We start from the raw sequence: 115,343 nt of genomic DNA, 5'->3' as shown, positions 1-115,343 counted from the left end.
ATTGAGATGCGTTCGTTATGCAAAGAATCTTTCTGGCCGGGAAGTGAGTAGTTGATATAACTGACGTAATCAGCAGGAGCTTCTGTACCCGGATAATACTCTATCCGGAAACTGTCCAGTTTCATTGTAAATGGCAGGTCTGTCTTTTTGTCGCTTTGTGGTGACTGGAAGCTGCTTTTTACTGTATTCAGACGTAAATGCATATATCCTTGTTCACTATAGATAAACGTAATCATGGCCCCCACCAAGATAACGAGGAGGGAGCCATGAAACAGCAAAACAGGGAGCCGGTGCCATAGGGAACGTCGGATGAGGGTAACAAACCCTATTACGGCAATTACTCCCCACAAACAACAAAACCAGATTGTGTGATATATATTTCTTTCTACAAACTCTGTCCCGTATGCTTGCTCTATGAAAGTGGTTGCAGCAAGTAATCCTATCAGACAGATATATAAAATGATAAGTAATCTTTTCAACGGTATATCTTTTAAATGCTATTAATAGGGAGCATATTCCTTATTCTCACAGGTTTTTACTCCCATACATTCCATCTCGATCAACCATCCCGGTCGGCATACCGGTGCATGTACAAATACTTTGGGTGTACAAGGAAAACGTTTGTCGTACATTTCTTTGACGATGGTATAATCTGCAATGTCACGCAGATAAACAATCATTTGCCCCATATCGTCAAATGTACATTCTGCTTCTTTTAGTAGGGCTTCCACATTCTCCCACATCCGTTCTGTTTGTTTACGGATATCTCCCGGACATACCACCTCGCCTTTATTATTAATACTTGCTGTGCCCGAGATGAATACTTGGCGACGATCTCCATAATCTACATACGTTCCACGTTCGAAACTGACGCCGTATTCATAAGTGGGATTCAGGTGTGTCGGCGCATAAAGGAAATGAATCTGTTCGGGTTTGATTCCGTCTACGGCATACGTGTCCATTTGTACAAGAACTTTGGGGTCAGCATGACGTCCGCCGATACCTGTACTGGAAATGTAGTGTGTCTTTTCCGTCAGGTTTTGAGTAACGAATACTTCGTTACGTGCCTTTACTACTCCGGGATAATTCACATCCACATTCTGTACGAAAAACCAGGTACGGATACAGTTGGCGGCTAGTTTGCAACCTTGTTCAATAAGCTGCATGACATAGTCATTTAATAGTAGCCGGGTCTGGTATTCCGAGTTGGCAGCCCGATTGAAAGAGCAACCACCCCAAAGATGTCGGTAGGGGCCATGTTTAACCTCAAAGAGACCATTATGCAGCATTTGTGTTTGCACCTTCGTTTGGAGGTAAATCCATACTGCTACTTTGGTTCCGTTCAACGGTGGCTGTTCGACGATAGAAAGTGCGCAATCCGAACTTTCAGTTGTAAGTGCCAATAAGGTGTCTGCCTGATTGGAAGCGTCGCTCAAGAAATATCGTTTAAAAATGGCGACGGTACCTTGCAACTCTTTTTCCCGTAATTGGTAATATGTATCTATAATGGCGTTTAATTGTTCCTCGTAAGCATCTTTCGGCTGGGTTGCGTGAATCATTAAATGATATTCGGAAACGCCGTCTGCTACTTCGTATTTAAATATTTCAGTTAAAGTTTTTTCTGATCTTAAGGGTGGTTGTTTTCTGCTGTTCATATCAAAGTTTCTGTTACAAGTTAATTGTTTTCGGCTCCTGCTTTTATCCAAGTACGGATTAGAGCACGGACTTCACGTTGTTCAGATCCATTGAATATATCAATATGATTATCGTGCTCTAATACATCTAATAGATAGCTGTTGTTTAAATCTCCGGGAGTTACATAATTCTTTCCCTCGTCGGAATGGGGAGCTTTTACATTAATCAGTGAATTGTATGCTTTGGCTGCTGTCAGATCCAAGTCTCCGGCCGTTGTTGTACTTCCTCCATGACACATCACACATTTTGCATTGAAAACTTGTGTCTGGATGCGGCTGAACGAGGCCACTTCGATTGTTGTCTCCGGTAAAGTCAACGATTCTTCCGATGCATTAACGGGGAATGACTGATAGGCATGTACCAAAGACATACCGGACGTAACAACTGCTACGGCAATACTATGCGTGTTTTCGGTTAAGTTGTTTAATGTCACAGTCACGGCTTCCGCTTCGCTGGATGGTTCCAGAATACGCTTTACCAATATGGGAGTAACTCCGTCCTCACCTAAGGAGATTAATGACATACTATTTTTTTGCGGCCAGGCATCCAGATGGGTGAAATGAAGGGTAACAGTAGCCGTACGTCCACTGTCAATCGTGTCGTCCGGATATATTTTACCTTCATCACAAGCTGAACACAAGCTTAGGCAGGTACAGGTTATAAATAAATATTTTAGTCTTTTATTCATAGACAGATTCCTCCTTCTGTACTTTAGAAAGTGAATTGTAACATGGCGGTAACGCTATGGCGTGATAGTCCTATTCCATCGTTGTCACGGTCAGTCTGTGTATCATGTCCGGTTCTGCCCAGATATTGGTACATCATTTGAAGTTTTAGATTAGAACCGACAAAGTAGTAATTAGCTCCAATGGCGGGCATATTCAACAAACCGCCTTCGTCTGTTCCGTTGCGATCAAATAGATCATAACGGAGAGCTGCTTGTAACTTAGGAGTTACAAAATAACCGGCTTGTGCGTAAGCTCCCCAATAATTCTGATCTTTGTCTTTATGCATGATTTCTGTAAAATGCATATTCATGAAATAACCTTCGGCTGCAAAATAGAAGCGGTTCTTTACCATCGCAAACTCTGCACCTATGCGCCAATCGCTACTACTGTGATCTTCTGCTTCGGCATTATAAGAGGTAGAAACACCGAATTGCATTTTATCTTCTTTCAGATTGTTCGGATTACCTTGTGTGGACGGCATTTCTCCTTTGGGCATATATACCAGACGACCGGAGTAAAGCAGTTGAGGCAACCATTTATGATCATCGCACATTCCTTTAGTTGCCGAATTGACATCGATTCCTGTACCATTGAAAATCCCTAACTGATAATTCCATTTTCCATTAATCAGACCATGTATCTGTACTCCTAAATCGAATCCGGTAGCCATGCTTGGTTTTACAGCGTTGATATCGTAGGGCATCAATATACCGCCTGCCACAGAGGTGGGTAATACAGGAAATAATGTTTCGCCCAGTGTGGTCAGGTAAGCATGCATGAACGGGGTTTTAAACTTTCCGACACGAATACGGAATGATTCTTTGAGGGCTACATCAAACCAGGCTTGTTGCAGTAGGGCAGCACCACTTTTTGCCGCATTTAGTGATAAGTTGAATGTGACTTTTCCAAATGCTTTGCCTGTAAATCCAAGGATGGCATTAGGAATAGCAAAACCACTGTTTGCCCAGTTGCGTGCATAGAGGCTTTCCAAACCTTGATCGTCGTATCGGTTGAAAGACAGGCTGGTTTGAACTAATGCATAGGGTTTGAATAGAAAATCACCGGCTTTGGTAGAAAAAGAAAAACCTTTCTTTCCCGCCAGTGAAACAACGTCATTCTCTACATATTTATCATCGATTTCTTTTGTATTTGAATCTTGAGCATAAGAGTGGCTGCACATAAATGCAGTGAGCGCAAGTACTAGAAATTTTTTTTTCATTGTTGTTGCTGATTATATTATAAACTGTTCAAAAATGTAAGTAAGGCTGCGCGATCTTCTTTCGACATGTGAGAGAAAATAGAACGTGAAGCGGCTCCTTCACCGTCATGCCACATGATCGCTTCTGTCAGGTTACGTGCCCGTCCGTCATGTAGGAAATAGGTATGTCCGTTGACAATTTCCTGAAGGCCGATTCCCCACAATGGAGTAGTACGCCATTCACAACCGCGTGCCAGACCACTCGGATAATCATCTGCCAATCCTTGCCCCATGTCATGTAATAAGAAGTCGGAATAGGGGTGAATGATCTGATTACCCAGCCAGGGCAGTTGAGTTCCATTCAGTAATATGCTGCCTCGTGGGCGGGTATGTAGAGTAACGGTATGGCATAAATGGCATTTTGCCTGATAGAACATTTGCTCGCCATGTTTGATGGTTTCATCATCCACATTGCGGCGTGCAGGAACTCCCAATGTCTGCATGTATAAATCGACATCTTCCATGTCACGGGTAGAAATCTCTACACCTTGGTTGGCAAATCCCATCATTTGTGATTGTCCTTCACCAACTTCATGTGGAAAACGGTCGTTGGTTACTCCCAAGTCCGAAGAGAATCCTAGTTCTACTGTTAAATCCTGATGGTTGGCTTTGTTGCCGGATATTCCAATGTCATATTTGCCTTTTTCCGTCACATAATTTAGGCGTCCGCTAATGCCATATTCGGGATAGTTGCTTTGAGCTGCCAACTGTTTCAGTTCATCATGGTTAAGTGCCATCATCTGACCCATGCCGACATGTCGTAAAGGGGCACGTACCGAAATAATCAGATCTTCGGGCTTTATTTCATAATCATACCAATCTGTTATTTCATAATGAGGAGTTATCAATTCATATTCTTCTCCATCGGGAAATTTGAACTTTTCGGTAGTAGTGGTTATCTTTATTTTACCTTCGGCTTTTACACCATAAATGGACTGATCATGTAATACACGGCCATATTCGGGGAAGTATCCTCCGGTTTTGCGTGTAATATAAACCAGCATAGATGAAAAGCCTGCACCGGAACCACCTGTCACCCATGCAGGAGTCGTACGTCCTGTGTTTCTATGGCAAGCTCCGCAGGAATAACCTCCAAAAATGGGACCTAATCCATTACCACTGCCTGTACCTACTCCACGAGAATTATCATACAAACCATCGCCACGATTGAAGCGTGTTAATAATTCACCGGTGACCCAATCTGCATTGGTGTCGTAAGCGCCACTTACGGTAGAAAAGATAGTGGAAATGCCGGCTGATAATTCCTCCGGTTTCGCTATTTCTCCGTTTGGCTTATAAATAATGCCGTCAAAAGCATCATGATCACAACTTTGTAGGAAGCCTATATTTATCGCAACAAAGAGGATTCTTCCCAATCGCCTTGGGAATCCTCCTCGTAATGCTTTGATAACCGGCTTTCCTAAAAGAAAGAGCTTAGTCATCATAATTAGTATTGTTTATTCTCCTGCTAATTTTGCGCGGACTAAAGCCAGACCGCTACATAAAAATACGCATTGGTTTTGAGCATTCTTAACTTCAGTAGTAGCACCTAAATTGTTACGGAATGGGTGAGGTATATCATTGATTGCTGTGATTGTTTCCTGAATCTGCTTAACAACCATGTCATTCAATGTCGGATTCACTTTTTTCATGATAGAGCACAGACTTGCACTAGCAACAGTTCCGTCTAAACTACCATAGTAAGCATTACGGATGCTGTAAATGTTATCTGTATAGTCATCTAAAGAGTTCCAGCTATACCAGGATTCTACGGCTAATACACCACCTTCTTTATCTCCGCTGTTCCACTTATCTACCGGATCTCCGATTTTCGTTGCACCTACTTCATTGGCAATTCCTTCTGCACCATTGTCAGAGTTTAGTATCATTGCAACAGATTGTTTGATATTGCTTATAGAGTAAGTTCCGTTAGGTGCTTTCATTGCATCTTTATAGGCACCGTTCTCCAGATTTTTACCTTCTGTCCAACCTTTTAACAAAAGCTCTGTGTCTTTTGACATACGTCCGACAACAGCCTTGAGGTATCCTATTTTATTAGCATCCAGGTCTGTGATTTTTTTTGCTTCACCGTCTTCAAACAATAAATATTCGGCTGTATGGAAACCACGCAAGTTCTGTGGTGCATCAGCTGGTGCGTCATCATCATCGTTTACATCGCCTCCAACAGCATCTTCCCAATTCCCAGACTGTAGAATTGCATCAATACCTCCTTTATCTAAAGGCCAGCTATCCAGACTAGGATCGAGCTTATTCAAATCTGCAGGACCATATAAAAAGGCCTCACTTTTTTCCCAAGGTTTACGTGCTGCAACCCAGGCGTCTGCTGCATTGGCTACATCATTATCACTGGAGGACGTTGATAACTTTTGTACTGCCGTGTTTAATGCGGTTACTTTATTGTACATATCTTCATAAGTAGGAATCACTACATCATCTACATACGTTGCAACCGCAGCTTTTAATTCATCATCTGTTGCAGTGCCACTGTCCGGGGTATTAAAACCCGCAAATGGATTTGGTGAAACATCTTCTTTTTTAGAATCTTCACTACAAGAGGTCATTGCCATACATACCCCTATTGCCATTATAGGCAAAAATTTCCATGTTTTCATTTTTGTTGTTATTAAAAAGTTATATTTATTTCTTGATAAACCAACCAATATAGGCTATGCCTACAGAGACTAAGTTTTCGTCGTTATATTTTCCACCTCCTATGGAGCGGTGAGTGTAGTCTGCTTTAATCACTAGATTGGGTAGAGCGTAGTAATTCAATCCTGCTGTTACGGCTGATACCTGAAAACGTTTGTCGGCCAACAAACCTGTGTTAGCTTCTGTCTTTTCCATCGGATTGTAATATTCATAACGAATAAAAGGATAGATACGGGGAGCTTTTGAGTTAAAGAAAGAACTTATATTATATCCTGCTTCGCCTCCATAACTGACTGCATTCTGTGCTACTGTTGTATTAGGGTAACCGGAAGCAGCTGAAGAACTGTTATTGATTGTAGTTAAGGCTCCGCTTGCCCCTAAATTTCCATAAACGGCATTTCCGCGTACAATCAGATTGTTATTAAAGCCTTTGTATTGTAAATCACCGGTTACAATAGTTACCGGGAATTTATAACCTGTATTTCTCCAAGGTTTAGTTCCATTCTTTGCAGTCTGGTTGTAATAGAAAGAAGCACCTACTCTTAATCCTTTCACTCCATGGTAGTTAACACGGGCTACAAAAGCCGGGCTGGTAAAATTGTTTACTTCGAAGGCTCCTTGTCTACCGTTTTTTATCCAGTCTTCACTGCGAAAGCCTTGTGGATCAAGACCATTGACTAATTGAAGTTCGTAATCAAATCGTCCTATCTCGCCAAATACGGCAATACCTGTTTCATGCCATGTTGAAGGTAATATGGTTGTTTCACCTTCCGGACGGTAGACTCCAAAGAAATTGATTGGCTCATGGTGGTTATTTGTCAATCCTACCGGTACAATCATATGTCCGAAACGCAGATTGATGTGTTTATTAATGAGGCGGGTGATATGAAATTGTTCCAAAGCTACTTCACCACCTTTTTCAATCTCTGTTTCATACTCGCCATTCTCTTCAAACCATTCTATTTCACGAGCTGCTCCCGTGCCTCCATATTCAAATTCGATTTCGGTGCTCAACACCCATTTGGAAGAGAATTTATAATCGAAGGCTAATACAAAACGTGGAATGGAAATCTCTCCACGATTTAGTTTACCGGAACCATTTGGAGTGAAACGATTAAAATTATAATCTTTATAGCTTGCTGCCATTTCTCCATATCCTCCGAAACGAAATTTAGTATATTCTTCTGTGGAAGAAGTTTTACTGTCTTTAGACTTCTCTTCTGTTTCCTGTGCTGAAAGTGTACGGTAAGATGACAGGAAACAAAGAATAATGATTGCAGTTAATTTTCTCATCTTTTTTATAATTTTTTCGACTGCAAAGTTATGTGAGGTTAAAAATAACCGCAATACCCAATAGTAGGCATAGTTATTTCTTAAATTCAGTATATGTAGGTAATTTAAAACTAATGAGTGAATATAAGGATATATGTAACGAAATAAAACAAATAAAGGTGTATTACAGTATGATGAAATTTACTGAAATACACCTTTGTTTGTTCTAACATGTGAGATTAGTCGGATTAGTATCTGTCGGCTGTCATGGACAAATAGAAAATGCTGCCAATGTATGGGCAGTGTGGTGTGGCTTTTGTTTGTAATTGAGCGAATCGTTTCTTTTACAGCCAGTTCCCTTGAGTATCTCTACCATCAAGAAACAGCCTTTTCAGAAACGATTCAACTCAGATAAACTACATACAAACAAAGCTAAACTTATGCTAAGGTTATCGCTTAAACTGCTATCTTTATACCTTCTTTTTTACTGCAATATCGTTTGCATTGCTGGCAAAGGTCATATCCCAGCATGGCTCCTAAAATAAAATCTTCTTCGGCAGTCAGTTGGTTTAAAGGACGGATGATGATGTGCCGCATGGCTTCCATACATTCTGCCTTTCCAAAAAACAGGTTGATTTTATTGGTACCTACTTCCTGTATCATATAACTGATCTTTTGATTTTTCAATCGGCGGATGGCAAACTCTTCGTGCTCTTTACTCATTGTGTAAAGTACCATGTTGCGTACGCCTTTCTTAAACTCATAAATATGATTAAGAAAAATTCGGATTTCGCCGGGGATGATTCTTTCAGTTGCCATGATGCAAAGTATTCTTTTTATGTTAAGGTAAAATTAGCTAATTTCTTGTTTCACTTGTTCAGCCCATGCGCTGATACGTTCGTCTGTTTTGCTATCTTCGTTGACTTCGTCAAGTGGAAGACCTACAAACTTACCGTCTACGACGGCAATGGAGGAATCGAAGGTATAGCCTGCAGTATCTGTTGCTCCACAGAATTTACAGTGGGTATCTTTCAGATCTTCATAAAGAATACCTATTGCGTCACAGAATGTGTCGCTATACGAGTCAGAGTCGCCGCAACCGAACAGAGCTACAGATTTGTGGGATAAATCACACTTCTTTAAAACTTTGACTCCATCGTACCAGTCGTCTTGGAGTTCGCCTGCTCCCCATGTGGAAGAACCGAGCACCAATACGTCATATTCATTGACTAATGCCTCTGTTAGCTTGGATACATCAAATACATCTGCCGATGGTACATCTAATTTCTCTGCTATTCGACGGGCAAGGTCTTCTGTTGTTCCGGTTGTGGAACCATAAAATACACCAATTTTATTCATCTTTGATTCGTTTTTAAATGTAACGCTGCAAAGATAGAGGGTCTTAAAGAAATAGGAAATCCCCATTTATAATGGAAGATTTGTCTCCTTCTCATTATAAATGGGGATATATGGAATAAAAAATGGTCGATCTTTTTAATGGTGGAACAAGCGGATGCCTGTAAATGCCATTGCCATATTGTATTTGTCGCAAGTTCCAATCACATGATCGTCACGTACTGATCCGCCCGGTTGTGCAATATAGCTGACGCCACTCTTGTGTGCGCGTTCTATATTATCTCCGAATGGGAAGAATGCATCCGATCCTAAAGCTACGCCTGTCATCGTATCCAACCATGCCCGTTTTTCTTCGCGTGTCAGTATTTCCGGCTTTTCGGTGAAGAACTGTTGCCAGATGCCGTCTGCCAGTACGTCGTCATAATCTTCCGAGATGTAAACGTCAATTGTATTGTCACGGTCTGCACGACGGATTTTCTCAATCCATGGCAAGTTCATCACTTTCGGGTGTTGGCGTAAATACCAGATATCTGCTTTATTTCCTGCCAAGCGCGTACAGTGGATACGTGACTGTTGGCCTGCGCCAATACCGATTGCCTGTCCGTCTTTGGCATAACATACAGAATTGGATTGTGTATATTTTAAAGTGATTAAGGCAATGATTAAGTCGCGTTTTGCATCAGCCGGGATTTTCTTGTTCTGCGTAGGCATCTCTTTCAAAAGACTTTCATCGATCTTCAATTCGTTTCTTCCTTGTTCGAAAGTTACTCCGAATACATCTTTATGTTCGATAGGAGCCGGGCGGTATGCAGGATTTATCTTTATTACATTATAGGTTCCTTTTCTTTTATTCTTTAGAATCTCCAGTGCTTCGGGAGTATAGTCAGGAGCAATGACGCCGTCGGATACTTCACGGTTGATGATGCGTGCTGTTTCTTCGTCGCAAGTGTCGGACAATGCGATAAAGTCTCCGTAAGACGACATACGGTCTGCTCCACGTGCACGGGCGTATGCTGTAGCCAATGGAGATAGTTTCATGTCATCGACAAAATAAATCTTCTTCAGCGTGTCACTCATTTCTACCGCAACAGCAGCACCTGCAGGGCTGACATGTTTAAAAGAAGCGGCGGCCGGCAGTCCGGTAGCTTCTTTCAGTTCTTTCACTAGTTGCCAACTGTTGAATGCATCCAATAGATTGATATAACCGGGACGTCCATTCAATACTTCGATGGGGAGTTCGCCTTCTTTCATGAAGATACGGGCAGGCTTTTGATTAGGGTTGCAGCCGTATTTCAGTTCGAGTTCGTTTGCCATTTTATTAATTACAAATTACGAGTTACTAATTACAAATTGATAGCGACAAAATTACTAAAAAAAGACTAGCTTGCCTAAAGTTGCGCCACAAAATAGTAGCATATAATTAGTATTTGGCTATTTCCGGCGAATTAAAATACCTATAAATGATGATTGCATTTCAGCAAAATATTCCGTTCCTTTGCAGTCTCTAATATAAATAGGTATGATGGATAATTTACAAAAATATAAGTCAACTGATAAGATGATCGATCTCATCAGCGATAATTATTCTTTGTTGCAAGTGATGAGTCGTTTTGGGCTTTCGTTGGGGTTCGGTGACAAGACAGTCAAGGAGGTTTGTGAACTGAATGGAGTAGACTGCCGGACCTTTCTGATTGTAGTCAACTTTATGGCTGAAGGCTTTTCCCGGCTCGATGGAGATAAAGATGATATTTCCATACCTGCATTGATTGATTATCTGCGGCAGGCACATATTTATTTTCTGGATTTTTCTCTTCCTGCTATTCGTCGTAAACTGATCGAGGCAATCGACTGTTCGCAAGACGATGTTGCTTTTCTCATCCTTAAGTTTTTCGATGAATATACACGAGAGGTGCGTAAACACATGGATTATGAAGAGAAAACCGTATTTAAGTATGTCGATTCATTGATTAAAGGAGTTGCTCCCAAAAACTATCAGATCAGTACGTTTTCCAAGCATCACGATCAGGTAGGGGAGAAATTGACAGAACTGAAAAATATCATTATTAAATATTGCCCTGCCAAAGCAAATGAGAATCTTCTGAACGCGGCTCTTTTCGACATATATGCTTGCGAAGCCGGACTGGAATCTCATTGCAAGGTTGAGGACTATATTTTTGTTCCTGCTATTCTGAATTTGGAAAGGAGGATTAGGGAAAATGAAAAATAACGAAGTCGTTCGAATAGCTATTGCAGAGACTTCTGTAATTATTCGTGGTGGATTGACTGCTGCATTGAAGCGTCTTTCTAACGTAAAAGTGCAACCAATAGAATTGTTGTCTGTTGAAGCTTTGCACGATTGCGTCCGGACGCAATGTCCGGAGATGTTGATTGTCAATCCTACTTTTGGTGATTACTTTGATGTAGCTAAGTTTCGAGATGAAATATCCGGTAAAAGAATACGTTTAATAGCTTTGGTTACTTCTTTTGTAGATGCTTCATTATTGGGTAAGTATGATGAGTCTATTTCAATATTCGATGATTTGGAAACTCTTTCTAAGAAAATTGCAGGTTTACTGAATGTGGTTTCCGAGGAAGAAGAGATGGATAATCAGGACACGCTTAGCCAGCGGGAAAAGGAGATCGTCATCTGTGTGGTGAAGGGAATGACAAATAAGGAAATAGCGGAAAAGCTATTTTTGTCGATTCATACGGTGATTACACATCGGAGAAATATTAGCAAAAAATTGCAAATACATAGTGCTGCCGGTTTGACTATCTATGCTATTGTAAATAAGTTGGTTGCGTTGAGCGATGTGAAAGATTTATAGCCTGCGGAAGTGTTATAAAATATAAAACCGTTTGCGCACACGAAAAATATTCGTACCTTTGCAAAGCAGTTGAGAAATTGCTGTTAGTTTATAAGGTAAAAGAAAATATTAAATAAGGTATTAGATTAGATAGTTTTAAGGTATAAAAGTTTTTTAGTTTAGTTCAATAGGATAAGTTTTTAATAGAAGGTAAAAGGATAACAATAGGTAAGACGTTTTTAGGTAAAAAGAAAATTGGTTTTCAGGAAATTTGAGGTACTATAGAAAAGCCTTTAGGCTTTTCTGATGCAGTGGCGAGTGGTTCTATAAAAAGAATTAGCTCGTTTTTTTATTATATGCGATTTAAGTCGGTCGTATTGTTATGGGTTAAACAGAGAGCATTATTATTAGTCTAGATTATATAGTGGGTTTAAGAATCCCTGTGAGCGTAAAAAAATAGTGACGGTATATGACAATGATACCGTTACTATCCCATACATATCCCGTCACTATCCTTGCCGGATAGCGTCACTATTTTGTGGACGAAAACTTATCGATGAATATGGTTGCTTGATCTTGCAGGTTAGGAGGGTAATAAAAAACAAAATCCCGACGAAATCGCTTCGGCGGGACTCTATTTCATTTTTTACTTAAATGTGGCTACGTAATAAAATTATGACTAATTAATTCAATTCTGATACTGCAAAGATAATGCGTTTCAGAATGTGTCACAATCACCTTTATGAGGTATATTCTGTAGCTATTCTCACTATTTATGGTTAGTAGCAGGTGTTTTCTCTACTTTTTTCCACTCTTTAGTCTCGAAATCGTATGTTTTTATGATTCTTGCAGGGCATCCGGCACATATTGAATAGGGTGGGACGGAATGGCTGACTACACTTCCGGCAGCCACTACACAATGTTTCCCTAAAGTTACTCCCGGTAGAATGACTGAATTGGCGCCTACCCATACATCATCTTCGATGACAACGGGCAGTGTGCTGACGCCTTGTTCGTCAATCATCTTTTCTGCATCCTGATAATTATGGTTGAGCCCTGTGACCGTTACATTCTGTGCCAGGTTGACATGATCGCCAATATTAACCGGACCTATGATTGTGTTTCTCAATCCGATGCGTGTGTAATCTCCTATTGTTAAGTTGCCAACTGCATTATTCAGACAGGAGAAGTCTTCGACAACAGAATATCTACCCAAAGAGAACCGGTTGAAAGGAGGGAGGTCTTTGCGTACACTCCGATAGATGACAGAGCCCTTTCCGCGTTTCAGGTATATGAAATCGAAGAGCCGTATCCACCAATTAGGGCGAGTTTTAACGGGATGCATGATAAAACGATGTGCAGCTTGTTTTAAGCCGGGGTTTTCTTTAATTCGCTGTTTAAGTGTTTTCTTCTCCATATTGAATGTTTTTTCTTCTTTTTGTCCTCTACCAGATAATCAGGAATTGCCAGGCTATAAGTGATTAATAGACCGAAAAGTGCAATCCACCATCCGAATGATAAGGTCCAATTATATATGGTAATCAACGAAGCCCAGATACTTACGAAGATACATAATGTAAGCGGAGAAGGCGTTAATTGTTGTACGATCCGGTTGCAGAAACTCCAGTTTCCTTCAAATATGGAAGGGAGTAAGTAGGAAGTTGTTTTCCGAATACGTTTACGGTAAGGACAGACGGGCGCGGACTGGCAATAAACGATCACATCCGGCAAGTAGTCAATGTATATATTCTGTCGGAATAATTTTCGTTCAATATTAGTCTTAGAACTTTTCATGTTCTTTTGCAGCCATTTTAGGTCAATTGCCATATTAGTCCCCAATAAATTGGATGACAGTCCGAATTGTGTATTGCCGGCTCTGCAGAGGCTGTTTTTTATTTCCTCACGTATGGCTTGGAAGCGATTACGGACACCTTTGCGGTTTTCTACTACCGTATGTAGTTGGATGGCTTGTACACCGGCATCATAGGCATTATATATCTTATTCAGGAATTGCGGAGATAAAGCGCATGCTGTATTGGACAGGAAGAGAACCAGGGCGTATCGTTCCTGATCTAAACTGTTGATTGTCTGATGCAGATTGCTGTATGTGATAAACTCGTACGCCTCTTCTTTATACATGTCCGGAAGAATACTTCCCTCCGGAACGAGAATGGCGCAACCATATTCTTTTTGAGCTTTCGGGTAGATGATATGTTTGCAATGTGAGGCTATGGCCATCACAAAGAGGTATAGGAGCAAAAGTCCTGTACAGAAGAATACCAGATCATCTATTATGTAGATATAAGAGTCTATCATCTGGAAGGAGATTATACATTCTCTTTTTGAATGAATGCAGTAACTGTTTTCAGAATAATCTTTATATCCAACCAGAAAGAGAATGTCTTTGCATAGGTGATATCCAATTGCTTGCGTTCTTCAGCAGAAAGTTTACCGGCTTCGCCTCTTTTCTCTACCTGCCATAAACCGGTCAATCCGGCCGGACCCATAAAACGGTCGATGTGTTCATCGCTTGTCAGTAACTCGGCTTCATAGAGTGGGAGAGGGCGGTTGCCTACTATTGACATATCCCCTTTTAAGATATTAATAAGCTGGGGTAATTCGTCAATACTATATTTACGTATAATACGTCCAATCTTAGTTATTCGAGGGTCATTTTCCAGTTTGACGAAAGCATTGCTTTTTTCCTTGGACTTCTTATTAATGTAGTCTTCTTCGGAGATTACGAAATCGTCGGATATCAAGAGGATTTCTTCTTCATTGATTTCTTCATTCACTTCCGCTTCCGGTTCTTCTCCCCAAATATCCTCATCTTCCTGCTGGTATTGGTTAAGGGCATTGAAATCTTTTAAATGCTTGTCGGCATCGGTATACATCGAACGGAATTTAAGGAAGTCGAATATCTGATAATTGCTCCCTACTCGTTTGGATTTGTAGATAATGGGACCCTTGCTTTCTACCCGGATAGCTAGTGCAGTAAAGATTAAGAGAGGAGAAAGACATAATATCGCCATTCCTGAAAAGAATATATCAAAAGTTCTTTTCCATAAAGGCAGTCGGAAAGCATTTATATTTTGTGCTTTCAGTTGGAGTGCCTTTATTTTCTGATCTTTTCTTCGTTTAAGGAAAGTTGATAAATTTTTTACAGCCTCCTGGCTTGTTTCATATTTTATCGTATTGTTGATACCGGCTTTAAGGTATTCAGATGCTTCTTCCTTAGATAAGGAGTCGATAACGAGTACCATATAAAGCCCCGGATACTTTTTACGCATGTATTGGATATCTGCAATATCTTTGGATATGTTCACTTGCTCGAAAAATAGAGCGGCGTCGTATTTTTCGCGTATTTTCTCCAATACTTTGACAGCTTTGCTACAGTTGGGCGCAGCATAGAATACCCCAATACTTAGTCGGGAGAGTAGTTCTATTGTTTTGCTATCTCTGCCTATATAAACAAAATATTGCATGTGTAGAAGACCCGGTATTAGTCAATAATCTTTTTGATTCGGATTTTGAGTTCCAAAGGGTTGAATGGTTTCAGGATATAGTCTTCTGCTCCCTCTTCCAATAGTCTGATTCTTTCCGTTGTACTTTCCTCACTGGATAACATAACGATAGGAATTGACTTGAATAATTCATTGTTCTTCATGTATCTTAAGAATTCATCCCCCATCATGAGAGGCATACGAATGTCTGAAATAATGAGGTCAGGTACATTGCCTTCATTAAGCCATTCTATTGCTTTGATGGGATCTTCCAAATAGGTAAAATCATACTCTTTTCCTAGATACACACCGGCCACTTTTCCGATTGTCGATTTATCATCGACTAGTAATATTTTTTTCTTCATACGAATAGACCTTTCTATCGCTTGCTTTGTTATTTGATTTGTAGATTAAGATTGTTGTCACATAATATTTGTGATACACTGCAAATATAGATATTATTTTAGAATAATCCCCAATCTGGAGAGTAAAATTCGTGATATATCTTTTTTTTCTATTAATTGCAACTTACAGCATCTTAATGAAAAAACACGGATTCCTGTTTTATGAAATCCGTGTTAAAGATTAATTGTTAGGCTTTATTTATATACTCTTGATGAATCAAAAGTTTTCCACCATTCTTCATTCTTAGTACCGCCACTGGTTACCCAACTTTCGAATAATGAGTAAGCAGATTTGATATTCACATATTCCAACGGCCATTTGAAGTCTGTCGGAACCATGATTCCCCATGCCAGGTTATCTTTGCTGATATAATATCTCTTGCGGGAAGTAGAGCTATCGTCGTTGTTTCCTCCGAACAAATCGGTATTTGCCAACTTAGTTGGCTGATAGCCGACAATATGAATCTCCTTACGCTGGTTCCTGTTTCCTTCTACGAAGATGAAAACATTCAGTTTGTTGATATTAAGTTCATCCACAGAGATAGGATTGTTGAACTTTATAGTGAAGCTGATATTTTTAGGACTCGTATTAGCAGAGTGGCCTGCAATCGTGTTAATCTGTTCGTAACGGTCTCTTCCCAAAGCTTTGTGAGCATCGTCAAATAATGGAATAACCGCATAGTCCTGTCCATTCTCAATCAGATTACTATTCACATTGAAACCTTTAAAAAGAGAGTTATCACTGAATTCCACCGGCTGCGTAATGGTGCTGGCAGGAACACCGTCCAGCATGATAGCAGCTCCAATACTCTTGGTAGCTCCGGTAGCCGATAAATCAAGACTTAACGTGAACTCTTCTGCTTTATTGCTCTTGTTGATAGAGATCTTTCTTTCCTTGACAATCAGAACAAGGTCGTTCATATCGTAATCCCCATATAAAGGCCATTGGTCTTCAAACAGATAAGCATAATTACGATTATCATCCATGATGATCGGGAACTTAGGATCTTCAGGATCTCCTCCTTCATTACCATTATTCTTGGTACCTGTACAGACTTCTATCGCAACTTTGGATTCTCCCATTTTGGTAAAGTATGCGCCATTCAATACATGGAAGTTCTCCCACCATTGTTCCTTTTTAACGTGGTTATCACATTCAATAACCAAATTTCCATCATACGTGAAACCTTGTCCGGTGATAACCGGTGATTTGATCATAGAAGTATTTTCGCCTTTTCCATAAAACTTGGCATAACCGGGAGGTATGCTGATACTTGTCGTAGCATCCAGCATAGAACCATCACTTAAATTTACTGTTCCATTAACAAACTCCATTTTAGGAGCTTTCAAATATCCTTGAGTAAAGTTAAACGTCGCTCCGTTGGCATAGAAAGAGGTAGTTGCTTCCATGCTACAAGCGTTATTGACAGTCGTATTGGTAAGACTGATGGTTGTAAACTTCATGATGTTGTTGTTAGTAGCAACAGCGTCGGAATTTGCAATTAATTTCTCTCCATAAATCTCTCCGTTATTTTCCAATGAGAAATTAGACGGCAGATTTAATTCTCCTTCCAAACTGATTTTATTGTCATTCACAATTTTCGTATTGGAATTGATTGAGATATTCTTGCTGGCTATGGTTCCTTTGTTGTAGAGTGTTGCACCGGAATGTAGCGTCATTGTGTTTACTACAGTCAGTGTGCCCCAGTTTCTTAATGCGGCAGGCGCTCCATTAGTGAATGATATATCCTCTGCATTTACTTCTCCCTTTTCCATAATGGTCAACATGGAGTTTCTAATGAACGTCATGGTTCCTGATGCTTCAATTTTAGCATTATTCATCACAATGATTTCAATTCCGTTTTGGAATTGGAATGTTGCGGGAATCGTCCATTTGGCATCTACATAAACTTTGGTTGCAATCTCACCATCATAACCGTCAAACTTGAATGTGCCGGTATAGTCAGAGGTGATTTTGTAAGAAGCATCACGCTGCAAAGTGGTTCCTGACATTTCAGTCACTTCTTTTGCATTAGCAGGTATGGAATAGTAATCAGGCTTTTCAAATGAAAAGCCTCTTGTAGCAGCGGCACGACTCATCAACGCCCTATTTTGTGCAGTGGATCCTGCATAATAGAGTTTACAGATCATGTTATCGCTGTTTTCCGGCACATCGAACTGATATACCTGTTCACGTCCTCTAGGGTCGGTTTGCTTCACATAAATACCCTTTTGAGTTGGCAGCAGACTGATAGCGGCTGTAACTTTAAAGTTGTTTTCTTTATTAGCTGTTCTTGTAGCTAGTACGGAGGCATTTTCGTTAGTTAAGGGATCATCTGCATATATTTCAACTAAATAAGCAAATAACCCTCCTTCTTCATCTTTCACTTCGACCGAGACATTTTTAGTGGTTATCATGCTCCAATCGATATCATCGGGAGCAGCAAAGCCATCTCCCATCGGGTTAGGTGTTTCGTAAGACGGATCATAGAGATCCTTTCCAGAGTCAACACAACTAGACATAGTACCTGCCATTGCTATTGCAATGATAGGTACAAATTGAATTGTTTTCTTCATCATAATGTATTATTGCTTGATTGTTTGTAACCAAATCCATTACAAAAATAACTGCATATCTTTTATTGGAAATGTTTTTTCTGTTATTTTATAGAGTGAAAACAACTATATTTCCGTTTTGGTTCTTCTTTGGCTCTTTTAGGTTTGATTCGGCCTTGATGATGATGAAAAGAATGCCCTTGATTTTCACTTTTATACAACTGTTTAAAATGAAAATCAAGGGGTTATAATAGATGGATTTAACTTAAGACTTGGTGATCTCTCCTATTAAGCAGGAGTTCATTTTATATCGGATATCCTTGTTGGGTAATCCATGTCCCAATAAAAACATGAGCTTTGTTATGGCACATTCGGGAGTACTGTCATATCCACTGATTACACCTGCTTCCAGAAGATGCATTCCTGTTTCGTAACGTCCCATTTCTACTGCTCCGGAGGCACATTGTGTAATGTTGACAATGATAATTCCACGATCGGTAGCTTCCTTTAGTTGGCGGATGAACCATTCTTTTTGCGGAGCATTTCCCGAACCGAAGGTTTTCATGACAACCGCTTTCAATCCCGGAACATGAAGCAGAGAAGTCACGATACTCTCTTGAATGCCCGGAAAAAGCGTTAGAATAACCACATTGGTGTCGAACAGATAATGTGGTTTTAACGGTTTTGTCGGGTCTGGTTTCCGAATGAGATTAGGTTCATATTTAATGTGGATACCTACCCGTGCCAATGGCGGATAATTGAAAGATCGGAAAGCGTTGAAATTCTCCGCATTGATTTTGGTGGTACGGTTACCGCGCATTAAATGATTCTCAAAGAAAATACAAACTTCAGGAACGATGGCTGTACCATCCGGGTTTTTAGCTGCAGCAATTTCGATGGCTGTGATGAGGTTTTCCTTTCCGTCTGTGCGCAAAGTCCCGATCGGGAGCTGGGAACCTGTGAGGATGACAGGTTTACTTAGATTTTCGAGCATGAAACTTAGTGCAGAGGCAGTGTAAGCCATTGTGTCTGTTCCATGAAGGATGACGAAACCATCGAAATAATCATAATTGTAATTGATGATCTTTACCAGTTTTGCCCAGTAAGCAGGTTCCATGTCCGAAGAGTCGAGAGGGGGATCGAACTGGTAGGAAGAGATGCGATAGTTGAATCTTTTTAGCTCGGGCACATGTTTAAGCAAATGATCGAAGTTGAAGTTTTCTAAAGCGCCTGTTTCCGGATTCTCTATCATTCCGATAGTTCCACCCGTGTAAATTAACAAAACGGAAGGGGTTTCTGCTCTCATAATTGTTGAATTACTGTTAAAACACTGACAAAGATATAGATTAATTACGAATTATGAGCAGTAAATGATGAATTTGTATGTAGTTTATGATGAAATGTTATAAATCTGAATAATTATGCGGAATAATCAGATGAATTATAAGAAAATGGCTTCTATATCGTTATAGGTAAATAATCAAAGTAATTAAGCAGAATAACCGTACCAAATCATTCTACTTAATTACTGATTGCCGGATTGCCGTCTGTTGTACTTACTTCAATGCTTCTTTTAATTTCAGAATAGCTTTTTCCGGGTCTTTTTCTTCTTCAAGCAGAGTGACGAACTTGCTTCCGATGATAGCTCCGGAAGCGTGTTCACAAGCTGCTTGGAATGTCGCTTTATTGGAGATGCCAAACCCTACCATCAACGGATTGTTCAGGTGCATATCTTCTATCTTTTTGAAGTAAGCCCGTTTTTGTTCGTTGAAATCCTGTTGCGCTCCGGTGGTTGCTGCTGATGAAACCATATAAATAAATCCGCTGGTATGTGTATCTATCTCGCGTACCCGTTCTTCGCTGGTTTCCGGTGTGATGAGCATAATCACTCTGATGTTATAGCGTTCGGCAATGATACGATAATGTTCTTGATAATCACGGAAAGGGAGGTCAGGGATAATGACGCCGTCGATACCACATTCCACACATTTACGGCAGAAATTCTCAAATCCGAATTGCATGATTGGATTTAAATATCCCATAAGTACAAGTGGGATTTTTACGTCTTTGCGAATATCCCGTAATTGTTCAAAAAGAAGTTTTAGAGACATACCGTTGCGCAATGCCTGAGTAGCGGCATTCTGAATAACAATGCCATCTGCCATCGGGTCACTGAAAGGAATGCCGACTTCAATCATGCTCACTCCGTGCTTTTCGAGCGTGCGGATTACATCGGCAGTGCCATCTAAAGTAGGAGTACCGGCACAAAAATAAATAGAAAGTATGTCTTTCTTGTTACTATTGAAAAGTTGATTAATTCTATTCATGACGTTGAAATTTTTAGATTATGATTTTAATTCATTTAAAAATGTCCGGATACGCTCCGGATCCTTTTCTCCCGGTTTCAATTCAAAACGGCTGTTGAGATCGTATCCGGCAAGCCGGGGATGCTTGAACTCTTTCAGGGCATTGGCACTGTACGAGTTAATACCTCCACTCAATAGAAAGGGTACATGTCCATTGTACATATCCAGAATGCTCCAGTCGAATTGATTTCCCGAACCACCATACTGTTCGCATTTGGTATCGAACAGAAAAAGATCACAGACTTTTTCATAGTCATATACCTTTCTCAAATCTTTGGGACGGTCTACTGAAAAGGTCTTGATGATTTTCAATCCAGTGGAATGTAAGGACCGGCAGTATTCCGGCGATTCATTTCCGTGGAGCTGCACATAATTCAGTCCGAAACGATCAGCATACATGCTGATTGTCTGCTTGTCTTCGTTGACGAAAACTCCGACACGCTGAGCGTGAATGGGCAAGTAAGCCGGAAGCTCGTAGACATATCGGGGAGATTTAGGATAGAAGATGAATCCCAGCATATCTATGCCTTCGATAGACTCTACGTCCTGTATGTTTTCAGCTTCACGCATACCGCATACTTTGATAATTTTTCCGTTAATCATAGGGCTGTCCGTTTTGAATAATTAGTTTATTGGATTGCTTGCAGGAAATTCTGTAAAGTTTCTCCCGGTTGCTGTGTTTTCATAAATGTTTCACCGATCAGGAATCCCCGGAATCCGGCTGCCCGAAGTCGTTTTACTATTTCCGGGTCGGAGATGCCGCTCTCGGATACCAATACAGCATCTTGGGGGAGTTGTCCGGCCAAGCGGAAAGAGTTTTCTACATCAGTGAAGAAAGTACCTAGATTACGGTTGTTGATTCCTACCATATCTATTTTCTTGTTGATGTATATTAATTCCTCGGAGCTGTGAATCTCCAGGAGAACTTCCAGACCTAGTTCATGAGCTTTTTCTGCAAGTTCATTACATTTCTCCGGTTCTAATGCGGCTGCGATAAGAAGTACGGCATCGGCACCGACAATTTTGGCTTGATAAAGCTGGTATTCGTCAATGATGAAGTCCTTCCTAAGAATGGGGATCTCTACCAAAGGGCGTGCAGTGCGGATATCCTTCAGGCTTCCTCCGAAAAACTTCTCGTCGGTAAGGATGGAAAGGGCGGAGGCTCCTGCTGCTGCATAGGAGGGGACAATCTCTTCCGGGCATGCTTCTTTCTTTATCCATCCTTTGGACGGAGACCGGCGCTTGAATTCAGCGATAATACCCGATGCAGAAGAGGATAATGCCTGCTTCATAGAACGAGAGGTCGGAGCTTCGCTGATACCTTCCTGTAATTGCTCGATGGAGATAGCCTGCTTTTGCAGGTCAACTTCAAATCGTTTGTTTGCTATAATCTCTGATAATATATCTTTCATCAGTTCGTAGGTTTTTATATTTATGATGATTTAGGCACGGGGTACACGGATTTTACGGCTTCGGATTAACAAGAACTGTGTAATCCGCGTAATCCGTGCCTAATTTTACATTTAACTATTTAACTCAATGAATTTCTTCAAAGTTGCTAATGCGCGTCCACTTTCCAATGACTCTTTGGCGAGAGCAATACATTCTTCAATAGTCTTCTCCGGACAAATCACATGGATGGCGAAAGCTGAATTGACTACCACTACATTCTTTTGAGCTTCCGTAGCTTTGTTATTCAGGATCTGGTCGAAAATCTTAGCTGCATCTTCCGGTGTTTGTCCACCATCCAGGTCAGTTTCCTTATAGCGGGAGAATCCGAGACTCTCGGGAGCGTAAATCTTTTCATGATCGCTGGTCGCCACTTTAAACTCATTTGTCAGAGAGATTTCGTCATATCCGTCGAGACTATGAACAACGGCAAATTTCGTCTTGCTTTCCTGATAAGTATAGGTATAGAGGCGAAGTAACGGGAGGTTGTAAACTCCTAAAAGTTGATAGGCCGGTAATACCGGATTAACCAACGGACCGAGCATATTAAAGAAAGTGCGTACTGCCAATCCTTTACGAACCGGAGCTACAGCCTTTAATGCCGGATTGAATAAAGGAGCATGCAGATAGGCAAGATTACATTTTTCCATGCTACGACGCAGTTGATCGATGTCACTGGTGAACTTTACACCGTGTTGCTCCATCACATTACTGGCACCGCTGACTGATGTTGCTCCGTAATTACCATGTTTCACAACCGGGAAACCGGCTCCGGCAACAGTGAAACAAGAAGCTGTGGAAATATTAAATGTATTTTTTCCATCACCTCCGGTTCCTACGATATCTATCGGAGCAAATTCACTTAAATCAACCGGAATACGCATTTCAAGCAATGCATCGCGGAAACCGCATAATTCTTCCACAGAGATATTACGCATCAGAAAGACGGTAATTAAAGAGGCTACCTGTACATCATTATATTTTCCTTGTGCGATGTTCTGTAAAATGGTGCGAGCCTCATCGCGTCCTAGATATTGATGTTCGAAAAGTTTGTATAGAATCTGTTTCATAAGTTTAATCGTTTAAGAAGTTTTTAATAATTTCTTTTCCTTGCGGAGTTAATACTGATTCGGGATGGAACTGAATACCATGTACATGGTAGGTCTTATGGCGGATTGCCATGATTTGTCCTTCCTGACTTTCTGCCGTTATTTCCAGGCAATCGGGAAAACCTTCCCGGCTGACTACCCAGGAATGGTATCTTCCGACAGGGATTTCTTTTCCCAACCCTTCAAAAAGCAAATCCTGGTGAAGGATGGTAATCGGAGTCTGTACTCCATGATATACTTCTTTGAGATTTTCCAGACGTGCTCCGAAAGCTTCGCCGATGGCTTGATGACCGAGGCAGACACCCAGAATACTTTTGGTCGGAGCATATCTTTTAATAATAGGTAATAGCAGTCCGGCTTCTTCGGGTATGCCCGGTCCGGGAGACAGGATGATTTTATCAAATCGGTCTACTTCATCAAGCTCTATCTGGTCGTTGCGGACTACTTCTACATCTGTAGCCCCTAATTCTTTCACTGCGTGCAGTAGGTTATAAGTGAAAGAGTCGTAGTTATCTAAAAGTAATATTTTCATTTTTATTGTCATTGTAAAATGGTTGTTCAAATACTATCTCTGCTTTCAATTTTTTAGTTTGACAGCTAAATCAATCGCCTTTTTCAGTGCTCCCAGTTTATTGTTCACCTCTTGCAGTTCGTATTCATCCTGACTGCGGGCTACAATACCTCCTCCGGCTTGGAACCAGAGTTCATTGTTGCGGCTTACAAAAGTACGGATGGTGATAGCCTGGTTTAATTCGCCGTTCAATCCGATAAAACCGATACAGCCACCATAGGCTCCACGATTATGTGGTTCGATTTCGCTGATTAACTGCATAGCGCGTACTTTGGGAGCACCGCTTAATGTGCCGGCAGGAAACGTGTCAATAAACGTTTTTATTTTGTCTGCGCCCTCATTCAACATACCGCTGACGCGGCTTACCAAGTGAATGACATGGCTATAATATTGTGGTTCCTTATAGAATAGAACGCGTACATCATGACAATTACGGGAAAGGTCGTTTCTGGCAAGATCAACCAGCATGACATGCTCTGCATTTTCTTTAGGATCGGCTAGTAAAGCTTCTGTCAGTTCCCGGTCTTTTACTATATCTCCGGTACGGCGGGTAGTTCCGGCAATCGGATCGATGTAAGCACGACCATCTTCGATTTTGCAATGTGTTTCCGGTGAAGAACCGAAGATGCGGTATCCTCCGAAATCGAAGTAGAAAAGATAAGGAGAAGGATTGATGCTGCGGAGTGCGCGGTAAACTTTGAAATCATCTCCGGCATAAGGTTGGATAAATCTTCTGGAAAGTACGATTTGGAAAACATCTCCACGCATACAGTGTGCGATTCCTTTGCGGACATTGGCTTTATGTTCTTCGTCGGTGATAGGGCTGGTAACGGGACCTGTTACAGAGAAATTGTAAGAAGCATAATTCCGGTTTTCGATGGCTGCTTCCAGTTCCGGCAAGCCGCTTTCTTCTCCTTCGGACAACATTTCAACGAGTGTCAATTCATTTTTGAAATGATTGAAAACAATGACATACTTATATAATATGTATAGCAAATCCGGAGCATCATTTTGCTCATCGTGACTTTCTTTCACCGGGATGTGCTCGAAGTATTTCACAGCGTTAAACGTCGTGTATCCGTAAAGTCCACATACATTCTTATTATCTCCGGTCACTTGGAATTGATTGATAAACCGGTTCATGGCCTTTTCTACATGGAAGGTTTTTGTCAAGGGTTCTTCCGTGCGGCTGTTATCGGGATATTTGGCAGTGACAATTCCACTGTTTATACCGATGCTTGCCAGGGGACAGAGGGCTATAAATGACAAGGAATTTTCTCCGGCATGATAATCGGAACTTTCCATTAATGCAGATTGCGGATACATGTCGCGGACTTTCAGGTAAATGCTGACGGGAGTATGCATATCTCCGAGCACTTGTTTGCTATGAGTTGTATAATTAAATGTTTTCATTTCTATAATTGCTTGATTATTGATTACGAATAATGGTTTACTAATTACTTATTGCTGTTCATTAAACGATAAATAGGTTTCAATATCTTTGTCTCCTCGTCCTGAAACAGTCAATACAACGATATCTTCCGGTTTGAACTTCAATTTTTTCAAAGCTCCTAATGCATGGGCAGATTCCAGTGCAGGGATAATACCTTCGAGTTTAGTTAGTTCGTAAGCGGCTTCTATTGCTTCGTCGTCATTGATTGCCAAAACGTTGGCACGTCTTTGTGCGGCAAGATTGGCGTGTATCGGGCCAATGCCCGGATAATCCAGTCCGGCGGAAATCGAGTAAGGCTCTTCAATCTGTCCGTCTTCGTTTTGGATGACGTAAGTACGCGCTCCGTGGATAATTCCCATTTTACCGAGTTGGATGGTAGCGGCGGTCATTCCGGTTTCTATTCCTTTGCCTCCGGCTTCTGCCAGAATGATGCCTACCCGTTCATCATTGATATAATGATAAATCGTTCCGGCAGCATTACTTCCTCCTCCGACGCAGGCTATCAGATAATCCGGATAGTCACGTCCTTCTTTTTCTTGCAGTTGTTTTTTTATTTCTTCGCTGATAACAGATTGCAGGCGTGCCACCATATCAGGATAAGGATGAGGGCCTACGGTAGAGCCGATGATATAATAAGTGTCGGCAGGATGACAGCACCAGTCGCGGATCGCTTCGTTGGTGGCGTCTTTCAAGGTCATATTTCCGGAAGTAACGGGAATAACGGTAGCTCCCAGCATTTTCATTTTCTCCACATTGATGTGCTGGCGTTCTACATCCGTCTTTCCCATATAAACGATACATTCCATATCCATCAATGCACACACGGTAGCTGTTGCTACTCCATGTTGTCCGGCTCCGGTTTCGGCGATGATGCGCTTCTTTCCCATGCGGCGTGCCAGCAAGATTTGTCCGATGGTGTTGTTGATTTTGTGTGCACCGGTATGATTCAGGTCTTCCCGTTTCAGATACAACTTGCAACCATACTTTTCGGAAAGGCGTTTTGCCAGATAGAGTGGGGAAGGGCGTCCTACGTAGTCGCGTAATAATTGCTCAAATTCCTTTTTAAATTCTTCGCTTTCAATCACTTCGAGGTACTTGTTTGTCAGTTCCTCAACACATTTGTGGAGGATTTCCGGTACGTAAGCACCACCGAATTCTCCGTAATAGCCATCCTGGTCAACTAAAAAACTTTTCATAATCCTATCTATTTTTTTATGTTATTATCTAAATCTGTTCGAAAATGGGCAAATAAAAAGAGCCCTGCCGCAAGTTGCGACAGGGCTCTTTCAAATCTGTTATATCTTTAATGAGGTATATACATACGAGCACTGCTCCCTTACGACTGTCGGAGTTGTAACGGGTGCCACCACCAATATGTATTTACTAACATTGTTCTCATTGTCTTTTGTAATTTTATGGGGGCAAATATAGACACTTTGTTTGAAACAGCAAACAAAAAATGACTTTTTTTCTCTTTTACCTTCATTTTTCTGATATAGAACAATTTTCAACCTGAACTGTTCTTATAAATATTGAATATTTAAACAAAAACAATTATGAAACAGAGAAAAGTTTTAGTAGGTATTGCTATTGCCATTTTCATTATATTATTATTGTATTGGTTATTGGTAGCAGAAGATATGAAACCTTGGTTGTCGGCTATGGTTCCCTCCGTGGCACAACAATTCTTCGCTTGATTCTGACAGGGTTCGGATAAATCATGTATCTTTGCAAGGAGAGTGGCTGATAACCAAAATAATAACAATAGACTAACGATATGGAAAATTTTATTTTTCAAAATCCCGTGAAACTGATAATGGGAAAAGGGATGATTGCCCGGCTGGCTAAAGAAATACCATCCGACAAGCGTATTATGATTACTTTTGGCGGCGGAAGCGTGAAGAAAAACGGAGTGTACGATCAGGTAAAAGAAGCATTGAAGAATCATTTTACAGTAGAATTCTGGGGAATCGAACCCAATCCTGCCATTGAAACTCTTCGTAAAGCTATTGCTTTGGGAAAAGAAGAGAAAGTAGATTATCTGCTGGCTGTTGGTGGTGGTTCCGTTATTGACGGTACGAAATTGATTTCCGCAGGAATTCTGTATGATGGTGATGCCTGGGATTTAGTACTTGCCGGACGTCCAGTCACTCATACTGTACCTCTTGCCACTGTATTGACTTTGCCCGCTACCGGTTCGGAGATGAATAACGGGGCAGTTATTTCCCGTCGTGAAACAAAAGAGAAATATCCTTTTTATGCCAACTATCCAATCTTCTCTATTCTTGACCCGGAAGTAACCTTTACCTTGCCTCCTCATCAGGTGGCCTGTGGTTTGGCTGATACCTTTGTTCATGTGATGGAGCAATATATGACTACTCCCGGGCAGAGCCGCATTATGGACCGTTGGGCGGAAGGCATTTTACAAACTTTGGTGGAAATAGCTCCGAAAATTCATGAAAACCAGCATGATTATCAACTGATGGCTGATTTTATGCTTTCGGCTACAATGGCATTGAATGGATTTATTGCTATGGGAGTGTCGCAAGACTGGGCAACTCACATGATTGGCCATGAAATTACTGCTTTGCACGGATTGACACATGGTCATACGTTAGCCATTGTTCTTCCTGCCACTTTACAGGTGCTTCATGAAGAAAAAGGAGACAAGCTTTTGCAGTATGGTGAAAGAGTCTGGGGAATTACTTCCGGTACGCGAGAAGAACGGATTGATGAAGCGATTTGTCATACCGAAGAGTTCTTCCGTTCACTTGGGCTGACTACACGTTTGCATGAAGAGAACATCGGACAGGATACTATCTTGGAAGTCGAACGTCGATTCAATGAACGTGGTGCTAAATATGGAGAGAATGGAAATGTAACGGGTGCTGTTGCCCGCAGGATATTAGAGACTGCACTTTAAGCATACTCTTACATTAAGAATATAGGATAAAGAGGATATTGGAACATACTTTTCACAATATCCTCTTTTCTTTTATTATTTCTCAATTTTCTCTGACCTTGGAATTCTGAACCAGAAGCGAGAGCCTTCTCCTTCTTTAGATTCCACTCCGATAACCCCGCCCAGTCTTTCTACTATGACACGGCAGATGGCTAGTCCGAGTCCTGTTCCTTTAATAAAGGAGTTCAGTTTGACGAAGCGTTCAAACACTTTATCTATCTTGTCAGCAGGAATTCCGATACCTGTATCTTTTACATAAAAGTATATTTCGTCTTTGGCTTCTTCAATCCGGTATCCCATTTCGATAGAACCTTTAGGGGTGAATTTCAAAGCATTATTTGTAAAGTTGATGATAACCTGTGATAGACGTATGCGGTCGGTATACATCACGCATTGATCTGCTTTTTCTGTGAATAAGATTTGAACGTCCGGGGAAGAATTCTTTTCTTGCATTTGCCTGCAAATACCTTCCATCAATTCATTGATATCAGTCTGTGCAAATGTGAAATCCATAGTGCCGGCTTCAATTTTAGAAAGATCGAGGATGTCGTCTATCAGTTGCAATAATAAGATATTATTGCTGGAGATGATTTTTACAAATTCTTTTCTCTCTTCCTCCTCCTCCGTCTGGCAAACCATTTCGGAGAATCCTACAATCGCATTTAGCGGGGTTCGTATTTCATGGCTCATATTAGCGAGAAAGGCAGATTTGAGCCGGTTGGATTCTTCGGCTTTTTCTTTTGCTTCCTGCAGCATTTTGTCCATCTTTAGTTTTTCAGTGATGTTTTCAAAACGAAGTAATCCTCCAATAATTTCAGTTTCCTTTTCGTCGCCGAATACAGGAGTTGCGGTCACTTCAAAATCTACATCGTCTACTCTGATGGTATGCCGGATAATTTTGCCCTGTTCGATAGCTTTCTTGAAAGCACATTGTCCACACGGTTCATTACGAAGTGCACTGGTCTGATAGCAAATTTTTCCCGGTATGTATCGTCTGCCTTTTACCAGGCTGGCTATTTGTCTTGTTTCCTCCCATTGTACGCGGTAATTTTTATCAATATAGATAAGGCCGAAGTCGATACTTTTTAGAGCTAGTTTTTGCTTCTTCAATGCTTTTTCCAGTTCTTCCTTGGCGGCAACTAATTCTCTTTCATAATTCTTGAGTTGTGTGATATCCCACCGGGTTGCCAACAGCCATTTCTTTTCTCCTTCCCATGAAATAATAGATTTAACGGCAATAGTATCATGGGTGATTCCATCGGGAGTGGTGTATTTCTCTTCTTTGCGATATACTTTGCCTGCTTGTATGAGTTCTTTGTCGATATGCCGGTATTTTTCACCTCTTTCTTCTCCGTAAATTTCATAATCAGTATGTCCGATGGCTTCTTCACTGCTAATGCCGGATTGAGCGGCTGATTCTTTATTCCAGTAATAGTATCGGAAATCGTTTGTAATATCTTTTACAAAGATAGGAAAAGGAAGGTTATCGAGAATATCAAAGGAAAAACGGTAGGAATGATTGGTCTTTTTAATCGTTTTTTGTAATTTACGGATTCTATATAGTAAGATGCTGATGACAAGGAGCAAAATAATTACCAGTAAATAATTATAACCCCAATGAGCTTCGTTGATCCAATAATTTAACAAAATATTGTTTGCCATAAAATGTTTGATATAAATGAGGTGTAAAGATATGAATTGTTCTTTAATTTTCAAAAAAATAATACATAAATATATTGTCTTTCAACATTATATTGTGAGGCTGTAATTATATGTGATGAAGAGATAGTAGAAGTGTGGTATTTTATAGTTCTTGTATAGTATCATATTTAGTTTGATTTAGAATCTTTTTTCGGAGAGAAAATGTATTAAAATATTAAATGATGTCTCATGAACTAAAATCATTTCTAATTTGTTTTAATAACGCTGGAGTATTTTCTATTTTTGTTCACCTGAATTAGTTTTGATAGAGTCAAAATAAAACAATCATTAAATTACGTATGCTAATAACCATTATCATTCTCGTTCTTTCGGCTGTCTTTTTTGTGAACGGCAAGGTTCGTTCGGATATTGTGGCACTATGTGCGCTGATAGCTTTACTTATTTTTCAGATATTAACTCCTGACGAAGCACTCTCCGGTTTCTCCAATTCGGTAGTCATTATGATGATCGGATTGTTTGTAGTGGGAGGGGCTATTTTTCAGACTGGGTTGGCAAAAATGATAAGTTCCCGTATTCTTAAACTTGCAGGAACTAGTGAGATTCGATTATTTCTGTTAGTGATGTTAGTGACTTCGGTCATTGGTGCGTTTGTCAGTAATACAGGTACGGTGGCGCTGATGCTTCCTATTGTTGTCAGTCTGGCGATGAGTGCCGGTATGAATCCGAGCAGGCTATTGATGCCATTGGCTTTTGCGAGTAGTATGGGAGGTATGATGACTTTAATCGGTACTCCGCCGAACCTTGTGATACAGAATACGTTGACTTCCGCCGGACTTGAACCGCTTTCCTTCTTCTCTTTCCTGCCTGTCGGTGTTGTCTGTGTAATTGTCGGTACACTTGTATTAATGCCACTTAGTAAATGGTTTCTTTCTAAAAAGGGTCAGAAAGATGATAATAAACGTTCGGGTAAGTCATTGAAGCAGTTGGTGAATGAATATGGACTTTCCAGCAATCTGTTCCGTTTGCAGGTAATAAAAGATTCCCGGCTTTTAGGTAAAACAATTATTGACTTGGATATTCGTCATAAATATGGTTTGAATATCATGGAAGTTCGTCGTGGTGATGCATCGCAACATCGTTTTTTGAAAACGATTACACAGAAGTTTGCCACACCGGACACAATGTTGCAAGCCGAGGATATTTTGTATGTGACGGGAGAATTTGATAAGGTACAACTCTTTGCGGAAGATTATCTGTTAGAGATTTTAGACGACCATGCAACAGAAGAAACAAAAAGTACAGTTAATTCGCTGGATTTTTATGACATCGGTATTGCTGAAATAGTGTTGATGCCAGCTTCTAATTTGATAAACCAAACTATTAAAGAGGCCGGTTTTCGTGATAAGTTTAATGTGAACGTATTAGGAATCCGTCGTAAAAAGGAATACCTATTGCAAGAATTGGGAAATGAGCGCATTCACAGTGGTGATGTACTTCTGGTGCAGGGAACATGGAATAATATAGCCCGTCTTAGTAAGGAAGAGGCTGATTGGGTTGTCTTGGGACAGCCTTTGGCGGAAGCGGCTAAAGTAACGTTAGACTATAAAGCTCCCGTGGCGGCTGCTATTATGTTATTAATGGTGGCAATGATGGTTTTCGACTTCATTCCGATAGCTCCGGTTACAGCTGTTATGATAGCAGGTATATTGATGGTATTGACCGGATGTTACCGTAATGTAGAAGCGGCTTATAAAACGATAAACTGGGAGAGTATTGTATTGATTGCAGCTATGCTTCCTATGTCCTTGGCATTGGAGAAAACAGGAGCTTCGGAATATATTTCCAATACGTTGGTTAGCGGCTTGGGATCATACGGACCTGTTGCATTGATGGCAGGTATTTACTTTACGACTTCGCTGATGACGATGTTTATTAGCAATACTGCTACTGCTGTCTTACTTGCGCCGATTGCTTTGCAAAGTGCCATACAGATTGGGGTGAGTCCGGTTCCCTTCTTGTTTGCTGTGACGGTAGGTGCAAGTATGTGTTTTGCTTCTCCATTCTCTACACCGCCTAACGCCCTGGTGATGCCTGCCGGTCAATATACTTTTATGGATTATGTAAAAGTAGGATTGCCATTGCAGATTATTATGGGGATTGTGATGATTTTTGTTTTACCTTTGATTTTCCCCTTCTAATTATTAACTTTTATTCTTTCGATAGGGAAATGAAGGAACTCGGGATTTTGTAGTGCTCTGTAGTACTGAATCTTTGTCGTTTAATTGAGAGTTGCATAGAATATGCAACTCTTTGTTTTTTGCTTCATACTACAAAGCTCATACTTATAAGTTTTTTATTTTCAATGATGTAGCCGGCTATCTTTTAATGAGAATAATTAAAATTATATTACTAAAAGATGTTAACTATGAGCTGAAAATACAACTTTAGCTGTCTTTTATCTATAAATACAATTATCTTTGTGTGTTCATTACTGATTGTTGATTAGTGGTGATTTGTATTTTGTGCAAATAAAGCAAACTTAAGCATTCAAAGATTATGAAACAGAACATTGCAAACGTCTTCACTTTTTCGTTGTTGGCGTCCTCCATCAGTTTTACTAGTTGTGTTGATAATGAGAAAACTCTGTTCGATGCAGATCAACTGAGACAAACTTACGAAGAAACCTTTCCTGTAAAGAACATCGATCCTAATGGGGATTGGACCATGTCGCATAAAGTGACGGCACATGTGTCGGTTAATGGAGATTTGGGCACAGATTATAAGATACAGATATTCGATGCTGACCCATTAAGCTCGGAAAGTACAGCAAAAATCTTAGCGGAAGGAACTGCCAATCAAAGTACAACTTTGAATGTAGTGATGGACTGTGCAACAGCTCTCAATAAAGTGTTTGTTGCACGTATAGACAATCACGGACATTATATGGTGCAGCCCGTGGCGATTGAAAATGGAGAAGTAACTGCACAACTTGGACATGAAAAGGATGTGCCTACACGCTCTATGTCACGAACTGTGCCGAAAACAGGTATACCGGCTATGGGAGCGCCTTATACAGCTGATGATATTAGTAGTAAAAAAGCGATAGCTACTGATGTTCAAGCTGGTTGGGATTTGGGTGCAGGTTCCGGGTGGTTTGAATATGCTAAATTACCTGTATTCAAAGAAAAAGAACGTTGGTTTAAAATTCAGAGTGGTACTTTTAATAAAGGATTTACTACTACTGGAACCAGTGGTGGAGCCCAGGCAGTGAAAGTAATCGTTCCTCAAGGAAGTACATGGATTATTGAAAGTAGTTATCAATTTAGCGATATTACAGAAATTGTAGTTGAAAATGGTGGGAAAGTAGAGATAGCTAAAAATGCGAGCTTGGTGTTGACAAATAAGTCTTATTTAACAGTAATGCCGGGTGGAAGTATTATAGGTGAGGGAACTATTCAAATTACAAATGGTTCTAGTGGATTAAGAAACTATAATGCAGGCACTATTAATTGCTCTGTATTAGATTTCAACGGTGGTGTAGGAGTCTTTTATAATTATGGATTACTTCAGTTGGAACGCTATGAAGCTTCAACAAATGGAATGGAACTGGTGAATCATGGTACTATGGAGGCTGAAAGTATTAATGGTAACAATAATACCAATATTAAAAATGGTTGTTATTTGAAAACCGGTAAATTCCAATTTGGCACACTTGTTATGGGGAATACTTCCGAAGCCATTTGCGAGGAGCTTGGTTATAATGGTAATGACAATGACATTGTAATGGAAGCTCAATCCATGTTGACTTGTACAGGTAAGGCCAGCTTATATAGAACTGTTACTGGTCCAACTGTGGGTACTGCTTTATTGAGAATTAATGAGATTGCTAATCTTAGTGGTTTGGCCCAATCTAATTCTAAAGTAACAAATAATATCATTTGTGAAATAACAGATCAGACATATAAAGGTGAAGCGCACTATGACTGGTCTCCTTTTGCATGGCTAGTAAATAAAGGATTGCAGCAAGGCGCTACCTATTGCAATCCGGGTAAGGCTGATTTTATACTTCCTGCTGACGGTGAATGTATCAAAGAAGGATACAATTCTGATGAAAATCCGGATGATGTAGAGATTCGAAATGCAGTTTATTCTTATGCCTTTGAAGACAATTATCCGCAAGCGGGAGACTATGATTTCAATGATATTGTGTTGAATGTCAATTTGCCTGCTGCTGGTAATGATGTGAAAGAATTGAAATATATAGTCGACCTGCGTGCGGTTGGTGCCGTGAAGCAATTAGGTGCTGGTTTAAGAATACGAGAATTCGATAAAAGTAATGTGGAAGAGGTCAGTTTTGGTGCAGGTGCTACCCAACGTACCAACTCATTAAATTCTGGAATATTTGAAAATGCATCTTATGAAACGAACGGTAATGAACTTGTGATTCCTTTATTTGGCGATGCACATTATGTGTATGGATATACTGGATCACAACGTCCTATGTTGAATACGGGGAATGCTAGTACTCCTCTTACAAACATATATACTCTTGAAGTGAACATAAAACTCAAGAATGCAATATCCATCCCTAGTGTGACAGACGGCTTAGATTTCTTTATTGCATATCAGGGGGGAGCTCAGAAGAGAACGGAAATTCATCTGAATCAATTTAATTCGCCTACAGCGAACGGCCAATTGGCTGATAAGGAAGTGCTGGATGTAATCAAGGCGGTTAATAATACATGGGCTCTTTGCGTTCCTGAAAAATTTGCTTATCCTACAGAGACAACAGTGATAACGGATGCATATGCTAAGTTCGCCGACTGGGCGCATGATCAGGCCATGAATACTGACTGGTATAATACTGTAAGCAGTAATAAGGTAATGAAGTATTAAGCTATTGATTTTATAAAAAACAAGGTATCATAATATTATATTTACTAAAATATAAAAAGGTGATTAATACGAGGACTTTTCCAAATATTGATCACCTTTTTTTCATATCGTAACATATTACGAACTTATTACAATGTTTATTTGTTATTTTTATATGTCAGTAGAAACACTTATATTCGCAAAAGTATTGGAACAGACTCGGTTAAAAAAATAGAATTTATGAAAACAATGAATTATTCCCTTATTCGTATTCTCTTCGCACTTGTGATTGGATTGGTACTCGTGATTTGGCCTAATGCGGCTGCCAGCTATATTGTCATTACGGTAGGTGTTGCCTTCTTGATTCCCGGTGTTATCAGCCTTTTTGGCTATTTCGGCCGGAAAAGACCGGAAGGTGAAGCTGCTCCCCGTTTTCCGATAGAAGGAATCGGTAGCTTATTATTCGGACTTTGGTTGATTGTGATGCCTGAATTCTTTGCAGACGTCCTGATGTTTTTATTGGGATTTATCCTGATTATGGGAGGAGTGCAACAGATTGCTTCTTTGTCGATGGCTCGTCGGTGGATGCCCGTTTCGGGAGCTTTTTATCTGATTCCTTCGCTGATTCTTATTGCGGGTATCATCGCTTTGTTCAATCCGACAGGAGCGCGTAATACTGCATTTATAATTATTGGTATCAGCAGTTTGGTTTATTCTCTTTCCGAATTGATAAACTGGTTCAAGTTTGCCCGTCGCCGCCCGAAGGCTCCGGTTATGCATGACGATGATGATATTGAAGACGCAAAGATTATCGAATAAAAAAAAGAAGAGGACTGCTTCACAGCACCCCTCCCCGCAAACTTAAAACAACCAACAAAAGAAATAGATAATTTCAATAACAGTGAACGGCTAACGGTGAATATTCTGCAATGATAATGCAGTTTGTTCACCGTTTACAGTTTATCGTTCACCGTATTTTTTTCTATCTCACAAATAACAGTTCCCTGTATTTTGGAAGCGTCCACATCTGATTGTCGACAATCAGTTCCAACTTGTCGATGTGATAACGGATTTCTTCCAGTGCCGGGACGATTGTGTCGTGGTAGGCAATGGCTTTTTCCCGTTCGCTTTCTATCTTGTTTGCAACCTTACGAGCCTCAATCATTGCATCTACATGCTCCTTGATGAAAGCTGTGCGGTCGGCAATCTCTTCAATAAGTTCCAGGTTTTTAGCAGACAATTTCGCTGCCTTTTCTGCCGGGAAAAGAGATTGCATCTTATAGACATTATTAATTAAGTCCGTCTGGTATTGAGTGGCAACCGGAATGATATGATTCATTGCCAAGTCACCCAATACACGTGCCTCAATCTGAATCTTCTTCGTATAAGTTTCCCATTTCACCTCGTTACGGGCTTCCAGTTCTTTCTTTGTCATTACACCGGTAGCTTCGAACATGGCAATTGTTTCCGGTTTCAGGTAATTGTCGAAGATAACAGGAACACTGGTTTCGCAATCCAGTCCACGACGGGCAGCTTCTTTTTTCCATTCGTCGCTGTAACCGTTACCGTCGAAATGAATGGCTTTACATTCTTTGATATATCCGCGAATGATTTCAAGAATGGCGGAAATTTTGGGTTCTCCCTTTTCAATCAACGCATCCACGTCCTTCTTAAACTTCACCAATTGATTTGCTACGGCCGAGTTCAATGCAATCATGGCAGAAGCACAGTTTGCTTCGGAACCTACAGCACGGAACTCAAAGCGGTTGCCTGTGAAAGCAAATGGAGAAGTACGGTTACGGTCTGTATTATCGATCAGCAATTCGGGAATCTGCGGAATATCCAACTTCATTCCCTGTTTACCGCTAAGGCTGATCAAATCATCTTTCGTACTGTTCTCGATATGATCCAATACCTGCGACAACTGTTTTCCGAGGAAAGAGGAGATAATTGCAGGAGGCGCTTCATTCGCTCCCAGACGGTGGGCGTTGGTAGCACTGGAGATAGAAGCTTTCAGCAATCCGTTATGATGGTAAACAGCCATCAATGTATTGACAACAAATGTAACAAAACGCAGATTGTCTTCCGGAGTCTTACCTGGTCCCATCAATAAGATACCTGTATCAGTACCCAAAGACCAGTTGTTGTGTTTACCCGAACCATTGACACCTTTGAAGGGCTTTTCATGAAGCAGTACGCGGAAACCGTGGCGACGGCTCACCTTACGCATTAGTGACATAATCAGCAAGTTATGGTCGTTGGCCAAGTTACATTCTTCAAAGATAGGAGCCAGCTCAAACTGGTTTGGAGCAACCTCATTGTGACGAGTCTTGACAGGAATACCCAGTTTCAGAGCTTCAATTTCAAGGTCTTTCATGAAGGCAGCCACACGGGTGGGAATAGCACCGAAGTAGTGGTCTTCCAACTGTTGGTTCTTGGCACTGTCATGTCCCATCAAAGTACGTCCGGTCAGCAATAAATCCGGACGTGCGGCATATAAACCTTCGTCCACCAGAAAATATTCCTGTTCCCAGCCTAGATAAGCAACCACTTTCTTAACTTCCGGATTGAAGTAATGGCATACGTCTACGGCAGCTTTATCTACGGCACGCAGTGCTTTCAATAAGGGAGCTTTATAGTCGAGAGCCTCACCGGTATATGCGATAAAGACAGTCGGGATGCAAAGCGTATCATCTACAATAAAAGCAGGTGATGAAGGATCCCAGGCACTGTAACCACGCGCTTCGAATGTATTGCGGATTCCGCCATTCGGGAAAGAAGAAGCATCCGGTTCTTGCTGCACAAGCAGTTTGCCTGTAAATTCTTCCATCATGCCACCTTTGCCGTCATGTTCGACGAAAGCATCGTGCTTTTCTGCCGTACCTTCGGTGAGCGGTGCAAACCAGTGTGTGTAGTGAGTGGCCCCCATTTCGATGGCCCATTTCTTCATGCCGGCAGCTACTTCGTCAGCAATACTGCGATCTAGCGGAGCACCATTATCAATTGCGTCAATCAGCGCATTGTATACCTTGCTGGGAAGATATTTGAACATCTTTTCCTTGTTGAACACATATTTGCCGAAGTATTCCGAAGGACGTTCAGCAGGTGTTGCTACCTCAACCGCTTTCTTCTTGAAAGCTGTCTCTACTACTCTGAATCTAAGTTTTGACATAATACCTGATTTGATTTGTTGTTAAATATGTTAGAGTTGATAATCTGTTTCATTTAGTTGTAAGCGGACTCTCCGTGTTCGTAGATATCAAGACCTTCTTCTTCGATACGTGCCGGAACACGAAGTCCGTGAATCTTGTCAAGTGCTTTAAAGATTATGAATCCCATACCTGCTGCCCAGACACCGACAACCAGTGCTCCGAATAGTTGTGCACAGAGGAATCCGAAACCGTGTCCGTAGAATAAACCTTCGCTGGTAGAGAACAAACCCGTGAGAACTGTTCCGAGAAATCCGCAAACACCATGTACGGAAGATGCGCCCACCGGATCGTCTATCTTTAAAATCTTGTCTATAAAGTCGACAGAGAAAATCATTACAACACCACAGATTGCGCCGATTAGAGCGGCTCCTGCGGGAGATACTGCGTCACATCCGGCTGTAATACCGACCAAACCTGCCAGAATACCATTCAATGTCAGTGACAAAGAAGGCTTTCCGTATTTCATCCAGCTGATCGCCAATGCGAAGAAACCACCGGCACAGGCCGCAAGATTTGTAGTCAGGAATACGTGGGAGATTGCATTTGCATCAGTTTCGGTACTTGCTGCCAATTGAGAACCGGGGTTGAACCCAAACCATCCGAACCAGAGAATAAATACACCTAGTGCGGCAATTGTCAGGTTATGTCCCGGAATAGCTCTTGATTTGCCGTCTTTTCCATATTTACCGATACGCGGGCCAAGAATGGCAGCACCTACCAGAGCAATCCATCCACCTACAGAGTGAACAACGGTAGAACCGGCGAAGTCATGGAAGGTTGTTCCAAAAAGATTCATCATGAAAGACCCCTCTTCACCGTTCATCAGCCAACCGCCACCCCAAGTCCAGTGGCCGGATATCGGATATATCAGTACACTGATGAAAATCGTGTAAACCAAATACATGGAGAATTTGGTACGTTCTGCCATTGCTCCTGATACGATTGTGGCTGCCGTTGCACAGAATACGGTCTGGAAAACCAGAAAACCTTCTCTGGGAAGACCGTTGTCCATGAAAGAAAGGTCGAAGAAGTGGGGCATTCCGATGAATTCTCCTGCGCCAAACATAAGCCCGAAACCGATGAACCAATATAATAAAGAACCGAACATGAAATCAACAAAGTTCTTCATCAGAATATTGGCGGTATTCTTTACTCTTGTGAACCCAGCTTCAACAAGTGCAAATCCCGGTTGCATAAAAAATACCAGCATTGCTGCAAGCAACATCCAGACTGTATTCAGTCCTAAGGCCAGTTCACCAATTGTATCAGGGGTTTCTGCGTCAGTCTCGGCAGGAGCTGCTGTAATTTCAGTTGTCGTCTCTACCACCGTCGTAACAGTATCTGCAGCAACTGCGTCTTGTGCTAGCGTGCCGGTGGCAAAACAGCATAACATAAACATGGTAGTGGCTATCCACAGCTTTACGAAGCTATGGCTTTTATATTTTGTATCCATAATGAATTATCTTATTAAATGCCTGTTATTAGTAATATTATAATTTCTTTTTCATATATGCCATCAACGTTTAATCCGCATGGGAATCTGGCCCCGGCATATTGCTGGTTGCCGGATTAGCGTTCTTGTTCAGCATTGTATAGGGCTATATCGCCACGTTCGGCGGTACGGATGCGGATAGCGTCTTCAATAGGGATGACGAAAATACGTCCGTCTCCGATTTCTCCGGTTTGTGCCGCTTTAATAATGGCTTGTACAGTTTTCTCGGCATTCTTGTCGCGCACGACAATAGAGATTAAGATTCTTTCGATAGTGCTGGTGTCATATACTACACCGCGGTAGATACGTCCTTGCCGTGCTTTCCCAATACCTCTTACGTCATAGTAAGAAAACCATTCGATGTCCGCTTCGAGAAGAGCTTCTTTCACGTCCTCGAATTTGGTTTTACGGATAATAGCTTCAATCTTTTTCATATACCTTAAATATTAGTGTTGACCTGTAAAAGAAAGAGGTACAGGGGGCAGCCATAGCAGGTTACCATACAACAAACCGATAAAATCTAAACTCTAACTACCTGATCCCTATACGCTCTTTGATATTCTAAATTCTCTCTCCTAAAAATTTAATCCGAATGTGAAGTAAGCTCCTTCTGTTCGTGGATTTGCTGTAACTTTCGCAAATGCCGGGAGTGAGAAAGAATCTGTTATTTTGATTTCTTTGGAAGCTCCGATACTTACGTCTGATACGCAGAATCCACTTGTATAGTCATTGTAGAAAGTTGTTTCCCAAGGAACCATCCCTAAATCTACTGTCCAGTCGAGACCTCCCAATTTGAATGGTGCGCTAAGTGCGAGGTAAGAAGAATAAGCTCTTTTGCCATTTTCTTTCACACCGTCGGCACCAGCAAAGTTTGTATACCAGTTGACTGTCAGTGGTCCGAAGTCATATCCGACTTGTGCTTCAAATACATGAGCTGTTGAATGAGCTCCGTATTGAAAATACTTGTTAGTTGCTGTTTGGGTATTAAACCAATAATCCGTCACTGAAACGCTAAAACCACCCGTCGAATAACCGAGAGTTAAATCGAACTCTTTCGTATCTGTCGATTCGAACCCTACCGATCCCCATGCTCCGAGTGAGAAGCCCTTGTAAGTGATTCCCAATGAAGGCTGAATACTAACTCCGCCTAAATCCTGGCCACGCCAGATGTAACCACTTACCAGATCGGCTCCAACGGAAGCTTCCACTTTATCTTGCGCCAACATTGCGGATGGAGCAAACCCTGTCAGTAATAATGCTACTATTATTACTCCCCATTTTTTGTTAATCGTCGTTTTCATCGTCTTTTTACCTTTAAGTTAGAAAAATGTGGATGTACGGTCCATGTATATAGTAGCGCGCGAAATACTATCTTATAGCCAGTTTTTTATTCTTCTCATTGCTTCGATACAATCGTTACGTTCGCCAAAGGCAGTCAGGCGGATATATCCTTCACCGCTTGGTCCGAAGCCTACACCGGGAGTACCGACCACATTGGCTTCATACAACATCTGTTCGAAGAATCGCCATGATGAAAGCCCGTTCGGAGTTTTCACCCATAAGTAGGGAGCGTTGACTCCTCCATACACTTTCAGTCCTGTGGCTTCCAATCCCTCTTTCATAATTTGGGCGTTGGTCATATAATAGCCGATTGTTTCTTTAATCTGTGCTTTGCCTTCTGCACTGTAAACGGCTTCTGCTGCCCGTTGGGTAATGTAAGAAGTACCGTTGAACTTGGTGCACTGGCGGCGGTTCCACAATCTGTTGAGTGGGATGCGGTCTCCTTCCAATGTGGCGGCAGTAAGTTCTTTCGGAACTACGGTATATCCGCAGCGTACTCCGGTAAATCCTGCCGTTTTTGAGAAACTACGGAATTCGATCGCACACTTTTTAGCTCCCTTAATCTCATAGATAGAGTGGGGGACATTCTCATCCTGGATATATGCTTCATAGGCGGCATCGAACAGAATCAATGTATCGTTTGCCAATGCATAGTCCACCCATTTCTTCAGTTCCGGTTTGGTTAAGGTCGTTCCTGTCGGGTTGTTCGGATAGCAGAGATAAACAATGTCTATCCGTTTGTCCGGAATTTTCGGAATAAAGTTGTTCTCACTTGTGCAAGGCATATAAGTAACATTACTCCATTTGCCCGTCTCTTCTTCCAGTACTCCGGCACGTCCGCACATGACATTGCTGTCTATATAAACCGGATAGATGGGGTCTGTAACACCTACGCTATTGTCATGGCGAAGAATATCTCCTATATTTCCGGTATCGCTTTTGGCACCGTCACTGACAAATATCTCGGATGCCGAGAAGTGAATCCCACGTGGAATAAAGTCATTTTTTATAATTGCTTCAATCAGAAAATCATATCCCTGTTCAGGACCATATCCGCGGAATGTATCTTTGCTGGCCAGCTCTTCTACCGCTTTGTGCATGGCTTCGATACACGCTTTCGGAAGCGGTTGGGTGACATCACCGATACCCAACCGGATAATATCCTGTTTAGGATGTGTTATCTTGAAGGTATTTACCTTTTTCGCTATGTCCGAGAATAAATAGCTTCCCGGTAACTTCAAAAAATGTTCGTTTACTAATGCCATCTTGTTATTGTTTTAAGTTCTGCAAAATCTAATACCTGATACTTAATACTTAATATCTGATACTTACTAATACTTATTTATTACTTATCCTCAATCTCCCCATCGAAAACTTTGGTTGCCGGTCCGGTCATTAATATATGCCCGGAGATTTCATCCCATTCAATGGTAACTGTCCCTCCATCCATGATTACATCGCTTTTTCTTCCTGTAAGTCCGTTGATGAAGGCGGCTACTGCTGTGGCACAAGCACCTGTCCCGCAAGCTTGAGTGATTCCCGATCCTCTTTCCCATACCCTCATCCGTATGGTGTCTTTGCCGACAATCTGTGCAAACTCCACATTAGTTCTATCGGGAAAAAGAGGATGATTCTCCAGTTCAGGACCGATTTCCGGTAAATCAATCCGGGTGATGTCCTCAACAAATGTGACGAGATGCGGATTACCCATTGATACTTTGGTTGACCGGAAAGGATACTTCCCTTCCCACTGAATCCCGTCTGTTTCCAACGGACTACCCATATCTACGGTGACTGTACTGACTGTTTTTTCCTCTATATGCAGTTTCAGAATTTTTATTCCAGATCGTGTATCCAGCGTAATTTCTGTTTTGTCAGTCAAGCCGTATTCATATACATATTTGCCTACACAACGGCTTCCGTTGCCACACATCATAGCTTCCGAACCGTCCGCATTGAAAATACGCATGCTGAAATCCGCTTTATCAGAGATGCCAATCAATATAAGTCCATCACTTCCGATTCCTGTATGAAACTTGCTCCATTCGATTGCCTTCTTTGCAGGGTCGGTTATCGGATATTGGGTTGTGTCTACATATATGTAGTCATTTCCCGCTCCATGCATTTTTGTGAACTTAATTTTTGATATCATTTTGATTGTTATTTATTGGTTGTTGTATCCTTTTGTTTTATTACGATGCAAAGGTATGACTTTTTGCTTTATATTTTACTAAAAAGTATATCTAATATCTATTTATTTTCCTCAAACTTATAATCGCTTTATATACGGCTGTGTTTAATTATAATTTGAAATTATACCTATTTATATATTAATAAACTGTTATTTGGGTGAATTGTTTTGCATATTCTTCCATAATATATGAAGAATATTTAGCCTTGATAATCGGTGAAATCCGCTATAAAAACAAGAAATATATCCTTTTCCTTTTGACGATATGAAAGTGAAAACCCCTATTTATCTATCATATTGCTCGCCGGATATGCTGAAGAACCTTTTCCTGTATTCATTGTTTTAGCACTATCATTAATATAAAAACGTAGAGATATGAATATAGAGAAACAATTAGAAACAGCAGCTAAGACCAACCATTTGGTGTTGGTAGTATTTTATGCCGACTGGTCACCTCATTATGAGTGGATAGGTCCTGTGCTTCGGACTTACGAAAAGAGAACTGTAGAATTGATAAGAGTGAATGCTGAAGAAAATAGAACAATAGCCGATGCGCATAATGTAGAAACAGTGCCCGCCTTTCTTTTATTGCATAAGGGACATGAATTATGGAGACAGGTAGGAGAGCTTACGGTAGGAGAGTTGAAAGAGGTATTAGATGATTTCCAGTAAATCGTTTGTAATCTTTTATTGGCATATATGAAAATGACCTTTTTCTTTTTCAAATGAAAAAAAGAGTGTTCTTAATATGCTGGTATTTAGTTTGTTATGAAAGCTCATTTTTCCTTTAAAAGAAACGGGTGGTTCCTTTAAAAGGAACCACCCGTTCGACACCGAGAAACATCCTGTTTCTTTTAAAGGAACGAGCTGTTTCTTTAAAGACGGATATTAAATAGTTTACTTTGTAATGATTTTATCTTATTGATGTTTTTTCAGTTCTTCTTGTAAGATGACTGGTTCGTTGGTGGTAATGAAATCTACTTTCTGTTCGATCAGCGATTTCATATCTTCCACTTCGTCCACAGTCCACACATTTACTTTCAAGCCGAGCTCATGAGCTTCTTTGATCCATTCGGGGTGTTTCTTAATCACTCCCATGTGATAATCAAGACCGGCAGCACCAAGTTCCTTTAATTCTTTGGGAGACAGTTCCCCGTTAAGGTAAAATACCGGAGTACCGGCAGGAGCCAGGCGGATAAACTCTTTCATGGCATGTAGGGAGAACGTGATATATTCCATGCGGTTTTCCAGTCCCATTTTCTTCACCATGGCAAGGATTCCCTGTACGGCTTTGGTTTCACGTTTCTTATTGCTATGTGCTTTCAGTTCGAGAATCAGTCGGGTATTACAGTTTTTCCCGGCTTCCAGATATTGTTCCAGGCTAGGCAAGTTTTCTCCGTTGGATAATTTAAGTCCGGTCAGTGCGTCACCTTTGGAATACTCCATCGGTCTCATCTTGTATACAGGATCATGGTTGACCACCAACTTGTTATCCTTAGCGATCCATACGTCAAATTCTGAACCGTAACAACTGATGGAGTCTGCTTTTAGAAGTGATGAAATACTGTTTTGTGATGATCCCGGAGTTTTCCAGAATCCGCGGTGGGCTATCACTTTTGTCTGTGCCTGCATACAGCAAGCAGCCATTAGAAGGGCAGAAGCCATCATCATTTTTTTTAAATTCATTTGTTTGGTCTTTTAAAAGTTTGATAGATTTAATTGGGTTTGGCCTCAAAATTATAAAAAAGAAAACGCAAATCAGACAATAATATGCTAATCTGCGTTAATCCTTGGGATTTTAAAATAGAAATGCTACAAAAGAATAACAGAATCTGCTCTTTCCGTTATTTTTATCAGTTAAGTATAGGCCTCTTCGTGTATTCCTCTCACCGCACGTCCGCTAGGCTCATTCAGGTTCCTGAAAGCAATATCCCACGCCAGCGCTTCTGCTGTGGAACAGGCCACACTGGGAACACTCGGTACGCTGCGTGCTGCACTTTCACTGGGGAAATGCTCTTCAAAGATACTACGATAATAGTATTCTTCCTTGTTTTGCGGAGTATGGATGGGGAAGCGTTCGGCAGCATGTTCCATTTGCTCATCGCTAACGGCAGCCGCTGTGATTTCTCTCAAAGTATCGATCCATGAATATCCCACACCGTCACTGAATTGTTCTTTTTGTCTCCACGCCACACTTTCCGGTAACATATCGGCAAAGGCTTCGCGAACAATCCGTTTCTCAATATCCTTTCCGGGGCACATTTTAGCTTTCGGATTCAGGTTCATGGCTACGTCGAGAAATTCTTTGTCAAGGAAAGGGACGCGTCCTTCTACGCCCCATGCTGACAGACTTTTGTTGGCACGGAGACAATCGTACATGTGTAACTTTGAAAGTTTACGTACCGTTTCTTCGTGGAATGCCTGTGGAGTGGGGGCCTTGTGGAAGTATAGATACCCTCCGAAAACTTCATCGGCACCTTCACCGCTCAACACCATTTTAATCCCCATCGATTTGATGACACGTGCCAGTAGGTACATGGGAGTGGAAGCGCGTACCGTGGTTACATCGTATGTCTCGATGAAATAAATGACATCACGCAGGGCATCCAGACCTTCCTGAACAGTATAGTTTATTTCATGGTGTACAGTACCGATATATTCAGCCACTTCACGTGCTTTAATCAAATCGGGAGCACCTTTGAGTCCGATGGCGAAGGAGTGGAGTTGAGGCCACCACGCATCACTCGCTCCGTCTGTCTCTATACGCTTTGCCGCATATTTTTTGGCAATAGCGGAGATGACGGAACTGTCCAGCCCACCCGAAAGAAGCACTCCATAAGGTACGTCACTCATTAACTGGCGATGTACGGCATCTTCTAATGCTGTTTTCACATCACCGGTTTGTGCGTCATTGTCTTTGACGGCTTCATAAGCTGTCCAGTCGCGTGAATACCAACGTTTCATTTTTCCTTCTTTGCTATGGAAATAATGTCCGGGAAGGAATACTTCATATTCGTCGCAAAATCCTTCAAGTGCTTTCAGTTCGCTGCCGAAGTAGATTCTTCCTTCTTTATCTTTTCCTATATATAAAGGAATAACCCCTATCGGATCACGGGCAATCAGAAATTCATCCTTTTCTTCATCATAAAGAACAAAAGCAAAGATACCGCTAATATCTTCCAGGAAGTGGATGCCTTTCTCTTTGTAAAGAGCAAGAATGACCTCACAGTCACTTCCTGTCTGAAAGTTATATTTTCCGGCGTATTGAGCGCGAATGTCCCGGTGGTTGTATATCTCACCGTTTACGGCGAGCACCTGTTTACGATCAGGAGAGTATAACGGTTGTCCGCCGCTCTGCGGGTCGACGATTGACAGGCGTTCGTGTGCCAGGATGGCACTTCCACCTACATAGATTCCACTCCAGTCCGGTCCGCGATGACGGATTTTCTGGGCCATCTTCAGTGCTTTATCTCTTAGTTCTTTCGTTTGAACCTTTATGTTGAGTATACCTGCTATTCCACACATAACTTTAAGTTTTTGGGGGTGATTGAATATGTTGATTGTTTATTCGCAGTTTCTAAGAAGCCCGATTGCTATTATTTATTCGTTCTACCTAGGTTGACTTTTCGTTCCACCATGGTTGTCTTTAAATTCTACCTAGGTTATCCTTAAGTTCCACCTAGGTGGAACGAACCGATAATAGCAGTCAGACTTCTTAGTATTCCTTACTTCGGAGATTATTTCGTCAAATAAGTGTCTATTTCTGCAGCCGCTTTTCTTCCTCCTGCCATGGCACGTACGACGAGGCTGGCTCCTGTATCCGCATCTCCGGCAAGGAATACATTTTCGGCAAACTTCGGCTGTTCCGGTTTCAGGAATCCCATCGCCAGCAATACCATGTCCGCTTCGATGACTTCCTTTTTTCCTGTCGGTTTCATCGTGGGACGTCCGCCATCTGTTGCCGGAATCCATTCCACTTCTTCCACTTCTACGCCTGTCACTTTTCCATTCTTTCCGAGAAACTGATTGGAGGCCAGACACCAACGGCGTGTACAACCTTCTTCATGGCTGGAAGTCGTCTTGAAGACTACCGGCCATTGAGGCCATGGAGTAGCCGGATTGTATCCGACAGGAGGTTTCGGCATGATCTCTATTTGGGTGACACTAACGGCTCCTTGTCGCACGCTGGTTCCGATACAGTCGGAACCTGTATCACCGCCACCTATCACGAGAACCTTTTTGCCTTTGGCATTTACCAACTTGTCTTTCGGGAAAGTCTGTCCTGCCAAAATCCTGTTCTGCTGTGCCAGCATTTCGAGTGCGAAATGAATCCCTTTCAGTTCACGTCCCGGAATACTCAAGTCACGTGCTGCCGGTGTTCCGGTACAGATGCAGTAGGCATCGAATCCTTCCGGTAAATGATTGACATCTATTTCCACTCCCATCTCAAACCGGATTCCTTCTGCGGCCAATATCTTCATCCGCCGGTCGATTACATTCTTGTCCAGTTTGAAATTAGGAATACCAAATCGTAGTAATCCTCCGGGAGCTTCATCCTTATCGAATAGAGTAACGCTATATCCTTTTAGATTTAACTGATTGGCGACTACCAGTCCGGCAGGACCTGCACCAATCACCGCTACTTTCTTTCCGTTTCTTTCCGGAGTCTTTACCTGTATATATCCTTCACGAAAAGCCGCTTCCACGATTGCCGCCTCATTCTCACGAATGGTTACCGGCTGATCGCACGAAAGTTTCAACACGCATGATTTCTCGCAAAGGGCAGGACAGATACGTCCTGTAAATTCAGGAAAATCGCAAGTAGATGACAATACTTCGTAAGCCTCCTTCCATTTTCCTTTGTATAATGCATCCTGCCATTCCGGTTGTTTATTTCCTATCGGGCATGCCCAATGACAGAAAGGTACGCCGCAATCCATGCAGCGTGACGCCTGCAATTTACGGCTGTTTGTATTCAATGTCTGTTCCACCTGACTATAGTCAGTGATTCGCTCGCTCACAGGGCGATATCCCGCCTCCTGCCGAGCTATATTTAAAAATGCTCTAGGATCTCCCATCTTGTTATTTACTATTTGACGATTTACGATTTACTATTTCTAGACTATCTTGTCATTTGCTATTTGACTATTTACAGACTATACATTCAAATAGTAAATTGTAAATAGTCAAATTGTAAATCTAATAGTCTCTTTGCATATCTGCAATTTTTTGTTGTAACTTTCTCATTTGTTCTTCCTGCAGTACTTTTTTGTATTCGATGGGCACTACTTGGATGAATTGGTCTACGTAATGATTCCAGTTGTCGAGTAGGATGCGTGCCAGTTTCGAGCCTGTGTAGAGGTAATGCTGGCGGATTAGTTCGTGCAACTCTTTCCGGTAGCTGGCTTCTTCGATGAGTGACAGTTCCACCATTTCCATGTTGCAGAAATAATCGAAGTTACCGTCCTTGTTCCATACATAAGCCACACCGCCACTCATACCGGCTGCAAAGTTACGTCCGGTTTGTCCGAGGACTACCACACGACCTCCGGTCATGTATTCGCAACAGTGGTCACCCACGCCTTCCACTACGGCGACTGCGCCGGAGTTACGAACAGCAAAACGTTCTCCTACACGGCCGTTGATATATACTTCACCGCTTGTTGCGCCATAAAGCAAGGTATTACCGGCGATTGTATTTTTTTCGGCTTCGAAGTTGCTGCGGATAGGAGGCAATACGGAGATACGTCCGCCACTCAATCCTTTGCCCAGGTAATCATTCGCTTCACCTTCCAGTTTAAAGTTAACTCCCGGTACGAGAAAAGCTCCGAAAGACTGACCTGCCGAACCTTTGAATTTTACATTCAGCGTATGTTCCGGCAATCCTTTGGCACCGTATTTCTTGGCGATCACTCCGGAAAGCATAGCACCTATTGCACGGTCTGTATTGGCAATCGTATATTCTAAAGAAATCTCTTTCTCATGTTCGATAGCTTCCTGTGCGGCATCGATGATGGTTACATCCTTTACAGTAGAAATTCCATGATCCTGGTCGATGACATGACGGATAGCCGCACTGTTGTCAACACGTGCCAACAATTTGCTGAAGTCGATTAAAGTATGCTTCGGATTCGGGTCATTGGCATCGGACTTGCGTTCGATTAAGTCTGTACGTCCGATGATGTCATCCATCCGGGTGAATCCCATTTCAGCCAAATGCTCACGGACTTCCTGTGCCAGGAATGTGAAAAAGTTTACTAAATATTCACTGCGTCCATGAAAGCGTTTACGTAACTCTTCATTCTGCGTGGCAACTCCTACCGGACAAGTGTTCTGATGACATTTACGCATCATTACACAACCCAATACGATTAATGCGGAGGTGGCGAAACCATATTCTTCGGCACCCATTAATGCCATTAAGATGATATCCCGTCCGGTTTTCAGCTGTCCGTCGGCTTGCAGAACTACTTGGCCACGAAGTCCGTTCAGAACCAGTGTTTGCTGTGTTTCGCTCAATCCTAATTCCGGTGAGATACCCGCATAGCGGATAGAAGAAGCGGGAGAAGCACCCGTACCCCCTTCAGCGCCGGAGATGACAATCAAATCCGCCTTTGCTTTTGCCACACCGGCGGCAATTGTACCGACACCGCTTTCTGCTACCAGTTTCACGCTGATTTTGGCCTGTGGATTTACATTTTTCAAATCGAAGATCAGTTGAGCCAAATCCTCAATCGAATAAATATCATGATGGGGCGGGGGAGAAATTAGCGAAATTCCCGGAATGGAATGACGTGTTTTCGCAATCACATCATTTACTTTAAATCCCGGAAGTTGTCCCCCTTCACCCGGTTTGGCTCCCTGTGCTATCTTAATTTGAATTTCGTCCGCATTCACCAGATACTCTGCCGTTACACCGAAACGACCGGAAGCTACCTGTTTGATCGCACTTCGTAAAGAACTGCCATCCGGCAACGGTTGGAAACGCGCGGCATCTTCACCACCTTCACCGGTATTGCTGCGTCCATGGATTTTATTCATGGCAACAGCCATTGCCTCGTGGGCTTCCTTGCTGATGGAACCAAAAGACATAGCTCCTGTGACGAAACGATGCAGAATATTTTCCACCGGTTCCACCTGATCGATAGAAATAGGATTACGACGGAATCCCAGGAAGTCACGAAGGAAAATAGGCTTCTCTTTTTCGTCTACCAGATGGGTGTACTCTTTAAATTTCTTATAACTCCCCAGTCGTGTAGCCAATTGCAGCGTGCTGATTGTTTCCGGATTCCATGCGTGCTTTTCTCCATCTTTACGGAAAGCATACAAACCGTTGTTTTTTAATAACTCTTCATTTTTAATACCTTCAAATCCATCTTTATGGAAAGCAATGGCATCTCTGGCTATTTCTTCCAGACGGATACCTCCGATCGGTGAACCGAGTCCTCCGAAATAAGCCTTGCTCAACTCTTCACTCAAACCGACAGCTTCGAAAATCTTAGCGCCACGATAGGAGCGGATCGTAGAGATACCCATCTTACTCATGATTTTAAACAAGCCTTTACAGATGGATTTGATATAGTTCTTTTCGGCAGTGGTATAATCCAACTGAATATCCTTGTCTTTTACCAGTCGGTCGAGGACGGCAAATGCCATGTAAGGATTCAGGGCACTTGCTCCGAAACCCAACAATAACGCGGCGTGCATCACTTCACGTATTTCACCGCTTTCTACAATCAATGCCGTTTGTACCCGTTTACCAACTGAAATCAGGTGGTGATGAACAGCGCTTACTGCCAGCAATGATGGAATGGCAGCATGGGTAATATCCACCTCACGGTCGGTCAGTACAATGTAGTTTACACCTTCCGTCACGGATTCTTCCGCCATTTTACAAAGATGGGCCAGTGCTTCCTGCAATCCGGCTTTCCCTTTTGCAACCTCAAACAACATAGGGAGTTTGACCGTTTTGAAGCCTTTGTACCGGATATTACAAAGAATATCCAGTTGTGTATTGCTCAAAATCGGGTGGTTCAGGCGTACCATTTTACAATGACTTTCACTGGGTGTCAGAATATTCATGCCGACTGCTCCGATATATTCCGTCAATGACATCACCAGTTCTTCGCGAAGCGGGTCAATAGGCGGATTGGTTACCTGTGCAAATTGCTGACGGAAATAGTTGTAAAGCAACTGCGGCTTATCTGAAAGTACGGCTAGCGGAGTGTCATTGCCCATTGAGTTGATCGGTTCTGCTCCGGTACTTGCCATCGGCATAATCAGTTTTTCGATGTCCTCCTTGGAGTAGCCGAAAGTACGAAGCATACGGTTGTAGTTTTCCACCTGATGGGGAACTTTGCGTCCGCTTTTCAGTTCGTCTAGTTCGATCCGGTTGGTAGATAGCCAGCTGCGGTAAGGTTTGGCTTCAGCCAACTGCTTTTTCAGTTCACCGTCATAGTAAATTTCACCTTTTTCCGTATCCACCAGCAGAATTTTGCCGGGCTGTAAGCGACCTTTTTCTTTAATGTCTCCCGGTTCGAAATCCATAACACCGACTTCCGAAGCTACCACCATCATATCGTTTTTAGTAATCAGATAACGGGCAGGGCGCAGGCCATTGCGGTCGAGCATACCTCCGGCAAATCGTCCGTCGCTGAAAAGTAGTGCGGCCGGTCCGTCCCATGGTTCCATCAGGATGGAGTGGTATTCGTAGAATGCTTTCAGATCTTCACTGATCGGATTCTTTTCGTTGAAAGATTCTGGTACGAGCATAGCCATGGCATGTGGCAGGCTCAATCCTGACATCACCAGGAACTCTAGCACATTATCCAGAGAAGCACTGTCGCTCATGCCCGGTTGTATAATCGGGCGGATTTCTTTTATATCGCCTAAAGTGGGAGTGGAGAGTACACTTTCACGGGCTTCCATCCATCCTCGGTTGCCACGGATAGTATTGATTTCACCGTTGTGTGCCAGCAGACGGAACGGCTGTGCCAATCCCCATGTGGGGAATGTATTGGTACTGAAACGAGAGTGCACCAATGCCAGTCCGCTGGTAAAATAGCTATTTGTCAGGTCCGGATAGTAGTTGCGCAGTTGTAATGATGAAAGCATACCTTTATATATAATGCTTTTGGTAGAGAGCGACACAACATAAAAATCGTCTTTTGCCGGAATAGATGACAATCTGACTTTATTTTCGATTCTTTTCCGGATCAGGTATAACTTCCGGTCGGCAGTTTCCGTTTCCGTAAATCCGGTGATGAATATTTGTTTGATATCCGGTTCGTTTGCCAGAGCTGATTCTCCCAGGATTTCGGGGCAGGTGGGCACATTGCGCAGATGCATCAATGTGAGTCCTTCTTTTTCAATTTCTTCAATAATAATACTTAGAATAGCTGCCTGGTCTTTTTCGTTTTTCGGCAAAAATAACAATCCTGTGCCGTACCGTCCTTTTTCGGGGACAGGAATACCTTGTAATAAAATAAATTCATGCGGAATTTGAAGCATGATACCTGCCCCGTCACCGGTCTTGTTATCCGCACCCTCGGCACCGCGATGACGCATGTTCTCTAATACCTTTAAAGCCGACTCAACAATGTCGTGTGACTTTTCTCCATGAATGTTAACCAGCATACCAACACCGCAGGCATCGTGTTCGTATGCCGCATCGTACAAGCCCATCTGTTTGGGCTGTCGTTGGTAAGGGAATCCTTCTGTTACGTTGTTAAAAAGTTCTTGTTTCTTCATTCTTAATAGCTTTATTGTATGATAATACCTGTTTGATGTATCAAATTGTTTGGCAAAGTTAGTGTTTTAATTCCAAAATGATAGTAAAATTTAGCTTTTGTGTGACGCGAAATAAGAATAGGAATCTTTATTCTTTTAAATTGTTATTAAAAACAGGAAATTTACTTTTAATTTGTTAGCTTATTTATCCTTATTTGAAACTGATTGTAATTTGTTTCTTTTTGAGCTAAAAATAATATATTATTTAACTTTTTGATGTGTTTGAAACTTTTTTATGCGTTTCTGTCAAATAAATCTGTTTTTTGTTGTCTTTATGTTATTTGTAATGTGTATATTTGCAGGCGAAATAAAAATATCATAATATGTGTGGAATAGTAGGCTATATTGGTAAACGAAAAGCCTACCCTATCCTTATCAAAGGGTTGAAGCGACTGGAGTATCGTGGATATGACAGTGCGGGGGTAGCAATCATTAGTGATGACCAACAGTTAAATGTGTATAAGACGAAAGGGAAAGTCTCCGATCTTGAAAATTTCGTCACACAGAAAGATATTTCCGGTACAATCGGAATTGCCCATACCCGTTGGGCTACTCACGGGGAACCTTGTTCCGCTAACGCCCACCCTCATTACTCTTCTTCCGAAAAGCTCGCTCTCATTCATAACGGTATTATTGAAAACTACGCCGTTCTCAAAGAAAAACTTCAAGCCAAAGGCTATCTTTTTAAAAGTAGTACAGATACCGAAGTCCTCGTTCAATTAATAGAATACATGAAAGTCACTCATCAGGTCAGTCTGTTGACGGCTGTTCAGTTGGCGTTAGGGGAGGTGATTGGTGCTTATGCGATTGCGATTCTTGATAAAGAGCATCCTGATGAGATTATTGCTGCCCGTAAGAGTAGTCCGTTGGTAGTGGGGATTGGAGAGAATGAGTTCTTTCTTGCTTCGGATGCTACTCCGATTGTAGAATATACCGACAAGGTGGTTTATCTGGAAGACGGGGAAATCGCTGTCTTGAATCTGGGGAAGGAGTTGAAGGTGGTCAACTTGAGCAATGTTGAAATGATACCTGAAATAAAGAAGGTGGAACTCAATCTCGGTCAGTTGGAAAAAGGGGGATATCCGCACTTTATGTTGAAAGAGATTTTCGAACAGCCCGATTGTATTCATGATTGTATGCGCGGACGTATCAATGTGGAAGCTGATAATGTGGTACTTTCTGCTGTGATAGATCACCGGGAAAAGCTGCTGAATGCCAAACGGTTTATTATTGTTGCTTGCGGAACTTCCTGGCATGCCGGACTGATCGGTAAGCATCTGATTGAGAGTTTCTGCCGCATACCGGTAGAAGTGGAGTATGCTTCCGAATTCCGCTACCGTGATCCGGTGATTGACGGGCAGGATGTGGTGATAGCAATCTCCCAGAGTGGTGAGACGGCAGATACATTGGCTGCTGTGGAATTGGCGAAAAGCCGCGGGGCATTTATATATGGTATTTGCAATGCGATCGGATCCTCTATTCCCCGTGCCACTCATACCGGTTCGTATATTCATGTGGGTCCGGAAATCGGGGTGGCTTCTACCAAAGCATTTACCGGACAGGTCACTGTCTTGGCGATGCTGGCATTGACACTTGCCAAAACGAAAGGAACCATTGACGAACAGCATTATCTTTCAATCGTACAGGAGCTAAATCATATTCCGGAAAAGATGAAAGAGGTGTTGGAATTGAATGATACTTTGGCGGAGTTATCGAAAACTTTCACTTATGCGCATAATTTTATTTACCTGGGACGCGGATATAGTTATCCCGTAGCTCTGGAAGGTGCATTGAAATTGAAAGAAATATCGTATATTCACGCCGAAGGTTATCCGGCTGCGGAGATGAAACACGGACCGATTGCCTTGATCGATGCGGAAATGCCGGTAGTGGTGATTGCTACGCAGAATGGATTGTATGAGAAAGTAGTAAGTAATATTCAGGAGATCAAGGCACGGAAAGGAAAAGTGATTGCGTTCGTGACGAAAGGAGATACCGTTATCAGCAAAATCGCTGATTGTAGTATCGAACTTCCTGAAACAATCGAATGTCTCGATCCGTTAATAACTACGGTACCTCTCCAACTTCTTGCTTACCACATTGCGGTATGCAAAGGGATGGATGTGGATCAGCCGAGAAATCTGGCGAAGTCGGTAACAGTAGAGTGATGTGATTTACAATTAGACAATTTACGATTTACGATTGAAGAATCAATGATAGATAGTAAATTGTTTGATTGGCAGGTGGTAATTTAAATCGTAAATAGTAAATCGTCAAATTGTAAATAGTATAGATGGAACAATTGAAACATGAATGTGGCGTTGCCATGATACGTTTGCTCAAACCGTTGGAGTATTACGAGAAAAAGTACGGGACATGGATGTACGGTCTTAATAAACTCTACCTGTTGATGGAGAAGCAACATAATCGTGGACAGGAAGGTGCGGGACTGGCATGTGTGAAACTGGAAGCAAATCCGGGCGAAGAATATATGTTTCGTGAACGCGCTTTAGGTTCCGGAGCCATTACGGAAATCTTTGAAAACGTTCAAAACAATTTTAAGGATCTCACTCCTGAACAGTTGCACGATGCAGCGTATGCCAAACGAACTTTACCTTTTGCCGGTGAAGTATATATGGGACATCTTCGTTATTCCACGACGGGAAAATCCGGAATCTCTTATGTGCATCCATTTTTAAGAAGAAATAACTGGCGCGCCAAGAATCTGGCTCTCTGCGGAAATTTCAATATGACGAATGTAGATGAGATATTTGCCCGTATCACTGCCATCGGTCAGCATCCGCGTAAATATGCCGATACATATATTATGTTGGAGCAGGTGGGACACCGTCTTGACCGTGAAGTGGAGCGTGTATTCAATCTTGCTGAAGCCGAGGGGCTTACGGGCATGGGAATCACTCATTATATAGAAGAATATATTGATTTGGCAAACGTGTTGCGTACTTCCAGCCGCGAATGGGATGGGGGATACGTGATCTGCGGATTGACCGGAAGCGGTGAGTCTTTCGCCATCCGCGACCCGTGGGGAATCCGGCCTGCATTCTGGTATCGGGATGATGAGATAGCTGTTCTTGCTTCCGAACGTCCGGTGATCCAGACTGCTTTGAATGTTCCGTTTGAGGAAATCAAAGAATTGCAACCGGGGCAAGCATTGTTAATCAGCAAAGAAGGTAAAATCCGTACTTCGCAAATTAACAAGCCGCGCGAGAATCATGCTTGTTCTTTTGAACGTATCTATTTCTCCCGTGGCAGTGATGTCGATATTTATAAGGAAAGGAAACGGTTGGGTGAAAAGTTGGTTCCGAGAATTTTGAAAGCGATCAATAACGACATCGATCATACGGTTTTCTCTTTTATTCCCAACACTGCGGAGGTTGCTTTCTACGGAATGTTGCAGGGACTGGACGATTATTTGAATGAGGAGAAAGTGCAGCAAATCGCCGCATTGGGGCATCATCCGAATATGGATGAACTGGAAATTATTCTTTCCCGTCGTATTCGTAGCGAAAAGGTGGCAATCAAGGACATCAAACTCCGTACGTTCATTGCCGAAGGAAACAGTCGTAATGATTTGGCTGCCCATGTGTATGATATCACATACGGAAGTCTGGTACCCGGTGTCGATAATCTGGTGATTATTGACGACAGCATTGTGCGTGGTACTACGCTGAAGCAAAGTATCATCGGTATTCTCGATCGTTTGGGTCCGAAGAAGATTGTGATAGTATCTTCTTCTCCACAAGTGCGTTACCCTGATTATTACGGTATTGATATGGCAAAGATGAGCGAGTTTATCGCTTTCAGGGCTGCTGTCGAACTGTTAAAGGAGCGGGATATGAAAGATGTGATTGCGGCTGCCTACCGTAAATCGAAAGATCAGGTGGGACTGCCGAAAGAGCAGATGGTAAACTATGTGAAGGATATCTATGCTCCGTTCACCGATGAGGAAATCTCTGCCAAGATGGTGGAACTGCTGACGCCCAAGGGGACAAAAGCGAAAGTGGAAATCGTCTATCAACCGCTGGAAGGACTGCACGAGGCTTGTCCGCATCATAAGGGCGACTGGTATTTTAGCGGCAATTACCCTACCCCGGGAGGGGTAAAAATGGTGAACCGGGCATTCATCGACTACATAGAACAAATGTATCAATTCTAACAACCATACAACGATTCAATAATAAGAATGAGAAATGTGACATTAATCCTTGACGACGGGAGCCGGTTTTCCGGTAAGTCGTTTGGCTACGAGAAGCCGGTGGCAGGCGAAGTAGTTTTTAATACTGCCATGACCGGATATCCGGAGAGCCTTACTGATCCTTCCTATGCCGGACAGTTGATGACGCTTACCTATCCTTTGGTAGGCAATTACGGTGTTCCTCCTTTTACCATCGAACCGAATGGACTTGCCACTTTCATGGAAAGTGAGAAAATCCATGCGGAAGCGATTATCGTAAGTGACTATTCTTATGAATACAGCCATTGGAACGCAGTGGAAAGTCTCGGCGACTGGCTGAAACGCGAGCAAATTCCCGGCATCACAGGCATCGATACGCGCGAGCTGACTAAGGTTCTTCGTGAACATGGAGTAATGATGGGGAAAATCGTTTTCGATGATGAGCCGGATAATGTGCCTGAAGCAGCATACGCAGGCGTCAATTATGTAGATCGTGTATCTTGCAAAGAGATTATTTGCTATCTTCCTGCCGGAACTTCACAAACTTTCTCCATAAATAGCTCCTATGCGCAGCTTAATTCTCAATTCTCAACTTTCAATTCTCAATTTAAGAAGGTTATCCTGGTAGATTGCGGTGTAAAGACAAATATTATTCGTTGTCTGCTGAAACGTGGTGTGGAAGTTATCCGTGTGCCTTGGGATTATGATTACAACGGACTCGAATTTGACGGGTTATTTATCTCCAACGGACCGGGCGACCCGGATACTTGTGATGCTGCGGTGCAGAATATTCGCAAGGCGATGGCAAACGAGAAATTGCCTATTTTCGGTATCTGTATGGGAAACCAGTTGCTTTCAAAAGCAGGCGGAGCCAAAATTTATAAATTGAAATACGGACATCGTAGCCATAACCAGCCGGTGCGTATGGTAGGTACGGAGCGTTGTTTTATTACTTCACAAAACCACGGTTATGCTGTAGATAATAATACGTTGAGTGCAGACTGGGAGCCGTTGTTCATCAATATGAACGATGGATCCAATGAGGGAATCAAACATAAAAAGAATCCTTGGTTTTCTGCACAATTCCATCCGGAAGCGGCGAGCGGACCTACAGATACGGAATTCCTGTTCGATGAATTTGTAAACCTGCTAAAATAACCGACAATCATGAAAGAAAATATAAAGAAAGTATTGCTGTTGGGTTCCGGTGCCCTGAAAATCGGTGAGGCCGGTGAGTTCGACTATTCCGGTTCGCAGGCACTCAAAGCCTTGAAAGAAGAAGGTATTGAAACCATTCTTATTAATCCCAATATTGCTACGGTACAGACATCTGAAGGAGTGGCGGATCAGATTTACTTCCTTCCGGTGACTCCATATTTCGTAGAGAAAGTGATTCAAAAAGAAAAGCCGGAAGGTATCATGCTGGCATTCGGTGGACAGACGGCTTTAAATTGTGGAGTGGCTTTATATAAGGAAGGCATCCTTGAAAAATATAATGTAAAGGTGCTCGGCACTCCGGTACAAGCTATTATGGATACCGAAGATCGTGAACTTTTCGTTCAGAAATTAAATGAAATCAATGTAAAGACCATTAAGAGTGAGGCCGTAGAAAATGCGGAAGATGCTCGTCGTGCAGCGAAAGAGCTGGGTTATCCGGTAATTGTTCGTGCGGCTTATGCATTGGGTGGCTTGGGTTCCGGTTTTTGTGATAATGAAGAACAACTGGATCTTCTTGTAGAAAAAGCATTCTCTTTCTCTCCGCAGGTATTGGTGGAAAAATCACTGCGTGGTTGGAAAGAAGTGGAATATGAAGTGGTGCGTGACCGCTTTGACAACTGTATCACCGTTTGTAATATGGAGAACTTCGATCCGCTGGGTATTCATACTGGTGAATCTATTGTTATTGCTCCATCCCAAACGCTTACGAATAAAGAATACCATAAACTTCGCGAGTTGGCTATACGTATCATCCGCCATGTTGGTATTGTGGGTGAATGTAATGTACAATATGCCTTCGATCCCGAATCCGAAGATTATCGGGTTATTGAAGTGAACGCCCGTCTTTCCCGTTCTTCCGCTTTGGCATCCAAAGCAACCGGTTATCCGCTGGCTTTCGTTGCTGCCAAATTGGGATTGGGTTATGGACTCTTCGATCTGAAGAACTCTGTAACCAAGACTACTTCTGCTTTCTTCGAACCGGCATTGGATTATGTCGTATGTAAGATTCCTCGTTGGGATTTAGGTAAATTCCACGGGGTTGATAAAGAACTGGGTTCTTCCATGAAATCTGTGGGTGAAGTAATGGCTATCGGACGCACTTTTGAAGAAGCGATTCAGAAAGGGCTTCGTATGATCGGACAGGGAATGCATGGTTTTGTGGAGAACAAAGAATTGGTTATCTCCGACATTGACAAAGCCTTGCGTGAACCGACCGATAAACGTATTTTCGTGATCTCGAAAGCGTTTCGTGCCGGCTACACCATCGATCAGGTGCACGAATTGACTAAGATTGATAAATGGTTCTTGCAGAAGTTGATGAATATCATGAACACTTCCGAAGAGTTGCATAGTTGGGGAAATAACCACAAACAGATTGCCGATTTGCCGGACGAATTGCTTCGTAAAGCTAAAGTTCAGGGTTTTTCTGATTTCCAGATTGCCCGTGCTGTCGGCTACGAGGGAGACATGGAAGACGGAATTCTTTATATTCGCAATTATCGTAAGAGTGTGGGGATCCTTCCGGTAGTGAAACAGATCGATACGTTGGCAGCCGAATATCCGGCACAAACCAATTATCTGTATCTTACTTATAGCGGTGTAGCAAATGATGTGCATTATTGGGGAGATCATAAGTCTATTGTCGTACTGGGTTCCGGTGCTTACCGTATCGGGTCTTCGGTAGAATTTGACTGGTGTGGCGTACAGGCTTTGAATACCATTCGCAAAGAGGGATGGCGCAGTGTCATGATTAACTATAATCCTGAAACCGTATCTACGGACTACGATATGTGCGACCGTTTGTACTTCGACGAATTGACCTTCGAGCGTGTGATGGATATTCTGGAACTTGAGAATCCGCATGGCGTGATTGTATCTACCGGTGGTCAGATTCCGAACAACCTTGCTTTACGTCTGGATGCACAGAATATCCATATTCTTGGTACAAGTGCCAAGAGTATTGACAATGCCGAGGACCGTGAGAAGTTCTCTGCCATGCTCGACCGTATCGGTGTGGATCAGCCTCGTTGGCGTGAGTTGACTTCTATGGATGACATTCAGGAGTTTGTTGAAGAAGTCGGTTTTCCCGTACTTGTTCGTCCGTCTTACGTGCTTTCGGGTGCTGCAATGAATGTTTGTTCTAATCAGGAAGAATTGGAACGTTTCTTGAAACTGGCAGCCAATGTATCGAAGAAACATCCGGTGGTAGTAAGCCAGTTTATCGAACACGCCAAGGAAGTGGAAATGGATGCGGTGGCGCAGAATGGAGAAATCGTGGCATACGCTATTAGTGAACATATCGAATTTGCGGGAGTACACTCCGGTGACGCAACGATTCAGTTTCCGCCACAGAAGTTATATGTAGAAACTGTTCGCCGTATTAAGCGTATCAGTCGTGAGATTGCCAAGGCTTTGAATATCTCCGGTCCGTTTAATATTCAATATCTGGCGAAAGACAATGATATCAAGGTGATTGAATGTAATCTCCGTGCCAGCCGTTCTTTCCCGTTTGTCAGCAAAGTGTTGAAGATCAACTTTATCGAACTGGCAACGAAAGTAATGCTCGGTCTGCCTGTGGAGAAACCGGAAAAGAATCTCTTCGAACTGGATTATGTAGGAATCAAGGCTTCCCAGTTCTCCTTTAACCGCTTGCAGAAAGCCGATCCGGTATTGGGGGTAGATATGGCTTCTACCGGTGAAGTGGGCTGTATCGGTATGGATACTTCCTGTGCCGTACTCAAAGCAATGCTTTCCGTGGGCTATCGTATTCCGAAGAAGAATATCCTGCTGTCTACGGGAACAATGAAACAGAAAGCTGATATGATGGATGCGGCCCGTATGTTGGTGAATAAGGGATACAAACTCTTTGCAACGGGTGGTACACACAAAACGCTTGCAGAGAATGGAATCGAGAGTACTCATGTCTATTGGCCGAGTGAGGAGGGGCATCCGCAGGCATTGGAAATGCTTCATCGCAAGGAAATCGATATGGTAGTCAATATCCCGAAGAATCTGACAGCTGGAGAATTAAGTAATGGGTATAAAATCCGTCGTGCTGCCATTGACTTGAATATACCGTTGATTACAAATGCCCGTCTGGCTAGTGCATTTATCAATGCCTTCTGTACGATGAGTGTGGATGATATAGCTATCAAGAGCTGGGTAGAGTATAAATAAGCAGAATGTCATCTTTTTGAAAAGAGGCTGACATCACATTGAAATGAAAATGTTAAGGCCGTTCCTGATATTCGGGAGCGGCCTTTGTTGTAGAAATGTAATTTCTCCGTCATTCCTTTTCTACTATAATTTTCCGGCGAGGAATAGCTAAATTTAGTATTAAATCGTATAGGTTACTAAAAACTTTATAAGAAAACGACCGTAAATCACCTTCTTTGTTGTAAATTCGTTCTATTTCTCGTAATATCAAACTTATTTTAATCAATTAATATAGAAAGTAAATTATGAGAAAAGACGGATTTACCGTATGTGCAAATAATTATATAAATTGTTTGCGTCAGGAAGGGCGTTATGCCACAGCGCATGTTTATGAGAATGCACTTCGCTCTTTCACCATATTTTGTGGAACAGAATGTGTGTCATTCAGTTTGATTACTCGTGAGAATTTGAAGCGGTATAGCAGTTATCTGATGTCCTGCCGCTTGAAGTTGAACACGATTTCCACTTATATGCGAATGTTACGTTGCATATACAATAAGGGAGTAGATACTCATCAGGCTCCTTATATTCATCGCTTGTTTCGTGATGTCTTTACCGGAGTAGATACTCGTCAGAAAAAAGCAATTCCTATAAATGAATTACACACGCTGCTTTATAAAGATCCGCAGTCCGAAAAACTTCGCCGGACGCAAGCCATCGCTAATTTGTTATTTTTATTCTGCGGAATGCCTTTCGCCGATCTTGCTCATTTGGAAAAGTCGAATTTGGAGGGGAATATATTGAAGTACAACCGTGTCAAGACGGGAACTCCAATGAGTATAGAAATCTTAGAATCGGCTTCATGTATTGTTTCCCGGCTTCGTAATACGCATTCTGTTGTTCTTCCCGAGCATCCGGATTATCTTTTTTATATATTAAGTGGAAAGAATAAACGGGATGGAGAAGCGGCATATATAGAATATCAATCCACACTGCGTCGTTTTAATAATGATTTGAAGAGTTTAGCCAAGAAACTGCGTATTCATTCATCCGTAACTTCTTATACATTTCGCCATTCCTGGGCAACTACCGCTAAATACAGGGGAGTACCTATCGAAATGATTAGCGAGTCATTGGGGCATAAATCTATTAAGACAACACAAATTTACTTGAAAGGCTTTGATTTGAATGAGCGTACCAAAGTAAATCGACTGAATTATTCTTACGTCAGGAATTATAGGGGAATTCTTTGAAAAGGATATTAAGTCTTTGATAACCAGTCTAAATACGCAGCTGTTACTTCTTAGGTAACGGAAATTATAGAGTACTGGACACCTACCACAAAAAGAAGAAGAAATACGTACGAACAAGGGAGTTTAGATACATTTTGCCTGATATACAGAGATATTTGAAAAGTATAGGCAGTCGAATTCATAGAACATGAAATAGGAATGTTTCATGTCCCGATACATTTTTACTGTATATTTAAATAAAAAGAGAAAAAAAAGGAATTTTGCTTGTATGTTATTAACAATTTTGTCTATATTTGCACCGAATAATTTCCGTTACCTAAGAAGTAACGGAAACTTAAGGGGTAAAAAAGTATGATTCTAACGAAAGAAACTTTAAGTGCTGGGCCTAAAATTGGGACAGGGGAAGGCGTAGCACACTCTAAACGCTGGTATGTCGCTCTGGTCCGTATGCATCATGAGAAGAAGGTAGCCGAACGTTTAGACAAAATGGGGATTGAAAATTTTGTACCGGTCCAGCAAGAAGTACATCAATGGAGCGACCGCCGTAAAGTGGTTGAATCCGTGCTGCTTCCCATGATGGTCTTTGTACATGCTGATCCTAAAGAACGTAAAGAGGTTCTTTCCTTTTCTACAGTTAGTCGGTATATGGTAATGCGCGGTGAGAGCAGTCCGACTATCATTCCTGATGAACAAATGGCCCGTTTCCGTTTTATGCTCGACTATTCCGAAAAGGCAATCTGTATGAATAGCGCTCCTTTGGCACGTGGTGAAAAAGTACGTGTTGTCAAAGGTCCTTTGACTGGTCTTGTAGGAGAGCTTGTTATGGTGGATGGCAGGAGTAAGATTGCTGTCCGGTTAAATATGCTGGGGTGTGCTTGTGCGGATATGCCGGTTGGGTATGTGGAACTGTTTAAATAAACACAGAATAAAAGCTACTTTGTGTCCATCTCAAAACAGCTTACTTATTTTCTAAAATTGAAATAAGCTTTTATGAAAGGAATAGTTTTAGCCGGTGGTTCAGGCACTCGTCTGTATCCTATCACTAAAGGAGTGAGTAAGCAGTTGCTTCCCATCTTTGACAAGCCCATGATTTATTATCCGATTTCAGTCCTTATGTTGGCTGGAATCCGTGAGATCCTGATTATTTCCACTCCTTATGATCTTCCGGGCTTCAAGCGTCTCTTAGGCGATGGCTTCGACTATGGAGTACGGTTTGAATATGCCGAACAACCCTCTCCGGACGGTCTGGCACAAGCCTTTATTATCGGTGAAGACTTCATCGGCAATGATTCCGTCTGTCTGGTATTAGGTGATAATATCTTCTATGGTCAAAGCTTTACCCGCATGTTGCAGGAGGCTGTCCGTACAGTCGAGGAAGAGCAGAAAGCAACCGTATTCGGTTATTGGGTTGCCGATCCCGAACGTTATGGAGTTGCTGACTTTGACAAGGATGGAAATGTTTTGAGTATCGAAGAAAAACCAGAAAATCCAAAATCTAACTACGCTGTAGTGGGACTCTATTTCTACCCCAATAAGGTGGTGGATGTAGCCAAACATATACAACCTTCTCCCCGTGGAGAGTTAGAAATCACTACCGTTAATCAGGAATTTCTCAATGACCACCAATTAAAGGTTCAACTATTAGGCCGTGGTTTTGCCTGGCTTGATACCGGCACGCACGATTCTCTTTCCGAAGCCAGCACTTTTATTGAAGTGATTGAAAAACGTCAGGGATTGAAAGTCGCGTGTCTTGAAGGTATTGCCCTGCGTCATGGCTGGATAACAGCGGATAAAATGCGTGAACTGGCCAAGCCCATGCTAAAGAACCAATATGGCCAGTACCTTTTAAAAGTAATAAATGAACTGGGACTGGAATAATGCCATCTTCCTTTCCGGTAATCTAAATAACTAATAAACACTAATCACAGTGGAAATAATCAAAACTGCTATTGAGGGCGTTGTCATCATTGAACCCCGGCTTTTTAAAGATGACCGTGGTTACTTTTTCGAATCCTTCTCTCAACGTGAATTTACAGAAAAGGTCCGTAAGGTAGATTTTGTCCAGGATAATGAAAGTAAATCCAGCTATGGTGTTTTACGTGGTCTTCATTTTCAGAAACCACCTTATGCCCAGAGTAAACTGGTACGTGTCATTAAAGGCTCTGTCCTTGATGTGGCTGTCGATATCCGTAAAGGCTCACCAACATTTGGAGAGCATGTATCAGTGGAATTGACTGAAGAAAACCACCGTCAGTTCTTTATTCCTCGTGGATTTGCCCATGGCTTTGTTGTCCTGACGGAAGAGGTTATTTTTCAATATAAATGTGACAACTTCTATGCTCCTCAATGTGAAGGTGCCCTGGCTTGGGATGATCCCGCGTTGAAAATCGACTGGAAGGTTTCTGCTGATAAAATAATCCTTTCCGGGAAAGACCAACATCACGAATGTCTGGAAGAAGCCGGCTGGTTATTTGATTATAACGAAAATCTGTATTAAGCTCAATGAATATTCTAGTGACAGGAGCTAACGGTCAGCTTGGCAATGAGATGCGCCGTGTGTCGTCAACCAGCTCCAACCAATATCTTTTTACCGATGTGGCAGAGTTGGATATAACCAGTCGTGATTCTATCCGTAAAATGGTCAATGACAACCAAATTCATGTCATCGTTAATTGTGCTGCCTATACAAATGTAGATAAGGCGGAAGATGATTTCGCGACTGCTGATTTATTGAATAATAAGGCAGTGGAGAATCTGGCTGTTGTAGCAAAAGAAGCTGATGCTACTTTAATACATGTCTCTACTGATTATGTTTTTCAGGGAGACAGAAATATCCCTTGCAGGGAAGATTGGGAAACTAATCCTTTGGGTGTATATGGTAAAACGAAGCTGGCCGGTGAGCGTAGCGTACAGGAAACCGGCTGTCATTATCTTATCTTTCGCACCGCCTGGCTTTATTCCCCTTATGGGAAGAACTTCGTAAAAACAATGCGACAACTCACAGCTGATAAAGATACCTTGAAAGTAGTCTTTGATCAGGTTGGTACTCCCACTTATGCCGGAGACTTGGCATCTGTTATCTATCAAGTGATTGAGGAGAATCAACTCTATAAAGAAGGCATCTACCATTTTAGTAATGAAGGTGTGTGTTCATGGTATGACTTTGCGAAGGAAATCTGTGACTTGAGTGGCAATGTGTGCGATATTCAACCTTGTCACAGCGATGAATTTCCCAGTAAGGTAAAACGTCCTCATTTTTCTGTACTGGATAAAACAAAGGTGAAATCTACTTTTGGAATCACTGTTCCTTATTGGAAAGATTCTCTGCAGAAATGTATACATGAATTGAAACAACAATCAGCTTATTAAAATAGACATGAATTTCACACGAAATATATTGATTACAGGTGGAGCAGGCTTCATCGGATCGCACGTAGTGCGTTTGTTTGTTAACGCATATCCTGAATATCACATTATTAACTTGGATAAACTGACTTATGCCGGTAATCTGGCTAACCTGAAAGATGTTGAGAATCAACCTAACTATACCTTTGTAAAGGCTGATATCTGTGACTTTGATAAAATGTTGGAACTCTTCAAGCAGTATCGTATTGATGGAGTTATTCACCTGGCTGCTGAAAGTCATGTAGACCGTAGTATAAAAGATCCATTTGCTTTTGCTCACACTAATGTCATCGGTACCCTTTCTTTATTACAGGCTGCCCGGTTAACTTGGGAATATCTTCCTGAATGTTACGAAGGTAAGCGTTTTTATCATATTTCTACAGATGAGGTTTATGGCGCTTTGGAATTCGATGGCACCTTCTTTACGGAGGAGACTAAATACCAGCCCCATAGTCCTTATTCAGCTAGCAAGGCAGGTAGTGATCATTTTGTGAGGGCTTTCCATGATACTTATGGTATGCCTACTATTGTGACAAACTGCTCTAATAATTATGGTCCTTATCAATTTCCGGAGAAACTGATCCCATTGTTTATAAATAATATTCGTCAGGGCAAACCCTTGCCGGTGTATGGTAAGGGAGAAAATGTAAGAGACTGGTTGTATGTTGTGGACCATGCTAGGGCGATAGATTTAATTTTCCATAACGGGAAAACGGCTGAAACCTATAATATTGGTGGTTTTAATGAATGGACGAATATTGATCTTATAAAAGTTATCATAAAGACAGTTGATCGTTTGTTAGGTAATCCGGAGGGTACTTCAGATCATTTGATTACTTATGTAACAGATCGTAAAGGACATGATTTACGCTATGCAATTGATTCGAATAAGCTGAAGAATGAATTAGGTTGGGAACCAAGTTTACAGTTTGAAGAGGGGATAGAGAAAACTGTTAGATGGTATTTGGATAATCAGGAGTGGATGGATAATGTAACAAGTGGAGATTATCAAAAAGACAATGACAGAGATGATAAATCTCTTTAATAAGAGCATTTTTATATTGGCAAAAATGAATTATTAAAGTTTTCTATAAACATTAATAATTAACGGATAAATTTTTATTTTGACTGAAAATATTACACAAAATAATTCTAAACGTATAGCGAAGAATACATTACTTCTTTATATTCGGACATTCATAACAATGGCCATAAGTTTGTATACTTCACGTATGATTTTAGAAGTTCTAGGTATAAATGATTTTGGAATTTATAATGTTGTAGGTGGATTTGTTGGAATGTTCGCTTTAATTAGTGCTACATTAACATCGTCTACACAACGCTTCATTACATATGAATTAGGAAAAAAAGATGAAAATCATAGTCAGGAGATTTTCTCGACAGCTGTATTAATACATATAATTATAGCACTCGTTATAATCGTACTTGCAGAGAGCGTAGGTGTATATTTTTTGAATAATCAAATGAATATCCCTATATCAAGATTAACGGCTGCTAACTGGGTGTTTCAGTTTTCATTAATAACATTTGTTGTTAATATTATTAGCATTCCATATAATTCAACTATAATTGCACATGAGCGGATGGCTGCTTTTGCTTATATCACTTTAATAGAGTCTATTCTGAAATTACTCATCGTTTATCTATTGATATTATCCACTTTTGATAAGTTGATAATATATGGAGCTTTAATGTTGCTGGTTTCTTTAGCTATTCGTATGATTTATGGGGTGTATTGTTCGAAAAATTTTATTGAATGTAAATTCAAATTAGTAAAAGAACGTTTTTATTATAAACAAATTTTAGGATTCTCTGGCTGGAATATAATTGGGTCTTCATCGGTCGTTTTGACTAACTATGGAATTAATATTCTTTTAAATATATTCTTTGGTGTAGCAGTTAATGCGGCTAGAGGAATTACGACACAAGTTGATAATGCTTTAAATCAGTTTGTAAGCAATTTTGTTATGGCACTTAATCCGCAAATAACAAAATCTTATGCATCTGGAAATAGAGAATATATGATGAAACTTGTAATGACTGGTTCGCGTTATTCTTTTTATCTTTTGTTGATTATGGTAATACCCATTCTTTTCGAAACAGAATATATACTTGCATGTTGGCTGAAAAATACACCAAAATATACAGTTATTTTTGTACAGTTATCTTTGATATATATGCTATGTCAATCTCTCTCAAATACTTTATTTACTGCAATGTTAGCCACTGGCAACATACGGAATTACCAAATAATTGTGGGAGGATTAGCTTTGATGGCATTTCCGCTTTCATATGGTCTTTTTAAAATGGGATTTGAGCCAGCATATTGCTATTATGCAACTATTTTTATTTCTATTCTTTGCCTTGTTGTTCGTTTAATAATGCTACATAGGATTATAGGGTTGTCTATACGAATATTTTTTAAGGATGTTATAGTAAGGGTTATATTGGTTTCTATATTTTCATTGATATCTCCATATATTATAATTAGTTTCATGACGCAAGGATTAGAACGTTTTATAATACTTTCCTTAGTGTCATTGGTAGCTACATGTATCTTTATATTTTTCAGTGGAATGTCTAAGGATGAACGCACGTTTTTTATAACATATATCAAGAATAAATTTAATAAGAGATATGAGAGAAAATTCTAATATAAATAAAGCATTGGCTTATTATATCGGATATTCGACAGATGACCTTATTCGTTATAAAGCATCTTCGGGCGGTATAGGAACATCTATCATTAAATATCTCCTTTCAACGTCTGAATATGATACCTCTATGACTTTTGTTTATGATAAAGAAAAGTGCGGCTATATTCCAAAATTGATATATGACTTTAATGAAATAAATATCTGTGGTAGTGTTTATCAAGATATCGATATATTCTCTTTTTTAAAAGAGAATATATCGAGTATTAAAAATGGTATTATAGTGACTTGTATGCCTTGTCAAGTTCAAGGAATACGGTCCGTGTTGGATAGGAATAATATTAATAATTTTATTATATCATTCTGTTGTTCAGGACAAACTACTCTTGAGGGAACATGGCTTTGTTATCGGTATATGGGTATTGATAAAAGTCAGGTGATTAATATGCAATATAGGGGAAATGGGTGGCCAAGTGGGATACAAATAGAATTGTTTGATGGTAAAAAAATATATAAAAATAATTATACTAATCCTTGGAGATTAATGCATCAGTCAAAATTATTCCGTCCCAAACGTTGCCTCATGTGCAAAGAAGATATTAGCTATAAGGCGGATGTATCATTAGCAGATCCTTGGTTGGGAAAATATAAAATTAGTGACAAAATAGGTCATACAATGTTTTTAATCAATACAGAGAAGGGATTAGCTTTTATTGAAGAAATGAAAAATAAGTCGTTATTGCAGCTAATAGATTCTTCTGTGGAAGACTATATAGAAGCTCAAGGACATACTATAATGGCCAAAGATAAAGCATCGCTAGAAAAAAAGTTTAATAATATATTATCAAAAATGGGGAATAATATATTATATAAGAAAATCATGACATTATCTCCATTCATGCTTAGATTTCATATGCTTATAATTCGAATTGTTTATAAAATTGTTAAATAAAAATATGATGAAACCATATATTATCATTTCAGGACTTAATTTTAGAGATAATAATAGAGGAACAGCAGCTTTAAGCTATGGCTCACTTTCTTTCTTGAATGAGAGAGAATTGTTATCAAAGGAGACGAAAATTCTAAATTTTCGTTTTGTGAAAAATCTTTTTAAATCAAAAAATAGGGGAACTAATATTCAAAAGATTGATATAGCAGGTGTGAAATGGGAATATTTAACGGTTAATGTTTTTTTTGTAGAAGCTTTGTTGTTTAAATATTTGCATATTTGTTTACCTTTTACTAATTTAGGACGAATGATAAAGCAAGTCGAGTACGTTGCTGCAATTAATGGAGGAGATGGCTTTTCAGATATTTATAATACTACCTCTTTTCTCAATCGGTTGCCTGATATCAATTTAGCAATGAAATTTAATATTCCTGTTATTATTCTTCCTCAAACATTAGGACCATTTAGAGAGAGCAAGAATAAAGTTATAGCTGACCGTATACTTTGTTACGCTAGTCAAATTTTTGTTCGTGATAATAAATATGCTTCTGATTTGGAGGCAATGGGATTGAAGTATGAACAAACGAGGGATTTGTCATACTATATGAAACCGGAACCTTTTAACATTGAAATTAAGGCTAATGCAATAGGTATTAATATAAGCGGATTGGCTTATAGCAATAAATTTAGAACTCTTTCAGGGCAATTCTCTACGTATCCATATCTCATAAATAAACTTATTGTTTATTTCCAACAGAAGAATATTGCGATTTATTTAATACCTCATTCATATAATTATCAGAAAGTAGAAGTTGCAAATGACGATTTGGAAGCTGCACGTGATGTCTATTCTAAATTGCATGATAAGAGCAATATTATACTTATTGATCAAGATTTGATTTCGCCCCAAATAAAGTTTATTATATCTCAAATGAAGTTTTTTATTGGTACACGTATGCATGCTAATTTTGCAGCTATGTATACAGGAGTACCATTGTTTGGGTTAGCATATAGTTATAAATTTCAAGGAGCATTTGAAGCAAATGGCATTTATGATAGTACAGCCATGATAAATGATATCAGTGAAAAGGAAGCAGATGCTATAGTAGAGAGAATAGTTACAAAATATAAAAGCTTGGACTAATTTTAGCCTATATTACAATATCCGCTCTATGGCATTTATTCAATCTTGGTTAACCATTATCATTCTTGTGGTTTTTTTCGTAAAGTTGCGAATAGGTCTGGTTTTGTATCTCGCTTACTTTTTTTTGGTTCCATATTTTAATATAAATTTTTTAGGGATTTCTCTGAGCTGGAATTTTGCGAATATTTTACTTCTTATTGCTTTTGTCATAGATTATTATAAACATCACGGTAAAGTTAGGTTGGATTTGCGTCCATTCTATCCATTTATTTTTTTCTATGCCATGATGCTTATTATGATGCCTTTTCAGGAGTTTGTTCCAACAGATATTGCATTGAATTCATGGCGTGCAAATATGATGACTAATTTAGTATTACCAATAGTTATGTGGAATGTGTCTAGATATGATCCTAAAATCATTAGATATAGTAGAAACTGTATGATTATTGTAATTATTGTCATCGTTATATATGGAATTTTCTTGTTGACCTTGAATGGATTAAATCCTTATGTCTATTTTATGGCACAGATTAATAATGCAGAATTGCGTGAGGCTCAATTTGGTGAGCAAATGGCTCGGCTTATTATCAAAATATCATCGGTGTTCACTCACCCTATGATTTTCGGTCTATTTTTAGGCTTAGCAATGGTATACCTTTATTCTTTGAAAGATAAAATAAAACCATTATTTGTATATTTATTGATGTTTTTTATTATTGTTTGTATTTTTCTTTGTGGCATTCGTACTCCGATAGGTGCCATGTTTCTGACTGTTTTCTTTTATCTATTAATGTTACATCGAATTAAACCGATGATATATGTCGCTGTTATAGGATTTATTGGTTATATTATTATTGAAAATATACCAGAATTATCAGCAACGATAGATTCAATTTTTATTAAAGATAGTCGCCAAACGAATGTGGAAGGTTCTTCTATTGATATGCGTATGGAGCAACTGAATGGTTGCTTCAGGGAAATACAGGATTGTTTAATTTTTGGAAAGGGATATGAATGGTGTGGTTATTACATGTCTATTCATGATCTTCACCCTGTTTTATTAGCTTTCGAGTCTCTTATTTTCGTTGTACTTTGTAATAGTGGTATAGTAGGCTTGTGTGTGTGGGTCATTACATTTGTTTGGTTATTTAGGGGTGCATATAGAATGAACAAGAATGTTAATGTAACATTGTTTGTGATTACATTAGCTGTTTATTACATTGCTTATTCAGCTATTACAGGAGAATATGGTTATATGAAATATTTTATTATTTTCTATACGCTATTATTAATGGAGTCGAAAATATTTATAGGTAGAAAACATAGATTTGAGTAAGCTATTTAGTTTATCAGAAATATGTATATATTATTATTTTACTAAAATTTATTAAGTGTTAATATATAAGATATGATTACAAAAGCAAGAGTTATTGCATTTTACCTCCCTCAATTTCATCCAATTAAGGAAAATGACGAATGGTGGGGAAAGGGTTTTACGGAGTGGACAAATGTAGGAAAAGCTAAACCCTTGTTTAAAGGACATTATCAGCCACGAGTTCCTGCGGATTTAGGCTACTATGATTTAAGGATGCCTGAGGTTAGAGAAGCGCAAGCGGATATGGCACGTGAGGCAGGGATAGAGGGATTTATGTATTGGCATTATTGGTTTGGTAATGGTAAGCAGATACTTGAACGTCCTTTTAATGAAGTTTTATCGTTAGGAAAACCTGATTTCCCATTTTGTTTGGGATGGGCTAATCATAGTTGGACGCGTAGGACGTGGAATAGTGATGCCCAAAAACATAAGAATTTAGATTTGATGATACAAGAATATCCTGGTGATGAGGATATTGTAAAGCATTTTGATAATGTATTACCTGCGTTTAAGGATAAAAGATATATCGCTGTGGATGGAAAACCTATGTTTTTGATATACGATCCCGAAGCTTTACCTGATGCAAAACACTTTATTAATATATGGCAGAATTTAGCAAAAAAAAATGGACTGTCAGGAATACATTTTGTCGGGCTCCAAAATGCAGCTGTTGATAGGTATCAAAAGATCTTTGATTTAGGTTTTGACGCATTAGCTCCTTCAAATTTGTGGCATGCGGAGGAACAATGTAAGGGACGTTGGAGTAAGTTACTTCAGCATAAGTTACGTCAAGTTTTTCCTAATTATACCCCTCTTGATAAATATAAATATAGTGATATTATTTCTAATTTTTATACATCTTATGATTATCGGGAAGATGTATATCCATCAATCATTCCTAATTGGGATAGATCACCACGAGGAGGGCGTCGTGCAGTAATTTATACTGATTCTACTCCTGCTCTTTTTGAAGAACATATAAAAACAGCATTAGAGATAATTTCAAAGAAACAGGACGAACATAAAATTCTATTTTTGAGATCTTGGAATGAATGGGCAGAGGGAAATTATGTAGAACCAGATTTGAAGTTTGGACATGGGTATTTGGATGCTTTAAAAGAGTCTATTGGAGTGTGATACTTTTTGTACAAACGGAATTTAATAGAATAACGATGTTATTGACGCATAACTTCCTTTTGTTTAATCTATTGATAACTTGTGATATAATAATATGAAAATATTGGAACTACATTATTCTACTGCAGCTGCTGGAGCTGAAAGGTTAGTAATAGACCTATCTAATGAATTATCTAGAAATAATGAATTAGTCTTATGTACTACAGATGATGACTCAATTTTGGAAAACTCATATTATAAGAATGAGATTAGTGCTAGAATAAAATATATAAATCTAAAGTGTAAGAGTGGATTAGGGGTAAAATCAATCTGGCGTATCTTGAAAATTATAAAAGAAGAAAAGCCTGATATAGTACATTCTCATGCAAATCTGATTACATTATTTTTACCCGCAATATTATTGCCTGGTATAAGATATTTTCATACTATACATAATCTTGCTGAGAGATGTTTAATCAATAAAAATCTAAAATTCATATATAAATGGTTTTATAAAAAGAAAGTGCAGCCGGTGACTATCTCGCAGTTGTGTCTTGATTCATATAAGAAACTATACAATATGGATAACGCTATAAACATAGTGAATGGGCGATCAAGACTCCAGCAAACAACTGATTATGATAAAGTGACTATTGAGTTGAATGAGCTAAAGATACATGATGATGATAAGATCTTCGTACATGTAGCTCGGTGTGCTAAAGCAAAGAATCAAAAGTTGTTAGTAGATACATTCAACCGTTTCTTAAATGAGGGAAATCATGGTATTTTGATATTAATTGGTACAGCGTATGATTCGGAAGAAAATATACATATTCTCAATAATGCGCAAAAAGGAATATATTGGCTAGGTGCAAAAAATAATGTTGGTGATTATCTGTTACAGGCTGATTTTTTTGTGTTATCATCTTTATTTGAAGGACTCCCAATTTCATTATTGGAAGCGATCTCTTGTGGCGTTATACCAATATGTACACCAGCAGGTGGAATACCTGATGTAATCAATAGTGAATCTAATGGATATGTTTCTAAAAGTTTTGATGCAGATGACTTTTATTATACTTTGAAAAGAGCATTTGATGATGAAAAGTATTTTAACAGAATTCATTTAGAAGAATATTTTGAGAATAATTTCTCCATGCGTCATTGTGCAGAAGGTTATTTTAATGCATTTAGTCACAATGATACAGAGTAGGTTAGAACTTAAACGTTATCTTAAAGAAGATAAAAAACGTAATCCTTTATGTTATCCGTTTCTACAAAAAATAACATATAGTGAGAATTATATAATTCATCGATATCTAAGATTACTACGCTATTACGAATATTATTTAAATAATAGACATTGGTATAATTTTTTGCAATATAGCTATTATTTTATCATGTATAGAAGGTATGTAGTAAAAACGAATATCTGCATATTCCCAAATACTTTGGGAGCAGGATTACAAATAATGCATCCTGGATTTAGGCGTGTTGATATAATGGTTAGGGGAGGAGATAATTGTACTTTATTGCCTCTAGTTTTATTTGGTAAAAAAAGGCCAGGTGAAAAAGGTACAATTATTATGGGAGATAATTGTTATGTAGGAACTGGTGCGACAATACTTGGTCCGGTTAGAATTGGTAGTAATGTAACTATTGCTGCAGGAGCTGTGGTGATTGATGACATTCCTGATAATTGTATTGTGGGTGGGGTTCCTGCTAAAATTATTAAGTATAAATAGTGTAGTACTAAGTGAAAAATCGTATTTATTTTTTTGCAAATTTTGGGGATTGGAGTAAAATACCATTCGGAGGCGGGGAAGTAGGTAATAGAAGAACTCTTGCTCTATTGAAAAAACTCAATTATGATATTGTTCTAATCCCTAAATATATAAGGGTTAATGATCATTCATTAATTAACTCTATTGAGTTGTTATTTAAAATAATCTCAAATATTTTTTTGTTTGCAAAGACTTTAATAAATGGACAAAGAAAGGGAGCTATAGTTCATATTGCTGGCTTTTATGGTATAATGATATATTTTGAATATTTATTAATCGCCATTGCTAAAGTACTTCATTATAAAGTCATTTATGAAATGAGAGGTGGAGGTGCTAATAAATATTATGAAGAAGGGCATTTCCTATATAAATTCTTTTTTAAAAGAGCTATAAGGAGAAGTGACGAAATATTTTCTCAAGGGAAAGAAAATTTTTCTCTAATAAAGAAAATAGATACCAATAAGAGAATCTTCTATTACCCTAATTATGTTCAAGGTGATTTTTACCCTCAGCAGTATCCTCAAAAGCCGAAAGATAAAATTAATTTGATGTATTTTGGACGATTATCTAAAACGAAGAATACCGATATTGTTATTAATACTTTTATTCTATTGGCGAAAGAGTATAATAATGTTTATTTAGAAATTATTGGAAATAGCGAAAGTCAATTCTATACAGATTATATTAAAAATAAAATTAAAGAAAGTAACTTAGAATCTCGTATAAATATTCTTCCTGCTTGTAATCATAAAGAATTGAAAAAACATTTAGTAGATAAAAGTTTTTATATTTTTCCGTCAAAAGAGCCACGAGAAGGCCATTCTAATGCTTTAACTGAAGCTATGGCGTGGGGATTGATTCCTATAACGACTTCACAAGGATTTAATAGAAGTGTTATAGAAAATGATTCACTTATTGTTGAGAAATTAGATGTGAAATGCTTCGTAAATAAAATAAAGTACATTATAGATAATGATTTGATAGAACAGTTTTCATATAATTCTTATAATCGAGTTTTATCAAACTATACGGATGAAATTGTATTGGAGAAACTGAAAGAAGAGTATGATTTCCTATTTAATGTAAAGTTTACAAGTTAATTGAAATAATTGTTAGGTATTATAAATCCTACATACTTATTGGTGAAATATTTAGTAGAGAGATTATTCTCCTGTACTGAATACTGACATACTTGCTGTCATTACAGACGAGCGACAGCCTTTTATATGTAAATATAGATTTGCATATTACTCTGAAATGAAAGCAAGAATGATAGAATTGATAGATTAAACAATTTGTGATTTATGAAAATTTTAGTAACAGGTGCTGCAGGCTTTATTGGGTCTAAATTAATGGGTGTATTGGCATCTAGAGGCGATGAGGTAGTGGGGATTGATAGTATAAACAACTATTATGACGTCCGATTGAAATATGGCCGATTATCGGAAATGGGTATCATGTTGAATGATGAATTTGTATGGAATCAACCGATACAAAGCTCTAGGTATGAGACTTGTAGATTTATACGGATGTCTATTGATGACCGGCATGCCATGGAAGAACTTTTTGAAAGGGAACATTTTGAAAAGGTTGTAAACTTAGCTGCGCAAGCTGGAGTGAGATATTCTATTACAAATCCATATGCTTATTTACAAAGTAATTTGGCTGGTTTCTTGAATGTATTGGAATGTTGTCGTCATTATGAGGTGAAACATTTGGTGTTTGCATCTTCTAGTTCCGTATATGGTCTAAATTCGAAAGTACCGTATTCTGAGGAAGACAAAGTGGATACTCCAGTTAGTTTGTATGCTGCAACTAAAAAAAGTAATGAATTGATGGCACATAGTTATAGTAAACTGTATGGCCTTGCTGTGACTGGACTTCGTTTCTTTACTGTTTATGGTCCATGGGGACGTCCTGATATGGCTCCTATGTTATTTGCTAGAGCTATTTCAAATGGAGAACAGATAAAGGTTTTCAATAATGGAAATATGATTCGTGATTTTACATATATTGATGATATTGTTGAAGGTACAATACGGACACTGGATCATGTTCCGGTAACACAGAAAAGCTCGAATGGAGTAGCATATAAAATATACAATATAGGATGTTCACATCCTGTAAAATTGATGGATTTTATCCATGAAATAGAATCTGCCATGGGCCATGAAGCTGAAAAAATATTCTTACCCATGCAGCCTGGAGATGTGTATCAGACTAATGCTGATACCTCCATGTTGAAAAGGGAAATTGGCTATGAACCAATGGTTACATTACACGATGGGGTCGCAAAATTCATACAATGGTATAAGTCAGAGAAAAATCCTTTAAAATAATCATTGTTATCTAAAATTTTTAATTATGAATATAGCAGTTGTAGGAACTGGATATGTTGGCTTAGTAAGTGGAACTTGCTTCGCTGAAATGGGGGTAAATGTAACGTGTGTCGATGTTAACGAAGAGAAAATCAAAAGCCTGTTAGATGGTCAAATTCCAATCTATGAACCTGGGTTAGATGAAATGGTATTACGTAATCACAGGGAAGGTAGACTAAACTTTACAACAGATTTAAAAACTTGTTTGGATAATGTAGACATCGTTTTTAGTGCTGTGGGAACGCCTCCGGATGAAGATGGAAGCGCAGACTTAACTTATGTTCTGGAAGTAGCACGTACTGTAGGGCGTAATATAAACAAATATGTATTGCTTGTCACCAAATCCACCGTACCTGTAGGTACAGCTCAAAAGGTAAAAAAGGCTATTCACGAAGAGTTAGAGAAAAGAGGAGTTGATATTGAGTTTGATGTAGCTTCAAATCCGGAATTTCTGAAGGAAGGTGCTGCTATTCAGGATTTCATGAGACCAGATCGTGTGGTAGTGGGAATAGAGTCCGAAAAGGCGAAGGAGCTTATGAGTCGTTTGTATCGCCCTGTTATGCTGAATAATTTCCGAGTAATCTTTACGGATATACCTTCTGCAGAAATGATAAAGTATGCAGCAAATAGTATGTTAGCTACACGTATTTCATTTATGAATGATATAGCGAACTTGTGTGAATTAGTAGGGGCAGATGTGAACATGGTGCGAAAAGGTATTGGAGCGGATACACGTATTGGTAGTAAATTTTTATATCCTGGGTGTGGATATGGCGGTAGTTGTTTCCCTAAAGATGTGAAAGCTCTAGTTAAGACTGCTGAAAATAGAGGCTATGAAATGAGAGTGTTGAAAGCTGTAGAAGAAGTAAATGAAAATCAAAAACATATTGTGTTTAATAAACTTTGTAAGCATTACAATGGTGAACTTCATGGGAAAGTTATTGCAATTTGGGGATTAGCATTTAAACCAGAAACTGATGATATGCGTGAAGCAACAGCGTTAATCACTATTAATCAGCTAATTAAAGCAGGTTGTAAAGTTCAGGTATTTGACCCTGTAGCAATGGATGAATGTAAACGCCGTGTCGGTGAAGGAGTTACTTATGCGAAAGATATGTATGATGCAGTATTAAATGCCGATGCTTTATTGTTGTTAACGGAATGGAAACAATTTCGCTTGCCAAGTTGGGGTGTTTTGAAGCGCACAATGAATAGCCCTGTAATCATTGATGGACGTAATATATATGACCCGGTAGAAATGATGGAAAAAGGGGTTACTTATTATTGTATAGGAAGGTAATACTTTTCGTTTTAATTCCACTTTAAACTGAGGCGAATATCATCTTTTCTACTTAATAGCACATTTCGAAAGTCCTCATAATCAGATAATTTCTTATTTAATATATATGAAACTTTGTCTTAAAACAATTATTCTTCTGAAGAATCAGAAGGATTTATCGTCATTACCCGAAGGCAAGTTGCTGATTAATACGATTAATGCTCATTCGTATAACACTGCCTTGAAAGATCCGCTTTTTCAGGAAGCATTATTAAAAGGAGGAGCATTGATTCCGGATGGTATCAGTATGGTGCTTGCTTTTAAATTTCTACGGGGTGAAAAAATAGAACGTACAGCCGGATGGGATTTGTTTCAATATGAAATGAATAAATTAAATCAGAAAGGGGGAGTATGCTTCTTTTTGGGAAGTAGTAAGAAAACATTGTCTTTGGTGTGTGAAAAAGTGAAGACTGTCTATCCTAATATTCAAGTTAAGACTTATTCTCCTCCTTACAAATCGAGTTTTACAGAGGAAGAAAATCGAGAAATGATTAATGCAGTAAATATGGCTAATCCTGATCTGCTTTGGATTGGTATGACTGCACCCAAGCAAGAAAAATGGGCTTATGAGCATTTGAATGAACTTAATGTTCATTGTCATATAGGTACAATTGGAGCTGTATTCGATTTTTTTGCAGGAACTGTGCAGCGGGCTCCTCAATGGTGGCAGAAAAACGGATTAGAATGGGCATATCGTTTATTGAAAGAACCGAAAAGAATGTGGCGTAGGTATATTATAGGAAATGTTTTATTCTTGTGGAATATTTTAAAAGAGAAAAATGGAATGATTATGGATCATAATTAATAGAGAATATTTTATGAAAAAAATAGCATTAATTTCAGGTATTACAGGACAAGATGGTTCATTTCTGGCAGAATTTTTAATAGAAAAAGGTTATGAGGTCCACGGTATTCTTCGCCGTTCTTCATCATTCAATACAAGTCGTATCGAACATCTTTATTTAGACGAATGGGTACGTGATATGAAAAAAGACCGTTTGATAAATCTCCATTATGGTGATATGACAGATAGTAGTTCTTTAATTCGTATTATTCAGCAAGTCCAACCAGATGAGATCTATAACTTGGCAGCTCAAAGTCATGTAAAAGTATCTTTTGATGTTCCCGAATATACAGCCGAGGCTGATGCTATTGGTACACTTCGTATGTTGGAAGCGGTTCGTATTTTGGGTATGGAAAAGAAGACTAAAATTTACCAGGCTTCGACTTCTGAATTATTTGGTTTGGTTCAGGAAGTTCCTCAAAAGGAAACAACACCTTTTTATCCCCGTTCTCCATATGGAGTGGCTAAACAGTATGGTTTTTGGATTACCAAGAATTATCGTGAAAGTTATGGAATGTTTGCGGTAAATGGAATCCTGTTCAATCACGAAAGTGAGCGGAGAGGTGAAACTTTTGTAACTCGTAAAATTACGTTGGCGGCTGCACGTATTGCTCAAGGTTTACAAGACAAACTTTATTTGGGTAACCTTGATTCTCTTCGTGACTGGGGATATGCTAAAGATTATGTAGAATGTATGTGGTTGATTCTCCAACATGATGCACCTGAAGATTTTGTAATTGCTACAGGAGAGTATCATACAGTACGTGAATTTACTACGTCAGCATTTAAAGAAACAGGTGTTAATCTTTGTTGGGAAGGCAAGGGGGTAAATGAGAAGGGGATTGATGGGGCCACTGGGAAAGTTTTGGTGGAAGTCGATCCTAAATATTTTCGCCCTGCAGAAGTTGAACAATTATTGGGTGACCCTACAAAAGCAAGAACTTTACTTGGTTGGAATCCTCGGAAGACATCTTTTGAAGAACTTATAAAAATAATGGTTTCTCATGATTTGAAATTTGTAAAGAGGCTCTACATGCAAGAGTCGATGAATAGAGAATAATATTGCTGTCATATTAGACAAGAATTTTGAATAGTATATGGTAGAGTATTCTGGTACGGTATTTTTTCACTGTCGTGCACATAGGTGGTATTATGACTAATTTATATCAATCATAACTAAAAACATATGCAGGAAGTCCAACGTTTTAACAAAGTCCTAAAATCTTGTGTCCTTTTGGGGGATCTTATTTTGCTGAACCTGCTTTTATGGGGATTTGAACAGTTTTTTGGTAACCGCTTTTGGTGCGAGAATTGTGGTTCCATCCTTCAAGGTATGGCTTTGATAACTTTATGTTATCTACTTTGTAATATGCACTCCGGAGTTATTCTTCATCGTTCGGTAGTCCGTCCTGAACAAATCATGGTCCGTGTTTTACGTAACATGGTTCCTTTTGTATTACTTTCAGTCTGTATTTTATTACTTTTTCATTTTGAGTTTTCTCATTCCCGGCTTTTTGGTTTGTTTTATATTGTTCTGATATTGGTAATAGTAAGCTATCGTTTGGCTTTTCGTTACTTTTTGGAACTTTATCGTAAGCAAGGAGGGAATGTTCGTAAAGTGATATTGATTGGAAGTCATGAGAACATGCAGGAGCTTTATCACGCAATGACAGATGATCCCACTTCGGGTTATCGTGTTCTTGGATATTTTGAGGATTTTCCTTCAGACCGTTATCCAAGCGATGTTTCATATTTAGGGCATCCTCAAGAGGTAAACAACTTTTTAGAGCAGAATGTGGGGCGAGTAGACCAGCTTTATTGTAGTCTTCCTTCCGCTCGTAGTGCTGAAATTGTTCCTATTATTAATTATTGTGAGAACCATTTAGTTCGTTTTTTTAGTGTTCCGAATGTTCGCAACTATTTGAAACGTCGGATGCATTTTGAAATGTTGGGAAATGTTCCTGTTTTATCTATTCGTCGTGAACCTTTAGAGTTGCTTGAGAACCGTATAGTAAAACGCACTTTTGATATAGTGTGTTCTACATTATTTTTATGTACCATTTTCCCATTTATTTATATTATTGTTGGAGTTGCTATAAAGATGAGTTCTCCGGGACCTATCTTTTTTAAACAGAAGCGTAGCGGTGAAGATGGAAAGGAGTTCTGGTGTTATAAATTCCGTTCAATGAGAGTGAATACTCAATGTGATACTCTCCAGGCTACAGAGCATGATCCACGTAAAACTAGGATAGGGGAGATTATAAGAAAGACTAGCATTGATGAACTTCCACAATTTATTAATGTGTTTAAAGGCGATATGTCTATTGTTGGCCCACGTCCTCATATGTTAAAGCATACTCAAGAATATTCTCAATTAATCAACAAGTTTATGGTTCGTCATTTTGTTAAACCGGGTATAACAGGATGGGCACAGGTAACGGGCTATCGTGGTGAGACAAAAGAGCTTTGGCAGATGGAAGGTCGTGTGATGCGTGATATTTGGTATATTGAGCATTGGACATTTTTATTAGATCTTTATATTATGTACAAGACAGTGTATAATGCAATTCATGGAGAAAAGGAGGCGTATTAATAAAAGTTTGGTAATTAGTTGTAATAAAATAAATAAAATAGATTATGAGAAGACTTAATAAGAAGTTGGGATTGTTGTTGTTACCTTTTTTGTTGGTAGCTTGCCAATCGTATAAAAAAGTTCCTTATTTACAGGATGTGGAAGTTGTGGAACAAGCAACTCAACAGGAGAATTTGTATGACGCTAAAATTATGCCAAAGGATTTGTTGACAATTGTAGTGTCTTGCACCAGTCCGGAATTGGCTTTACCATTCAATTTGACAATTGCTAGTCCCAGCGGTATAGCCTCTAGTAATTCAACCTTTACCACGGCACAACCAATGCTGCAACCTTATCTGGTAGATAATGAAGGAAAAATTAATTTTCCTGTATTGGGAGAATTGAAGTTGGGAGGATTGACAAAGAAACAAGCGGAACAGATGATTGTCGATAAATTGAAGCCATATATTACAGAAACTCCAATTGTAACAGTGCGTATGGTAAATTATAAAATATCAGTGATTGGTGAGGTGACTCGTCCGGGTACATTTACAATTTCTAATGAAAAGGTTAATTTATTAGAGGCACTTGCTATGGCAGGTGATATGACTGTTTATGGACTTCGTGACAATGTAAGACTCATTCGTGAAGATTCAAGTGGGAAGCAACAGATTATTACTCTGGATTTGAACAAGGCTGAAACTATTCTTTCTCCTTATTACTGGTTACAACAGAACGATATTATTTATGTGACTCCGAATAAGGCGAAAGCTCGTAACTCTGATATCGGTAATAGTACTAGTTTATGGTTTTCTGCGACTTCTATTTTGGTATCACTTGCCAGTCTATTGTTTAATATCTTAAAGTAACGTCTTAAGAGATGAAAGAAAAAAAAGTATATAATGTGGAACAGGAAGCGAATGAAGAGAAGATTGATTTTCAGGAAATTCTGTTTAAATATTTGATTCATTGGCCTTGGTTTGTTGGGACAGTTGTTGTCTTTTTGCTAGGGGCATGGTTGTATTTGCGTATGGCTACTCCGGTATATAATATATCAGCTACAGTGCTGATAAAAGATGATAAAAAAGGGGGAGGAGCAGGTATGGCATCAGAATTGGAAAATTTAGGGTTGGATGGTTTGATCTCTTCTTCTCAAAATATCGATAATGAGATTGAAGTACTTCGTTCTAAGACTATTGCGAAAGAAGTTGTTATAGATTTGAATTTATATATATCTTATAAAGATGAAGATGAATTTCCGGCACAGGATATGTATAAGACATCTCCTGTGCAAGTTAATCTGATTCCACAAGAGGCTGAATTATTGGATGATCCTATGATTGTGGAGATGGCTTTACAGCCACAAGGAAGTTTGGATGTAAATGTAAAGGTGGGAGACGATGAATTCCAAAAGCATTTTGATAAATTACCTGCAGTTTTCCCTACTGCAAGGGGAACATTAGCTTTTTTCATGAGTCCCGATTCTTTGATTTCTAAGGGAACTGAAGATGTTGATTTGGAGAAAAAAGTTCGTAATATAACAGCGACTATAAATAATCCTTTGCGTGTAGCAAGATGGTATTGCAAAAGTATGACTATCGAGCCTACTTCGAAAACAACTTCTGTTGCAGTTATATCATTGAAGAATTCCAGCTTACGACGTGGGCAGGATTTTATTAATAAGCTTTTGGAAATGTATAATATCAATACGAATAATGATAAGAATGAAATTGCTCAAAAGACAGCGGAGTTTATTGATGAGCGTATTGGCATTATATCAAAAGAGTTAGGAAGTACTGAAGAAAGTTTGGAGACTTTTAAACGAAATGCTGGTATTACGGATTTGACGAGTGAAGCTCAAATAGCTTTGACAGGAAATGCGGAGTATGAAAAGAAACGTGTAGAGAACCAAACGCAAATCAATTTGGTAGAGGATTTGCGTAGATATATGAGAGGAAATGAATATGAGGTACTTCCTGGTAATATTGGTCTGCAGGATGCCGGACTCGTAGCTCAAATTGATCGTTATAACGAAATGCTGGTGGAACGTAAACGTCTGTTGCGCACTTCTACAGAAAACAATCCTACAATTATAAATCTGGATACAAGTATTCGTGCGATGAAGATGAATGTGGATGTTACTCTTGACCGTACTTTACAGGGACTACTGATAACAAAAACAGATTTGGATCGTGAAGCTAGTCGTTTTTCTCGCCGTATCAATGAGGCTCCGGGACAGGAGCGTCAGTTTGTGAGTATTGCTCGTCAGCAAGAGATCAAGTCTGGATTGTATCTGTTGCTTTTACAGAAACGTGAAGAGAATGCTATTACTTTGGCTGCTACAGCTAACAATGCTAAAATAATTGATGATGCTATTGCTGATGAAATTCCTGTATCACCTAAAGGTAAGATGATTTATTTAATTGCTTTAGTTCTAGGTGTCGGAATTCCTGTAGGTGTCATTTATTTAATCAATTTGACTAAGTTTAGGATTGAAGGTCGTTCTGATGTAGAAAAGCTCACGAGTTTACCTATTGTCGGTGATATCCCATTAACTGATGAAAAACAGGGAGCTATTGCTGTATTTGAGAATCAAAATAATCTGATGAGTGAAACCTTCCGGAATATCCGAACGAATCTTCAGTTTATGCTTGAAAATGATAAGAAGGTGATTTTGGTTACTTCTACAGTCAGCGGTGAGGGTAAATCTTTTATCTCTGCTAACCTTGCTATTAGTCTTTCTTTATTAGGGAAGAAAGTGGTAATCGTAGGTCTTGATATTCGTAAACCGGGTTTGAATAAGGTCTTTAATATTCCGAGAAAAGAAGTTGGTATAACTCAATATTTGGCCAATCCGGAAAAGAATTTGATGGATTTGGTACAGCTTTCCGATGTCAGTAAGAATCTCTATATTCTTCCTGGTGGAACAGTTCCTCCTAATCCGACCGAATTGTTGGCCCGTGATGGATTGAATAAAGCGATTGAAACGCTCAAGAAGAATTTTGATTATGTGATTTTGGATACCGCTCCTGTTGGTATGGTAACTGATACTTTGTTGATTGGACGTGTGGCTGATCTATCAGTTTATGTCTGTCGTGCAGACTATACTCACAAGAATGAATATACTTTGATTAACGAACTTGCTGAAAAAGATAAATTACCTAACCTATGTACTGTGATAAATGGTCTGGATTTAAAGAGAAGAAAGTACGGTTATTATTATGGTTATGGTAAATATGGTAAGTACTATGGTTATGGTAAGCGATATGGCTACGGTTATGGATATGGAGAACAATCTCATACCAAGGAAGAGTAGATTCAATATAGCGGTCAATGGGTTTCGATGCAGAATGCATAGGTAAGATTTATTGGTGACCAAGATTTTTTTAAGTTAATAATGTCATAGAGTACTTTTAATACTTTACACAAAAGTGAGATGGAACATGTAGGTCCCTAACTTCATGCTACACACATGAAGTCCCTACATTTTGTGGTCAGGAAATATACGGCGGTGTATTCCTGATCAACGCCCTCATGTCGGTGTAAATCCGATGTGATTTCTATTATATCAACTGTCTGTGAAGATCGTTGATATTTGAAATGATATTATCACTAGATAATATACAACTCAAAACGGGAGATAGCACTTTTGTTGTCTTCCGTTTTTATATTGAATACTTCTTCATAATGTAAGCATCCGATAAAGTACCCGTTTTCTCTGTCATATTTTCATAGCACCTTTGCCTGTGCAATATTGCATGAACTTCTAACATATTTTCATTATGACAAAAGAACAATTTACCTCTTTACAGGAACTGCATCGTTTAAGCGGTCTGAGTCTTCTGAAATTTCTGCAACGTGAACATGTCAGTTACTCCACGTACAATTATTGGAAACGTAAATCTTCCAGTGTTCCCGATCACGAGACATCTGCTCCCCAATCAGTCTTAGCCCCCATCAGCCTGACGTCCCCCTGTATTGCTTCCTCCTCTTCTGTTTCCGGAATGACCCTGTTGTTTCCTAATGGCGTCCGTGCCCATTTGGGTGCCGGTATGGAAGAGGCCGCTTCCCGTTTGATTAACCAATACGCCTGTTGCCATGTTCTGCCTGAATGATACGATGCGGTATTTTCTCTGCCCCGGCAGGACTGATATGCGCAAGGGTATCAGTTCTCTCTGCGGTGTGGTACACGAGCGTATGGGCTGCAGTGTCAGGAACGGTGATGTATTCATCTTCATTGGCAGCAGCCGTAAATTGATGAAGCTTCTCCATGCCGAGGATGGCGGTCTGGTGATGTATGTCAAGCGCCTTGAAGCCGGTCATTTCAAGATTCCCGAATATGACGAGAAATCGTGCAGCTATCCGATGGAATGGCGCGATCTTGTCATTATGGTGGAAGGAATCCGTGAATCTCCCGGGCAGCGTTTGAGACGTCTGAGGGCGGAACGAAATGTATATACTGTATAAAAATAGATGTCGTATTCCTTGTCTGTCCGGGATATATTTTGTACATTTATAGTGTAATTAAAAGAAACGGATTATGACTCAGGAAGAGATGCTTTCACAGATGAACTCAATGCTGCAGTCCCTGCAGCAGGTGAACGCATCCCAGGCTGAGACCATTATCAGGCTTACCCGGCAGAATGAATCCTTACAGAACCGTCTCAATGAGCTGACGGCTCAAGTCGCATGGCTGAACCGCCAGCTTTTCGGTCACAAGTCAGAGAAACTCCCGTCTCTTGATTCCAACCAGCCTGACCTGTTCGGTGACTTTCTTCCTGATAACGCGGCTGAACTGGAAAAAGCGCGTGAAGTAGCGGTGCAGACAATCACAAAAGAAACGGTGGAGAGCAAGAAACGGGAACGGAATAACCGCAGGATAATGGAAGGTCTTCCCGTACTTGAAAGGGTAATCATCGAGCCGGAAGACATTGACCTGGAACTGTACAGGAAGATTGGTGAGGAAGTGACCCGTGTGGTGGAACATAAGCCCGGACAACTTTATATAAAGGAGATTGTACGGCCCAAATATGCCCTTAAAGACAACACTTCACTTCCACCGGTCGGCAGAAAAGGAGTGGAGATAGCCGCCATGCCGCTGTTGCCTATATACAAAGGAATAGCGGGACCTACACTTTTGGCGGAGATACTCCTGCAGAAATATGAGTATCATCTTCCCTTCTACCGCCAGGTGAAACAGTTGCATCACCTGGGCTTCAAAGCTAGTGAAAGTACCATAGACGGATGGTTCAAGCCTGCGGTTGAACTTCTCAAGCCACTTTACGAGGTACTCAGGCAGGAAATCATGAAATCCGACTACATACAGGGGGATGAAACGACCGTACCTGTACTGGACAAGGCAGGACATCAGACCAACAAGGAATACTTGTGGATGGTCAGGGCGGTAGTCGAACGACTGGTGCTTTTCCATTATGACAAAGGATCACGGTCAGGTACGGTGATAGGGCAACTGGCTAAAGACTTCAAGGGTTATTTCCAATGTGACGGCTTTGAGGGTTACGAATCGGCTTTCAAGGTCAACCCGAATGTGCGCCTTGTTAACTGCATGGCTCATATACGCAGGTATTTTGAGCAGGCACTTGCTGAAAACAGGCAGATGGCGGAACATGCCTTAAAAGAAATACAGCTTCTATATCGCATAGAACATGACTGTGACCAGAAGCAGCTTACAGAAAATGAACGAATGGGAAAACGTCAGGAACTTGCCGGACCTATTATGGATGCCTTGAAGCTATGGATGGAAACAGAAGGGATAAAATACAGCCCAAACAGCCTGACCGGAAAGGCGATAACCTATGCCTATACCCGCTGGGAGAATATGATGAGGTATCTGCAGGATGGACGTATCCATATTGATAACAATCTGGCGGAAAATGCCATCCGACCAATCACATTGGGTAGAAAGAACTACTTGTTCTGTGGAGACCATCAGGCGGCCGTCAGCATGAGTGTCGTCTGTTCGTTACTGGCTACGTGCAAAGCGCATAAAGTAAATCCGCGCACTTATCTGAATGACGTTATAGCAAGAATGCCATATATGCAGAAGGCAAATTATGAGGAACTGTTACAAATGTTGCCACACAAATGGAAGGAAAAGAATAAAGAATGATGGAGATACAACGATAGATGGCTGCTTACCAGGAAAGGAGATACAGCCATTTTTTTATAGTGTACTTTATCGGATGCTTACTTCATAATAAATATTGGTACTTTATTGGGAGCTTACAAATACTCTTATCTTTATTTGCTGTTTTGGACATTTTAGCGTACCTTGCACACCTATTTTAAAGAATATTTTTTTAACAGGAGAATAACAGGTATGGATAATCATGTTGTAATAATGGCTGGTGGCATAGGGAGCCGCTTCTGGCCGATGAGCACTCCGGAATGTCCTAAACAATTTATTGATGTAATGGGATGTGGCCGGTCGCTGATTCAGTTGACGGCAGATCGTTTCGACGGTGTTTGCCCTAAAGAAAATATGTGGGTCGTAACTTCTGAAAAATACATTGATATTGTTCGGGAGCAGTTGCCGGAAATTCCGGAAAGTAATATTTTGGCGGAGCCTTGTGCGCGCAATACTGCACCCTGCATTGCTTTTGCTTGCTGGAAGATCAAGAAAAAACATCCGAATGCTAACATTGTAGTAACTCCTTCGGATGCATTAGTCATTGATACGGGAGAATTCCGTAGAGTGATGGAGAAAGCCCTTCGTTTCACAGATGATGGCAGCGCCATTGTAACGATAGGTATCCGGCCAACTCGTCCGGAAACCGGATACGGATATATTGCTGCTGCTGATCAGCTCCAGACAGATAAAGAGATTTACACTGTAGATGCATTTAAGGAAAAACCGGATAAAGAGACTGCCGAAAAGTATCTGGCAGAAGGCAATTTCTTCTGGAATGCGGGAATCTTTGTGTGGAACGTGCGTACTATTACTTCCGTGCTGCGTGTATATGCTCCGGGCATCGCACAAATTTTCGATCGCATTTTCCCCGATTTCTATACAGAGAAAGAAAATGAAACGATCAAGAAGTTATTCCCTACTTGCGAAAGCATTTCTATCGACTATGCAGTGATGGAGAAAGCACAGGAGATTTATGTACTTCCCGCTTCTTTTGGCTGGTCAGATCTGGGTACATGGGGAGCACTTCGCGGTTTGCTTCCACAGGATAAGTCTGGAAATGCAACCGTAGGAACCGATATCCGTTTGTATGAAAGTAAAAATTGTATTGTGCATGCCAGCGAAGAAAAACGAGTAGTCATTCAAGGCTTGGATGGATATATCATTGCAGAGAAAGATAACACATTATTGATCTGCAAGCTGGAAGAAGAGCAAAGAATTAAGGAATTCTCGAAATAAAATTTATTTCGAGAATTGATATTCATGTGGTGTCATTCCTGTCATTCGCTTAAAGAACTTCGAGAAAAAAGAAGGATTAGGGAAGTTCAATTCATCAGAAATTTGATAAACAAGCAGATTGCTATGTTTTAGCAATACTTTAGCTTCTAATATAATGGACTGGTTTATCCAGTCCATTACTGTTTGTTGACTGGTTTGGCGGATGATAGTGTTAAGATAGCGGGGAGTGAGACATAGCTTATCCGCATAAAAACTAACATTACGTTCTCTCTTGCTATAAGCATTGACTAAAGAAATGAAACGCTGGAAAATCTCTTCCTGATGTGTCTGGCAGCTCTGTTCTTTTTGATTGCTGTTTTTGACAAGATATTCTATATTGCACAGAATACTGATCAGTAGATATTGAATAGCTTCCCGTCGGAATGTCGGTTCTTGTAATATATTCCATATTAAAGCAAAGTAACTCTTAAACAAGTCGTACTCATGTGAGGTCAGAGATAATATGAGGTTTTTCTGTAACTGTGAAAGATGAGTGAAGAAATTGTCTTTTCCGGCTATAGAAAGAAATTCTGCGTCCATGGCTACCATCTGCATATCAAAATCCGGAGAGACTTCTATAATCTGAAGAATGGAATTCGGAACAATTAATAGTAGCTTGTCCCGCTGAAAGGTTTCTTCTATCAGGTTGATTAATACGCGTGCATATCCCTGTTTGATGACTGCGATGCGTCCTTCTTTGATACGATAAGGCTGGCCCAGTATGATAAGATTGGATTCTAATTGGGCGAAGCTATTTACGAATCCAAAATGCGGAGATATGTAACGGAATTCGTTATGTCGGACGACATCCGGATTTTCTAAGATTTCGAGACCTATATTCAATGGTATTTTCTTTTCCATCTCTATCTGTTTTTTCCGTCAAAGATAATAAAAATCAGCAAATAGCCTTTTATTCTTTCTCTTTATCGAACTATTGGGATATTTTTACTAACTATCGGAATGTGAATGTATCTTTGAAATCTCTATCTTTGTCTTTTGAAGAAATTAAAGAAATGATGTGTATGAAAAGAATGTTTTTCAGTTTCTCCTTTTTATTGTTTGTATCGGGAATAAATGCGCAGATAACGTTGGAAGAATGTCAACGGAAGACGCAGGAAAATTATCCGTTGGTACATCAGTATGGTCTGGTGGAGAAAACAAAGGAATATAATCTTGAGAATGCGGCAAAAGGATATTTGCCACAGTTTGCCCTTTCGGCTAAAGCTTCTTATCAGAGTGAGGTAACAGAAATTCCGGTGAAGCTCCCCGGAGTGGATTTGAAAGGACTGCCGAAAGATCAGTATCAGGTGATGTTGGAGTTACAACAGAAAATCTGGGATGGCGGAGGAATCCGGATGCAGAAGAAACAAACGACTGCGGAAGCGGAGATAGAGAAAGAAAAGCTGAATGTGGATATGTATGCGCTGAATAGTCGTGTAAATGACCTTTATTTTGGAATTCTTTTGTTGGATGAGCAGTTGAAACAGAATGCATTGTTGCAAGATGAACTGGAGAGAAATTATCGCCAGATTGCTGCCTACGTAGAAAATGGCATTGCCAATCAGGCCGATTTGGATGCTGTGAAAGTGGAACAGCTGAACACAAAGCAGAAAAGAGTAGAACTGGTTTCATCGCGTATGGCATATTTGAAGATGCTTTCACTTCTGGTAGGAGAGAAGTTGCCACAGGAAACGGTTTTGGAGAAACCTGTTCCTCAAGATGAGGTTTCGGCTGTCAGTGAGATTCGTCGCCCGGAATTGTCTTTGTTTAATGCGCAAGGAGTCGGATTACAAGTACAGGAGAAAGCTTTGAATGTGCGTCATCTTCCACAGTTCGGATTGTTTGTGCAGGGAGCCTATGGAAACCCCGGACTGAATATGCTGAAAAATGAATTTTCTCCTTACTATATTGCGGGTGTTCGCCTTTCATGGAATTTCGGTAGTTTATACACCTTGAAGAATGACCGGAAGGTAATTGAAAATAAACGCCGGCAATTGGATAATAACCGGGATGTATTTCTTTTTAATACAAGATTGGAGATGACACAACAGGATCAGGCTATCCAATCATTGGAAAAGCAAATGCAGGATGATGATGAGATTATCCGTTTGCGTACCAATATTCGTAAATCGGCAGAAGCCAAAGTGGCGAATGGAACATTGACGGTGACCGAGATGCTTCGGGAATTGACCAATGAGAGTTTGGCACGTCAGTCGAAAGCGTTGCATGAAATTCAACGGTTAATGGGAATTTATCAATTGAAATATACTACGAATGATTAATATAACTTCTTTAGATATGGAACGAATGACAAAAATAGGAATGTATGGAGTGGCATTGATAATGTTGGCTGCTTGTGGTAAGGGAATACCCAGCTATGATGCAACCGGTACGTTTGAAGCCACGGAAGTGATAGTCTCTGCCGAAGCTGCCGGAAAGTTGTTGCGACTGGAGGTAGAAGAGGGGACAAGGCTGAAAGCAGGTGAGGAGATTGGACTGGTGGATACGGTGCAATTGTATTTGAAGAAACTACAACTGGAAGCCAATATGAAATCAGTGGAAAGCCAACGTCCGGATCTTGCTAAACAGATAGCTGCTACCAAACAGCAAATAGCAACGGCTGAACGTGAAAAGAAACGCGTGGAAAATCTGCTTGCTGCAGGAGCGGCGAATCAGAAACAGCTGGACGATTGGGATGCACAAGTCAAATTGCTTGAAAGGCAGCTTGTCGCACAGGAATCATCATTGCAGAATAGTACAAATAGCCTGATAGAACAAGGAAATTCGGTTGCCATACAGGTTGCACAGATGGAGGATCAGTTAGCTAAATGTCATGTCCAGTCGCCTATCGAAGGTACAGTATTGGCAAAATATGCAGAAGCCGGTGAATTGGCGGCAATAGGCAAACCTTTGTTTAAAGTGGCTGAAGTGGATCGCATGTATTTGAGGGCTTACATTACCTCCGAACAGTTGTCGCAAGTGAAATTGGGAGATAAGGTAACTGTGTATGCTGATTATGGAAACTCGGAGCAGAAAGCTTATCCGGGGGTAGTGACATGGATTTCCGACCGTTCGGAGTTCACTCCCAAAACGATTTTGACGAAAAATGAACGTGCTAATCTGGTATATGCAGTGAAAATTGCCGTGAAGAATGACGGAGCATTGAAGATTGGTATGTACGGAGGAGTGACATTGAAAAATTAATGATTAAAAATTAAACGCAAGGAGATGGAAAAGGGAGAACCCATAGTGGTTGTGAAAGAAGTCGGCAAGAACTATGGAAAGGTGGAGGCGCTGAAAGAAGTTTCTTTCGTTGTGGAACGGGGAGAAATCTTTGGCCTGATAGGGCCTGACGGTGCCGGTAAGAGTACCTTATTCCGTATTCTGACTACTTTGTTGCTGGCGGATAAAGGAACGGCCATGGTTACCGGACTGGATGTGGTAGCGGATTATAAACAGATTCGTACGAAAGTGGGATATATGCCCGGTCGTTTTTCACTTTACCAGGATCTTTCTGTAGAAGAGAATCTGGAGTTTTTTGCTACCGTGTTCCATACGACAGTTCAGGAGAATTATGATTTAATTAAAGATATCTATCAGCAGATAGAACCGTTCAGGAAAAGAAGGGCAGGAGCTTTGTCAGGTGGTATGAAGCAGAAACTGGCATTGAGCTGCGCTTTGATTCATAAACCGGATATTTTATTTCTGGATGAACCCACTACCGGAGTGGATCCTGTGTCACGTAAGGAATTTTGGCAAATGCTCCGAAATTTGCGTGAACAGGGTATTACCATTGTCGTTTCTACTCCCATTATGGATGAGGCTCGGCAATGTGACCGGATTGCTTTCATCAATCATGGACAGATTCATGGCATTGATACTCCCGAACGTATTCTTCATCAATTTGCGTCTATCCTTTGCCCTCCTTCCTTGGAGCGGGAGGAAGTGAAGCATGAAGTAGCTCCGGTCATTGAAGTGAAGCAGTTGACAAAGTGTTTTGGAGATTTTACCGCAGTAGATCATATCTCCTTTCAGGTGAACCGGGGCGAGATATTTGGCTTTCTGGGTGCTAATGGAGCAGGAAAGACGACAGCTATGCGTATGCTTTGCGGATTAAGTAAACCGACATCAGGCATCGGAAAGGTGGCAGGATATGACATTTACCGGGAGGCCGAACAAGTAAAGAAAAATATCGGTTATATGAGCCAAAAGTTTTCGCTATATGAAGACCTGAAAGTGTGGGAGAATATCCGTCTGTTTGCCGGAATTTATGGCATGAAGGAACAGGAGATAGAACGGAAGACAGAAGAATTGTTGGATCGTTTGGAGCTTACAGCCGAACGGGATACTCTGGTGAAGAGCCTTCCGGTGGGATGGAAACAGAAATTGGCTTTTTCAGTATCAATATTCCATGAACCGAGAATCGTTTTTCTGGATGAGCCGACCGGCGGAGTAGACCCTGCTACGAGAAGGCAGTTCTGGGAATTGATCTATCAGGCAGCCGATCAGGGTATTACCGTATTTGTCACTACCCATTATATGGATGAAGCGGAATATTGCAACCGGATATCTATCATGGTAGACGGTCAGATAAAAGCACTTGATACACCTGCCCGTCTGAAACAACAATTCGGTGCGGAAACGATGGATGACGTTTTTCAGAAATTAGCCCGCGGTGCGGTGCGCAAAGCAGATTGATTATGAGACAGTTTATAGCTTTTATAAAGAAAGAGTTTTATCATATTTTCCGTGACCGGCGAACGATGCTGATTTTGTTGGGGATGCCGGTCGTGCAAATTATTCTATTCGGTTTTGCTATCACTACGGAAGTGAAAAATGTTCGGTTGGCGGTACTCGATCCTTCTAATGATGTGGTAACGCGAAAAATAATTGATCGTTTGGATGCCAGTGAATACTTCACCGTTACTGCACGTTTTCATTCGCCCCGGGAAATGGAAGCTGCTTTCTTAAAGAATGAAATTGATATGGCGATTGTCTTTAGCGAACGGTTTGCGGATGATCTCTATACGGGTGATGCTCGTGTACAGCTGATAGTAGATGCAACAGATCCCAATATGTCGACTTCGCAAGTTAATTATGCGACAGGAATCGTTTCTATGGTAGGCCAGGAGATGATTCCTCCGAATATGTCGGCTGCCCGCCTGACTCCTGATATCAAATTGCTCTACAACCCGCAGATGAAGAGTGCTTATAACTTTGTTCCGGGAGTGATGGGCTTGATTCTGATGCTGATTTGCGCCATGATGACCTCGATTTCCATTGTTCGTGAGAAAGAAACAGGCACGATGGAAGTATTATTAGTTTCACCTGTGAAGCCGCTATTTATTATTTTGGCAAAGGCTGTACCTTATTTTGTGCTGTCGTTCGTCAATCTGATAACGATCCTTTTGCTTTCGGTCTTTGTATTGGATGTTCCGGTGGTAGGAAGTTTGTTCTGGTTAATCACGGTATCTTTGCTGTTTATCTTCGTATCCTTGGCATTGGGCTTATTGATTTCATCAGTCACACGTACACAGGTTGCCGCCATGCTGGTTTCCGGATTGATGCTGATGATGCCCACGATGCTTCTATCGGGTATGATTTTCCCTATAGAGAGTATGCCGGTGATACTTCAATGGATTTCGGATATACTTCCAGCACGTTGGTATATACAGGCTGTGCGTAAACTGATGATTGAAGGAGTACCAGTTGCATTGGTGTATAAAGAGATTGGTATCTTGTTATTGATGGCGGCGGTACTTATTACGATCAGTATCAAGAAATTTAAGTATAGATTGGAATAATATGTCGATATGCCAATTGATTGTATGAATATTATACAAGTGTGCTAATGGGCAGATTGATAAATGGAAGAATTATTTATGATAGAGTTCCTGATAGAAAAAGAGTTTAAACAATTGCTTCGCAATTCGTTTCTTCCGAAATTGATTCTTGTATTTCCATGCATGATTATGCTGCTGATGCCTTGGGCGGTAAATCTGGAAATCAAGAATATACAGCTGAATATTGTGGATAATGACCATTCGGCTGTTTCACAACGTTTAGTCAATAAGATTGCCGCCTCTACCTATTTCCGTCTGGTGGAAGTGCCGGCTTCGTATGAAGAAGGCCTACGGAATATTGAAATTGGAACGGCGGATATTGTGATGGAAATTCCGAGGCATCTGGAACGGGATTGGATGAATGGAGAAGATGCCCACATACTGATAGCAGCCAATGCCGTGAATGGAACAAAAGGAGGGCTGGGGAGTTCGTATCTATCTTCTATTGTTAATGATTATGCAGCCGAACTGCGTTCTGAATATCCTGCAACTGCTACAGTCTCCGGTGCTTTCCCTTCGATAGGCATTGATACGCAAGGGGTTTTTAATCCGAATCTGAATTATAAACTCTATATGATTCCGGCATTGATGGTCATGTTATTGACTTTGATTTGTGGCTTCTTGCCTGCATTGAATATAGTTAGTGAGAAGGAAGTAGGAACAATCGAGCAGATTAATGTGACTCCGGTTTCGAAATTTGTCTTTATTTTGGCAAAGCTCTTGCCTTACTGGTTGATTGGTTTTGTCGTGCTGACTGTATGTTTCATATTAGCTTGGTTAATTTATGGCATAGTGCCAGTCGGTCATTTTCTATTGATTTACTTTTTCGCAGTTCTTTTCGTTTTGGTAATGTCCGGTTTCGGACTTGTTATTTCCAACTACTCGGCAACGATGCAACAATCTATGTTTGTTATGTGGTTCTGTTTGTTGGTTGTAATTTTGATGAGTGGTTTGTTTACTCCTATTAGCAGTATGCCGGAATGGGCTCAAATAATTACCAGGCTCAATCCTTTGAGGTATTTTATGGAAGTGATGCGAATGGTGTATTTGAAGGGGAGTGGTTTCTTTGATTTACTGCCGCAGTTTGGAGTATTGTTGTTTTTTGCAGTAGTGTTTAATAGTTGGGCAGTGATTAGTTATCGGAAGAATAACTAAGGGCGATAAGGAGGCGTTGTCTGCAATAATAATATAAAAACAGCTCGTTTCCCTTTCAGGGAAAGAGCTGTTTTATTACTTCTCATCACCGTTTCCGGTGAACAGCAAGTGGTTACCGTATTACTTTATTTCGATTTGCCGATTTGGCTTCTTCACTTCTTCTTCAGAGAGTTTAGGAAGTTCGATGTTTAAAACGCCATGTTCTACGGATGCAGCAATTTTTTCTTTGTCCACATTGTCCGGTAGAATCATTGTTTGCTGGAACTTAGAGTATGAGAATTCGCGACGCAGATAGCGACCGTCTTTCTTTTCCTCCTTGTTTTCAGTCTTCTTCTCCATGCTGATAACGAGGTTGTTGTCTTCATCAATGCGAACATTGAAATCATCCTTCGTCATACCAGGAGCAGCCAATTCCACTTTGTACTCTTTTTCTGTTTCCAAAACATTAATTGCAGGTGCAGTAGCATTTGCTTTTACCATCCAATCGTTATCAAAGAAATCATTAAAGATACTTGGTAACCAACTTTGAGTTCTTCTAACAGGCATCATAATTTTAGTCTCCTATCTTTAAGTTAAACATTCAATTAATAAATCTTGAACTTCGGCGTTTTCACTTCCGATGGTATCGGTTATCCCGCCTTCCATCGTCCGCTCTCGAACCGTTGTTCGCTTCTATAAATGCAAACCTTATGCCAAGAGATTTTGGAGACTAAAATTGTCTATTTGTCATTGTAATAGTGCCAAATTTGCAATACAGGTGACAAAATGTATTCTGTTTTTATTTATTTTATATAAGATAGATATTAATTTGATAACCTGTTTACTTCTTCTCGATCAGTTTGAATCTTATTCTTAGTGTTTGCCTTTCTTCGTCATAATCATGACTAATGATTTTGAAGGTACCCACTTCAGAAGTATTGGATACATGCAATCCGATGCAGGCGCAGGTATCATAATCTCCAATGCGGACAATGCGAAGAGTTTCGCTTGCATCGGCAGGTAGTTTACTTAAATCTACGATGTCTTTGGCCTGTTCATGAGTCATAAACTCAACAGTCACAGGTAGGTTCTGACTGATTACCTCGTTCACTTTATCTTCAATAGACTGGATTTGTTCCGCTGTCGGACATGACGAAAGTATATAGTCACATTTGCTCTTTTTCCTTTCGATGTGGGCATTGCGAGAACGTGGGCAGCCAAAGGTTTTCACCATGGTTGCATTGAGTAAATGCTCTGCTGTATGCATAGGAGGGTATTCCTGCTTGTTGTGATCGTTGAGCTGAATTTGCTGTTGCATAATTTAATAAGTTATTTCAAGTTTATTATTCAAAGCATAATTATCTGCACTATTTTCTGATTTGTAGTTTACTGTTTTATTATAAACTGACCATGTATTGACACAATGTCCGATTTCATGCATTAATAAACGTTCAAGATAATATCTTCTTGCACTTTCTTCTGTGAATTCAATATACCAGTTACCTCGTTCTTTTACAGGTTCAGACGCATAGCCTTTATACCATGTCAGTAGTTTGTGACTGGGTTTGCTTTTTCCTATGGAGATTTTGTTGTTTTTAGGAAATGGATATAATATAATGGCATATACTCCACTACCCGTAGTAAAATAACCTTGGCAATTTACTTTAGAATTAGGTTTGCGTAGCCATATGTGTGTTATACATGATACATCTTTTTCGGGTAATTGATTCAATACACTTTCAATATGGTCTATTGTTATTGGAAAATAGAAATCTCTGGACGGATTTTCCATTATATAAATGGGGCATTTATCAAATTCTGTTGGTTTTAATAAAGAGTGTTCTCTTTTCACTATATTGTCCTTTAATTTGATTCGCATTCTTCCTCCTTTAATGTCACCAAAGGTGCGACTTTTCTTCCAGGCTGTTTTTTTCTTATTTTGTTGATGTCTCATAGGTTTTATCTTTTGTGTTTATTCATGGCATTTTATATTTAGTCATTTATTGTTTTCAATAATGATTTTCTCTCCCAAGAAATGAGGTTGTTTATCTGTTCCTAAATCTATGAACATTTTGACTCTTGCGAGTAATTCCCGGATGTTAGTTTTCAGTCCGGCATAAGCATTTACATTTTGGGCGTTGTACCCGATGGCGTCTATTCCATTTTTCTCTGCAAGATAGATTGCTCGTTCGTTATGGAAGCGTTGGGAGATGATGGTCAGACGATTTTGTCCAAACACTTCTTTGGCACGTACAACAGAGTCGAGAGTCCGGAATCCGGCATAATCTAAATAAATGGATTTTTCAGGAATACCTTTTTGCATGAGTGCTTTCTTCATTTCTTCCGGTTCATTGTAATCCTCTTTACGGTTATCGCCGCTGATGAGGATATATTTAATTTTCCCGGCTTTATATAACTCTACTGTTGCAAGAATCCGATAATCGAAATATAAATTGTTATTTCCATTTTTCAACTTGGGAGAAGTTCCGAGAAGTAATCCTACATTGTTGGAGGGGATAGTATTTACTTCCGTATATAGTTTGGAGACTGTGTGTTTCTTGATTGTCCTGTTACATACAATTATGCTGATTACACACAGGATAGCTATTATTAGAGTGGTATAAAGTAGTTTGCGTTTCATGTTTCGGATAATAATTGTGACTTTACAAAAATACCATTCTTTTTTAGGAAATCAAGCATATAGACATAAAAAAAGGAGCAACGCCTTGCTCCAACCTTTGTTAACCTTAAATCTAATACTATGAAAAACACAGTGCAAAGATACGGACTGCTATGGAATTAGCAAATAATCCAAGAAAAAACGCATGTTATATAACATAGATTAAGAAAAAACTCCTTCGACTTAACGGTTATTTGTTGTTTTGGATGCCTATATATGGAGTTTTTTTTATCTTTGCATAAAATATTATATTACTAATACTTAATATAAACATGGATAAAAGAAGATGGGGCCAATGGATATTATTGGCTGTTGTTTGCTTGAGTTTCTCGATAGGAGAAAGCTATGCACAGAAAAATGATTTTGCTAATCTACGTCGTTATTCAAAAGAAAATGCTGCACTTCCACAAGCGACCAAGAAAGACAAACGGGTTATTTTTATGGGAAATTCCATTACGGAAGGATGGGTAAGGACTCATCCGGATTTTTTCAAATCAAACGGTTATATTGGCCGTGGAATCAGTGGGCAGACTTCCTATCAATTCTTGTTACGTTTTCGGGAAGATGTGATTAATCTTTCTCCTGCTTTAGTGGTGATTAATGCCGGAACAAATGATGTCGCTGAAAATACACAAGCTTATAATGAAGATTATACATTCGGAAACATCGTTTCTATGGCGGAACTGGCGAAAGCAAATAAAATAAAAGTAATTTTGACTTCCGTATTGCCTGCTGCAGCATTTAAGTGGAGAATGGAAATAAAAGATGCTCCGCAGAAAATTAAATCTTTAAATGACCGGATAGAGGCTTATGCAAAAGCAAATAAAATTCCGTTTGTTAATTATTACAAAGCAATGGTGGTTGACGAAAACCAGGCCTTGAATCCTCAATATACTAAAGATGGAGTTCATCCGACGAGCGAGGGATATGATATTATGGAACCGTTGATTAAAAATGCCATAGAGAAGGCGCTTTGATTTATCATCACTTGAAGTAGGAGTAATCCAACTATAAAAAATGGGGAGGATTGCAGGAATAGATTCAGTCGTAATGAACGATCAGTCTATATCTGCAATCCTCCTTATTTATTCTTTAGAGAGTTTCCGTTATATCTTTCCAGCTGAGGCGTATAGACATAAAAAAAGGAGCAACGCCTTGCTCCAACCTTTGTTAACCTTAAATCTAATACTATGAAAAACACAGTGCAAAGATACGGGATTCCGGTAACTTTGCAAATTATCAGCCCTTAACAGGTGTTTTTATAACACTAATTAATAGACTAAATACGAAGTTACAGGTTTGTTAAGAGTTTCAACCCTTAACAATCAGGCTATGATAGGTGAACAATGGGGGAATTTTATCCCCATTTCTCTTTCATCAAGTCCTCCAGTTTCAATAATTCGTCACGATATTGTGCGGCTTCGATAAATTCGAGTTTCTTGGCTGCTTCCTGCATCAGTTTGCGGGTACGCTCGATACTCTTTTCCATTTGCGCTTTACTCATATACTGCACTACCGGATCTGCGGCGATATTCGGAGTAGAAGGTTCTATATAAGCATGTCTTTCTTTTAACAGTTCATCTGCCTCTTTTGCATTGCCGAATACAGACAAGTTTCTGGCCTTTTTAATCTGTTGCGGGATAATTCCGTTTGCCTCATTATATGCCAACTGCTTTTCGCGGCGACGGTTCGTTTCATCAATCGTCAGTTTCATGCTATCCGTCATCTTATCAGCATACATGATTACCTTACCGTTCACATTACGCGCGGCACGTCCCGCAGTTTGTGTCAACGAACGGTGGGAGCGGAGGAACCCTTCTTTGTCTGCATCGAGAATAGCGACGAGAGACACTTCCGGAAGGTCGAGACCCTCACGAAGCAGGTTCACTCCGATAAGTACGTCATAAACTCCTTGCCGGAGATCATCCATAATCTTCACACGTTCCAGTGTGTCGACATCACTATGGATATAGGTACATCTCACATTATTATTAAGAAGATATTCTGCCAGTTCTTCTGCCATTCGTTTGGTTAGTGTAGTGACGAGTACACGTTCTTCCTTTTCAATACGGAGCTGGATTTCTTCCATTAAATCGTCAATCTGATTGAGGCTCGGACGCACTTCGATGATAGGATCAAGCAGACCGGTAGGACGAATCACCTGTTCCACGACGATTCCTTCCGATTGAATCAATTCATAATCCGCCGGTGTAGCACTGACGTAGATTACTTGTTTTGCCATCTCCTGAAACTCTTCAAATTTCAACGGGCGGTTGTCCATAGCGGCAGGCAATCGGAAACCATATTCCACAAGATTGATTTTTCGCGCACGGTCTCCCCCATACATTGCACGGATTTGGGGTACGCTTACGTGGCTTTCGTCGATAACGATCAGGAAATCATCCGGAAAGAAATCGAGCAAACAATAGGGGCGGGTACCGGCAGCACGGCCGTCGAAATAACGGGAGTAATTCTCAATTCCGGAACAATGTCCCAATTCCCGGATCATCTCCATATCGTAAGTTACTCGCTCATACAATCGCTTGGCCTCGTATTCTTTGCCGATAGATTCGAAGAAAGCTACTTGTTTGGTCAAATCATCCTCTATTTCATGAATAGCGCGGAGAGTAGCCTCTTTGGTAGTCATGAACAGGTTGGCCGGATAAATCTTATAGGCGTCAAATGGCGCGATAGTGACTCCTGTGATGGGGTCTACCTCTTCGATACCGTCAATCTCATCTCCCCAGAAGGTGATACGGAGCAGGTTGTCGGTATAAGCCAGATAAATATCCACCGTGTCGCCCTTGACCCGGAAATTTCCACGGTTCAAGTCAATATCATTGCGGACATACAAGCTGTCTACCAAACGACGTAGAAACACATTGCGGTCCATCATCCGTCCCCGTTCTATTTCGATGACATTTTTGTAGAAGTCCGAAGGATTTCCCATACCGTAGATACAAGATACCGAAGAAACCACTACCACGTCTTTTCGCCCGGAGAGCAGGGCGGAAGTGGTAGCGAGTCGGAGCTTGTCGATTTCGTCATTGATGGCGAGGTCCTTCTCTATATATGTATCACTGCTCGGCAGATAAGCTTCCGGCTGGTAATAATCATAGTAAGAAACGTAATATTCTACCGCATTATTGGGGAAAAATCCTTTAAACTCACTGTAGAGCTGGGCAGCCAGTGTTTTGTTATGGCTCAAAATCAAGGTGGGTTTATTGATATTGGCGATCACATTGGCAATGGTAAATGTTTTTCCTGACCCGGTCACTCCCAATAAAGTCTGTGCGGGAACTCCCTGAAGTACCCCTTCAGTAAGTTGTGCTATAGCTTCCGGCTGATCTCCGGTAGGTTTGTAAGCTGATGTTAGTTCATAATTCATAGTTAAATCCTAAAAAGTGGAGCAATATTCGGTAAAATAATCGAGATAACAAATCATTTTTCCAAATAAATCCTTTACTTTGCAACATATTAATATCAAAAAACAGATTCATACAACTAGTAATACCGGAAACACATGATTTGGAATGAGAGCATTGAGTGTATGGACCGCGAAAGTCTTCGCAAGATTCAAAGCATACGACTCAAGAAAATTGTAGATTACGTCTATCACAATACACCTTTCTATCGAAAGAAGATGCAGGAAATGGGGATTACTCCCGATGACATCAATACGATTGATGATATTGTAAAACTGCCGTTTACCACGAAACATGATTTAAGAGATAATTATCCGTTCGGACTTTGTGCCGTGCCGATGAGCCAGATTGTACGTATTCATGCTTCTTCCGGAACAACCGGAAAACCCACGGTTGTCGGATATACCCGTAAGGACTTGGCTTCATGGGCGGAATGTATATCGCGTGCTTTTACCGCTTATGGAGCGGGACGTTCTGATATTTTTCAGGTATCTTATGGATACGGACTGTTTACGGGAGGATTGGGAGCACATGCAGGAGCCGAAAATATCGGTGCTTCTGTTATTCCGATGTCCAGTGGCAACACGGAAAAACAGATAACCTTGATGCACGATTTCGGATCGACAGTGCTTTGTTGTACTCCTTCCTATGCGCTTTATCTGGCAGATGCTATCAAAGATTCCGGTTTACCACGTGAAGAATTCAAACTGAAAGTCGGTGCTTTCGGTGCAGAACCCTGGACGGAAAATATGCGTCATGAGATAGAAGAAAAGTTGGGAATCAAAGCATACGATATTTATGGATTGAGTGAGATTGCCGGACCGGGTGTCGGGTACGAGTGCGAATGTCAGCACGGGACTCACTTGAATGAAGACCATTACTTCCCGGAAATCATCGACCCGAATACATTGCAACCGGTGGAATCCGGTCAAACGGGCGAACTGGTATTCACTCATTTAACCAAAGAGGGTATGCCGTTGCTTCGTTACCGTACGCGTGATTTGACGGCTTTACATCATGATAAATGCTCCTGTGGCCGTACATTGGTACGTATGGATCGTATTTTGGGACGTAGTGATGATATGTTGATTATCCGCGGTGTGAATGTATTCCCGACGCAGATTGAATCAGTCATTCTTGAAATGGAAGAGTTTGAACCGCATTATTTGTTGATAGTGGGTCGTGAAAACAATACCGATACAATGGAACTCCAGGTTGAAGTACGTCCGGAATTCTATTCGGATGAGATCAACAAAATGCTGGCTTTGAAGAAGAAACTGGGAGGACGTTTGCAAAGCGTACTCGGACTGGGAGTCAACGTGAAACTGGTAGAGCCTCGCAGCATTGAACGCAGCGTAGGTAAAGCGAAACGTGTAATTGATAACAGAAAAATGTAAATAAGTATTGGGAAACAAGTATTAAGTATCAAGTATTATCGCAGCCATTGGCATATGTCTGCATAGCTAATACTTAAAACTTAAAACTTGATACTTGATGCCAATACTTAAAACTTAATACTTAATACTTAACAATGATGGTAGCAAAACAACTTTCTATTTTTTTGGAAAATAAGTCAGGCCGTTTGACGGAAGTGACTGAAGTGCTGGCGAAAGAAAATATCAACCTTTCTGCCTTGTGCATTGCCGAAAATGCTGATTTTGGTATTTTGCGTGGAATTGTATCTGATCCGGATAGAGCATACAAAGCTTTAAAAGATAATCATTTTGCAGTGAATGTGACTGATGTAGTAGGTATAAGCTGTCCCAATGTGCCGGGTGCTTTGGCAAAAGTGCTGGGATATTTATCAGAAGAGGGCGTATTTATTGAATATATGTATTCGTTTGCCAATAACCATATTGCAAATGTGGTGATCCGCCCCAGCAACCTGGATAAATGTATCGAGGTACTGAAAGATAAGAAAGTCGATCTATTGGCTGCAAGTGACTTGTATAAACTGTAAATATAACAGTGAGCAATAAATAATGAACGGTAAACAGTTGTGTTATCCAACTCAAGGACAACGCAACTGCTTACCGTTTTTACTATAAATATAGTGACGCTATCCAGTGAAGATAGCGACGGTATATGCTAACGATACCGTCACTATCCCGAACACATACCGTCACTATTGCGAGTCGTTTATAATCTGCTGTTTATAGTTTGTCGTTTGCAATTCGACGTCATTTTCTCTCCTTTTGTCGATGTTTAACGCCTTTTATGTATTAAAAAACACAGATTAATTGCTAAATTCCCAGCGAATAAGTAACTTTGCGCATTATTTTAAAATAGGATGAAGAAAAATATCATTATAACTTTGCTTGCGGCGGCTACTCTTACATCATGTGGAGAGTATAATAAATTGCTGAAAAGCACCGATTACGAATACAAGTACGAAGCCGCCAAAAACTATTTTGCGAAGGGACAGTATAATCGTTCAGCCACGTTGTTGAATGAGTTGATAACCATTCTGAAAGGAACTGATAAAGCGGAAGAATCTTTGTATATGTTGGGAATGAGCTACTATAATCAGAAAGATTATCAGACAGCTGCCCAGACATTTATCACCTATTTCAATACATATCCTCGTGGTACTTTTACCGAACTGGCACGTTTCCATGCAGGTAAGGCTTTATTCCTGGATACTCCGGAACCACGTTTGGATCAGTCAAGCACTTATCAGGCTATCCAGCAGCTGCAGATGTTCATGGAGTATTTCCCGAACAGCACAAAGAAGCAGGAAGCACAGGATATGATTTTTGCTTTACAGGATAAACTGGTTTTGAAAGAGCTTTATTCAGCAAGGCTATATTATAATCTGGGTAATTATTTGGGCAATAACTATGAGTCTTGTGTAATCACAGCTCAAAATGCATTGAAGGATTATCCTTATACTGATTATCGTGAAGAACTTTCCATTTTGGTTCTGCGTGCAAGACACGAAATGGCTATCTATAGCGTTGAGGACAAGAAGATGGATCGTTACCGCGAAACGATTGATGAATATTACGCTTTTAAGAATGAATTTCCTGAAAGTAAATATTTGAAAGAAGCCGAGAAGATATTCAATGAATCACAAAAAGTAATTAAAGACTAAATTTAAATAGATTTATGGACTACAAAAAAACGAATGCTCCTGCTACAACAGTAACCCGTGACATGATGGAACTCTGTGCTGATACAGGTAATGTTTATGAAACAGTTGCCATTATTGGTAAGCGTGCTAATCAGATCAGTGTAGAAATCAAAAACGATCTTTCTAAGAAACTGGCAGAGTTTGCTTCTTACAATGACAATTTGGAAGAAGTGTTTGAAAATAGAGAGCAAATCGAAATTTCTCGTTATTATGAGAAATTGCCGAAACCGGACTTGATTGCTACGCAAGAATACATCGAAGGGAAAATATATTATAGAAATCCGGCTAAGGAGAAAGAAAAACTTCAGTAATTTATTTTCTGACGAAGAATTTGATAGTCAAGTAGTAAGTGGGATGATGATCCCTACTCCTTATTGCTTGGCTATTATTGTTTAACTCAACTACTATTTAGAATACTTATGATTCAACGAATTCAAACTGTTTATTTATTGATTGTTGCAGGATTGCTGATTACAGCCATGTGTTTGCCGATGGGCTACTTCATTGATGCAATGGGAGAACATCCTTTTAAGGCATTAGGATTGGAAGTAAACGGTGCTATTCAGTCTACATGGGGCTTATTCGGAATTCTGATGGTTAGCACCATCGTAGCTGTGGCTACTATCTTTTTGTACAAGAACCGTATGTTGCAGATTCGCATGACAATTTTCAATAGCTTATTATTGGTAGGTTATTACGTTGCTGCCCTTGCTTTTTATTTTGCATTGAAGAATGATGAAAATATGTTCCGTATAGGCTGGGCATTGTGTTTGCCGCTTGTTTCTATCATCCTGAATATACTGGCTATCCGTGCTATCGGACGGGATGAGGTGATGGTAAAGGCTGCGGATAGGTTGAGATGACATTTCTCCCTTTCGGACAATTCGTTATAAGATAAATGAAAAGCATCGCTTTACAAGGGTTAAAGCGATGCTTTTTGCTCTGTAAAGCGATGCTTTAGTAGCTATAAAACGATGCTTTGTAGATGTTCCCCCAGAAGGGGAAGAGGGGGAGGATTTTATTTCTTCAAGTCAAATAAGTATGTGAGCTTTATGGTAATTGTACCATGTGCTGCACGGGCGAAATAATCTTTCTTAGTAGTGCTGTAAAAATCAGACAGGGCAAAGTAATAGCGGCCTTCAACGATGAAGCTACCGGCTTTCTTTGTTCTCAGTTCTACACCACCGCCACCGGCAATACCATAGTCAAATTTATTTTGAATCTTAACTCCGTATAGGGCTTTCTGTGTATCAGATAAGCTATTCATGTCAATACCTTTTATTGTTTCCGATTCACTGATTAGAAAGCTGATTTGAGGACCTGCATGGACAAAGAATTGCAATCCTCTGTCTCGTCCGAAAGCGAGGTGAGCGAGGAAAGGAATATCTATATAAGTCATTTTGCGGGTGTAAGTTTTAGTAGGGTCCTTCGAAGTGACTTCATATCCGTTGGCGTTCAGTGATATTGTTTCAAATAATTGGTCCCAGCCTCGTTGCGAAACATTCAACTCGACTTGTGCACCACAAATCATGGCAAAATACTTCTCGGATATATAGCGTGCGGTCAAACCTCCGGTAATTCCCATCAAGCTATTTTGTTTGATGGTGGGGGTAAAAGAAACACTGTTTAAATTGACACCTCCATTGATACCTACCGATAAATTGCTTCGTGCTTCCCCGATTTGGGCAGCGGCAGGAAGGGTAAATCCTGTAAGTAGGAGTGTTGCGATCAAAAATGGTTTTATCTTTATCATTTTCGTATTATTCGAAGTCAAGTTTTACTAATTCAAAATTCTTAGTGAAACGTATGAAGAACACCTTTTTATTAATAAATCCTCCCCAGTTATTCACACGTTGGAATTTGAATCCCGTCTGGATAGGAGTCAGGTTCATTTTAGGCAGATTGTTTTCCAGTTCCGAGCCGTAAAGTGATAATCCTTTCAGAAAGAAGAAACCGGTGTCAAAACCCAGCATTGCGTAATTAGGGTATTTGCTTGCCAAGTCTTTGCTATACCATTTATGGTAAGCGTTGGTAAACTGCACAGCTGCCGGGAACAACGTATTTGTATAGAATGAAGAATAGAAATATACATCCAACTCAAAGAAATTTTCCAGATGATCTCTGGTATAGGTCTGCCATTCCGGATAGCCAAACAGATGAATATTCTCTGCAGGATTCTCTCTGACTAACAGCGTCAGTTGAGGAAGTATCTTAATCAGTAAGACGTTGTTGCCTGATGTCGGAATAAAGATGTTTTCTTTATCACTGCGGAGCGCTGCTTTCAGCGTTTCTTTCGTTGCGCTTTCGCTGACAGTTTTCATAGAGATGCCTTTGCTTTTCAACTCTTGTTTCAAGCCGCTGATAAATTCCGCTTTCTCCTTGTCAACGCTCACCGGTTCTATGAAGATAACGTTTGCATTGGGGAATTGACGGGTGAAGTGTTCATAAACCTCTGAATATAAGTAAGATTGAGGTGTGTTGATCTGATAAACTGCCGGATTGTTGAATACCTCTTCTCCTTTTTGAGAGAAAGGAATCACCAGGCGTATGTCGTTCTTCTCTGCGAAGTCGGACAATGGCTTTATTTGATTCTGATGCATCGGACCGAAGATGATATTCATACTTTTCATCTCGTTCTTGGCAAGAATCGTATTTAATGTAGAAAGGTCTTTTCCGCAATCATATACATATAGATCAAGAGAAATACCTGTACGCTTCAGACTGTCTACTGCCATCAGGAAACCTTCGTAATATTCCACCATGCGTTTGTCTTCCTGAAAAGGCAACAATAAGGCTGCTTTAATGGTAGACAGCTTTTGGGGAGTCTCTTTACTTTTGCGGAAAAGCTCGCTATTGCTGGGAGGAATAGCGTAAGGATCTTCCTTCTGTGTAGGTTGCACGGTCGTTGCTGCCGGGTAAGGGATGCAAAGGAATTGTCCCTTTTTCATGCCTTTTTTCAGTTCCGGGTTAGCCGCAATTAACTCCTGTTCGCTGATTCCATATTCACGGCTCACGCTAAAAATAGTCTCTTTGCGCTTTACCTTATGCATATCCTTGCATCTCGGAACAACAGGGCCTTGAATGGTGGTCTGTTCAGTAGGCGTTGGAGTGGCAGTTTGCTTTTCTTTTTTCTGCGGAATCAGGATAACCTGTCCGATGCGGAAATTTTCGGCACTCAAACCGGGGTTTGCTTCACAAATATCTTTGGCGGATACATTATACATGGTTGTCAGTTTGTATAGTGTTTCTCCGGCTTGAATCGTATGGAATGTTTCTCCCTTCTGACTCTCTTTCCCCGTAGGAATTTTGATTGTCTGTCCGGCATAGATCTTTTCGTCACAGCCCGGATTCAGACGTATGATGTCTGATGTAGTGACATTATACATCTTGGAGATGGAGTATAAACTTTGTCCTTTTTCGATGGTATGCAAGAAATAGGATTGGTTTTCTTGTGCATAACTGATAGCATATGAAACGCTTATAAAAAGCAAAAATAAGAATATACGGTTTATCGGTTTCATCAAATTATAACTATTGGTTCTTGAAATCAAGGAACAAAGGTACAAATAATGCCCTATATCTTCATAAGATTTGAGTTAAGAAAATAATATTGTGCTTTTTTAGGAGCATATTTCGGGCGGAAACATTAATTTTGCAACATTTATGGAAGGATATGAATATGCAGGAAACAGAATATATTAATGTGTACGGTGCGCGCGTGCACAATTTAAAGGATATTGATGCCGAAATTCCCCGTAACAGTTTGACTGTTATCACCGGATTGAGCGGTAGTGGAAAATCTTCTTTAGCCTTCGATACGATTTTTGCCGAAGGACAGCGTCGCTATATCGAAACTTTTTCAGCGTATGCCCGTAACTTCTTGGGCAATCTGGAGCGTCCGGATGTCGATAAGATAACTGGTTTGAGTCCGGTTATCTCCATTGAGCAGAAAACAACGAATAAAAATCCCCGTTCTACTGTAGGAACGACTACGGAGATATATGATTATCTCCGTTTGTTATATGCCCGTGCGGGAGTGGCTTATTCGTATCTGTCGGGTGAAGAGATGGTGAAATATACCGAAGAGCAGATTCTGGACTTGATTCTGAAAGATTATAAAGGAAAGAAAATATATCTGCTGGCTCCGCTAGTTCGTTCACGTAAGGGACATTACAGGGAACTTTTCGAACAAATACGTAAAAAAGGATACCTGTATGTACGGGTGGATGGTGAAGTGCGTGAAATAACGCATGGCATGAAACTCGACCGTTATAAGAATCACGATGTAGAAGTGGTTATTGATAAATTAGTGGTAGCGGAGAAAGATGACCGGCGCTTGAAACAGAGTGTGGCAACCGCTATGCGTCAGGGAGACGGGTTGATGATGATTCTGGATGCCCAGTCTGAAAGCATCCGTCATTATAGTAAACGGCTCATGTGTCCCGTCACCGGATTGTCTTATCGTGAACCGGCTCCGCATAACTTCTCATTCAATTCACCGCAAGGAGCATGTCCGAAGTGTAAGGGATTGGGAGTAGTCAATCAGATTGATGTGGACAAAGTGATTCCCGATCGTGAACTTTCCATTTATGAAGGAGCGATAGCACCTTTGGGAAAATATAAGAATGCGATGATTTTCTGGCAAATCGGTGCTTTGCTCGAAAAGTACGACGCAACACTGAAAACTCCGATAAAGGAGTTGCCGGACGATGCGATTGATGAAGTCTTGTACGGTTCTGATGAACGGATTAAAATCAAGAGTTCGTTGATCGGTACTTCCTCCGATTACTTTGTTACTTACGAAGGAGTGGTGAAGTATATTCAGATGTTACAGGAAAAGGATGCTTCTGCAACAGCACAGAAATGGGCGGAACAATTTGCCAAAACAACGGTTTGTCCCGAATGTAAAGGGGCTCGTTTGAATAAGGAAGCTTTGCATTTCTGTATCCATGATAAGAATATCAATGAGTTGGCGAATATGGACATCAACGAGTTGTACGACTGGTTGATGAAGGTGGATGAGTTCCTTTCCGATAAGCAGAAGAAAATATCGGTGGAGATTCTGAAAGAGATTCGCACCCGTTTGAAGTTCTTGCTGGACGTGGGGTTGGATTATCTGGCATTGAATCGTAGCTCTGTTAGTCTTTCCGGTGGTGAGAGTCAGCGTATCCGTTTGGCTACACAGATTGGTTCGCAATTAGTGAATGTACTTTATATTCTCGACGAGCCGAGTATCGGTCTGCATCAGCGTGATAATCTGCGTCTTATCAACTCGTTGAAAGAACTCCGCGACATGGGGAACTCCGTGATTGTAGTGGAACATGATAAGGATATGATGCTGGCTGCCGATTATGTCATCGATATGGGTCCGAAAGCCGGACGTCTCGGAGGCGAAGTCGTTTTCGCCGGAACCCCGCAGGAAATGCTGAATACAGATACGATGACTTCGCAATATCTGAATGGGAAGATGAAGATAGAAATCCCTGCCAAGCGTAGAAAAGGAAACGGGAAATCTATCTGGCTGAAAGGAGCGAAGGGGAATAACCTGAAGAATGTAGATGTTGAATTTCCGTTAGGTAAACTGATTTGCGTAACTGGTGTATCAGGAAGTGGAAAATCCACCTTGATTAATGAAACTTTGCAGCCGATTCTTTCACAGAAGTTCTATCGTTCCTTACAAGATCCTTTGGAATACGATTCGATTGAAGGGCTGGAAAATATAGATAAGGTAGTAGATGTGGATCAATCACCTTTGGGACGTACGCCACGCTCCAATCCTGCGACTTATACCGGTGTGTTTTCTGATATCCGTAACCTGTTTGTAGGTCTGCCGGAAGCTAAAATTCGCGGTTATAAACCGGGACGTTTCTCCTTTAATGTTGCAGGTGGGCGTTGTGAAGCATGTACGGGAAATGGTTATAAGACGATTGAAATGAATTTCCTTCCTGATGTATATGTGCCTTGTGAGGTTTGTCACGGTAAACGTTATAACCGGGAAACACTGGAAGTACGTTTCAAGGGAAAATCAATTGCCGATGTACTTGACATGACGATCAACCGTGCTGTGGAATTCTTTGAAAATGTGCCGCAAATCTTGAATAAGATTAAAGTCTTGCAGGATGTCGGACTCGGATATATAAAACTGGGACAATCTTCTACCACTCTTTCCGGTGGAGAAAGCCAGCGTGTGAAACTGGCAACGGAGCTATCAAAAAGAGATACGGGCAAAACTCTTTATATCCTTGACGAGCCGACTACCGGACTTCATTTTGAAGATATCCGTGTATTGATGGGGGTATTGAATAAGCTTGTAGATAAAGGTAATACTGTTATCGTCATCGAGCACAATCTGGATGTGATTAAAATGGCGGATTATATTATCGATATGGGCCCTGAAGGTGGTAAGGGCGGGGGAGAACTCCTTAGTCACGGAACACCGGAAGAAGTTGCGAAGAGCTCTAAAGGATATACACCTAAGTTTCTTCGCGAAGAGCTGGGGCTCTAATTTAAATCATAGAGTGCCAACTTATCGGACAATCTTCGATGAGTTGGCACTTATCATATCATATTCTTTATTTATCAGATACAGAACTTATAAATACAACGAAAATGAAAATCAATAAAACAAATGCCGCACGGCTGTTAGATAAGGCTAAGATAGCCTATGAGTTAATTCCCTACGAAGTAGATGAAAACGACTTGAGTGCTGTTCATGTGGCAGCAAGTTTAGGAGAGAACATCGAGCAGGTTTTTAAAACGCTTGTTCTGCATGGCGATAAAAGCGGATATTTTGTCTGTGTCATTCCGGGAGAACATGAAGTTGACTTGAAACTGGCGGCTAAAGCTTCGGGTAACAAGAAGTGTGAGCTGATTCCCGTAAAAGAACTTCTGCCACTTACCGGATATATCCGCGGAGGTTGTTCGCCGATCGGTATGAAAAAGCATTTTCCTACTTATATTCATGAAACCAGTCAACAATTTCCGTATATTTATGTAAGTGCCGGTGTACGGGGACTTCAGATAAAAATAGCACCGGAAGATTTGATTCGTGAATCCAGAGCGGAAATTTGTCGTTTATTTGAGGAGTAAGTCTTATTATTTGTAGAGTAAATATGACTACATATTCTTTGAATGAATTAAAAAAAGTATATATTTGCAGAAAATATCAATTTTATTAATCTAATATTCTTGTTTATATGTTTGAAGGACAACCGAAAGGGCTATACGCTTTAGCCTTGGCTAACACGGGCGAGCGTTTTGGCTACTACACGATGCTTGCTATTTTTACACTTTTCTTACAAGCGAAGTTTGGTTACACGGCAGCAGAAACTTCTACTATTTTTGGCTCATTTCTGGCAGCAGTTTATTTTATGCCTCTTATAGGTGGTATTTTGGCTGATAAATGTGGTTATGGTAAGATGGTAACAACGGGTATCGTTGTTATGTTTATTGGTTATTTGCTTTTGGCTATTCCTACAGCAGCGAATCTTACAGGCAAGATGATGATGTTTGGTTCACTGTTTCTGATCGCTTGCGGGACCGGCTTATTTAAAGGAAACCTGCAAGTAATGGTAGGTAATCTTTATGATTCTCCGGAATATAGCTCAAAGCGTGATACTGCTTTCAGTTTGTTTTATATGGCAATCAATGTGGGTGCTTTATTTGCTCCGACAGCTGCTACCAAAGTGACTAATTATATCTTAAGTGGCGCAGGATTTACCTATAATGCTCAAATACCTTCATTGGCCCATCAATTTCTTGGTGGGACTATTACTCCGGAAGGTAATGTTACCCTTAGTGGATTACAGGCGGCACAAGGCTTTGCCGGTGATACAGCTGCATTCTGTAGTACTTATATCGAGAAACTGTCAGAGGCATATAACTATGGCTTTGCCGTAGCTTGTATTTCTTTGATTATTTCAATGGCAATTTATATTTGTTGCCGTTCCATGTTTAAGCATGCAGACTATAACTCAAAACAAGCTAAGGCTGTAAATAACTATAATGAGCCGGAATTGACTCCGGCACAAACAAAAGAACGTATTGTTGCTTTGTTGCTTGTGTTTGCTGTGGTTATCTTTTTCTGGATGGCGTTCCACCAGAACGGTTTGACTATGACATTCTTTGCACGTGACTACACTACTCAATCTGTGACAGGAATTGATCGTATTGGATTCGATGTTTGGAATCTGGTTCTTGTTATCATTGCTGTTTATGGCGCATTCTCTCTATTCCAGTCAAAAACTGGTCGTGGAAAAGCCATTGCCGGTGTTGTCGTATTGGCTTCTCTTGCTATATTAGTGTGGAGCTATTGCTCTATGGATTCAACCGTAGAAATTCTTCCTCAAATATTCCAGCAGTTTAATCCATTTTTTGTAGTGGCTCTGACTCCGGTGTCTTTGGCTGTCTTTGGTTATTTGGCTAAAAAGAAAAAAGAACCTTCCGCACCGCGCAAAATCGGTATTGGTATGGTGATTGCAGCGTGTGGCTTCTTGATTTTAGCCATTGGTTCCATGGGTCTTCCTACTCCGAAAGCAGTAGAAACGGCTGGTATTAATCCGGATGTTCTTGTTTCTCCCAACTGGTTGATTTCTACTTATCTGGTATTGACTTTTGCAGAGTTGTTGCTTTCACCAATGGGTATTTCTTTTGTATCAAAAGTAGCGCCACCCAAGTATAAAGGTATGATGATGGGAGGCTGGTTTGTAGCTACAGCTATTGGAAATTATCTGGTTGCTATTATTGGTTATTTGTGGGGTGATATGCAACTGTGGATGGTATGGAGCGTATTGATTGCTTGTTGTCTGTTATCAGCTCTATTCATATTCTCTATCATGAAGAAGCTTGAAAAAGTAGCTTAAAATAAGGCAGGTATTTGCCTGAGATCTAATAATAAATTAGGGTAATAAACGGTTTGTATAAAAACCGTTTATTACCCTAATTTTTAAATATCCAATCCCATAATATAATCATTCATGTAATATCCGTTACCAATCGGGAAATCACCCTCCCGTAACTTTCTCATTCCCATGTGTTCGTAAAACTGCAAAGCCTTATTATTACGATTTACGTTGAGCTCCATCAAACAAGGTTCCGGGTGTATCTCTTTGATACACTTGATGGCTTCCCTAAATAAAAAACTGCCGCAATGCGTGCCTTGAAAACGGGGGAGAACATATATCTTCTGAAGATGGAATACATCTTTTTCCTGTGGTTGAATGGAAACATATCCGCATGGTTCATTCTCCTTATAAGCAATGGAGTACACATGTCCCTCTTCCTCCATTTGTTTGCGCACATTGGAAGGAGCATACATCCAGTCCATCATATAATCCAGTTGTTCGGGAGATAAAATTTCCTTGTAGGTGGCGGGGAATACCTCCTTTGCCATCTTATGAATAAGCTCGCAATCGGCTACTGTTGCTTTTCGAATTGTAAACATATCTATTATCTATTCTTGGTTTAATAGGCACAAATATAGCCATTATTTCTTTTTATAATAAGGAGTACACTCTCTAATGTTTTAATTATTATTAATTTATAGTACTTTGCAATGCAAGGTACTAAAGTAATGC

94 protein-coding genes (1 of these 94 running past the window's edge) are annotated in these 115,343 nt (G+C 40.3%); 51 read left to right on the top strand and 43 right to left on the bottom strand.

Features of this window, described 5'->3' with window-relative positions; genetic code table 11:
* The 10 genes from ccsA to AB3G73_RS06765 all read right to left on the bottom strand — a co-directional run.
* Positions 1 to 479 carry the 5' portion of a cytochrome c biogenesis protein CcsA gene (gene ccsA / locus AB3G73_RS06810; RefSeq protein WP_367743928.1) on the bottom strand. It extends 1,621 nt beyond the left edge of the window, so the window shows 479 of its 2,100 coding nt (coding positions 1-479); the start codon lies at positions 477 to 479; the stop codon falls past the left edge of the window.
* A 21-nt stretch (positions 480 to 500) separates the two neighbouring features.
* Positions 501 to 1,655 (bottom strand): Rid family hydrolase, encoded by a 1,155-nt coding sequence (locus AB3G73_RS06805; protein ID WP_234133664.1) that lies wholly within the window; start codon positions 1,653 to 1,655, stop codon positions 501 to 503.
* 20 nt (positions 1,656 to 1,675) lie between these two features.
* Positions 1,676 to 2,383 (bottom strand): hypothetical protein, encoded by a 708-nt coding sequence (locus AB3G73_RS06800; RefSeq protein WP_258981057.1) that lies wholly within the window; start codon positions 2,381 to 2,383, stop codon positions 1,676 to 1,678.
* 23 nt (positions 2,384 to 2,406) lie between these two features.
* Entirely contained in the window at positions 2,407 to 3,642 is a 1,236-nt protein-coding gene (locus tag AB3G73_RS06795) for a porin (protein ID WP_148367641.1), read from the bottom strand.
* Positions 3,643 to 3,659: 17 nt separating this feature from the next.
* Entirely contained in the window at positions 3,660 to 5,123 is a 1,464-nt protein-coding gene (locus AB3G73_RS06790) for a di-heme oxidoredictase family protein (protein WP_148367666.1), read from the bottom strand.
* A 15-nt stretch (positions 5,124 to 5,138) separates the two neighbouring features.
* Positions 5,139 to 6,314 carry an imelysin family protein gene (locus AB3G73_RS06785; RefSeq protein ID WP_148367642.1) on the bottom strand — a complete coding sequence of 392 codons (1,176 nt, stop codon included), beginning with the start codon at positions 6,312 to 6,314 and terminating at the stop codon, positions 5,139 to 5,141.
* 25 nt (positions 6,315 to 6,339) lie between these two features.
* The gene (locus AB3G73_RS06780) at positions 6,340 to 7,644 is read right to left on the bottom strand and encodes a hypothetical protein (RefSeq protein ID WP_195649960.1); all 1,305 of its coding nucleotides are present in this window, start codon (positions 7,642 to 7,644) and stop codon (positions 6,340 to 6,342) included.
* A 435-nt stretch (positions 7,645 to 8,079) separates the two neighbouring features.
* Entirely contained in the window at positions 8,080 to 8,442 is a 363-nt protein-coding gene (locus AB3G73_RS06775) for a DUF2023 family protein (protein WP_148367644.1), read from the bottom strand.
* A 33-nt stretch (positions 8,443 to 8,475) separates the two neighbouring features.
* Positions 8,476 to 8,982, bottom strand: a complete 507-nt coding sequence (gene fldA / locus AB3G73_RS06770) for a flavodoxin FldA (protein WP_004311873.1) — start codon at positions 8,980 to 8,982, stop codon at positions 8,476 to 8,478.
* A 135-nt stretch (positions 8,983 to 9,117) separates the two neighbouring features.
* Positions 9,118 to 10,293 carry a phosphoribosylaminoimidazolecarboxamide formyltransferase gene (locus tag AB3G73_RS06765; RefSeq protein ID WP_234133665.1) on the bottom strand — a complete coding sequence of 392 codons (1,176 nt, stop codon included), beginning with the start codon at positions 10,291 to 10,293 and terminating at the stop codon, positions 9,118 to 9,120.
* 208 nt (positions 10,294 to 10,501) lie between these two features.
* On the opposite strand from AB3G73_RS06765, the gene AB3G73_RS06760 reads away from it, so the two are divergent.
* Together AB3G73_RS06760 and AB3G73_RS06755 are read left to right on the top strand one after the other, a co-directional pair.
* A complete protein-coding gene (locus AB3G73_RS06760; protein WP_148367667.1) occupies positions 10,502 to 11,206 on the top strand; it encodes a hemerythrin domain-containing protein in 705 nt (234 codons plus the stop codon).
* The gene (locus tag AB3G73_RS06755) at positions 11,196 to 11,807 is read left to right on the top strand and encodes a LuxR C-terminal-related transcriptional regulator (protein ID WP_074559659.1); all 612 of its coding nucleotides are present in this window, start codon (positions 11,196 to 11,198) and stop codon (positions 11,805 to 11,807) included. The genes AB3G73_RS06760 and AB3G73_RS06755 overlap by 11 nt, the downstream gene beginning before the upstream one ends.
* Before the next feature lie 748 nt (positions 11,808 to 12,555).
* On the opposite strand, the gene AB3G73_RS06750 is transcribed toward AB3G73_RS06755, so the two are convergent.
* From AB3G73_RS06750 to trpB, 13 genes are all read right to left on the bottom strand, one after another.
* Positions 12,556 to 13,203, bottom strand: a complete 648-nt coding sequence (locus tag AB3G73_RS06750) for a DapH/DapD/GlmU-related protein (RefSeq protein WP_234133666.1) — start codon at positions 13,201 to 13,203, stop codon at positions 12,556 to 12,558.
* Positions 13,155 to 14,102, bottom strand: coding sequence for a glycosyltransferase family 2 protein (locus AB3G73_RS06745; protein ID WP_367743908.1), 948 nt, complete (start codon positions 14,100 to 14,102; stop codon positions 13,155 to 13,157). Before AB3G73_RS06745 ends, AB3G73_RS06750 begins: the two co-directional genes overlap by 49 nt.
* A gap of 11 nt (positions 14,103 to 14,113) precedes the next feature.
* Entirely contained in the window at positions 14,114 to 15,271 is a 1,158-nt protein-coding gene (locus tag AB3G73_RS06740; RefSeq protein WP_258981053.1) for a sugar transferase, read from the bottom strand.
* A 17-nt stretch (positions 15,272 to 15,288) separates the two neighbouring features.
* Positions 15,289 to 15,654 carry a PleD family two-component system response regulator gene (locus AB3G73_RS06735; protein WP_004300114.1) on the bottom strand — a complete coding sequence of 122 codons (366 nt, stop codon included), beginning with the start codon at positions 15,652 to 15,654 and terminating at the stop codon, positions 15,289 to 15,291.
* Positions 15,655 to 15,888: 234 nt separating this feature from the next.
* Positions 15,889 to 18,273, bottom strand: a complete 2,385-nt coding sequence (locus tag AB3G73_RS06730; RefSeq protein ID WP_259011524.1) for an LruC domain-containing protein — start codon at positions 18,271 to 18,273, stop codon at positions 15,889 to 15,891.
* Positions 18,274 to 18,514: 241 nt separating this feature from the next.
* On the bottom strand, positions 18,515 to 19,555 hold the full coding sequence (locus AB3G73_RS06725) for an asparaginase (protein ID WP_004300111.1): 1,041 nt from the start codon (positions 19,553 to 19,555) through the stop codon (positions 18,515 to 18,517).
* A 250-nt stretch (positions 19,556 to 19,805) separates the two neighbouring features.
* Positions 19,806 to 20,576 carry a tryptophan synthase subunit alpha gene (gene trpA, locus AB3G73_RS06720; protein ID WP_195649966.1) on the bottom strand — a complete coding sequence of 257 codons (771 nt, stop codon included), beginning with the start codon at positions 20,574 to 20,576 and terminating at the stop codon, positions 19,806 to 19,808.
* Positions 20,577 to 20,594: 18 nt separating this feature from the next.
* The gene (locus AB3G73_RS06715; protein WP_195649967.1) at positions 20,595 to 21,218 is read right to left on the bottom strand and encodes a phosphoribosylanthranilate isomerase; all 624 of its coding nucleotides are present in this window, start codon (positions 21,216 to 21,218) and stop codon (positions 20,595 to 20,597) included.
* A 26-nt stretch (positions 21,219 to 21,244) separates the two neighbouring features.
* The gene (gene trpC, locus AB3G73_RS06710; protein WP_148367651.1) at positions 21,245 to 22,027 is read right to left on the bottom strand and encodes an indole-3-glycerol phosphate synthase TrpC; all 783 of its coding nucleotides are present in this window, start codon (positions 22,025 to 22,027) and stop codon (positions 21,245 to 21,247) included.
* Between the two features lie 111 nt (positions 22,028 to 22,138).
* The gene (trpD, locus tag AB3G73_RS06705) at positions 22,139 to 23,134 is read right to left on the bottom strand and encodes an anthranilate phosphoribosyltransferase (protein WP_217722521.1); all 996 of its coding nucleotides are present in this window, start codon (positions 23,132 to 23,134) and stop codon (positions 22,139 to 22,141) included.
* 4 nt (positions 23,135 to 23,138) lie between these two features.
* Positions 23,139 to 23,705 carry an aminodeoxychorismate/anthranilate synthase component II gene (locus tag AB3G73_RS06700; protein WP_217722523.1) on the bottom strand — a complete coding sequence of 189 codons (567 nt, stop codon included), beginning with the start codon at positions 23,703 to 23,705 and terminating at the stop codon, positions 23,139 to 23,141.
* Between the two features lie 45 nt (positions 23,706 to 23,750).
* The gene (locus AB3G73_RS06695; RefSeq protein WP_148367654.1) at positions 23,751 to 25,157 is read right to left on the bottom strand and encodes an anthranilate synthase component I family protein; all 1,407 of its coding nucleotides are present in this window, start codon (positions 25,155 to 25,157) and stop codon (positions 23,751 to 23,753) included.
* A 48-nt stretch (positions 25,158 to 25,205) separates the two neighbouring features.
* Positions 25,206 to 26,393, bottom strand: coding sequence for a tryptophan synthase subunit beta (gene trpB, locus AB3G73_RS06690; protein WP_004300103.1), 1,188 nt, complete (start codon positions 26,391 to 26,393; stop codon positions 25,206 to 25,208).
* A gap of 360 nt (positions 26,394 to 26,753) precedes the next feature.
* Between trpB and AB3G73_RS06685 the strand changes: the two genes are divergently transcribed.
* Positions 26,754 to 26,894 (top strand): hypothetical protein, encoded by a 141-nt coding sequence (locus AB3G73_RS06685; RefSeq protein WP_004300101.1) that lies wholly within the window; start codon positions 26,754 to 26,756, stop codon positions 26,892 to 26,894.
* Positions 26,895 to 26,974: 80 nt separating this feature from the next.
* The gene (locus tag AB3G73_RS06680; protein ID WP_258981047.1) at positions 26,975 to 28,120 is read left to right on the top strand and encodes an iron-containing alcohol dehydrogenase; all 1,146 of its coding nucleotides are present in this window, start codon (positions 26,975 to 26,977) and stop codon (positions 28,118 to 28,120) included.
* A gap of 75 nt (positions 28,121 to 28,195) precedes the next feature.
* Here AB3G73_RS06680 and AB3G73_RS06675 read toward each other — a convergent pair whose 3' ends face one another.
* The gene (locus AB3G73_RS06675; protein WP_234133672.1) at positions 28,196 to 29,821 is read right to left on the bottom strand and encodes an ATP-binding protein; all 1,626 of its coding nucleotides are present in this window, start codon (positions 29,819 to 29,821) and stop codon (positions 28,196 to 28,198) included.
* Positions 29,822 to 30,159: 338 nt separating this feature from the next.
* On the opposite strand from AB3G73_RS06675, the gene AB3G73_RS06670 reads away from it, so the two are divergent.
* The 3 genes from AB3G73_RS06670 (at position 30,160) to AB3G73_RS06660 (ending at position 35,515) form a co-directional block, all read left to right on the top strand.
* Positions 30,160 to 32,019, top strand: coding sequence for an SLC13 family permease (locus AB3G73_RS06670; protein WP_195649969.1), 1,860 nt, complete (start codon positions 30,160 to 30,162; stop codon positions 32,017 to 32,019).
* A 358-nt stretch (positions 32,020 to 32,377) separates the two neighbouring features.
* On the top strand, positions 32,378 to 34,717 hold the full coding sequence (locus AB3G73_RS06665) for an LruC domain-containing protein (RefSeq protein ID WP_258981044.1): 2,340 nt from the start codon (positions 32,378 to 32,380) through the stop codon (positions 34,715 to 34,717).
* Between the two features lie 219 nt (positions 34,718 to 34,936).
* Entirely contained in the window at positions 34,937 to 35,515 is a 579-nt protein-coding gene (locus AB3G73_RS06660; protein ID WP_148367544.1) for an HdeD family acid-resistance protein, read from the top strand.
* Between the two features lie 163 nt (positions 35,516 to 35,678).
* Here the strand turns inward: AB3G73_RS06660 and AB3G73_RS06655 are convergent, their stop codons facing one another.
* The 6 genes from AB3G73_RS06655 to dapF form a co-directional block, all read right to left on the bottom strand.
* A complete protein-coding gene (locus tag AB3G73_RS06655; protein ID WP_148367542.1) occupies positions 35,679 to 37,868 on the bottom strand; it encodes a glutamine synthetase III in 2,190 nt (729 codons plus the stop codon).
* A 53-nt stretch (positions 37,869 to 37,921) separates the two neighbouring features.
* Entirely contained in the window at positions 37,922 to 39,361 is a 1,440-nt protein-coding gene (locus AB3G73_RS06650; protein WP_148367540.1) for an ammonium transporter, read from the bottom strand.
* 116 nt (positions 39,362 to 39,477) lie between these two features.
* On the bottom strand, positions 39,478 to 39,834 hold the full coding sequence (locus AB3G73_RS06645; protein WP_143866860.1) for a P-II family nitrogen regulator: 357 nt from the start codon (positions 39,832 to 39,834) through the stop codon (positions 39,478 to 39,480).
* A 141-nt stretch (positions 39,835 to 39,975) separates the two neighbouring features.
* The gene (locus tag AB3G73_RS06640; RefSeq protein WP_195649972.1) at positions 39,976 to 40,701 is read right to left on the bottom strand and encodes a hypothetical protein; all 726 of its coding nucleotides are present in this window, start codon (positions 40,699 to 40,701) and stop codon (positions 39,976 to 39,978) included.
* Between the two features lie 72 nt (positions 40,702 to 40,773).
* Positions 40,774 to 42,006: an LL-diaminopimelate aminotransferase gene (locus AB3G73_RS06635; protein ID WP_258981039.1), complete on the bottom strand. Its 1,233-nt coding sequence runs from the start codon at positions 42,004 to 42,006 to the stop codon at positions 40,774 to 40,776.
* An 80-nt stretch (positions 42,007 to 42,086) separates the two neighbouring features.
* Positions 42,087 to 42,893: a diaminopimelate epimerase gene (gene dapF, locus AB3G73_RS06630; protein WP_217722540.1), complete on the bottom strand. Its 807-nt coding sequence runs from the start codon at positions 42,891 to 42,893 to the stop codon at positions 42,087 to 42,089.
* 414 nt (positions 42,894 to 43,307) lie between these two features.
* Here dapF and AB3G73_RS06625 point away from each other — a divergent pair, with 414 nt between their 5' ends.
* Positions 43,308 to 43,604, top strand: a complete 297-nt coding sequence (locus AB3G73_RS06625) for a thioredoxin family protein (RefSeq protein ID WP_143866853.1) — start codon at positions 43,308 to 43,310, stop codon at positions 43,602 to 43,604.
* A 246-nt stretch (positions 43,605 to 43,850) separates the two neighbouring features.
* Here AB3G73_RS06625 and AB3G73_RS06620 read toward each other — a convergent pair whose 3' ends face one another.
* The 4 genes from AB3G73_RS06620 to gltB all read right to left on the bottom strand — a co-directional run bounded on the left by AB3G73_RS06620 (position 43,851) and on the right by gltB (position 52,682).
* Positions 43,851 to 44,618 (bottom strand): glycerophosphodiester phosphodiesterase family protein, encoded by a 768-nt coding sequence (locus AB3G73_RS06620; RefSeq protein WP_167511904.1) that lies wholly within the window; start codon positions 44,616 to 44,618, stop codon positions 43,851 to 43,853.
* A gap of 171 nt (positions 44,619 to 44,789) precedes the next feature.
* Positions 44,790 to 46,457 (bottom strand): asparagine synthase B, encoded by a 1,668-nt coding sequence (gene asnB, locus AB3G73_RS06615; RefSeq protein WP_148367531.1) that lies wholly within the window; start codon positions 46,455 to 46,457, stop codon positions 44,790 to 44,792.
* Between the two features lie 212 nt (positions 46,458 to 46,669).
* Positions 46,670 to 48,010 (bottom strand): glutamate synthase subunit beta, encoded by a 1,341-nt coding sequence (locus tag AB3G73_RS06610; protein WP_234133496.1) that lies wholly within the window; start codon positions 48,008 to 48,010, stop codon positions 46,670 to 46,672.
* Positions 48,011 to 48,131: 121 nt separating this feature from the next.
* Positions 48,132 to 52,682, bottom strand: a complete 4,551-nt coding sequence (gltB, locus tag AB3G73_RS06605) for a glutamate synthase large subunit (RefSeq protein ID WP_195649975.1) — start codon at positions 52,680 to 52,682, stop codon at positions 48,132 to 48,134.
* Between the two features lie 362 nt (positions 52,683 to 53,044).
* On the opposite strand from gltB, the gene glmS reads away from it, so the two are divergent.
* From glmS to AB3G73_RS06460, 29 genes are all read left to right on the top strand, one after another.
* Positions 53,045 to 54,889 (top strand): glutamine--fructose-6-phosphate transaminase (isomerizing), encoded by a 1,845-nt coding sequence (gene glmS / locus AB3G73_RS06600; RefSeq protein ID WP_148367525.1) that lies wholly within the window; start codon positions 53,045 to 53,047, stop codon positions 54,887 to 54,889.
* A 125-nt stretch (positions 54,890 to 55,014) separates the two neighbouring features.
* Positions 55,015 to 56,898, top strand: a complete 1,884-nt coding sequence (locus AB3G73_RS06595; protein WP_148367523.1) for an amidophosphoribosyltransferase — start codon at positions 55,015 to 55,017, stop codon at positions 56,896 to 56,898.
* 27 nt (positions 56,899 to 56,925) lie between these two features.
* Positions 56,926 to 58,074: a glutamine-hydrolyzing carbamoyl-phosphate synthase small subunit gene (gene carA, locus AB3G73_RS06590; protein ID WP_074558392.1), complete on the top strand. Its 1,149-nt coding sequence runs from the start codon at positions 56,926 to 56,928 to the stop codon at positions 58,072 to 58,074.
* A gap of 9 nt (positions 58,075 to 58,083) precedes the next feature.
* Positions 58,084 to 61,311 carry a carbamoyl-phosphate synthase (glutamine-hydrolyzing) large subunit gene (gene carB, locus AB3G73_RS06585; RefSeq protein ID WP_367743878.1) on the top strand — a complete coding sequence of 1,076 codons (3,228 nt, stop codon included), beginning with the start codon at positions 58,084 to 58,086 and terminating at the stop codon, positions 61,309 to 61,311.
* A gap of 284 nt (positions 61,312 to 61,595) precedes the next feature.
* Positions 61,596 to 62,543 carry a site-specific integrase gene (locus AB3G73_RS06580; protein ID WP_148367519.1) on the top strand — a complete coding sequence of 316 codons (948 nt, stop codon included), beginning with the start codon at positions 61,596 to 61,598 and terminating at the stop codon, positions 62,541 to 62,543.
* Positions 62,544 to 62,894: 351 nt separating this feature from the next.
* Entirely contained in the window at positions 62,895 to 63,461 is a 567-nt protein-coding gene (locus AB3G73_RS06575; RefSeq protein WP_342999055.1) for a UpxY family transcription antiterminator, read from the top strand.
* Positions 63,462 to 63,533: 72 nt separating this feature from the next.
* Positions 63,534 to 64,421, top strand: a complete 888-nt coding sequence (rfbA, locus tag AB3G73_RS06570; RefSeq protein ID WP_342988869.1) for a glucose-1-phosphate thymidylyltransferase RfbA — start codon at positions 63,534 to 63,536, stop codon at positions 64,419 to 64,421.
* A 49-nt stretch (positions 64,422 to 64,470) separates the two neighbouring features.
* On the top strand, positions 64,471 to 65,040 hold the full coding sequence (rfbC, locus tag AB3G73_RS06565) for a dTDP-4-dehydrorhamnose 3,5-epimerase (RefSeq protein ID WP_367743875.1): 570 nt from the start codon (positions 64,471 to 64,473) through the stop codon (positions 65,038 to 65,040).
* A gap of 5 nt (positions 65,041 to 65,045) precedes the next feature.
* A complete protein-coding gene (gene rfbD, locus AB3G73_RS06560; RefSeq protein ID WP_342998957.1) occupies positions 65,046 to 65,912 on the top strand; it encodes a dTDP-4-dehydrorhamnose reductase in 867 nt (288 codons plus the stop codon).
* A gap of 7 nt (positions 65,913 to 65,919) precedes the next feature.
* Positions 65,920 to 66,993, top strand: coding sequence for a dTDP-glucose 4,6-dehydratase (gene rfbB / locus AB3G73_RS06555; protein ID WP_342989429.1), 1,074 nt, complete (start codon positions 65,920 to 65,922; stop codon positions 66,991 to 66,993).
* Positions 66,994 to 67,072: 79 nt separating this feature from the next.
* Positions 67,073 to 68,623, top strand: coding sequence for an oligosaccharide flippase family protein (locus tag AB3G73_RS06550; RefSeq protein ID WP_367743872.1), 1,551 nt, complete (start codon positions 67,073 to 67,075; stop codon positions 68,621 to 68,623).
* Positions 68,607 to 69,575, top strand: coding sequence for a Coenzyme F420 hydrogenase/dehydrogenase, beta subunit C-terminal domain (locus AB3G73_RS06545; protein WP_367743870.1), 969 nt, complete (start codon positions 68,607 to 68,609; stop codon positions 69,573 to 69,575). The genes AB3G73_RS06550 and AB3G73_RS06545 overlap by 17 nt, the downstream gene beginning before the upstream one ends.
* A 4-nt stretch (positions 69,576 to 69,579) precedes the next feature.
* Positions 69,580 to 70,719, top strand: a complete 1,140-nt coding sequence (locus tag AB3G73_RS06540; protein ID WP_342989426.1) for a polysaccharide pyruvyl transferase family protein — start codon at positions 69,580 to 69,582, stop codon at positions 70,717 to 70,719.
* A gap of 28 nt (positions 70,720 to 70,747) precedes the next feature.
* A complete protein-coding gene (locus tag AB3G73_RS06535; RefSeq protein ID WP_367743863.1) occupies positions 70,748 to 72,055 on the top strand; it encodes a hypothetical protein in 1,308 nt (435 codons plus the stop codon).
* Positions 72,056 to 72,127: 72 nt separating this feature from the next.
* Complete coding sequence (locus tag AB3G73_RS06530) at positions 72,128 to 73,231, top strand: glycoside hydrolase family 99-like domain-containing protein (protein ID WP_367743858.1); 1,104 nt, start codon at positions 72,128 to 72,130, stop codon at positions 73,229 to 73,231.
* A gap of 94 nt (positions 73,232 to 73,325) precedes the next feature.
* Positions 73,326 to 74,423, top strand: coding sequence for a glycosyltransferase family 4 protein (locus tag AB3G73_RS06525; RefSeq protein ID WP_367743854.1), 1,098 nt, complete (start codon positions 73,326 to 73,328; stop codon positions 74,421 to 74,423).
* Entirely contained in the window at positions 74,410 to 74,955 is a 546-nt protein-coding gene (locus AB3G73_RS06520) for a serine O-acetyltransferase (RefSeq protein WP_004303670.1), read from the top strand. Before AB3G73_RS06525 ends, AB3G73_RS06520 begins: the two co-directional genes overlap by 14 nt.
* Positions 74,956 to 74,966: 11 nt before the next feature.
* A complete protein-coding gene (locus tag AB3G73_RS06515) occupies positions 74,967 to 76,094 on the top strand; it encodes a glycosyltransferase family 4 protein (protein WP_004303669.1) in 1,128 nt (375 codons plus the stop codon).
* Positions 76,095 to 76,298: 204 nt separating this feature from the next.
* The gene (locus tag AB3G73_RS06510; RefSeq protein WP_117938030.1) at positions 76,299 to 77,333 is read left to right on the top strand and encodes an NAD-dependent epimerase; all 1,035 of its coding nucleotides are present in this window, start codon (positions 76,299 to 76,301) and stop codon (positions 77,331 to 77,333) included.
* Positions 77,334 to 77,358: 25 nt separating this feature from the next.
* Positions 77,359 to 78,672: a UDP-glucose/GDP-mannose dehydrogenase family protein gene (locus AB3G73_RS06505; RefSeq protein WP_004314912.1), complete on the top strand. Its 1,314-nt coding sequence runs from the start codon at positions 77,359 to 77,361 to the stop codon at positions 78,670 to 78,672.
* Positions 78,673 to 78,778: 106 nt separating this feature from the next.
* On the top strand, positions 78,779 to 79,516 hold the full coding sequence (locus tag AB3G73_RS06500) for a WecB/TagA/CpsF family glycosyltransferase (RefSeq protein ID WP_004314913.1): 738 nt from the start codon (positions 78,779 to 78,781) through the stop codon (positions 79,514 to 79,516).
* A gap of 13 nt (positions 79,517 to 79,529) precedes the next feature.
* A complete protein-coding gene (gmd, locus tag AB3G73_RS06495; RefSeq protein WP_367743834.1) occupies positions 79,530 to 80,615 on the top strand; it encodes a GDP-mannose 4,6-dehydratase in 1,086 nt (361 codons plus the stop codon).
* 126 nt (positions 80,616 to 80,741) lie between these two features.
* The gene (locus tag AB3G73_RS06490) at positions 80,742 to 82,148 is read left to right on the top strand and encodes an undecaprenyl-phosphate glucose phosphotransferase (RefSeq protein WP_004303664.1); all 1,407 of its coding nucleotides are present in this window, start codon (positions 80,742 to 80,744) and stop codon (positions 82,146 to 82,148) included.
* Positions 82,149 to 82,192: 44 nt separating this feature from the next.
* Positions 82,193 to 82,996, top strand: coding sequence for a polysaccharide biosynthesis/export family protein (locus tag AB3G73_RS06485; protein ID WP_004303663.1), 804 nt, complete (start codon positions 82,193 to 82,195; stop codon positions 82,994 to 82,996).
* An 11-nt stretch (positions 82,997 to 83,007) separates the two neighbouring features.
* Positions 83,008 to 85,443: a GumC family protein gene (locus tag AB3G73_RS06480; protein WP_367743825.1), complete on the top strand. Its 2,436-nt coding sequence runs from the start codon at positions 83,008 to 83,010 to the stop codon at positions 85,441 to 85,443.
* A gap of 466 nt (positions 85,444 to 85,909) precedes the next feature.
* Positions 85,910 to 86,242 (top strand): hypothetical protein, encoded by a 333-nt coding sequence (locus tag AB3G73_RS06475; RefSeq protein ID WP_217723764.1) that lies wholly within the window; start codon positions 85,910 to 85,912, stop codon positions 86,240 to 86,242.
* Positions 86,226 to 86,594: an IS66 family insertion sequence element accessory protein TnpB gene (gene tnpB, locus AB3G73_RS06470; protein ID WP_195650752.1), complete on the top strand. Its 369-nt coding sequence runs from the start codon at positions 86,226 to 86,228 to the stop codon at positions 86,592 to 86,594. Before AB3G73_RS06475 ends, tnpB begins: the two co-directional genes overlap by 17 nt.
* Before the next feature lie 73 nt (positions 86,595 to 86,667).
* Positions 86,668 to 88,257: an IS66 family transposase gene (locus AB3G73_RS06465; RefSeq protein WP_195650751.1), complete on the top strand. Its 1,590-nt coding sequence runs from the start codon at positions 86,668 to 86,670 to the stop codon at positions 88,255 to 88,257.
* Between the two features lie 210 nt (positions 88,258 to 88,467).
* Positions 88,468 to 89,514 (top strand): mannose-1-phosphate guanylyltransferase, encoded by a 1,047-nt coding sequence (locus AB3G73_RS06460; protein WP_148367492.1) that lies wholly within the window; start codon positions 88,468 to 88,470, stop codon positions 89,512 to 89,514.
* A gap of 3 nt (positions 89,515 to 89,517) precedes the next feature.
* Here the strand turns inward: AB3G73_RS06460 and AB3G73_RS06455 are convergent, their stop codons facing one another.
* Positions 89,518 to 90,414, bottom strand: coding sequence for a helix-turn-helix domain-containing protein (locus AB3G73_RS06455; RefSeq protein ID WP_148367490.1), 897 nt, complete (start codon positions 90,412 to 90,414; stop codon positions 89,518 to 89,520).
* Positions 90,415 to 90,575: 161 nt separating this feature from the next.
* On the opposite strand from AB3G73_RS06455, the gene AB3G73_RS06450 reads away from it, so the two are divergent.
* From AB3G73_RS06450 to AB3G73_RS06430, 5 genes are all read left to right on the top strand, one after another.
* Entirely contained in the window at positions 90,576 to 91,835 is a 1,260-nt protein-coding gene (locus tag AB3G73_RS06450; RefSeq protein WP_148367488.1) for a TolC family protein, read from the top strand.
* 16 nt (positions 91,836 to 91,851) lie between these two features.
* Positions 91,852 to 92,757 carry an HlyD family secretion protein gene (locus AB3G73_RS06445; RefSeq protein WP_234133515.1) on the top strand — a complete coding sequence of 302 codons (906 nt, stop codon included), beginning with the start codon at positions 91,852 to 91,854 and terminating at the stop codon, positions 92,755 to 92,757.
* 24 nt (positions 92,758 to 92,781) lie between these two features.
* Positions 92,782 to 94,251 (top strand): ATP-binding cassette domain-containing protein, encoded by a 1,470-nt coding sequence (locus AB3G73_RS06440; RefSeq protein WP_099146955.1) that lies wholly within the window; start codon positions 92,782 to 92,784, stop codon positions 94,249 to 94,251.
* A 2-nt stretch (positions 94,252 to 94,253) separates the two neighbouring features.
* Positions 94,254 to 95,357: an ABC transporter permease gene (locus AB3G73_RS06435; RefSeq protein ID WP_217722159.1), complete on the top strand. Its 1,104-nt coding sequence runs from the start codon at positions 94,254 to 94,256 to the stop codon at positions 95,355 to 95,357.
* A 78-nt stretch (positions 95,358 to 95,435) separates the two neighbouring features.
* Positions 95,436 to 96,551, top strand: coding sequence for an ABC transporter permease (locus AB3G73_RS06430; RefSeq protein WP_297284814.1), 1,116 nt, complete (start codon positions 95,436 to 95,438; stop codon positions 96,549 to 96,551).
* Between the two features lie 120 nt (positions 96,552 to 96,671).
* Here the strand turns inward: AB3G73_RS06430 and AB3G73_RS06425 are convergent, their stop codons facing one another.
* The 4 genes from AB3G73_RS06425 to AB3G73_RS06410 form a co-directional block, all read right to left on the bottom strand.
* Positions 96,672 to 97,100, bottom strand: coding sequence for an Hsp20/alpha crystallin family protein (locus AB3G73_RS06425; protein WP_004300008.1), 429 nt, complete (start codon positions 97,098 to 97,100; stop codon positions 96,672 to 96,674).
* Between the two features lie 271 nt (positions 97,101 to 97,371).
* Positions 97,372 to 97,848, bottom strand: coding sequence for a hypothetical protein (locus AB3G73_RS06420; RefSeq protein ID WP_074558380.1), 477 nt, complete (start codon positions 97,846 to 97,848; stop codon positions 97,372 to 97,374).
* 3 nt (positions 97,849 to 97,851) lie between these two features.
* Positions 97,852 to 98,484, bottom strand: a complete 633-nt coding sequence (locus AB3G73_RS06415) for a hypothetical protein (protein ID WP_074558378.1) — start codon at positions 98,482 to 98,484, stop codon at positions 97,852 to 97,854.
* Between the two features lie 42 nt (positions 98,485 to 98,526).
* Positions 98,527 to 99,171 (bottom strand): vancomycin high temperature exclusion protein, encoded by a 645-nt coding sequence (locus AB3G73_RS06410; RefSeq protein ID WP_074558377.1) that lies wholly within the window; start codon positions 99,169 to 99,171, stop codon positions 98,527 to 98,529.
* 311 nt (positions 99,172 to 99,482) lie between these two features.
* On the opposite strand from AB3G73_RS06410, the gene AB3G73_RS06405 reads away from it, so the two are divergent.
* Entirely contained in the window at positions 99,483 to 100,187 is a 705-nt protein-coding gene (locus AB3G73_RS06405) for an SGNH/GDSL hydrolase family protein (protein WP_074558376.1), read from the top strand.
* A gap of 380 nt (positions 100,188 to 100,567) precedes the next feature.
* Here the strand turns inward: AB3G73_RS06405 and uvrB are convergent, their stop codons facing one another.
* Positions 100,568 to 102,598, bottom strand: a complete 2,031-nt coding sequence (gene uvrB / locus AB3G73_RS06400) for an excinuclease ABC subunit UvrB (protein ID WP_297284784.1) — start codon at positions 102,596 to 102,598, stop codon at positions 100,568 to 100,570.
* Between the two features lie 135 nt (positions 102,599 to 102,733).
* Between uvrB and AB3G73_RS06395 the strand changes: the two genes are divergently transcribed.
* The 5 genes from AB3G73_RS06395 (at position 102,734) to AB3G73_RS06375 (ending at position 106,631) form a co-directional block, all read left to right on the top strand.
* Complete coding sequence (locus AB3G73_RS06395; protein WP_074558373.1) at positions 102,734 to 104,032, top strand: phenylacetate--CoA ligase family protein; 1,299 nt, start codon at positions 102,734 to 102,736, stop codon at positions 104,030 to 104,032.
* Positions 104,033 to 104,169: 137 nt separating this feature from the next.
* Complete coding sequence (locus AB3G73_RS06390) at positions 104,170 to 104,595, top strand: amino acid-binding protein (protein ID WP_148367570.1); 426 nt, start codon at positions 104,170 to 104,172, stop codon at positions 104,593 to 104,595.
* Positions 104,596 to 104,925: 330 nt separating this feature from the next.
* Complete coding sequence (locus AB3G73_RS06385; protein ID WP_004299990.1) at positions 104,926 to 105,729, top strand: outer membrane protein assembly factor BamD; 804 nt, start codon at positions 104,926 to 104,928, stop codon at positions 105,727 to 105,729.
* A gap of 14 nt (positions 105,730 to 105,743) precedes the next feature.
* Complete coding sequence (locus AB3G73_RS06380) at positions 105,744 to 106,079, top strand: DNA-directed RNA polymerase subunit omega (protein ID WP_004299989.1); 336 nt, start codon at positions 105,744 to 105,746, stop codon at positions 106,077 to 106,079.
* Positions 106,080 to 106,187: 108 nt separating this feature from the next.
* Positions 106,188 to 106,631: a DUF4293 domain-containing protein gene (locus AB3G73_RS06375; protein ID WP_148367478.1), complete on the top strand. Its 444-nt coding sequence runs from the start codon at positions 106,188 to 106,190 to the stop codon at positions 106,629 to 106,631.
* 155 nt (positions 106,632 to 106,786) lie between these two features.
* Here AB3G73_RS06375 and AB3G73_RS06370 read toward each other — a convergent pair whose 3' ends face one another.
* A complete protein-coding gene (locus tag AB3G73_RS06370; RefSeq protein ID WP_367743797.1) occupies positions 106,787 to 107,521 on the bottom strand; it encodes a porin family protein in 735 nt (244 codons plus the stop codon).
* A gap of 7 nt (positions 107,522 to 107,528) precedes the next feature.
* Entirely contained in the window at positions 107,529 to 109,289 is a 1,761-nt protein-coding gene (locus AB3G73_RS06365; RefSeq protein WP_297284785.1) for a LysM peptidoglycan-binding domain-containing protein, read from the bottom strand.
* Between the two features lie 158 nt (positions 109,290 to 109,447).
* Between AB3G73_RS06365 and uvrA the strand changes: the two genes are divergently transcribed.
* From uvrA to AB3G73_RS06350, 3 genes are all read left to right on the top strand, one after another.
* The gene (gene uvrA, locus AB3G73_RS06360) at positions 109,448 to 112,273 is read left to right on the top strand and encodes an excinuclease ABC subunit UvrA (RefSeq protein ID WP_297284815.1); all 2,826 of its coding nucleotides are present in this window, start codon (positions 109,448 to 109,450) and stop codon (positions 112,271 to 112,273) included.
* 104 nt (positions 112,274 to 112,377) lie between these two features.
* Complete coding sequence (gene ybaK / locus AB3G73_RS06355) at positions 112,378 to 112,857, top strand: Cys-tRNA(Pro) deacylase (RefSeq protein WP_004309260.1); 480 nt, start codon at positions 112,378 to 112,380, stop codon at positions 112,855 to 112,857.
* A 107-nt stretch (positions 112,858 to 112,964) separates the two neighbouring features.
* Positions 112,965 to 114,629, top strand: a complete 1,665-nt coding sequence (locus tag AB3G73_RS06350) for a peptide MFS transporter (RefSeq protein WP_074638610.1) — start codon at positions 112,965 to 112,967, stop codon at positions 114,627 to 114,629.
* 83 nt (positions 114,630 to 114,712) lie between these two features.
* On the opposite strand, the gene AB3G73_RS06345 is transcribed toward AB3G73_RS06350, so the two are convergent.
* Positions 114,713 to 115,210, bottom strand: a complete 498-nt coding sequence (locus AB3G73_RS06345) for a GNAT family N-acetyltransferase (RefSeq protein WP_148367472.1) — start codon at positions 115,208 to 115,210, stop codon at positions 114,713 to 114,715.
* Positions 115,211 to 115,343 lie beyond the last annotated feature (133 nt).

It is taken from the genome of Bacteroides sp. L008 (assembly GCF_040812255.1).
Classification (GTDB): Bacteria; Bacteroidota; Bacteroidia; order Bacteroidales; family Bacteroidaceae; genus Bacteroides; species Bacteroides vicugnae.
This window is presented reverse-complemented; position numbering and strand designations above follow the sequence as displayed.

Coding starts and splice junctions, on each gene's coding strand:
- AB3G73_RS06805 (WP_234133664.1), bottom strand. CDS start 1,655: ATGAACAGCAGAAAACAACCACCCTTAAGATCAGAAAAAACTTTAACT.
- AB3G73_RS06800 (WP_258981057.1), bottom strand. CDS start 2,383: ATGAATAAAAGACTAAAATATTTATTTATAACCTGTACCTGCCTAAGC.
- AB3G73_RS06795 (WP_148367641.1), bottom strand. CDS start 3,642: ATGAAAAAAAAATTTCTAGTACTTGCGCTCACTGCATTTATGTGCAGC.
- AB3G73_RS06790 (WP_148367666.1), bottom strand. CDS start 5,123: ATGACTAAGCTCTTTCTTTTAGGAAAGCCGGTTATCAAAGCATTACGA.
- AB3G73_RS06785 (WP_148367642.1), bottom strand. CDS start 6,314: ATGAAAACATGGAAATTTTTGCCTATAATGGCAATAGGGGTATGTATG.
- AB3G73_RS06780 (WP_195649960.1), bottom strand. CDS start 7,644: ATGAGAAAATTAACTGCAATCATTATTCTTTGTTTCCTGTCATCTTAC.
- AB3G73_RS06775 (WP_148367644.1), bottom strand. CDS start 8,442: ATGGCAACTGAAAGAATCATCCCCGGCGAAATCCGAATTTTTCTTAAT.
- fldA (WP_004311873.1), bottom strand. CDS start 8,982: ATGAATAAAATTGGTGTATTTTATGGTTCCACAACCGGAACAACAGAA.
- AB3G73_RS06765 (WP_234133665.1), bottom strand. CDS start 10,293: ATGGCAAACGAACTCGAACTGAAATACGGCTGCAACCCTAATCAAAAG.
- AB3G73_RS06760 (WP_148367667.1), top strand. CDS start 10,502: ATGGATAATTTACAAAAATATAAGTCAACTGATAAGATGATCGATCTC.
- AB3G73_RS06755 (WP_074559659.1), top strand. CDS start 11,196: ATGAAAAATAACGAAGTCGTTCGAATAGCTATTGCAGAGACTTCTGTA.
- AB3G73_RS06750 (WP_234133666.1), bottom strand. CDS start 13,203: ATGGAGAAGAAAACACTTAAACAGCGAATTAAAGAAAACCCCGGCTTA.
- AB3G73_RS06745 (WP_367743908.1), bottom strand. CDS start 14,102: ATGATAGACTCTTATATCTACATAATAGATGATCTGGTATTCTTCTGT.
- AB3G73_RS06740 (WP_258981053.1), bottom strand. CDS start 15,271: ATGCAATATTTTGTTTATATAGGCAGAGATAGCAAAACAATAGAACTA.
- AB3G73_RS06735 (WP_004300114.1), bottom strand. CDS start 15,654: ATGAAGAAAAAAATATTACTAGTCGATGATAAATCGACAATCGGAAAA.
- AB3G73_RS06730 (WP_259011524.1), bottom strand. CDS start 18,273: ATGATGAAGAAAACAATTCAATTTGTACCTATCATTGCAATAGCAATG.
- AB3G73_RS06725 (WP_004300111.1), bottom strand. CDS start 19,555: ATGAGAGCAGAAACCCCTTCCGTTTTGTTAATTTACACGGGTGGAACT.
- trpA (WP_195649966.1), bottom strand. CDS start 20,576: ATGAATAGAATTAATCAACTTTTCAATAGTAACAAGAAAGACATACTT.
- AB3G73_RS06715 (WP_195649967.1), bottom strand. CDS start 21,218: ATGATTAACGGAAAAATTATCAAAGTATGCGGTATGCGTGAAGCTGAA.
- trpC (WP_148367651.1), bottom strand. CDS start 22,027: ATGAAAGATATATTATCAGAGATTATAGCAAACAAACGATTTGAAGTT.
- trpD (WP_217722521.1), bottom strand. CDS start 23,134: ATGAAACAGATTCTATACAAACTTTTCGAACATCAATATCTAGGACGC.
- AB3G73_RS06700 (WP_217722523.1), bottom strand. CDS start 23,705: ATGAAAATATTACTTTTAGATAACTACGACTCTTTCACTTATAACCTA.
- AB3G73_RS06695 (WP_148367654.1), bottom strand. CDS start 25,157: ATGAAAACATTTAATTATACAACTCATAGCAAACAAGTGCTCGGAGAT.
- trpB (WP_004300103.1), bottom strand. CDS start 26,393: ATGAAAAGTTTTTTAGTTGACCAGGATGGCTATTACGGAGAATTCGGT.
- AB3G73_RS06685 (WP_004300101.1), top strand. CDS start 26,754: ATGAAACAGAGAAAAGTTTTAGTAGGTATTGCTATTGCCATTTTCATT.
- AB3G73_RS06680 (WP_258981047.1), top strand. CDS start 26,975: ATGGAAAATTTTATTTTTCAAAATCCCGTGAAACTGATAATGGGAAAA.
- AB3G73_RS06675 (WP_234133672.1), bottom strand. CDS start 29,821: ATGGCAAACAATATTTTGTTAAATTATTGGATCAACGAAGCTCATTGG.
- AB3G73_RS06670 (WP_195649969.1), top strand. CDS start 30,160: ATGCTAATAACCATTATCATTCTCGTTCTTTCGGCTGTCTTTTTTGTG.
- AB3G73_RS06665 (WP_258981044.1), top strand. CDS start 32,378: ATGAAACAGAACATTGCAAACGTCTTCACTTTTTCGTTGTTGGCGTCC.
- AB3G73_RS06660 (WP_148367544.1), top strand. CDS start 34,937: ATGAAAACAATGAATTATTCCCTTATTCGTATTCTCTTCGCACTTGTG.
- AB3G73_RS06655 (WP_148367542.1), bottom strand. CDS start 37,868: ATGTCAAAACTTAGATTCAGAGTAGTAGAGACAGCTTTCAAGAAGAAA.
- AB3G73_RS06650 (WP_148367540.1), bottom strand. CDS start 39,361: ATGGATACAAAATATAAAAGCCATAGCTTCGTAAAGCTGTGGATAGCC.
- AB3G73_RS06645 (WP_143866860.1), bottom strand. CDS start 39,834: ATGAAAAAGATTGAAGCTATTATCCGTAAAACCAAATTCGAGGACGTG.
- AB3G73_RS06640 (WP_195649972.1), bottom strand. CDS start 40,701: ATGAAAACGACGATTAACAAAAAATGGGGAGTAATAATAGTAGCATTA.
- AB3G73_RS06635 (WP_258981039.1), bottom strand. CDS start 42,006: ATGGCATTAGTAAACGAACATTTTTTGAAGTTACCGGGAAGCTATTTA.
- dapF (WP_217722540.1), bottom strand. CDS start 42,893: ATGATATCAAAAATTAAGTTCACAAAAATGCATGGAGCGGGAAATGAC.
- AB3G73_RS06625 (WP_143866853.1), top strand. CDS start 43,308: ATGAATATAGAGAAACAATTAGAAACAGCAGCTAAGACCAACCATTTG.
- AB3G73_RS06620 (WP_167511904.1), bottom strand. CDS start 44,618: ATGAATTTAAAAAAAATGATGATGGCTTCTGCCCTTCTAATGGCTGCT.
- asnB (WP_148367531.1), bottom strand. CDS start 46,457: ATGTGTGGAATAGCAGGTATACTCAACATAAAGGTTCAAACGAAAGAA.
- AB3G73_RS06610 (WP_234133496.1), bottom strand. CDS start 48,010: ATGGGAGATCCTAGAGCATTTTTAAATATAGCTCGGCAGGAGGCGGGA.
- gltB (WP_195649975.1), bottom strand. CDS start 52,682: ATGAAGAAACAAGAACTTTTTAACAACGTAACAGAAGGATTCCCTTAC.
- glmS (WP_148367525.1), top strand. CDS start 53,045: ATGTGTGGAATAGTAGGCTATATTGGTAAACGAAAAGCCTACCCTATC.
- AB3G73_RS06595 (WP_148367523.1), top strand. CDS start 55,015: ATGGAACAATTGAAACATGAATGTGGCGTTGCCATGATACGTTTGCTC.
- carA (WP_074558392.1), top strand. CDS start 56,926: ATGAGAAATGTGACATTAATCCTTGACGACGGGAGCCGGTTTTCCGGT.
- carB (WP_367743878.1), top strand. CDS start 58,084: ATGAAAGAAAATATAAAGAAAGTATTGCTGTTGGGTTCCGGTGCCCTG.
- AB3G73_RS06580 (WP_148367519.1), top strand. CDS start 61,596: ATGAGAAAAGACGGATTTACCGTATGTGCAAATAATTATATAAATTGT.
- AB3G73_RS06575 (WP_342999055.1), top strand. CDS start 62,895: ATGATTCTAACGAAAGAAACTTTAAGTGCTGGGCCTAAAATTGGGACA.
- rfbA (WP_342988869.1), top strand. CDS start 63,534: ATGAAAGGAATAGTTTTAGCCGGTGGTTCAGGCACTCGTCTGTATCCT.
- rfbD (WP_342998957.1), top strand. CDS start 65,046: ATGAATATTCTAGTGACAGGAGCTAACGGTCAGCTTGGCAATGAGATG.
- rfbB (WP_342989429.1), top strand. CDS start 65,920: ATGAATTTCACACGAAATATATTGATTACAGGTGGAGCAGGCTTCATC.
- AB3G73_RS06545 (WP_367743870.1), top strand. CDS start 68,607: ATGAGAGAAAATTCTAATATAAATAAAGCATTGGCTTATTATATCGGA.
- AB3G73_RS06540 (WP_342989426.1), top strand. CDS start 69,580: ATGATGAAACCATATATTATCATTTCAGGACTTAATTTTAGAGATAAT.
- AB3G73_RS06535 (WP_367743863.1), top strand. CDS start 70,748: ATGGCATTTATTCAATCTTGGTTAACCATTATCATTCTTGTGGTTTTT.
- AB3G73_RS06530 (WP_367743858.1), top strand. CDS start 72,128: ATGATTACAAAAGCAAGAGTTATTGCATTTTACCTCCCTCAATTTCAT.
- AB3G73_RS06525 (WP_367743854.1), top strand. CDS start 73,326: ATGAAAATATTGGAACTACATTATTCTACTGCAGCTGCTGGAGCTGAA.
- AB3G73_RS06520 (WP_004303670.1), top strand. CDS start 74,410: ATGATACAGAGTAGGTTAGAACTTAAACGTTATCTTAAAGAAGATAAA.
- AB3G73_RS06510 (WP_117938030.1), top strand. CDS start 76,299: ATGAAAATTTTAGTAACAGGTGCTGCAGGCTTTATTGGGTCTAAATTA.
- AB3G73_RS06505 (WP_004314912.1), top strand. CDS start 77,359: ATGAATATAGCAGTTGTAGGAACTGGATATGTTGGCTTAGTAAGTGGA.
- AB3G73_RS06500 (WP_004314913.1), top strand. CDS start 78,779: ATGAAACTTTGTCTTAAAACAATTATTCTTCTGAAGAATCAGAAGGAT.
- gmd (WP_367743834.1), top strand. CDS start 79,530: ATGAAAAAAATAGCATTAATTTCAGGTATTACAGGACAAGATGGTTCA.
- AB3G73_RS06490 (WP_004303664.1), top strand. CDS start 80,742: ATGCAGGAAGTCCAACGTTTTAACAAAGTCCTAAAATCTTGTGTCCTT.
- AB3G73_RS06485 (WP_004303663.1), top strand. CDS start 82,193: ATGAGAAGACTTAATAAGAAGTTGGGATTGTTGTTGTTACCTTTTTTG.
- AB3G73_RS06480 (WP_367743825.1), top strand. CDS start 83,008: ATGAAAGAAAAAAAAGTATATAATGTGGAACAGGAAGCGAATGAAGAG.
- AB3G73_RS06475 (WP_217723764.1), top strand. CDS start 85,910: ATGACAAAAGAACAATTTACCTCTTTACAGGAACTGCATCGTTTAAGC.
- tnpB (WP_195650752.1), top strand. CDS start 86,226: ATGTTCTGCCTGAATGATACGATGCGGTATTTTCTCTGCCCCGGCAGG.
- AB3G73_RS06465 (WP_195650751.1), top strand. CDS start 86,668: ATGACTCAGGAAGAGATGCTTTCACAGATGAACTCAATGCTGCAGTCC.
- AB3G73_RS06460 (WP_148367492.1), top strand. CDS start 88,468: ATGGATAATCATGTTGTAATAATGGCTGGTGGCATAGGGAGCCGCTTC.
- AB3G73_RS06455 (WP_148367490.1), bottom strand. CDS start 90,414: ATGGAAAAGAAAATACCATTGAATATAGGTCTCGAAATCTTAGAAAAT.
- AB3G73_RS06450 (WP_148367488.1), top strand. CDS start 90,576: ATGAAAAGAATGTTTTTCAGTTTCTCCTTTTTATTGTTTGTATCGGGA.
- AB3G73_RS06445 (WP_234133515.1), top strand. CDS start 91,852: ATGGAACGAATGACAAAAATAGGAATGTATGGAGTGGCATTGATAATG.
- AB3G73_RS06440 (WP_099146955.1), top strand. CDS start 92,782: ATGGAAAAGGGAGAACCCATAGTGGTTGTGAAAGAAGTCGGCAAGAAC.
- AB3G73_RS06435 (WP_217722159.1), top strand. CDS start 94,254: ATGAGACAGTTTATAGCTTTTATAAAGAAAGAGTTTTATCATATTTTC.
- AB3G73_RS06430 (WP_297284814.1), top strand. CDS start 95,436: ATGATAGAGTTCCTGATAGAAAAAGAGTTTAAACAATTGCTTCGCAAT.
- AB3G73_RS06425 (WP_004300008.1), bottom strand. CDS start 97,100: ATGATGCCTGTTAGAAGAACTCAAAGTTGGTTACCAAGTATCTTTAAT.
- AB3G73_RS06420 (WP_074558380.1), bottom strand. CDS start 97,848: ATGCAACAGCAAATTCAGCTCAACGATCACAACAAGCAGGAATACCCT.
- AB3G73_RS06415 (WP_074558378.1), bottom strand. CDS start 98,484: ATGAGACATCAACAAAATAAGAAAAAAACAGCCTGGAAGAAAAGTCGC.
- AB3G73_RS06410 (WP_074558377.1), bottom strand. CDS start 99,171: ATGAAACGCAAACTACTTTATACCACTCTAATAATAGCTATCCTGTGT.
- AB3G73_RS06405 (WP_074558376.1), top strand. CDS start 99,483: ATGGATAAAAGAAGATGGGGCCAATGGATATTATTGGCTGTTGTTTGC.
- uvrB (WP_297284784.1), bottom strand. CDS start 102,598: ATGAATTATGAACTAACATCAGCTTACAAACCTACCGGAGATCAGCCG.
- AB3G73_RS06395 (WP_074558373.1), top strand. CDS start 102,734: ATGATTTGGAATGAGAGCATTGAGTGTATGGACCGCGAAAGTCTTCGC.
- AB3G73_RS06390 (WP_148367570.1), top strand. CDS start 104,170: ATGGTAGCAAAACAACTTTCTATTTTTTTGGAAAATAAGTCAGGCCGT.
- AB3G73_RS06385 (WP_004299990.1), top strand. CDS start 104,926: ATGAAGAAAAATATCATTATAACTTTGCTTGCGGCGGCTACTCTTACA.
- AB3G73_RS06380 (WP_004299989.1), top strand. CDS start 105,744: ATGGACTACAAAAAAACGAATGCTCCTGCTACAACAGTAACCCGTGAC.
- AB3G73_RS06375 (WP_148367478.1), top strand. CDS start 106,188: ATGATTCAACGAATTCAAACTGTTTATTTATTGATTGTTGCAGGATTG.
- AB3G73_RS06370 (WP_367743797.1), bottom strand. CDS start 107,521: ATGATAAAGATAAAACCATTTTTGATCGCAACACTCCTACTTACAGGA.
- AB3G73_RS06365 (WP_297284785.1), bottom strand. CDS start 109,289: ATGAAACCGATAAACCGTATATTCTTATTTTTGCTTTTTATAAGCGTT.
- uvrA (WP_297284815.1), top strand. CDS start 109,448: ATGCAGGAAACAGAATATATTAATGTGTACGGTGCGCGCGTGCACAAT.
- ybaK (WP_004309260.1), top strand. CDS start 112,378: ATGAAAATCAATAAAACAAATGCCGCACGGCTGTTAGATAAGGCTAAG.
- AB3G73_RS06350 (WP_074638610.1), top strand. CDS start 112,965: ATGTTTGAAGGACAACCGAAAGGGCTATACGCTTTAGCCTTGGCTAAC.
- AB3G73_RS06345 (WP_148367472.1), bottom strand. CDS start 115,210: ATGTTTACAATTCGAAAAGCAACAGTAGCCGATTGCGAGCTTATTCAT.